The organism is Paenibacillus sp. NPDC058177, from assembly GCF_042883835.1.
Taxonomy (GTDB): domain Bacteria; phylum Bacillota; class Bacilli; order Paenibacillales; family Paenibacillaceae; genus Paenibacillus_AQ; species Paenibacillus_AQ agri.
This window is the reverse complement of sequence record NZ_JBHVVB010000001.1, coordinates 1,372,703-1,488,045: the sequence shown is the minus strand read 5'-3', so window position 1 is coordinate 1,488,045 and position 115,343 is coordinate 1,372,703. Positions and strand designations below refer to the sequence as shown.

At 47.8% G+C, this 115,343-nt stretch carries 106 protein-coding genes, 4 pseudogenes and 1 riboswitch (1 of these 111 cut by a window edge); of the genes and pseudogenes, 79 read left to right on the top strand and 31 right to left on the bottom strand.

Annotated elements, in window-relative coordinates:
* On the bottom strand, positions 1-119 hold the start of the coding sequence (locus ACFVU8_RS07065; RefSeq protein ID WP_387426501.1) for a cryptochrome/photolyase family protein. Its footprint begins 1,264 nt before the window's first position; the window shows 119 of its 1,383 coding nt (coding positions 1-119); it begins with the start codon at positions 117-119; its stop codon lies beyond the left edge, outside the window.
* A gap of 266 nt (positions 120-385) precedes the next feature.
* Here ACFVU8_RS07065 and ACFVU8_RS07060 point away from each other — a divergent pair.
* Positions 386-1,354, top strand: a pseudogene (locus ACFVU8_RS07060) (Ldh family oxidoreductase).
* A 291-nt stretch (positions 1,355-1,645) separates the two neighbouring features.
* Here the strand turns inward: ACFVU8_RS07060 and ACFVU8_RS07055 are convergent.
* The 3 genes and pseudogenes from ACFVU8_RS07055 to ACFVU8_RS07045 form a co-directional block, all read right to left on the bottom strand.
* A pseudogene (locus ACFVU8_RS07055) lies at positions 1,646-2,243 on the bottom strand (sulfurtransferase); the annotation flags it as partial.
* Positions 2,244-2,262: 19 nt separating this feature from the next.
* A complete protein-coding gene (locus ACFVU8_RS07050; RefSeq protein WP_387426499.1) occupies positions 2,263-2,454 on the bottom strand; it encodes a hypothetical protein in 192 nt (63 codons plus the stop codon).
* Between the two features lie 15 nt (positions 2,455-2,469).
* Positions 2,470-2,748: a hypothetical protein gene (locus ACFVU8_RS07045; RefSeq protein ID WP_387426497.1), complete on the bottom strand. Its 279-nt coding sequence runs from the start codon at positions 2,746-2,748 to the stop codon at positions 2,470-2,472.
* An 873-nt stretch (positions 2,749-3,621) separates the two neighbouring features.
* Between ACFVU8_RS07045 and ACFVU8_RS07040 the strand changes: the two genes are divergently transcribed.
* The 4 genes and pseudogenes from ACFVU8_RS07040 (at position 3,622) to ACFVU8_RS07025 (ending at position 7,502) form a co-directional block, all read left to right on the top strand.
* Positions 3,622-3,903, top strand: a complete 282-nt coding sequence (locus ACFVU8_RS07040) for a hypothetical protein (protein ID WP_387426495.1) — start codon at positions 3,622-3,624, stop codon at positions 3,901-3,903.
* Positions 3,904-4,960: 1,057 nt separating this feature from the next.
* Positions 4,961-5,302, top strand: a pseudogene (locus ACFVU8_RS07035) (TOTE conflict system archaeo-eukaryotic primase domain-containing protein); the annotation flags it as partial.
* 203 nt (positions 5,303-5,505) lie between these two features.
* A complete protein-coding gene (locus ACFVU8_RS07030) occupies positions 5,506-6,591 on the top strand; it encodes a hypothetical protein (RefSeq protein ID WP_387427240.1) in 1,086 nt (361 codons plus the stop codon).
* A complete protein-coding gene (locus ACFVU8_RS07025) occupies positions 6,591-7,502 on the top strand; it encodes a DUF927 domain-containing protein (protein ID WP_387426493.1) in 912 nt (303 codons plus the stop codon). Before ACFVU8_RS07030 ends, ACFVU8_RS07025 begins: the two co-directional genes overlap by 1 nt.
* On the opposite strand, the gene ACFVU8_RS07020 is transcribed toward ACFVU8_RS07025, so the two are convergent.
* On the bottom strand, positions 7,419-7,805 hold the full coding sequence (locus ACFVU8_RS07020; protein ID WP_387426492.1) for a PIN-like domain-containing protein: 387 nt from the start codon (positions 7,803-7,805) through the stop codon (positions 7,419-7,421). The two genes, ACFVU8_RS07025 and ACFVU8_RS07020, sit on opposite strands and share 84 nt — an antisense overlap.
* A gap of 343 nt (positions 7,806-8,148) precedes the next feature.
* On the opposite strand from ACFVU8_RS07020, the gene ACFVU8_RS07015 reads away from it, so the two are divergent.
* Both ACFVU8_RS07015 and ACFVU8_RS07010 read left to right on the top strand, forming a co-directional pair.
* Complete coding sequence (locus ACFVU8_RS07015) at positions 8,149-8,367, top strand: DUF2188 domain-containing protein (RefSeq protein WP_387426491.1); 219 nt, start codon at positions 8,149-8,151, stop codon at positions 8,365-8,367.
* 449 nt (positions 8,368-8,816) lie between these two features.
* Positions 8,817-9,446, top strand: coding sequence for a hypothetical protein (locus ACFVU8_RS07010; protein ID WP_387426489.1), 630 nt, complete (start codon positions 8,817-8,819; stop codon positions 9,444-9,446).
* Between the two features lie 271 nt (positions 9,447-9,717).
* On the opposite strand, the gene ACFVU8_RS07005 is transcribed toward ACFVU8_RS07010, so the two are convergent.
* The 4 genes from ACFVU8_RS07005 to ACFVU8_RS06990 all read right to left on the bottom strand — a co-directional run bounded on the left by ACFVU8_RS07005 (position 9,718) and on the right by ACFVU8_RS06990 (position 14,418).
* A complete protein-coding gene (locus ACFVU8_RS07005; protein ID WP_387426488.1) occupies positions 9,718-10,590 on the bottom strand; it encodes a sulfurtransferase in 873 nt (290 codons plus the stop codon).
* Between the two features lie 253 nt (positions 10,591-10,843).
* On the bottom strand, positions 10,844-11,983 hold the full coding sequence (locus tag ACFVU8_RS07000; RefSeq protein ID WP_175374761.1) for a toxic anion resistance protein: 1,140 nt from the start codon (positions 11,981-11,983) through the stop codon (positions 10,844-10,846).
* A 36-nt stretch (positions 11,984-12,019) separates the two neighbouring features.
* Positions 12,020-13,708, bottom strand: a complete 1,689-nt coding sequence (locus ACFVU8_RS06995; protein ID WP_387427223.1) for a vWA domain-containing protein — start codon at positions 13,706-13,708, stop codon at positions 12,020-12,022.
* A gap of 14 nt (positions 13,709-13,722) precedes the next feature.
* Complete coding sequence (locus ACFVU8_RS06990) at positions 13,723-14,418, bottom strand: hypothetical protein (protein ID WP_387426486.1); 696 nt, start codon at positions 14,416-14,418, stop codon at positions 13,723-13,725.
* 327 nt (positions 14,419-14,745) lie between these two features.
* Here ACFVU8_RS06990 and ACFVU8_RS06985 point away from each other — a divergent pair, with 327 nt between their 5' ends.
* The 5 genes from ACFVU8_RS06985 to ACFVU8_RS06965 are packed head-to-tail and all read left to right on the top strand — an operon-like array spanning position 14,746 to position 18,276.
* Positions 14,746-15,711, top strand: a complete 966-nt coding sequence (locus tag ACFVU8_RS06985; protein ID WP_387426484.1) for an ABC transporter ATP-binding protein — start codon at positions 14,746-14,748, stop codon at positions 15,709-15,711.
* Positions 15,704-16,450: an ABC transporter permease gene (locus ACFVU8_RS06980; RefSeq protein WP_387426482.1), complete on the top strand. Its 747-nt coding sequence runs from the start codon at positions 15,704-15,706 to the stop codon at positions 16,448-16,450. Before ACFVU8_RS06985 ends, ACFVU8_RS06980 begins: the two co-directional genes overlap by 8 nt.
* Positions 16,451-16,452: 2 nt before the next feature.
* Positions 16,453-16,827, top strand: a complete 375-nt coding sequence (locus ACFVU8_RS06975; protein WP_379466023.1) for a GntR family transcriptional regulator — start codon at positions 16,453-16,455, stop codon at positions 16,825-16,827.
* Positions 16,828-16,840: 13 nt separating this feature from the next.
* Complete coding sequence (locus ACFVU8_RS06970; protein ID WP_387426480.1) at positions 16,841-17,542, top strand: ABC transporter ATP-binding protein; 702 nt, start codon at positions 16,841-16,843, stop codon at positions 17,540-17,542.
* On the top strand, positions 17,536-18,276 hold the full coding sequence (locus tag ACFVU8_RS06965; RefSeq protein ID WP_387426478.1) for a hypothetical protein: 741 nt from the start codon (positions 17,536-17,538) through the stop codon (positions 18,274-18,276). The genes ACFVU8_RS06970 and ACFVU8_RS06965 overlap by 7 nt, the downstream gene beginning before the upstream one ends.
* A gap of 74 nt (positions 18,277-18,350) precedes the next feature.
* Here ACFVU8_RS06965 and ACFVU8_RS06960 read toward each other — a convergent pair whose 3' ends face one another.
* On the bottom strand, positions 18,351-18,731 hold the full coding sequence (locus ACFVU8_RS06960) for a PilZ domain-containing protein (protein ID WP_379466021.1): 381 nt from the start codon (positions 18,729-18,731) through the stop codon (positions 18,351-18,353).
* 126 nt (positions 18,732-18,857) lie between these two features.
* On the opposite strand from ACFVU8_RS06960, the gene ACFVU8_RS06955 reads away from it, so the two are divergent.
* The 6 genes from ACFVU8_RS06955 to ACFVU8_RS06930 all read left to right on the top strand — a co-directional run bounded on the left by ACFVU8_RS06955 (position 18,858) and on the right by ACFVU8_RS06930 (position 22,831).
* Entirely contained in the window at positions 18,858-19,463 is a 606-nt protein-coding gene (locus ACFVU8_RS06955) for a pentapeptide repeat-containing protein (RefSeq protein WP_387426476.1), read from the top strand.
* A 292-nt stretch (positions 19,464-19,755) separates the two neighbouring features.
* Positions 19,756-19,914, top strand: a complete 159-nt coding sequence (locus ACFVU8_RS06950) for a hypothetical protein (RefSeq protein ID WP_387426474.1) — start codon at positions 19,756-19,758, stop codon at positions 19,912-19,914.
* Between the two features lie 523 nt (positions 19,915-20,437).
* Positions 20,438-21,241, top strand: a complete 804-nt coding sequence (locus tag ACFVU8_RS06945; protein ID WP_387426472.1) for a glycoside hydrolase family 73 protein — start codon at positions 20,438-20,440, stop codon at positions 21,239-21,241.
* Positions 21,242-21,247: 6 nt separating this feature from the next.
* Positions 21,248-21,523: a holin gene (locus ACFVU8_RS06940; RefSeq protein WP_387426470.1), complete on the top strand. Its 276-nt coding sequence runs from the start codon at positions 21,248-21,250 to the stop codon at positions 21,521-21,523.
* Between the two features lie 146 nt (positions 21,524-21,669).
* Entirely contained in the window at positions 21,670-22,092 is a 423-nt protein-coding gene (locus ACFVU8_RS06935; protein WP_387426468.1) for a hypothetical protein, read from the top strand.
* A gap of 241 nt (positions 22,093-22,333) precedes the next feature.
* On the top strand, positions 22,334-22,831 hold the full coding sequence (locus ACFVU8_RS06930; protein WP_387426466.1) for a GNAT family N-acetyltransferase: 498 nt from the start codon (positions 22,334-22,336) through the stop codon (positions 22,829-22,831).
* On the opposite strand, the gene ACFVU8_RS06925 is transcribed toward ACFVU8_RS06930, so the two are convergent.
* Positions 22,782-23,003, bottom strand: coding sequence for a DUF6199 family natural product biosynthesis protein (locus ACFVU8_RS06925; RefSeq protein ID WP_379466014.1), 222 nt, complete (start codon positions 23,001-23,003; stop codon positions 22,782-22,784). The genes ACFVU8_RS06930 and ACFVU8_RS06925 overlap by 50 nt on opposite strands.
* A gap of 151 nt (positions 23,004-23,154) precedes the next feature.
* On the opposite strand from ACFVU8_RS06925, the gene ACFVU8_RS06920 reads away from it, so the two are divergent.
* From ACFVU8_RS06920 to coaD, 4 genes are all read left to right on the top strand, one after another.
* Positions 23,155-23,559 carry a CHY zinc finger protein gene (locus tag ACFVU8_RS06920; RefSeq protein ID WP_387426464.1) on the top strand — a complete coding sequence of 135 codons (405 nt, stop codon included), beginning with the start codon at positions 23,155-23,157 and terminating at the stop codon, positions 23,557-23,559.
* 517 nt (positions 23,560-24,076) lie between these two features.
* Complete coding sequence (locus ACFVU8_RS06915; protein WP_387426462.1) at positions 24,077-24,334, top strand: DUF3973 domain-containing protein; 258 nt, start codon at positions 24,077-24,079, stop codon at positions 24,332-24,334.
* Positions 24,335-25,181: 847 nt separating this feature from the next.
* Positions 25,182-25,790, top strand: coding sequence for a 16S rRNA (guanine(966)-N(2))-methyltransferase RsmD (rsmD, locus tag ACFVU8_RS06910; protein ID WP_387426460.1), 609 nt, complete (start codon positions 25,182-25,184; stop codon positions 25,788-25,790).
* Positions 25,774-26,292, top strand: a complete 519-nt coding sequence (gene coaD / locus ACFVU8_RS06905) for a pantetheine-phosphate adenylyltransferase (RefSeq protein WP_379466011.1) — start codon at positions 25,774-25,776, stop codon at positions 26,290-26,292. Before rsmD ends, coaD begins: the two co-directional genes overlap by 17 nt.
* Here the strand turns inward: coaD and ACFVU8_RS06900 are convergent.
* A complete protein-coding gene (locus ACFVU8_RS06900; protein WP_387426458.1) occupies positions 26,264-27,505 on the bottom strand; it encodes a nucleoside recognition protein in 1,242 nt (413 codons plus the stop codon). The two genes, coaD and ACFVU8_RS06900, sit on opposite strands and share 29 nt — an antisense overlap.
* A 157-nt stretch (positions 27,506-27,662) precedes the next feature.
* Between ACFVU8_RS06900 and ACFVU8_RS06895 the strand changes: the two genes are divergently transcribed.
* Positions 27,663-28,700, top strand: a complete 1,038-nt coding sequence (locus ACFVU8_RS06895) for a SepM family pheromone-processing serine protease (RefSeq protein ID WP_379466009.1) — start codon at positions 27,663-27,665, stop codon at positions 28,698-28,700.
* Here ACFVU8_RS06895 and ACFVU8_RS06890 read toward each other — a convergent pair.
* Positions 28,690-29,934, bottom strand: a complete 1,245-nt coding sequence (locus tag ACFVU8_RS06890) for a nucleotidyltransferase (protein ID WP_387426456.1) — start codon at positions 29,932-29,934, stop codon at positions 28,690-28,692. The two genes, ACFVU8_RS06895 and ACFVU8_RS06890, sit on opposite strands and share 11 nt — an antisense overlap.
* A gap of 160 nt (positions 29,935-30,094) precedes the next feature.
* On the opposite strand from ACFVU8_RS06890, the gene ACFVU8_RS06885 reads away from it, so the two are divergent.
* The 12 genes from ACFVU8_RS06885 to ftsY all read left to right on the top strand — a co-directional run bounded on the left by ACFVU8_RS06885 (position 30,095) and on the right by ftsY (position 42,996).
* Positions 30,095-30,607 (top strand): YceD family protein, encoded by a 513-nt coding sequence (locus tag ACFVU8_RS06885; RefSeq protein ID WP_175374782.1) that lies wholly within the window; start codon positions 30,095-30,097, stop codon positions 30,605-30,607.
* A gap of 62 nt (positions 30,608-30,669) precedes the next feature.
* Positions 30,670-30,843 (top strand): 50S ribosomal protein L32, encoded by a 174-nt coding sequence (rpmF, locus tag ACFVU8_RS06880; RefSeq protein WP_026263995.1) that lies wholly within the window; start codon positions 30,670-30,672, stop codon positions 30,841-30,843.
* Between the two features lie 265 nt (positions 30,844-31,108).
* Positions 31,109-31,705, top strand: a complete 597-nt coding sequence (gene fapR / locus ACFVU8_RS06875; protein WP_175374783.1) for a transcription factor FapR — start codon at positions 31,109-31,111, stop codon at positions 31,703-31,705.
* Positions 31,689-32,678, top strand: coding sequence for a phosphate acyltransferase PlsX (plsX, locus tag ACFVU8_RS06870; RefSeq protein ID WP_175374784.1), 990 nt, complete (start codon positions 31,689-31,691; stop codon positions 32,676-32,678). Before fapR ends, plsX begins: the two co-directional genes overlap by 17 nt.
* 8 nt (positions 32,679-32,686) lie before the next feature.
* Complete coding sequence (locus tag ACFVU8_RS06865; RefSeq protein ID WP_175374785.1) at positions 32,687-33,676, top strand: beta-ketoacyl-ACP synthase III; 990 nt, start codon at positions 32,687-32,689, stop codon at positions 33,674-33,676.
* Positions 33,677-33,755: 79 nt separating this feature from the next.
* On the top strand, positions 33,756-34,679 hold the full coding sequence (gene fabD / locus ACFVU8_RS06860; protein ID WP_387426455.1) for an ACP S-malonyltransferase: 924 nt from the start codon (positions 33,756-33,758) through the stop codon (positions 34,677-34,679).
* A 61-nt stretch (positions 34,680-34,740) separates the two neighbouring features.
* On the top strand, positions 34,741-35,490 hold the full coding sequence (fabG, locus tag ACFVU8_RS06855; protein WP_379197585.1) for a 3-oxoacyl-[acyl-carrier-protein] reductase: 750 nt from the start codon (positions 34,741-34,743) through the stop codon (positions 35,488-35,490).
* Positions 35,491-35,612: 122 nt separating this feature from the next.
* On the top strand, positions 35,613-35,846 hold the full coding sequence (locus ACFVU8_RS06850) for an acyl carrier protein (RefSeq protein ID WP_019911228.1): 234 nt from the start codon (positions 35,613-35,615) through the stop codon (positions 35,844-35,846).
* A gap of 192 nt (positions 35,847-36,038) precedes the next feature.
* Positions 36,039-37,274, top strand: a complete 1,236-nt coding sequence (gene fabF, locus ACFVU8_RS06845) for a beta-ketoacyl-ACP synthase II (protein WP_175374787.1) — start codon at positions 36,039-36,041, stop codon at positions 37,272-37,274.
* Between the two features lie 15 nt (positions 37,275-37,289).
* Positions 37,290-37,994 (top strand): ribonuclease III, encoded by a 705-nt coding sequence (rnc, locus tag ACFVU8_RS06840; RefSeq protein WP_175374788.1) that lies wholly within the window; start codon positions 37,290-37,292, stop codon positions 37,992-37,994.
* A gap of 342 nt (positions 37,995-38,336) precedes the next feature.
* A complete protein-coding gene (smc, locus tag ACFVU8_RS06835) occupies positions 38,337-41,906 on the top strand; it encodes a chromosome segregation protein SMC (protein WP_387426454.1) in 3,570 nt (1,189 codons plus the stop codon).
* 97 nt (positions 41,907-42,003) lie between these two features.
* Positions 42,004-42,996: a signal recognition particle-docking protein FtsY gene (ftsY, locus tag ACFVU8_RS06830; RefSeq protein ID WP_387426453.1), complete on the top strand. Its 993-nt coding sequence runs from the start codon at positions 42,004-42,006 to the stop codon at positions 42,994-42,996.
* 147 nt (positions 42,997-43,143) lie between these two features.
* Here ftsY and ACFVU8_RS06825 read toward each other — a convergent pair whose 3' ends face one another.
* Positions 43,144-45,330, bottom strand: a complete 2,187-nt coding sequence (locus ACFVU8_RS06825) for an extracellular solute-binding protein (RefSeq protein WP_387426452.1) — start codon at positions 45,328-45,330, stop codon at positions 43,144-43,146.
* A gap of 403 nt (positions 45,331-45,733) precedes the next feature.
* Here ACFVU8_RS06825 and ACFVU8_RS06820 point away from each other — a divergent pair, with 403 nt between their 5' ends.
* Positions 45,734-46,609 carry a glycerophosphodiester phosphodiesterase family protein gene (locus ACFVU8_RS06820; protein WP_387426451.1) on the top strand — a complete coding sequence of 292 codons (876 nt, stop codon included), beginning with the start codon at positions 45,734-45,736 and terminating at the stop codon, positions 46,607-46,609.
* Between the two features lie 298 nt (positions 46,610-46,907).
* Here ACFVU8_RS06820 and ACFVU8_RS06815 read toward each other — a convergent pair whose 3' ends face one another.
* Complete coding sequence (locus tag ACFVU8_RS06815; protein WP_387426450.1) at positions 46,908-47,069, bottom strand: hypothetical protein; 162 nt, start codon at positions 47,067-47,069, stop codon at positions 46,908-46,910.
* 125 nt (positions 47,070-47,194) lie between these two features.
* On the opposite strand from ACFVU8_RS06815, the gene ACFVU8_RS06810 reads away from it, so the two are divergent.
* Complete coding sequence (locus ACFVU8_RS06810) at positions 47,195-47,641, top strand: CcdC protein domain-containing protein (protein WP_387426448.1); 447 nt, start codon at positions 47,195-47,197, stop codon at positions 47,639-47,641.
* A gap of 102 nt (positions 47,642-47,743) precedes the next feature.
* Entirely contained in the window at positions 47,744-48,949 is a 1,206-nt protein-coding gene (locus ACFVU8_RS06805) for an alpha/beta hydrolase (protein ID WP_387426446.1), read from the top strand.
* A gap of 101 nt (positions 48,950-49,050) precedes the next feature.
* Here the strand turns inward: ACFVU8_RS06805 and ACFVU8_RS06800 are convergent, their stop codons facing one another.
* From ACFVU8_RS06800 to ACFVU8_RS06790, 3 genes are all read right to left on the bottom strand, one after another.
* Entirely contained in the window at positions 49,051-50,760 is a 1,710-nt protein-coding gene (locus ACFVU8_RS06800) for an ABC transporter permease (protein WP_387426445.1), read from the bottom strand.
* A gap of 12 nt (positions 50,761-50,772) precedes the next feature.
* The gene (locus tag ACFVU8_RS06795) at positions 50,773-51,789 is read right to left on the bottom strand and encodes an ABC transporter ATP-binding protein (RefSeq protein WP_387426443.1); all 1,017 of its coding nucleotides are present in this window, start codon (positions 51,787-51,789) and stop codon (positions 50,773-50,775) included.
* 116 nt (positions 51,790-51,905) lie between these two features.
* Complete coding sequence (locus tag ACFVU8_RS06790) at positions 51,906-53,006, bottom strand: extracellular solute-binding protein (RefSeq protein ID WP_387426442.1); 1,101 nt, start codon at positions 53,004-53,006, stop codon at positions 51,906-51,908.
* Positions 53,007-54,030: 1,024 nt separating this feature from the next.
* On the opposite strand from ACFVU8_RS06790, the gene ACFVU8_RS06785 reads away from it, so the two are divergent.
* The 17 genes from ACFVU8_RS06785 (at position 54,031) to ACFVU8_RS06705 (ending at position 75,156) form a co-directional block, all read left to right on the top strand.
* The gene (locus tag ACFVU8_RS06785; RefSeq protein ID WP_387426440.1) at positions 54,031-55,497 is read left to right on the top strand and encodes a circularly permuted type 2 ATP-grasp protein; all 1,467 of its coding nucleotides are present in this window, start codon (positions 54,031-54,033) and stop codon (positions 55,495-55,497) included.
* Between the two features lie 31 nt (positions 55,498-55,528).
* On the top strand, positions 55,529-56,482 hold the full coding sequence (locus ACFVU8_RS06780; protein WP_387426438.1) for an alpha-E domain-containing protein: 954 nt from the start codon (positions 55,529-55,531) through the stop codon (positions 56,480-56,482).
* The gene (locus ACFVU8_RS06775) at positions 56,479-57,345 is read left to right on the top strand and encodes a transglutaminase family protein (protein ID WP_387426436.1); all 867 of its coding nucleotides are present in this window, start codon (positions 56,479-56,481) and stop codon (positions 57,343-57,345) included. The genes ACFVU8_RS06780 and ACFVU8_RS06775 overlap by 4 nt, the downstream gene beginning before the upstream one ends.
* Positions 57,346-57,752: 407 nt before the next feature.
* A complete protein-coding gene (locus ACFVU8_RS06770) occupies positions 57,753-58,427 on the top strand; it encodes a VOC family protein (protein ID WP_387426434.1) in 675 nt (224 codons plus the stop codon).
* An 810-nt stretch (positions 58,428-59,237) separates the two neighbouring features.
* Entirely contained in the window at positions 59,238-61,733 is a 2,496-nt protein-coding gene (hrpB, locus tag ACFVU8_RS06765; protein ID WP_387426433.1) for an ATP-dependent helicase HrpB, read from the top strand.
* Positions 61,734-61,831: 98 nt separating this feature from the next.
* Positions 61,832-62,398 carry a general stress protein gene (locus ACFVU8_RS06760; protein ID WP_387426431.1) on the top strand — a complete coding sequence of 189 codons (567 nt, stop codon included), beginning with the start codon at positions 61,832-61,834 and terminating at the stop codon, positions 62,396-62,398.
* Between the two features lie 302 nt (positions 62,399-62,700).
* A complete protein-coding gene (locus tag ACFVU8_RS06755; protein WP_379465990.1) occupies positions 62,701-63,060 on the top strand; it encodes a replication termination protein in 360 nt (119 codons plus the stop codon).
* Positions 63,061-63,226: 166 nt separating this feature from the next.
* Complete coding sequence (locus ACFVU8_RS06750) at positions 63,227-63,610, top strand: DivIVA domain-containing protein (RefSeq protein ID WP_379465989.1); 384 nt, start codon at positions 63,227-63,229, stop codon at positions 63,608-63,610.
* 60 nt (positions 63,611-63,670) lie between these two features.
* Complete coding sequence (locus ACFVU8_RS06745; RefSeq protein ID WP_387426430.1) at positions 63,671-66,394, top strand: CHASE3 domain-containing protein; 2,724 nt, start codon at positions 63,671-63,673, stop codon at positions 66,392-66,394.
* 203 nt (positions 66,395-66,597) lie between these two features.
* Positions 66,598-67,464: a PRD domain-containing protein gene (locus tag ACFVU8_RS06740; RefSeq protein WP_387426429.1), complete on the top strand. Its 867-nt coding sequence runs from the start codon at positions 66,598-66,600 to the stop codon at positions 67,462-67,464.
* Positions 67,465-67,488: 24 nt separating this feature from the next.
* Positions 67,489-67,998 (top strand): PTS sugar transporter subunit IIA, encoded by a 510-nt coding sequence (locus tag ACFVU8_RS06735; protein WP_379465986.1) that lies wholly within the window; start codon positions 67,489-67,491, stop codon positions 67,996-67,998.
* Between the two features lie 42 nt (positions 67,999-68,040).
* Positions 68,041-69,498 (top strand): N-acetylglucosamine-specific PTS transporter subunit IIBC, encoded by a 1,458-nt coding sequence (gene nagE, locus ACFVU8_RS06730; protein ID WP_387426427.1) that lies wholly within the window; start codon positions 68,041-68,043, stop codon positions 69,496-69,498.
* Between the two features lie 171 nt (positions 69,499-69,669).
* Positions 69,670-71,202 carry a methyl-accepting chemotaxis protein gene (locus ACFVU8_RS06725; RefSeq protein ID WP_387426425.1) on the top strand — a complete coding sequence of 511 codons (1,533 nt, stop codon included), beginning with the start codon at positions 69,670-69,672 and terminating at the stop codon, positions 71,200-71,202.
* Positions 71,203-71,907: 705 nt separating this feature from the next.
* The gene (locus ACFVU8_RS06720; protein ID WP_387426423.1) at positions 71,908-72,432 is read left to right on the top strand and encodes a cysteine hydrolase family protein; all 525 of its coding nucleotides are present in this window, start codon (positions 71,908-71,910) and stop codon (positions 72,430-72,432) included.
* A gap of 1 nt (position 72,433) precedes the next feature.
* Positions 72,434-73,267: a VanW family protein gene (locus ACFVU8_RS06715; RefSeq protein ID WP_387426421.1), complete on the top strand. Its 834-nt coding sequence runs from the start codon at positions 72,434-72,436 to the stop codon at positions 73,265-73,267.
* An 89-nt stretch (positions 73,268-73,356) separates the two neighbouring features.
* The gene (locus ACFVU8_RS06710; protein ID WP_387426420.1) at positions 73,357-74,271 is read left to right on the top strand and encodes a DMT family transporter; all 915 of its coding nucleotides are present in this window, start codon (positions 73,357-73,359) and stop codon (positions 74,269-74,271) included.
* A gap of 42 nt (positions 74,272-74,313) precedes the next feature.
* The gene (locus ACFVU8_RS06705; protein WP_387426418.1) at positions 74,314-75,156 is read left to right on the top strand and encodes a class I SAM-dependent methyltransferase; all 843 of its coding nucleotides are present in this window, start codon (positions 74,314-74,316) and stop codon (positions 75,154-75,156) included.
* A 68-nt stretch (positions 75,157-75,224) separates the two neighbouring features.
* Here the strand turns inward: ACFVU8_RS06705 and ACFVU8_RS06700 are convergent, their stop codons facing one another.
* Positions 75,225-76,118 carry a LysR family transcriptional regulator gene (locus ACFVU8_RS06700; protein WP_387426416.1) on the bottom strand — a complete coding sequence of 298 codons (894 nt, stop codon included), beginning with the start codon at positions 76,116-76,118 and terminating at the stop codon, positions 75,225-75,227.
* 309 nt (positions 76,119-76,427) lie between these two features.
* Between ACFVU8_RS06700 and ACFVU8_RS06695 the strand changes: the two genes are divergently transcribed.
* From ACFVU8_RS06695 to ACFVU8_RS06675, 5 genes are all read left to right on the top strand, one after another.
* On the top strand, positions 76,428-77,351 hold the full coding sequence (locus ACFVU8_RS06695; protein ID WP_387426414.1) for a phosphate ABC transporter substrate-binding protein: 924 nt from the start codon (positions 76,428-76,430) through the stop codon (positions 77,349-77,351).
* A 99-nt stretch (positions 77,352-77,450) separates the two neighbouring features.
* Positions 77,451-78,347 carry a phosphate ABC transporter permease subunit PstC gene (gene pstC, locus ACFVU8_RS06690; protein WP_066369576.1) on the top strand — a complete coding sequence of 299 codons (897 nt, stop codon included), beginning with the start codon at positions 77,451-77,453 and terminating at the stop codon, positions 78,345-78,347.
* The gene (gene pstA, locus ACFVU8_RS06685) at positions 78,344-79,240 is read left to right on the top strand and encodes a phosphate ABC transporter permease PstA (protein WP_175372620.1); all 897 of its coding nucleotides are present in this window, start codon (positions 78,344-78,346) and stop codon (positions 79,238-79,240) included. Before pstC ends, pstA begins: the two co-directional genes overlap by 4 nt.
* A 43-nt stretch (positions 79,241-79,283) precedes the next feature.
* The gene (gene pstB / locus ACFVU8_RS06680; RefSeq protein WP_175372621.1) at positions 79,284-80,060 is read left to right on the top strand and encodes a phosphate ABC transporter ATP-binding protein PstB; all 777 of its coding nucleotides are present in this window, start codon (positions 79,284-79,286) and stop codon (positions 80,058-80,060) included.
* Between the two features lie 161 nt (positions 80,061-80,221).
* Positions 80,222-80,824: a nitroreductase family protein gene (locus ACFVU8_RS06675; protein ID WP_387426413.1), complete on the top strand. Its 603-nt coding sequence runs from the start codon at positions 80,222-80,224 to the stop codon at positions 80,822-80,824.
* 780 nt (positions 80,825-81,604) lie between these two features.
* Here ACFVU8_RS06675 and ACFVU8_RS06670 read toward each other — a convergent pair.
* Together ACFVU8_RS06670 and ACFVU8_RS06665 are read right to left on the bottom strand one after the other, a co-directional pair.
* Positions 81,605-82,126: a hypothetical protein gene (locus ACFVU8_RS06670; RefSeq protein WP_387426411.1), complete on the bottom strand. Its 522-nt coding sequence runs from the start codon at positions 82,124-82,126 to the stop codon at positions 81,605-81,607.
* 52 nt (positions 82,127-82,178) lie between these two features.
* Positions 82,179-82,832, bottom strand: a complete 654-nt coding sequence (locus ACFVU8_RS06665) for a TetR/AcrR family transcriptional regulator (protein WP_387426410.1) — start codon at positions 82,830-82,832, stop codon at positions 82,179-82,181.
* 336 nt (positions 82,833-83,168) lie between these two features.
* Here ACFVU8_RS06665 and ACFVU8_RS06660 point away from each other — a divergent pair, with 336 nt between their 5' ends.
* Genes ACFVU8_RS06660 through ACFVU8_RS06650 form a run of 3 tightly spaced genes read left to right on the top strand, consistent with a single transcriptional unit; the run spans position 83,169 to position 85,209 of the window.
* Complete coding sequence (locus tag ACFVU8_RS06660) at positions 83,169-83,882, top strand: MBL fold metallo-hydrolase (protein ID WP_387426408.1); 714 nt, start codon at positions 83,169-83,171, stop codon at positions 83,880-83,882.
* 4 nt (positions 83,883-83,886) lie between these two features.
* Positions 83,887-84,477, top strand: a complete 591-nt coding sequence (locus ACFVU8_RS06655; protein ID WP_387426406.1) for a TetR/AcrR family transcriptional regulator — start codon at positions 83,887-83,889, stop codon at positions 84,475-84,477.
* 42 nt (positions 84,478-84,519) lie between these two features.
* Positions 84,520-85,209, top strand: coding sequence for an AlkZ-related protein (locus ACFVU8_RS06650; protein WP_387426405.1), 690 nt, complete (start codon positions 84,520-84,522; stop codon positions 85,207-85,209).
* 109 nt (positions 85,210-85,318) lie between these two features.
* Here ACFVU8_RS06650 and ACFVU8_RS06645 read toward each other — a convergent pair whose 3' ends face one another.
* From ACFVU8_RS06645 to ACFVU8_RS06635, 3 genes are all read right to left on the bottom strand, one after another.
* Positions 85,319-85,495, bottom strand: a complete 177-nt coding sequence (locus ACFVU8_RS06645) for a hypothetical protein (RefSeq protein WP_175406410.1) — start codon at positions 85,493-85,495, stop codon at positions 85,319-85,321.
* A gap of 339 nt (positions 85,496-85,834) precedes the next feature.
* Positions 85,835-87,064 (bottom strand): aminopeptidase, encoded by a 1,230-nt coding sequence (locus ACFVU8_RS06640; protein ID WP_379465971.1) that lies wholly within the window; start codon positions 87,062-87,064, stop codon positions 85,835-85,837.
* 31 nt (positions 87,065-87,095) lie between these two features.
* Positions 87,096-88,328 (bottom strand): aminopeptidase, encoded by a 1,233-nt coding sequence (locus ACFVU8_RS06635; RefSeq protein WP_387426403.1) that lies wholly within the window; start codon positions 88,326-88,328, stop codon positions 87,096-87,098.
* Between the two features lie 169 nt (positions 88,329-88,497).
* Between ACFVU8_RS06635 and ACFVU8_RS06630 the strand changes: the two genes are divergently transcribed.
* Positions 88,498-88,764, top strand: coding sequence for a hypothetical protein (locus tag ACFVU8_RS06630; RefSeq protein WP_175372632.1), 267 nt, complete (start codon positions 88,498-88,500; stop codon positions 88,762-88,764).
* Positions 88,765-88,845: 81 nt separating this feature from the next.
* On the opposite strand, the gene ACFVU8_RS06625 is transcribed toward ACFVU8_RS06630, so the two are convergent.
* A complete protein-coding gene (locus ACFVU8_RS06625; protein WP_379465969.1) occupies positions 88,846-90,192 on the bottom strand; it encodes a TrkH family potassium uptake protein in 1,347 nt (448 codons plus the stop codon).
* Between the two features lie 154 nt (positions 90,193-90,346).
* Here ACFVU8_RS06625 and ACFVU8_RS06620 point away from each other — a divergent pair, with 154 nt between their 5' ends.
* The gene (locus ACFVU8_RS06620; protein ID WP_379465968.1) at positions 90,347-90,859 is read left to right on the top strand and encodes a GNAT family N-acetyltransferase; all 513 of its coding nucleotides are present in this window, start codon (positions 90,347-90,349) and stop codon (positions 90,857-90,859) included.
* 88 nt (positions 90,860-90,947) lie between these two features.
* Here the strand turns inward: ACFVU8_RS06620 and ACFVU8_RS06615 are convergent, their stop codons facing one another.
* The gene (locus ACFVU8_RS06615; protein WP_379465967.1) at positions 90,948-92,264 is read right to left on the bottom strand and encodes a hemolysin family protein; all 1,317 of its coding nucleotides are present in this window, start codon (positions 92,262-92,264) and stop codon (positions 90,948-90,950) included.
* A 145-nt stretch (positions 92,265-92,409) separates the two neighbouring features.
* On the opposite strand from ACFVU8_RS06615, the gene ACFVU8_RS06610 reads away from it, so the two are divergent.
* The 5 genes from ACFVU8_RS06610 (at position 92,410) to ACFVU8_RS06590 (ending at position 99,874) form a co-directional block, all read left to right on the top strand.
* Entirely contained in the window at positions 92,410-93,171 is a 762-nt protein-coding gene (locus tag ACFVU8_RS06610) for a DUF1836 domain-containing protein (protein ID WP_379465966.1), read from the top strand.
* Positions 93,172-93,262: 91 nt separating this feature from the next.
* Entirely contained in the window at positions 93,263-94,465 is a 1,203-nt protein-coding gene (locus ACFVU8_RS06605; protein WP_379466372.1) for an MFS transporter, read from the top strand.
* A gap of 122 nt (positions 94,466-94,587) precedes the next feature.
* A complete protein-coding gene (locus ACFVU8_RS06600) occupies positions 94,588-96,351 on the top strand; it encodes a TerB N-terminal domain-containing protein (protein WP_387426402.1) in 1,764 nt (587 codons plus the stop codon).
* An 8-nt stretch (positions 96,352-96,359) separates the two neighbouring features.
* Entirely contained in the window at positions 96,360-97,679 is a 1,320-nt protein-coding gene (locus tag ACFVU8_RS06595) for an ATP-binding protein (RefSeq protein ID WP_379465964.1), read from the top strand.
* Positions 97,676-99,874, top strand: a complete 2,199-nt coding sequence (locus ACFVU8_RS06590; RefSeq protein ID WP_387426400.1) for a DEAD/DEAH box helicase — start codon at positions 97,676-97,678, stop codon at positions 99,872-99,874. Before ACFVU8_RS06595 ends, ACFVU8_RS06590 begins: the two co-directional genes overlap by 4 nt.
* Before the next feature lie 123 nt (positions 99,875-99,997).
* On the opposite strand, the gene ACFVU8_RS06585 is transcribed toward ACFVU8_RS06590, so the two are convergent.
* The 3 genes from ACFVU8_RS06585 to ACFVU8_RS06575 all read right to left on the bottom strand — a co-directional run bounded on the left by ACFVU8_RS06585 (position 99,998) and on the right by ACFVU8_RS06575 (position 102,137).
* The gene (locus tag ACFVU8_RS06585) at positions 99,998-100,768 is read right to left on the bottom strand and encodes a GNAT family N-acetyltransferase (protein WP_387426399.1); all 771 of its coding nucleotides are present in this window, start codon (positions 100,766-100,768) and stop codon (positions 99,998-100,000) included.
* Positions 100,769-100,809: 41 nt separating this feature from the next.
* Complete coding sequence (locus ACFVU8_RS06580; RefSeq protein WP_379465961.1) at positions 100,810-101,175, bottom strand: hypothetical protein; 366 nt, start codon at positions 101,173-101,175, stop codon at positions 100,810-100,812.
* Positions 101,176-101,267: 92 nt separating this feature from the next.
* Positions 101,268-102,137 (bottom strand): helix-turn-helix transcriptional regulator, encoded by an 870-nt coding sequence (locus tag ACFVU8_RS06575; protein ID WP_387426397.1) that lies wholly within the window; start codon positions 102,135-102,137, stop codon positions 101,268-101,270.
* A 257-nt stretch (positions 102,138-102,394) separates the two neighbouring features.
* Between ACFVU8_RS06575 and melA the strand changes: the two genes are divergently transcribed.
* From melA to ACFVU8_RS06560, 3 genes are all read left to right on the top strand, one after another.
* On the top strand, positions 102,395-103,693 hold the full coding sequence (gene melA / locus ACFVU8_RS06570) for an alpha-glucosidase/alpha-galactosidase (protein WP_379465959.1): 1,299 nt from the start codon (positions 102,395-102,397) through the stop codon (positions 103,691-103,693).
* 106 nt (positions 103,694-103,799) lie between these two features.
* Entirely contained in the window at positions 103,800-104,501 is a 702-nt protein-coding gene (locus ACFVU8_RS06565) for a response regulator transcription factor (protein ID WP_379465958.1), read from the top strand.
* Complete coding sequence (locus tag ACFVU8_RS06560) at positions 104,498-105,889, top strand: sensor histidine kinase (RefSeq protein WP_387426396.1); 1,392 nt, start codon at positions 104,498-104,500, stop codon at positions 105,887-105,889. Before ACFVU8_RS06565 ends, ACFVU8_RS06560 begins: the two co-directional genes overlap by 4 nt.
* 207 nt (positions 105,890-106,096) lie before the next feature.
* Here the strand turns inward: ACFVU8_RS06560 and ACFVU8_RS06555 are convergent.
* Positions 106,097-106,525 (bottom strand): annotated as a pseudogene (locus ACFVU8_RS06555) (C40 family peptidase); the annotation flags it as partial.
* A 379-nt stretch (positions 106,526-106,904) separates the two neighbouring features.
* On the opposite strand from ACFVU8_RS06555, the gene ACFVU8_RS06550 reads away from it, so the two are divergent.
* A complete protein-coding gene (locus ACFVU8_RS06550; RefSeq protein WP_387426395.1) occupies positions 106,905-107,585 on the top strand; it encodes a succinylglutamate desuccinylase/aspartoacylase family protein in 681 nt (226 codons plus the stop codon).
* On the opposite strand, the gene ACFVU8_RS06545 is transcribed toward ACFVU8_RS06550, so the two are convergent.
* A complete protein-coding gene (locus ACFVU8_RS06545) occupies positions 107,586-108,977 on the bottom strand; it encodes a hypothetical protein (protein ID WP_387426394.1) in 1,392 nt (463 codons plus the stop codon).
* A gap of 210 nt (positions 108,978-109,187) precedes the next feature.
* Here ACFVU8_RS06545 and ACFVU8_RS06540 point away from each other — a divergent pair, with 210 nt between their 5' ends.
* The 5 genes from ACFVU8_RS06540 to ACFVU8_RS06520 all read left to right on the top strand — a co-directional run bounded on the left by ACFVU8_RS06540 (position 109,188) and on the right by ACFVU8_RS06520 (position 115,114).
* Positions 109,188-110,333, top strand: a complete 1,146-nt coding sequence (locus ACFVU8_RS06540; protein ID WP_387426392.1) for an MGDG synthase family glycosyltransferase — start codon at positions 109,188-109,190, stop codon at positions 110,331-110,333.
* Between the two features lie 64 nt (positions 110,334-110,397).
* Positions 110,398-110,461, top strand: a riboswitch (Fluoride riboswitch).
* 64 nt (positions 110,462-110,525) lie between these two features.
* Positions 110,526-111,860: a voltage-gated chloride channel family protein gene (locus ACFVU8_RS06535; RefSeq protein WP_387426390.1), complete on the top strand. Its 1,335-nt coding sequence runs from the start codon at positions 110,526-110,528 to the stop codon at positions 111,858-111,860.
* 56 nt (positions 111,861-111,916) lie between these two features.
* Entirely contained in the window at positions 111,917-112,078 is a 162-nt protein-coding gene (locus tag ACFVU8_RS06530; RefSeq protein ID WP_387426388.1) for a hypothetical protein, read from the top strand.
* A 175-nt stretch (positions 112,079-112,253) separates the two neighbouring features.
* Complete coding sequence (locus tag ACFVU8_RS06525; RefSeq protein WP_387426387.1) at positions 112,254-114,212, top strand: ABC1 kinase family protein; 1,959 nt, start codon at positions 112,254-112,256, stop codon at positions 114,210-114,212.
* 263 nt (positions 114,213-114,475) lie between these two features.
* The gene (locus tag ACFVU8_RS06520; protein ID WP_387426386.1) at positions 114,476-115,114 is read left to right on the top strand and encodes an HD domain-containing protein; all 639 of its coding nucleotides are present in this window, start codon (positions 114,476-114,478) and stop codon (positions 115,112-115,114) included.
* Positions 115,115-115,343 lie beyond the last annotated feature (229 nt).

Here is a 115,343-nt window from a genome sequence, read left to right as displayed (position 1 = left end):
CGCAGTAGAAAAGGCTCCAGAATCAACACATGAAGGCTGCGGGCTCCAGAAGAACGTATGGCTTCAAAGGCTGGAAGATCGCTAGTCCGCAGATCCTTGCGGTGAATGAAGAGAATCATTAGAAGTATTTCCTTTCTGTTATCTGAGGGAATAAAACTCCTGTCCATAATACGATAGATTTGAAGTTTTGGCGATGAGCTGTTCCTGCTGCAAGCGGGAAACTCGGCGGAAACGGACCTTTCCTAAAGAACTACTACTAATTTCCATGATATAATCATTAAAAACTATATTCACATGGAAAGAAGAAATTTCAGTCGGGAGCGTGATGAAATGCTGAGAGGAAACAAGAGTACAGAAAATATATCGGTTTTCAGGGTAATAGCCAATGCGATACGATCTTAAGCGCGCAAGAGAGCTGGCTATTCGTGTGTGTGTTGCTTCTGGTGCAAGCAAAGCAGTAGCAATCTCTCTTGCAGAAGCAACTATCGCTGCAGAATGTTCCGGTCGTAGTTCGGTTGGATTTGCTCATCTTCCTGATTATCTGGAAGGCTTCTTGGATGGTCGCATTACTAGCACAGAAGAGCCTGCGCTCTTTTTTCCAGCTCCAACTCTCATTCAGGTCGATGCCAAGGGTGGTATTGCCCAACTTGGTTTTGATCGTGCATTCGAGGAATTGCAAACACGGGCAAACACTTATGGTGTAGCCGTATTAGCGTTAAAGAACAGCTATACGGCTGGAGAGTTGGGCTACTACGTAAGGCGTCTCGCCCGCAAAGGAATGGTAGCATTGGCTGCGACCAATGGATCTGCCTTAATGGCTGCCGGACAAAGTAAGGAGTCTGTTTATGGTACCAATCCTCTCTCATTCGCTGCGCCTGTCGACAACAGAGCTCCCTTGGTTATCGATCAGGCGTCCAGTGCCACGGCCTTTGTTAACATACGGCAAGCGGCAGAACGCGGTGAGATGATCCCTTAAGGCTGGGCCATCGATGAGAAGGGGCAAAGCACTATGGATTCGCGTGAAGCGATCAAGGGGGCTTTGCTTACATTCGGCGGTGCGCGTGGTGCCAATATCGCACTTATGGTTGAAATACTCGCCGCAGGTACGACAGGCGCGAACTGGTCACTTGATGCTCCGTCCTTTGAGGAAGGGAGCCACTCGCCTGGTGTAGGCCTGTTCATTGTTGCCCTAAACCCCGAACTACTCGCCCCAGGTTTTTCAGCTCGTATGGCGGATCAAATCGAACGTTTGTCCTCCAAAGGCATTCACATTCCCGGGGGCAGCTTTGTTAAGGAAGAAATAGATCTCCCGTCTTCACTTGTTACAACCCTTGAGAAGTATTGTCAGGACTAGCGATTATTTAAGCTATTATGACATGAAACGGAAACCACCTAAGATAGCCAAGACAAAGGTTTGGACAGATAAGTAACGCGTTACCTTTTATAGGAGAAGAAGCGTACATCGGATACATCGGGTAGTTTTGGCATGACAACCCAGCAGCAGGACTTCGGAACTCAAAGAAGATGTTTTCAAGGAGTGAGCGTTGACTTTCTGTTGACTTCGATACATCCTTGCATGACGCAAAAAAAGTACATCGCCACATGAGCGATGTACTTTAATACATAACCTGTATGTCTGCTTTCGCTACTTTTCGTCCCCCGTCGCAACTGGATTCGCCTCATAACTAATCCAATCACTCCAGCTCCCCGCATACAATCTCACATTCTTGTACCCACCCTTTTCAAGTGCTAGCACATTCGGGCAGGCGGTGACACCGGAGCCACAGTAGACGATGATTTCCGCATCTTTGTCCAGCTCAGCGAAATGTTCTTGCAACTCTTCGGCGCTCTTGAGGCTGCCATCTTCATTCTGAGTCTCTTTCCAGAAGTAGTTAACGGCACCAGGAATGTGCCCGGCCTTCTTGTCCAAGGTTTCTTCCTGACCCAGGAAGCGTTCACGGGCGCGAGAATCGATGAGGACCGAAGAAAGGCCAGCTGGAGAAGCCGAAGGCTCCATATCAGCGGATACCTGTTGTACCTTGCGGACGTCAGCCAGCATCTGCGGCTGCACATTTGCTATAAATGTACTCGGTACCCGGACCGGCTGAGTCCGTCACCGGGAATTTCTCAGCCTTCCAGGCGCTGAAGCCGCCTTCTAGAATGAATACCTGCTCATACCCGAGATAGCGCAGCAGCTACCAGAGGCGTGCAGCGTTCATGCCGCTCTCATCGTCGTGGGCGATGAAAATGGTTAAGACTATATCATTTATTGTATTCTTTCCTAAGATTACTCATTTTTTTATCGCCTCTTGCATTCCCGCCATCCGCTCTATTTAACTGAATTGAACCAGCAGGTAGGCCGTAGTCTTTCTCGATTCTCTTCTCAATAGAATCAACTCTTGCATCGTTCCTAGCATTCCGAAATCTTCTTCCTTCTTCTTCTCTACCTGCCATTAACTTCGCCCGCCTTTATAGTTTTTTATTTGTTCTTTGCATTTTACCTTCAGAGTTCCTCTCAAGATATCCTCTACTTTCAAGTTCTTTTCCATACCCAACTCTTTCAACTCCAGAGGAGCTTTTAAATTTCTCCACTAATTCTCTATCATTTTCGATTCTTGAAGCTTTTTGCTGACTTCTATCTATTGCTTCTTGGCGTTGTTCCATTTGCCTTTGATTCGATTCTTGCATTCTCTGGAGACCATCATTAACAAAGTTCATAACTTTCTCTGCTTTTTCCCAAAAAGCCAAGCTATCAGCTCCTTTCCATTATCATGTGCAATTACTTCACATCAATTATATATACGAGGAGGAATTTCAGTCAATAAATTCCTTTTGGAGTTTCTTGTCGCTTTGGGCTCTCAATGCTGGATAATATTTTACAATCTAGAAATTCAAAACTGAGTAATGGTACAACCTAAGGTGGTATTAATAGTTAGTTCTATTGTTTGCAGCGTGTTGACAGGTTGTTTGCGTATCTATTTCAATCATTAGTTATAATGTATTATGCGTTTGTTTTAAATCTTCCGAGTCATGGGGAGGGTGGAATCTGAAATGAGATTTGCGTGTGTTCACAATTTGTACATAGTAGACACCTTGCTTATATGCACTTTAAAGATTAATTATACAATTCTATGTAATTTAATTGAATCCTATTGATAATCGAAGTGAGGGGCGTAGATGAAGTTTATAATCTATATAATGTTTAATAAAATATTAAATAACAATGAATATACACTATATGTAGATTTGGATGATGGCTTATGGAGAGGGCGTTATTATAGATTTGCTGATGAATATACTTGAATATTTCATGAATATAAGTATAATAAAAGTATGGATAAACTTAGAGAGGGGGCTCAATATTTGGCGCAGACCTAAGCACATCTGCTAGTAACTATTATGAGTAGTGGAACTGGCAGTTAATTTCATAATAAGCTCGTAGTCTGTAATGACTACTTTATAGGGCTGCGCCACAGATGTCTCTCTGTCAAAAGGGGATTTCTGCTGGGGCAGCCTTTTTTGTGACCCGCTCATTAAAGGCTAGGGGGTGCCATATGAACTAACCACTTGTGTTTCAACTATGTTTAGATTGAAAATAAGGTTCACCTGGAGGAGTGCCAAATGTTTACGAATAATGAGTTAGATCAGAGATTTTCAGTTTCTTATAAAAAGATTATTGAGTGGAAAAATTCCTCAATCTACCCTTTACCTTACCAAGGAACTTTGGAATATAGTGCTAATTGGGTTAGGCAACAAGTTTTGTTTATTGCAATGGGGATTCCGATCATTAAAATTACGAAAGCTAATGAACTAACTCGTATTATTTCAACAAAAGCAAATACGGACTTCTTTTGGAATCACTTGTCTTGTGGTCTTACAGGTGAAGAACTAAGAGAGTTATGAAGGCCCAAATCGATCAACTTTTCCAATATTTCTATGGAGGTTTGAATCGCAATGCTTGGTTTTTAGCATAAAAAAGGATATTGTTATATCCCGCTCTGGAAGAATTAAAGAGTTGGTGATAGTAAAAAGACACTTCTAGGATTTAAGTGCCGAATGTACGCTCTCTATATTAGAAGTTTAGTTGATTCTGATGATAAGAATCATCCGGACCTTAAAAATTATATATCTGGTCTCCTTGGAGCAGGTACATTCGATCATTGGAGTGAAGAACTTGTAGTGAAAGCAAAATGGAAGTATGGATATTCATTAAATAAGGGGCTTGTTAAAGGCTCCAGCTATTGGACTAATTAAGTACAGATGTATAGCTCCACTAAATCAGAAATGAAAATAGATGCTTACAGTATAAGAATCTAGAATTTTGAATCAAGCGGTGCAGAGTAGAAATTCCTCGGTCTGACTTTATAAAGGATACAGCTGCATTTCTTGTTGATTACTCCAATCATGAGATAAGATTCCTTATCATTTATAGAATCTTATCTCATTGGAGGAGTCGATATGATCGTATACGGAGTGAACAGAATTGCAAAGGTATTGGGGTGCAGCCCAATTACTGTGCGTAGAATTATAAGCAAACACGAAGATTTTCCATTCAATTGGCTTTGCGATATCGGAACCTTTGAGTTCAATACCGATGCGTGCCAAGAATGGTGGGACACTCACCGCAACGTGGTGATGAAGGAACAAATCCCTACAAACGCTCTATAGCAAAGTAAGTTTGCTCAGAAGCTTGGTGTTAGCACTCGTCTGATAGCAATATGGAGACAGCGAGGATTACCAGCGGAGAAGTTAACTGATGGATCGGTATGGATTAATGGGAAATATCGAATAAATGGTTTATTGAACAGATAGATGAAAGAACCCAAAAACATGCACAAAAGCTATAAATTGTTTTGCAAGCAAAGCTGGGCTATAGAATCATTAAATTTAATATAAACTCGACAAGCTAAGGGGTTATGTTGGGTAATGCAGTCATCAAGAAGAAAGGAGTACTCACACAATGACCACACCTACCCCACAACAAACACGTTTGATGTTAGACCTATTTGCACATAGGCGGAGTGCGAACGCTATGAAAAAGGAAAACTATCCTGGTCAGAAAGGATGGGCACCCGTCAAAGATGCAGGCTTCAATCGGCCTTTCGGAGAAGGACAAGTGCGAACGCATGTAGAGGGAATTCAAAGCTTAGGTATCTATCCATTGGAACCTGCACCGAAGAACACATGTATCTTCGTCTCTGCTGACTTTGATGAGCACTCCGAAGCGTTTGAACATGCTTGGAGACTCCACAAACACTTACAGGCTGCTGGGATATTCTCTCTAGTAGAACAGAGCTTTTCCGGAGTTGGGTTTCGAGCAACCTGTCGAAGGCCACATGGCACGAACGGCTCATGCTTAATGCTCTTATTGAAACGGAAATACCGATTAATGGAGAATTCAAAAAAGGTAGTGACACTGGTAAATCGTTTGATCGGCTATTTCCGACTCAAGACGATACAAATAATTAAGGGAACCCAATCGGGCTTTCTTTTCAAGGGAAGGCTGTGCTTAAGGATAATTGTGTTTTTATTGATGGTGACCAACAGTCATTTCCAGATCAATGGGCCCAACTTGAAGAGGCCTATGCAAATCGTGTTCCTGTCGATCATCCAAAGCTTAAGGAGAAGAGGCATCCGGCAGCACCACCTATCCAGTGGATCAAAACGGCAAAGGATTCAGACGAAGGTCGCTGGTTAGAACTAGGACAATTGGAAGGACAATTGAAATGGATACAAGGGTGTGAAGCAATTAAGGCTAGTCTAAACGATTCTAACCAGTTCAGCAGTACCATATGGACAAGCTTTCTCACCCATATTGCCATATTTGAAGAAGCTGGAAAAGAACTGGCCCATACTGTTAGTAGAAATTATGATCGCACTATAATTGACAATGATCCTAGTAAAGTGCACTCGGAGCAGGATACCAATCGGACATTTTACAACAAGCTTAATTACTTGAAGCGATCGGGAGAACCACCTTTCTGTAGGTTCCTGGAGGAGAACGGTTGGAGTTGTCCAAAGAGAGAGGCAAAAACTTGTGCTCTTAACTTCATTTCATTGTATGGTGCGCCCCCAAGCTACAGTTACTATAGTTCAACAATTTCTCTGACGGCCGAAGACAGAGCACAACTATATAAATGGGAGCAGAATGGCGGGTATGAGTCATTCCTGCGATACTTTTCTGATTCGACAGACTTTGGTGTTTACAAAGGGGATGCGATTCGGGGAGTTAAAGCAAAAGAATACTGGATTTTGAAATATCTGCTTGGAGACACTCGACTCTTCGCTAAATATCCGAACTTTAATAACCGAGTTCGCTCTATCTGGTTTGAGTGGGATACAGACGAAGACGCTAATCGTTTTGAACATCAAATAAGACAAATGAAATATAGTTATGAACGTGAAGAGCGAGCATTCTGGCTCCTACAACAAGACGGAGAATTTACAGCGGGTGCTGCAGAGGAGTTAATTCGTAGGATTGCACTTTTAGCTGGAATACAACTGGCACAACATTGGAACGATCCTTTAATTTTAATGGACCCCTATAAATCAGTCCCCTACTTTGGAAAGTGGAAGGAGTTTTGTTGCTAATGGATAAGAATCTATTGCAAGATACATTGAACGAAACCGTTGAGGAACGTCCAGATTTGGCACTGCCATTAACGCTTAAGAGCTTCTTTCCTGTGTTGCCTAATCAAGTTGATCTAAAAATTCCTGAAGGTTATGCTTTTAGTCGGGAGCATGGCATAACTGCAACAACTAGCCAAACAACAGTAGAATCAGTGTATGGATCTGTTATTGTACCCACGGCCATTATTAAGACGGATGAGGATTATCATGAGCCGGTATTGCGCCTATATTTCTGGAATAACAACAAGCAAACTTGGATAAAACATCATCTTTTGGTTGATTATCAGATGTTGACAACAACTAAGGACATTTCTAAGTTGAATAAGGCAATGCAAATAGTACTAAAAGAACAGCAAAAACCAGCACTCACTAATTACTTTGTAATGTTGTGGGAAGCTAATGAGCGTTTTGAAAGCTTACCAACAATTATCCAAACGCAACGATGTGGCTGGGACGGTCCAAACAACTTTTATCCATTCATTATTACTAATGAAGAAACATTCGTGAAGACTAAGATCAAGACACTGATGAACGCTATCATTCGAACAGCAATAGACTTACCAAAAGGTAATAAAGATGAAGCCTTAGAGATAATAGCGGAACTTCAGGACAATCCAGTTTTTGCAGTATGTCTAGCTGGTTGTCTTGCGAGTCCTATTGTACCATTGGTTGCTGGAAAGCTTGATGAGAATATTGGCATAGACATCTATGGGAAGACAACTGCTGGGAAGGCAGCCATTCAAAAATTGGCAATAGACTTGGTGTACGGAATGGGAAATCTATTCCGACTAAGTTGGGCAAATTTTAAATCTGCCGGTATGTGGAATATGGCTCGAGTAGCTAACAATCTTGTGTTTATCTGTAACATATAGTGCAGGAATTGTTTGGTCTAGTTTCTTTTGAGGTTGTAACGATTGTGAAATTTGTTGTAGATACCTAATCATTTCAATAATTCTACCAGGTCTGTTCTTAGCGAATTCGGTTACTACCTGATTAGGAATTAGTAACCGCCCTTCTTGCGCAAGTTGATTTAAAGCATCTAGCACTTCGTTTACAGTAACTTCCTTCCACTGGTAAGCAGCTAATAGAACATTTGTATCAACTACTATGTTTGCAGAATCAATTATTTCTGCAAGTGATTTCGGTTGAAAAATAGACTTTTTCCATGCCCCCATTAACTCACCACATTTAATTGGGGATTTTTGTAATCAGTAATGTTAGTATAACTCATGGAAATGAAAATTTATAGGGATTTCTAAGTTATATATGTTTGTGGCTGGAAGAAGTCAAACGCAACGCAAATAAAAGCTAATTGTAGCAAGGGAACATCCACATAAGGACGGGGTGGAGTGTAGACTGAAGGGAGTTGTTTGTAAGTTGTTGAGCTAATTTTCAATGCTGAAAATACTATATATATGAATGTTCTTATGAATACGAACACAACATGTTGATTTTTGGGACTGGTTATAGTAGTATGAATTTAGGAAGTGTTTTCCCTAAATATTGGAGGTGGGTAACATGCCAAACCAGCACGTTGTGCCTCATGGTGACAAGTGGGCTGTTAGAGGGGCAGGTAATGACAAAGTGAATCGAATTACAGATACAAAAAGAGAGGCCACTAACATTGCTCGTATGATTTCACAAAATCAAGGCACAGAACTGCTTATCCATGGCAGGGACGAAAAGATTCAGTCCCGTGACAGTCATGGGACTGATCCTTATCCTCCAAGAGGCTAAACTAACTTCTCCAACCAACATTTTTGTGGGGGTTCTTTTTACGCCACAAAATTTTAAATATTCCATCAATTCGATGCTATAGTACTATACAAATTAGTCTAAAGGACGTGATTATTATTAAGCTGCCCTGGAAGAAGAACTTTCTAAAAATACCTGATAGCATTTTGGTAAAATCGAAAGAGCTTAAGTCAGATCTCCAAGTTGTTGGGTGTGTCAAAAAAATCCCGATTGGTGATATTCAAAGCAATGTGTATAGACATATCGGTATAGCTATATCGAACAGCGAAATAGATATTGTAACCTCGTCTCTTCCGAGGCAATCTACGGGTAGATATTCCAACTACAACGTTAACGGAAGAACAATTACTCGCCGTGACTTGCCCAAAGTAGATAAATCTTTTTCCGTTGAAGTTCCAAACTTCGGGGATTGGAGCAAGGGGTCCCATGATATGTCATGGACTCGTCCTGTTTTCCAAAAAAACCATTGGTTGCCCCGCGAAATACATGTGCTGGTTGAGATAATTGAAAGCGATGAACTGACTGTGACAATCAAATTTAGCTTAGACCAGTATATTGATAGACAAAGTTCTACATATGAGGAAGACCTACTCTTCCATTGTAATCTTCTGCAGGAGAATACTGGTGTTTGCAATATTCTTGAAGCTGATGCAACCAACGACGATTATTTGAACACACTGTATGTGAACTGGGAAATATTGCCTCCTGGAGAACTGAATATTGAACGGAATATTAATTTTCTGATTTCAAAATTTAGAAACCCTACAAAAGAAATCCAAGAAATTATTGCTGATAGGATTAACTTCTTTGAATCCCTTAATCCAATTCAGTACATTGTTGGTGAAAGTAAATTTAGTCAATACATTGGGGCTATGATAAAAGAAGATTTAGTTCTTTTGGAGAATGTTCGATATGGAAATGCAATATATATCTTATTTGAAAACTGGAAGGAATTAAGTAAGCTAAGTAAGACTGAGCTGTTAAACAGCAACCATAGGAACTTTGTTAGAATCACTCACCGAGGTAATTGGAAGAATAAAGTAGTTAATGAGCTTCGCTAAACCCCTAGAATAATATTTCAAATCTGAAAGAGTCGCTATATTATTGCGGCTCTTTAATGTTTTGCGGCTTATTAAATAGTCAGAAGGGCATGAATTCATTCAATACTAACCTAATTTGAACATGTTGATACTTAATTTTGTGTCTGAAACTATTTTCTCAATGTTCTTGGCTGCAGATTGTTTGCAAAAGAACCCAAAAAGGACTGAACTGGGATCTTCCGTATCACCCAGTTCAGTCCACAAAACCACTTATCCAAAGTCCTTGCGTTTCTTATTCGTCCCCCGTCGCAATCGGATTCTCCTCATAAGAGATCCAATCACTCCAGCTCCCCGCATACAACCGCACATTCTTGTACCCGGCCTTCTCAAGTGCCAGCACGTTTGGGCAGGCGGTGACGCCGGAGCCGCAGTAGACGATGATTTCCGAATCTTTGTCCAGATTAGCGAAGTGTTCTTGCAACTCTTCGGCGCTCTTGAGGCTGCCATCTTCATTCTGTGTCTCTTTCCAGAAGTAGTTAACGGCACCAAGAATGTGCCCGGCCTTCTTGTCCAAGGTTTCTTCGAGACCTAAGTATCTTTCCCGCGCACGGGAATCAATTAGCACGGGAAGAGCAGGGGATAAGGCGGAATCTGCAATATTCGTAAGCGTGTGCCCGGACATCAGGCGAACCTCATCGACACCCACTAGCATCTGTGATTGTACGTTTGGCTCGAACGAACTTGGTATCCTAATAGGCTGATGATCCGTAACAGGGAAGCGTTCGGCTTTCCAAGCACTGAAGCCACCTTCCAGGATGAATACTTGCTCATGGCCCAAATAACGCAGCAGCCACCAAAGCCGGGCGGCGTTCATACCACTCTCATCGTCATAAGCGACTACGCGCGTCGTGTTGCCGATACCAAGTTTCGCCAGACGTGCAGCTAATAGTTGTGGGTCGGGGAGAGGGTGGCGTCCACCATGCTCTGATACAGGGCCCGACAAGTCCAGCTCCAGATCTAGATAGATCGCACCAGGAATATGCTCCTGCTCAAAACTTTCTTTGCCAGCCAGCGGTTTACCTAGCGTAAATCGGCAGTCTACAATGGTCTGCTCAGGTTCATAGAGTCGTGCCAGCAGCCAGCGTTTGGAAACGGTAGCTTCCATAAGTATCCCATCCTTTATTTGAATCAGTATAAAAATCATTATAGCAAAATATGATTGTTCGTGGAGTTGTAGTCAACGCAAAAATCCTAACCGCAGAGGACAGGGGAAGTTGCCCTTGCAGTTAGGATTCTAGGATTTGAACTAGAAATTATTAACCAGGATCGCTTGTGGTATCGACCACGTTCTACTATGTTTGTTAATATTCGTAACAGTCCATAGAAAGAATATTTTAATGCAAGTTATCAGCTGCTACTCACAGCCCCAACCGATTACCCTTCTCCAACCGCAGAATTTGCTTCTCACCATTATCAGCCAGTTCCCGGAACTGGACGATGGTATCACGCATCTTAGGGAGAGCGTCCTGCTTGTAGGTGCTAATCGAATCCAGCGCTGAGAGGACGTCGGAGAACGCCTGCTTAAGCGTGTCGGCAGAAACGCTGGTCTCCAGCGCCTGCTTGTGGATGGCTGCGCCTTGCTCTTTAAGCATTCTGGAAGTGCCACTGATCAGCGTGTCAGTGGTCTGGTTAAGCAGTTCGATTTTTTTCAGAACAATTCTTTGATTATAAAGGGCACTGGCGACCGTAACGGAAATTTTCAGCGCGGACACGGTAACGTTTCTGGCTCTGTCTACCCCACGGATTAGCTCTTTATTATTTCGAATAACGACTTCAATGGCCATAATGCCTTGCTGATTGACCACCAGCATTTGCTGCAGATCCATCACCCGTTGACGGAGAGGGAAGAGGACTTCTTCCGTAATGAAACGGATTTTGTCTTCGGACTCCCCACGCACCTTGGCAGCTTCGATCTGTGTTTCAATCTCCTGGTCCATTAAGATGCCGAGCTGAATTTCTTTTTGCAGCCTTTTCGTTAGCTCCCGTAAGGTCTGCTGTTCAATTTCCAATGTTGTATTGTCGTTACGCAAAACGGTTTTGCCTTTATCCAGAGAGATAATAATATCGGAAATGACGGCATCGGCCTTCTGGAATTTGGCAAAGTAAGAGCGTAGCGGATTGAACAGCTTGCCTAGCAGCCCGCTTTTGGCAAAATCGACAGCGCTCGGGTCCAGATCCTTCAGCTGCAATTGCAGCTCAGTTAAGCCTTTGGCAACATCGCCGCCTTCATCGCCTGTTTTGGACAAATTACCTACGGTTACTTGCAGCAAGGCATTCTTATCGGATGAGGAGCGCATTGTTCCCATGCCGAAGCTGTCAATGGACTGCAGAACGGCTCTTCGCTTCTCCAGTGAATCAATGTCCAGTTCCAGAATGGAAGAGACGTTGTTGATCGCGAGTTCCTTCAGCTGTGTGACCTCTTCCGGCTCCGGTTTTACCTGTTCTTCAATAACCGACTTCAATTTCTCTGCACTTGGCACTTCCATAGTGAATGACATGGCAATCCTCCTATATGTGAATGGTTAATAAAAAAATTACATTTGCACATTGAGCAGATTGCCGATTTTGTACACGACGTCATCTGTATCTGCATTGATATTGGCAGCTTCATTAATGATGGATATACTCTCCAGAGCTTTAATATTCGCATTGTAACCAATGGTATAGATCGGAATTTTATAGGTTTGAATAAGTCCTCTGATATCATCTAGTGAATGTCCCTCGTTGGTCTCCCCGTCACTTAGTACAAAGATCAGCGGCTTGATCTCCGGATTAACTTTGACTTGATCTTGAAGCATCTTCATGGCAACAACCATAGCGTCAAACGTAGCGGTACCTCCCGCAGCTTGCAGACTATTAATAGCACCTACGAACATAGATTGCTGATTGGTATCATATTTTGCAATGGGAAGATTGACGGTAACGTCACTGGAGTAAGAGACAAAGCCGATACTGTTGTCTTTTCCTAAATACTTCTGCCCCTTAAGCAATGACTCTTTCAGACGATTGAGTGGTTCGCCAGCCATGCTTCCCGATACATCGGCAACAAATACCGCTGCGATCGGTGTATTTCCGTCTTTCTTTTCCTTCCAGAGCTTCTGGGCGGACGAGAGTACACTGCCATCTACTGGGTCAAGCTCGGCAACATAATCATTCAGACCGTTAAATCCATTGTCTGCTCCAGATTTTTGATATTTAGCCTGTTCAACAAAGTCAGCGAATTTCTTAATGATCTCCAGCTTTTCCTTAGGTATATTACCAAGCGCGTACAGCGGGCTGTCATGTCTTACGCCGAATGGAGTAAATACATAACCGCTCTTTAAATCAGGTGTGTTGACATAAGTCTGATATTCCAGCACGAATGCGTCGAGTCTGCCAGTTTTTGCGGCTTCACGCATTTGCAGGGTGGTGGAAGCAATGAAGGGAACGTTGGCCTGGAACTTCTCGAAGCCTTGCACTGCCTTATCCCCCAGCAGATCAGAACTGTCAAAAGTGGATAGGGCCGTTACCAGAAAGTTCAATCCGGTGGAACTGGCAAAGGGATCGGTGTATCCCATCGCCAGCTCGTTGTCAGCGATTGCATCTGTTATGGTTTTAACATTGAGCGAACCGTACTTATTCACCAGTTCATCATACTTCTTCTTGTTGGTCACAACACCGGTTACATTACCGATCAGGCGCTTGGCGACAAGTTCAGTTTGAACGCCGCTGGCTTTGACCATTTCTCCCCACAACTCATTAGAAGGGGTATAGGCGTCCGGCACATATTTACCGGATCTTATGTAGTCGGCCGCTGTTCCTGAAGCGATATTGCGGATTTTGACCGAAACGGGTTTTCCGTCTACCAGTGTATTAGAATCATTGAAGTCTTTAGCCACACCATTCAACCATCCATCTTTGCCAGTTCCGGATTTCTCTATAGAAGAGAAGATTTCAATGAAGTTGTCGGTTGTAGGCTCAACAGAAATCGTGAACTTGGAGATATCAGGTAGGGAGTCGCCGACGGCTACAGGATCAAGATCGATTTGACCTTTGACCAGTGGCGCAGTGGTTACTTTAATATCTTTATAGAGCTTCTCCAGTCGTTTCGTGGCATCCTCCGCCGAAATTTCGGTCTTGGATTTACCCAAGTTAGAGGTAAGGGTGATTCCAAAGTATACAAGTGCAAAGACCGATACCGCAATAATTGCTAATACCGCAAATGTTTTTCCTTTCCTCGCCATCATCATCTTCCTTTCTATTGCTGGTAGAGTTTTGTTTGTTTGATTAAGTCATTGATTTCTCTCATGCAGGGCATTTCTTCGATCGTTTTATAGTCTGTACTGTCTAACAGGGAGATTTCCAGCAACAGCTGATCAAGCTTCAGTAGAATTTCTTCGTTGGCACCTAAATACCCGGCCACATAGGCAAAGTATTCGTTGAAAAGATTCCTTTTCTGCTGTACCAGTTTATCGGAGAACTGTCCAGGGTTATGAGAATCCGTAAAAAGCGAGAATTCTTCGGCATCGAATACGCTTAACTTGTTAAGAATCCCTTTGATATTCAGATAAAAGAGTTTTTCAACGGACCCGATCACCGCAATAAACTTTTGATAACTCAGTTCTGTTTGCTCAAATCGCTGCGACAGGACGTTCAGCAACGTATCCTTCTTCTTATCGATTCGCTCGAGCTGATCCAGAGCAAGGACAACATCTTTTTTAAGTACTTTAACATTACGGTATTTATGCAGCTCGGCTATATAATCCACCTGGGTCTCCAGCTTCCGGATGGATTTCGCAGGTGAAGGTTTGAATAGCAAGATATAACTTCCGTAAAGGACAATCAGCAAACTGAGGACTAACAGAGTTACGCCGGAGGCGGTCTCAAGGGCACTTCCGCTGACAATGTCCACGCCCAGCAGCCCCGGTGACAATACCGCGATGTTCAGTAACACAATGCCTGCAATTAGGCCGAGCAGTTTGAAAAGTCTTGAGCTGTTCAGGGTTTACACCTCCTCCAAGAGTATATTTTGACAAGGGTCATTCTGATTCATTTTATCAGAGAATAGCGAAATTGGCTTTCAAATCTTTCCAATAAAACAGGAACTATACGGAAAAATGATGGCTGATTAGTGGTTATTACGTGAAATCAAGGATATTTGTTTCAAAATAAAATATAAATTGGGCTTTACACGGTTATAATGTTAGTGTACTATTCAACTATGACACCGACACAATAAAACTTTTACCATAACAATCTTTCTAAAGAGGGAGGCATATGCATGAGCCAAAGAGGTGTACAGCAAGCGCAACACGAACGGGAAGACATTGTCCTGCAGATGAATGAAGTCAGCAAGGTCATTAAGGGAAAAGCTATTGTTGATAAGCTTTCTTTTCAAATTCGCAAGGGTGAGATCGTAGGGCTGCTAGGACCAAACGGTGCGGGGAAGACGACAACGATCCGCATGATGACTGGGCTGATTCGGATGAGTGAAGGAGATATTGAGGTACAGGGCCACAGCATCAAGAAGAATTTCAAATCGGCTATTGCCCACATCGGCGCCATTATTGAGAACCCGGAGTTCTATCCCTACATGACCGGACTCGATAATTTACGGCAGTATGAGCGGATGACTGATGATGTGGATGATGACCGGATTGATGAAGTGGTTCAGCTGGTGGGACTTCAGGAGGCAATGAACAAGAAAGTCAGATCTTATTCGCTGGGTATGCGCCAACGGCTGGGGATTGCCCAGGCTCTACTGCAGCGGCCTAAGCTGTTGATTCTGGATGAGCCGACTAACGGACTTGACCCGGCGGGTATTCGGGAAATGCGCGACTACATGCGAACCATTGCTGAAGTGGAAGGCATCTCCATTCTGATCTCTAGTCACATGTTGTCGGAGGTGGAGCAGATCTGCCACCGTGCGGTTGTGATTCAGAACGGAAAGCTCGTGACGGTTACAGAACTTGGAGCAGAGAACAGCGTTTCAGAAGAGGTTACGTTAACGTTCCGAGTAGATGCTATTGAACCGGCAATTGCGATAGCTCATGGAACAGAAGGTATACAGGTGGTCCGCACCGACTTTATTAGGGATCAGTTGACGGTCACGATGAACAATAAGAATGTACCAGAACTGGTAGGGGCTCTGGGTGCAGCAGGCGTGGGTCTGTACCGGATTGAAGAGAACAGGCAGAGCCTGGAAGAAGATTTCCTGAAATGGACAGGAGGGAATCGTATTGCATAACCTGAAACGGCTGGTCGTCAACGAATGGTTGAAATTGTTTAAGAAACGTTCGTTTTTTGTACCGTATGCCTTGTTAATAGGAATGTCTTTCATAGCAGGATACGTTATACATTCTTTTGCAGCAGGGATGTTTGGCTCGGTCTATGACTTTACAGTAACGATGTCCTACATCCAAGGACTGGGCCAGGTCGTAACGATTATGGCGATTATCGGTTCCTCCGGAATAGTAGCCAAGGAATACAGCCAGGGAACCATTAAATTTTTGCTGATTCGTGCCCGCAGCCGGACGTCTATACTGGCCTCTAAATATATAACAGCATTGATCTACGGCTTGTCATTGACGCTTGCAACAGCGGTTGCGCTATTCATTTCCGGGTCAATCTGGTTTGGCATTAGCGGTGCTGAAGGAAGATGGCTCGACGTTCTTGGTTCACTTGGGTATAGCTATGTCTATACCGTGGTCTATATAACGCTTGCTTTTATGATAGGAATACTAACGACCTCGGGAGGGGCGACGATAGGGATTACGATGCTCATGCTTATGCTCGACAAGACAATTATTCAGAAGGAATTTTATAAATATATGCTGTTCCCCAACTTGGATCTGTCTGTCTATAGCGATGGAGGAGCTCCGCTACCGGGAATGACGTTATCCTTCTCGATCATGATGCTTGCCGTGTATGTGCTTCTATTTCTCCTTGCCGGGTTTGTTGTGTTCAGACGAAGGGATGTTGCATAACTATGACGATTGAATTTGATAACAACCTGCCTATTTACATCCAGATTATGAATTATATCAAAGGTGAGATTGTGACCGGGAAGCTGAAGCCGGGCGATAAAATTCCTTCCGTACGTGAGCTGGCCAGCGATTTACAGATCAACCCGAATACGGTGCAACGGACCTTTCAGGAATTGGAGCGTGAGACAATCGTGGAGACAAGACGCGGGATGGGACGATATGTGACTAGTGAGGAAGGTAAAATTATGACCATCAAGAAGGAAATGGCCAAAGATGTGCTGGACCGGTTTATCCGCGGGATGAGAGAGCTCGGTTTTCAAGGAGAAGATATTGTTGCTGCCGTAGCAGAGAGCGTGAACCACAAAGATGGAGAATAAGGGGATGTATAGTGTGGAGGATATCTTACAGGTACAGCAAGTCAGCAAGAAGTATTGGTCCAAGCAGGCTGTTCGCGATATTTCTTTTACATTGGGACCTGGGAAAATCATCGGTCTCTTGGGCAGCAACGGCAGCGGCAAAACTACAATTATGAAAATGATCGCCGGTCTGGCTCATCCAACCTCTGGAAAAATTTCTGTTTATGGTAATCCTGTAGGTTTTGAGACCAAATCTTTAATCTCATTTATGCCAGACCAGCCGCTAACTGAGTCGTGGATGACGGTGGGGGATGCACTGCGCTTTTACAGTGATTTCTTCGCGGATTTCGATCAAGCCAAGGCGGAGCGGATGCTGGACTTTATGAAGTTATCGCTGGCTGACAAGGTCAGATCACTGTCCAAAGGGATGAGTGAACGTCTGCAGCTGACATTGGCATTATCACGTAAGGCCAGTCTCTATCTGCTGGACGAACCGCTGGGCGGTGTGGACCCCGTGGCGAGAACCAGAATCCTGAATGCGTTGGTAGAGTTCTATGAAGAAGACAGCAGTATTCTGATCTCCACGCATCTGGTGTCTGATATTGAGCGGATTTTTGATGAAGTCATTATGGTCAAGAATGGGGAAATGGTCATGCACGGGAATGTGGAAGAGCTCCGGCTGCAGCATGGGAAAAGTATGGATGAACTGTTCAGAGAGGTGTTTGCCGAATGCTAAAGCTAATGAAATATGATTTCAGGCGTAATCGTGATCAGATTCTGGGGCTGTATGCAGTCACACTGCTGCTTGAGGCTGTGATTTGGATCTTGGCGGAGGTTTATCATTGGGAGAATCTTAGCATGCTTGTGCTTCAGGCCGTTACTTATTTCTCTGCCGCTATCTTCCTTGTAGTTCTGGCTTGCCGAACTTATAGTACCAATCTGAAGTCCTATGGTCGCAAACTACTTCCGTTAAAAACATATTATACCGTGCTCTCCCCGCTGCTGTTGAATCTGATTCTGTTGATAGTCTTAATTGCACTAGGAATGCTGCATGTGGCAGTCTATGGCTGGGTCTATCCGGACATTCTGCCAACAGATTTCTGGTATATTGCTTTCATCAGTGTACTGAATTTGCTAGGCGCAGCCATGGTCTTTTTGATTGCGCTGACGTTCTCTATTACGGTTTCCTACAGTCTGCCTTTCCGCAGCAAAGTCTGGATCGGGATCGTCACACTGTTTGTTCTGAATCTGATTCTGGGACTGGTAGAAGGGAAATTGTTTCCAGATTCAGGGGGATGGATGGAACTTGCTTTCCGGTATAATTTCACTTCAGGTGAGTATTTGAACCCTAACGGAATTGAAGCGGCTGGTAAAGCTTTTGACATCGGTCCGGCACTAATTGAAACTGTATTTTGCCTGATTCTATTATATACATCCACCTGGCTTGTTAAAAAGAAGGTAGAGATCTAATTTCTTGACTCTCTACTATAGAGTATAATAAACAGACGCCTCTCCAAGCGGAGCGGCGTCTGTTCTATGTCTATTTACATTCCCTCCGCACTGCGGCCATGGGTCCATGAGTCCAGTTCCCGGATCAGCATTTCTTCTTCAATTTCACTCAAATCCAGTCGAACACCATATTTGTACTGTCCGAGACCGAACATCCAGCCCCAGCGCACACTGCCTTGTAATCTGAGTTTGTTCTCATTTAGCTGAAAATGAATAATCAGCTTCGTATCTCCAGCTGTGAAGCGAAGGTTCAGGGAAGTCCGTACCTTACATCCGGAACGGCTGAGATCGAGCATTACGCCTTCGGTCAGCTTCCCGGCACCGGGGCCGGTATTGCCGGCCGGCACTTCAAGCCAGCATTCGATCGGTTGGTTCATGACATACCGGAATGGTTCTTTTCTGCTCGACCCGTCCATAATTTACCTCCGCTAGTTTATTTGCTATTATATCGAAATGAAGAGAGTGCGACAATCTACTAAAGTGTTATTTTTCAGATTTTGTAGTAAAAATTTACATTCATATCGAATAAGGGTGGGTCAGACATGTATCAATACGATAATGAAACTTTTCACCATCATAATTTTGACCAAAGTAATTTGCAGGATGGTGAACTGAACGGCTGTATCTTCGAACAATGCTCGTTCAAGGGCGCATCAATGGAAGAAATGACCTCTACGGGATGTCAGTTTATTGATTGTGATTTTACGGGAGCCTATCTGAATGCATCTCTGCACAGGGGCTCAGCGTTCACGAATTGTAAATTCAGCGGGACTAATCTGTTCGTCGTAAAATTTGAAGATTGCAAAATGGTCGGTTCGGATTTCTCCAACGCAGCGCTTGACGGACTGACGATTACAGGTGGTGATTGGTCATACACCAATCTGAGACACGCGAATTTGAGCAAGCAGAATCTGCGTGGGATAAGATTTTTGGATGCGGATCTGTTTGGCTGTGATCTGCAGAAATGTGACCTCCGCGGAGCGGATTTAAGCAGAGTGCAACTTGGTCAATGTAAGCTGAAGGGAGCAGATCTTCGGGACGCGAAGCTGGAAGGTATTGATCTGAAAAGCCTTGATTGGCAAGGTGTAAGAATGGATGTAGAGCAAGCTGTACTTCTGGCACGCTCGCTTGGTGCGAAGGTAGGCTGAGCTGAGAAAACAGACTGTTAAAAACTTAAGAGGAATCCGATGATAGATCAGTGGCGTTTTCACTCAAGCAGCATCAGATAAGGAGAATGAAGTGTGACATTGAATTTGCGCCGGTGGCTATTCTTATCTGACCGGGTATGCCTACGGTGATGGGGATATGGACTATCCCGGCTTAGAGGTTAACAACCTTAAAAGCACAGAAACTGCGCTAGGGTTCGTGTCCGATATCGCGCTCGCAGGAGGCGAAGGTAGTAGCCAAACGTTTTATTAACACGATAACCAACCCTTTGATTTGGAGGAGTCAGTGAATGTCGGCTGCATTATTGGCGCAGCTGTCTGGAATGCGGAAAGCGGGCAGGACACACGCGAGACGATGCGCCTCGCGGATGAAGCCCATTATATATCCAAACGTACCGGCAAAAACCGGATTGCGTTCGAAGCTAATTCTTAATCAAACCGAAAAAGGCTGGTTGAGCACTAAGTGCACTGTATTCCTGGTAAAGGATAAGGTGCCATACTGCTTAACGCAGCCTTTTTCTCGGTTTGGACCACCATTTGATCCAGAGGTAACCTTCATCGTCCCGGAAATATTTGATCCCAATCCAACGCAGAGGCGTCCAAATTTCCTTAAAATAATATGATGGCATAGTCTTTTAGACCCCCTTAATAGGCATATAATACTATATTTTACGCTACAAATATGAAAATCTCAACTTTTATTTGCTTAAAATTTCCACAATAGAATAAAAGCGCCTAATTAAATCTCCTAAACTATCCTCCTAACATTACGATTAATCATATAGTTCTTTAGCACCTTACTTTTATTATATTTCTCCTCAATGACGGGAAAATGACAAATTATAGATTTATAGAATTTTTGTATGTTTTAACTTGGAAATAGGGTGGAGCAAGGGGAGAAGCACAAGCATTTTGCGCGGACTGGCATTAGATAGTAGTAGAAAGGATGTGATGATATGAAAGAGGCGGATTTCATCGCAAAAATTGCACCTTTTGCGGTGGACAACATGCGAAGCAGCAGGGTCGCAGCTTCCTTGACGATTGCGCAAGCCGCTCTTGAATCCGGCTGGGGCAGCAGCGGACTGACGGTGAAAGCCAATAATTTATTTGGTATAAAAGGCAGCGGGCCGGCTGGAAGTATCACCATGCTGACTACGGAATATGTCAATGGAAAGCCGGTTCGGGTTCAGGCGGCCTTTCGTGCCTATAACAATTGGGGCGAATCCGTTGCCGACCATTCCAGATTACTGGTCAATGGAGTGTCCTGGAATCCTAAAATTTATAGCAAGGTTATCGGGACTACTGGCAAAGCAGCAGCCCAAGCCATTGCCGCTGCCGGCTATGCCACCGACCCGGGTTACGCAGCCAAGCTGATTTTAATGATGGACACCTATAATCTTTACCAATTTGATGAGCAAGGAAAGGAGGACGACGAGATGTCGGCTGAAGATAAGCAGAAGCTAGCAAGCCTGGAGGAGCAAGTCAAGACGCTTAATGGATTGATAGCCAGTCTGAATGTCAGCAGGGATACGCTGAAGACGGGTGTGCAGGAGCAGGGTCAGGCGATCAAAAATGTCACCGACCGTATAGCTGCTGTCGAGAACCGGGCGGTTATGAATGTGCCGGATTGGGCCGAACCCGCGGTTAAAGCGGCAACCGCAGCCGGGCTACTGGATACCCCTTCCGGAGGAAGCTATGATTTTTACCGCATTTTGACGGTATTGAATCGTGCAGGTCTTTTAATAACTAAGAAAGGATGATCCTATATGAACGTTGCGCTCAATACGGTACTGGCCTTTGCTTCGATGCTCGCAGTATTTGTAATGGCTCTCGTGCAACTGGTGAAGAACAGCTTCAACCTGCCACGCAATCTGGTGCCTGTTGTGGGTCTGGCCCTTGGCCTGGTGGTGGGGGTTGTTTCTTACCCGTTTACCAATATGGATTTGATTATGCGTCTTTGGGCAGGCGGACTGGCAGGGCTATCTGCTACAGGGCTGTTTGAATTGGCTTTTAATAAACGGGACGGTACAACGAAAGAGTGATAGAAGCATAAGCATCATAGTTTTACTCACAGATAAGGCTTGTTTCTCTAGTAAAACAAGCTTTTGATAGAGGAGATTTAACCAAACCAACTAGTGGTATCGTTAATACAATAGAGTATGTTAAAAAAGAAAGGAGGTGCATTCTCATGGGAACCTATGTTGATGGCAGAACATCTCAGAATGCCAGTTACGCCAACTCGATTGCAATTCCGATTACCGTCATTAATACTCCACAACTCTTTGGTCAAATCGGTCTGGTAACAGCTGGTATTGGTGCTAACCCTCGGGTTATATTGAAAGGAACGATTTCTGTACAGATTCCTCTGGCTTTGGTAGGAATTAGAGTTACTATTGTTAGAGGAACCCTCCCAACCGACCCAGCTGTATATTCTGCGACCTCTACCTTTGATCTTAGCGTGTTGGCTCCGCAGGTTATCACTTTCTCGGCTACGGATTTTCAGCCGCCGGTCACGCCACAGATCACGTATACAGCTTTCGTCTCTTCTTCATTACTGGGAACAGTTCGTGTTGGTCCTGAAAGCTTCGACGGTATTATTGTTTCGGATTAATGTACTTCTGACACAATTAATCAAATCTTTATATTCCTTTCAGGTAGATTTAAGCTGGAATGAGTATAGTAATCCCATGACCCCCTTATAATATAGACTTTGACCCTGCCGGATCTCGGTGGGGTCCCTTTTTTGTATAGATAAGATTCTATTCTTCTAAAAAAGACCTACTCTTCGTTATTATCACCCGGTACAATAAAATCATCAAAGTACTTACGGAGAGTCAGGTGGTGTCATAGTTATGGATATCAGGAAGATGGGACCGCATGAAGCTCCCCCGATGGAGCTGCTGCTGTTGGCCGATCCCTCGGTGCCGGTTATTGAAGGGTACATAGAAAGAGGAGAGTGTTACATCGCGTTAATCGAGCGGGAAATCGTTGGCGTGTCTGTACTGCTTCCAACCCGGCCGGGGACGGCAGAATTGATCAATATTGCGGTGGTGGAACATCTTCATGGCCAGGGCATAGGGAAGCGACTGGTACAGCATGCCATAGCGACAGCCAAGTCGCAGGGCTACAAAACTCTAGAAATCGGAACAGGAAATTCCAGCTTGCATCAGCTGAGTCTTTATCAAAAATGCGGTTTCAGAATCATTGGGGTGGATCGTGATTATTTTATCAGGCATTATCCTGAAGCGATCTTCGAGAATGGTCTGCAGTGTATCGACATGATCCGGCTGGCGCAAGATCTCATAGCAGATTCAGTATGCCTCCCGCAAATAAAAATGAACCAAGAATAATGGTTACTAGACCTCCGAATTTGGCCATGTCTATATAGGCATCGCTGGGTTCGGAGTCATTTTTAACTTTCCAAGCTTCGTTCATCTTCCACCCAAAGGTGGGCTTGCGAATCGTAAAGATGCCCAGTGCAATAATCAGACCGCCTAGAATAATGAGAAAAAAGCCATTCAATTTAGGAGTCTCTCCTTTCGTTATGAATTACCTAAACTATATTCTATTTTTGTCGGGATATCCAAATACGGATGCCGACTGTAAGCAGAACGAAAATAATGATAAAAATTACTAATTGAGACATATGTATTCACCTCCAATACAATTGTAAATGATTGGAAGGAAAAAATCTGTGAAAAAAATCCAAGGGGATGATAAGGTGTCGGAGACTTCTGAACAACACTATATGAACATACATGGGGTAAAAGTATACGGGGTCCAAATGGATTCCCAAACCCGCTGCAGGCATTACCATTCTCCAATAGATATTATAGCGATCCGTTTTCCATGCTGTGATGCATATTATCCTTGTTACAAGTGCCACGAAGAAGTCGGAGGTCATGCTGCAGCGAGGTGGGGAAAACATCAGAGGGATGAACAAGCAATTCTGTGCGGGGCCTGTGGTCACCAGTTAACCATCCATGAATACATGGCCTGCGGCTCATCGTGCCCTGCCTGTCAGGCTGCTTTCAATCCAGGTTGTCAAAATCATTATGATTTGTATTTTGAAGTGTGAATTTGATATGTCTCACTTGTGACGAAATCGAATTATCAACATATTTCTCAGCAAGCGTTGAAGTTTTCTCAACACGATCTCAATGGACCTGCACTCATCTCAACACTTTATCATATGCTGATTTCAAAATAGGTTAGGGTGGTGAAAATCAAAAATGATGTCATACAATTCATCCGTTCTTATTAGTGGTATTGCAGCATTTTCCGATGGGGTACAGCAAACGTAATCAGTTTACGTTCAAATTACCCAATCTGGAGGTCACAACCAAACCACATGAGCTAACCAAGCTAATTAGAAGAAAGCACCCATGCTAATGGTAAAGAAACACCCCAAGCAAATCACACAAGCAAACGATAATCAAACTTTAACCAAACGACACAGAGAGATAACCGAATCACACAGAGAGATAACCAAAGTTAGGTCGATCTCAATACTAATCGTATTTAGAATAGCGGGGATAGTGTCCTCACACTCGGAATTTAGATTTGAACAATTTTATAAGAAGAGGTGATTATGTATGTATTATTGCATCGTTTGTTCACAAATACATCAAGGGAAAAATAGCCAAGGAAGTGTTTTCAAGAAAGGACTTTATGTAGACCCAGGAACTGGGGCGATGATCCATTTGGGGATGTGCGAAGAAGAACACAGAGGGACACAAGACAATATACAATTAACAATCGATAATGATTATGTGCAATTAAAAACCATTAATAGTTGGTTACCCGTTCAGCAATCTGCTATAGAAAATTCAGAATTTAGCGAATATCATTAGACGGCAAAAACGGGTGTTATCCTCAATTGAGGACAGCATCCGTTTTTTGTGTTCATTCATTCCATTTATTTTCATTTATTTTCATCTATTGCATCGTAAAATTGGCCTAGTTTGCTGTGTTCCTAACTAAGGGCAATTTTGTACCTTATTTCAACCTTTTTGGGCCAAATTAAGGAAATAAGGGCATTTTTGTATGCTATTTTATGGAGAATTCGGATTAAAGCATGATATCAGAAGATTTAAGGTGCAAAAATGCTCTTAATTTGAGCTGGCCATCATCTTCACACAATTTAAGGTACAAAAATGCCGTAATTTACACTTTGGTGAGGTACAAGGCGATCTCCGTTTTATTCGAGTGGCACATTTTGCAGTTAGAATGCTTTGTATTGCTTTCTTTTGTTCATCGTACAAAGTTAACATTGTTATGGAGAATCGTAAATGGTGTTTTATAAATAGAGGCTCATAAAATGGACTCATGTAAATATAAATTTGGTGTATTGAAAATGAAATCCCCTTGCTAAGTAAGGGGTTATAAACAAAAAAATCGAGACCCTATTTCTAGGGTCTCTTTCATGGGAGAGGAGAAACCGGACGAAGAGCTTATGGGGAAACGTAAGCCTGCTCCGCGGTTGTCTACGACATTTTGTGATGTCGATAACTACATGATGTCCCGGCTTGCTCGTTCTTATACATACGGCTTTAGAAATTGCTCGGAAAAGGTGGGATACCGCTAGATCCGACATAATGATACAAACTTTTTATTTCGGCGGGCGAATGTGGTACGATAGGCGTGAACTTGTGCCCTTTTTGGCATAATAAACAGAGATATAAGCAGGTGAGCAAAGTCGTGAGAGTGGTATCGGGAAGTGCAAAGGGGAGGCCCCTTAAAAGTGTTCCGGGAAGTGGGACAAGGCCAACAACGGACAAGGTCAAGGAAGCGCTATTCAGCATGATTGGCCCTTATTTTGACGGGGGATCGGCGCTTGATTTGTTTGCCGGTACAGGCGGATTGGGGATAGAAGCCCTGAGCAGAGGTATGGACAAGGCCGTATTTGTGGACATGGAGCCTAAAAGCATAGACACGGTGCGTGCCAACCTGAAGGCAACCAAGCTTGAAGGTCAGGCAGAAGTTTACCGGAACGATGCGGGCAGAGCGATCAGCGCTTTGGAAAAACGGGGGAGACGGTTCGATCTGGTGTTTTTGGACCCGCCCTACCGGCTGAAGCACGGGGATGAACTGATGCTGGCTCTGGCCGAAAAAGGGCTGCTGGAAGAAGATGCGACGATCGTCCTTGAACATGAATCAGGATATGACTACCCTGAGGATATCAAGGGATTCTACAGAGTGCGGCAAGCTGTGTACGGAGAAACGACAGTCTCGATTTATCAGTATGAAGCCGTTGGACCGGATGAAACCGGAAGCGGTGGGGAGGAACAGGATGAGTCAGCCAATTAGAAAAGAACGTATTGCCATATATCCGGGAACGTTTGATCCGGTCACCATGGGGCATATGGATATTATTCATCGTGCGGCCAAGCAGTTTGACCGTCTGATCGTGGCGGTGCTGAACAATTTAAGCAAAAATCCACTGTTCACCGTGGAGGAACGTACTGACCTGCTGCGCCAGGCTACAGCGGACATCCCTAACGTGGAGATCGACAGCTTCAGGGATCTGCTAGTTAACTATGTCCGGCAAAAAGATGCACAGGTCATCGTACGTGGAATACGCACCGTAACAGATTTTGAATACGAACTGCAGAACGCTTCCATCAATCATAGTCTTAGTCCGACAGCGGAGACTATTTTTATGATGACTAACCCGAAATATTCTTATCTAAGTTCCAGTGTGGTGAAGGAAATTGCCCATTTCGGCGGCAATGTCACTGAGTTTGTCACACCAGAGGTAGAGCAGGCGATGAAGCTCAAGTTCAACCGGAACGCCGACGAAGTGAAGTAAAGAGGTACACTGCACCCGAAAGAAGCATGAGCAGGGCTAGCAGGGAGATTTGCACACCCAGCAGCTGTGGAAATGCGCTCCATAATGTATAAGTCTGTACGTCTCCGGCGGGCAGAATTTGTGTTCCCGTAAAAGTCGGCAGGGTCTTCTCTTGCAGTGACATAAGCGGCTTCCAGAGCAGCAACGTCAATACAAAAGCGTAGCTGCCATGCAGCAGACGGACTGCTGCGAAGGGCAGGAAACGTAAGCCTGCTGATTTTAGCAGTGTCAGTACCTGAAGCTGTGCACAGATGCCGCTCCAGCCCAGTGCAGCAGACAGCAGGGCGAAGCCCAGGATACCGGCTGTTCCGTTGGGTGATGAAGCGGCAGTAGCTCTGGCTGTTTCAGTCATGCCGGTCAAAGCCTGGGCCCCCAGGTGAAGCTCCAGCAGGCTGGCCGGCAAGGCTGCGGGTAGTCCGGGGAACAAACGGACCAGGATGTTGATGATTACGGCAAACATAATAATGTAACCACCTACGACCATCAGGTTCTGTACCGCATTGCCTACAGCTTCGCCCAGCAGCTTGCCGAAGCTCCGGCCATCTTGTGCCCGGGCATGAGCAGCAGCATTCGTGACCCGGTGATACAGAGAGTCTCGCTTGCTGTCCGATACGGTCGCCGGAGCAGGTGGCTTTGAAGGCTGCCACCCCAGCCGGGAGGCAGTGAAGCCTGCCAGTAGGCCCGCCAGCCAATGCAGGATCAGCAGGCTATAGCCTGCTGCAGGATTGTGCAGCAGCGCTGCTCCTATAACGATAAGCAGCGTTACTGGACTTGCAAAATGGACGAGCGAGGCGAGCCTTCCCGCTTCTTTGCCGGTGAGGCTGCCCTGCTTGTGAAGCTGGAGGACGCCCCCAGCACCGCCGGGGAATCCGGCAGTGGCCCCCAGGGCAAGCGTCCAGCCCCCGGCCCCGGGCAGCCGGAAGACCCGCGTCATCAGCGGCTCCAGCAGCACGCCGATTCCGTGTACAAAGCCTGATGCAGTCAGCATCTCTGACAGCATCAGGAATGGCAGCAGCGCCGGGAAGACGAGGCTCCACCAGAGCTTCAGACCTTGCAGCGAGGCTGCAAAGGACGACTCTGGCGAAGCCACGATGGCTGCGGCGAGCAGAATGGCCAGCATCCCGGAGAGAAACGGGATGGACCGGGCGCCGAGCCTGCGTATTTTAGTGTTCATTTCTGGGATCACCTCTTCATAACTTAGGACAGGGTGGTAATGTTATCAATTTATGCAGGGGAGACAACTGTCATGCCAAAGGCTGGTGGCGGTGTTTTTTTGAAATATAAGGATTTATATGTTTTACGCTAGAGTCAGGGGAAAGAAGGGAACAACCGTGAAACAACTGAAGCGCCGGGCAGGACTTCGCTCTATAGTCTACCTTTGCACGTTTATAGTGGTCGTTTATGTATTTGTATTTATGAGTACGCCATACATCATGTACCAGCCGGGCAGCGCTTCGGAGGTCGCTCCGATGATTAAGGTGGAGAATGGTGATCCCGCCGAACAAGGAACCTTCATGATGACGACGGTTTCGGCCAGTTATGCCAATGTGGCGTTACTGGTGGCTAATATGTTCAACAGCAATGCAGAAATTGCCCGTAAGGATACGCGGCTTGGAGATAAGTCTGAAGCAGAATATGCAGCAGAACAGGTCTATTATATGAACAGCTCTCAGTCTCTGGCAGTGCAGGCAGCCTATCATGCGGCAGGCATTCCTTATAAGGATGTTACCGACTATCTCTATGTATTCTCCGTTCCTAATCAAAGCAACAAGAGCCAGTTCCAGCCGGGAGACAAGATCTTGAATGTGGATGGTAAACCGGTAACGGATCCGGCGGCCCTCTCTACCCTGTTATCTGCGCGAAGCATTGGCGATAAGGTGAAAGTAACTTTGCAGCGTGCGGATAAGAAGCTGGAAGAAGAAGTTACGCTTGTGGAAGTGAAGGATAAAGACGCGGCAGCTGGGCGTCCGGGTCTTGGTGTGGTCATTGGTGCGGTTCAAAGAGTGGAGCCTCAGGAACCTGGGAAAAGCGTAAGCTTTGTCAACACAGATGTTGGCGGTCCCTCGGCAGGTCTGATGTTTACTATGGAAATTTACAATCGTTTGACGCCTGGTGATCTTACCAAAGGACATCGGGTAGCCGGAACCGGCACCATTGATGCAGATGGTGTGGTAGGACCGATTGGCGGGGTGAAGCACAAAATTGTAGCCGCCGACCGGGCTGGAGCGGAGTTCTTCTTCGTGCCTGTCAAAAATTACGATGAGGCGAAGGCAAAGGCGGATAAGATCGGTACAGCTATGAAGCTGGTACCCGTATCTACGCTTACAGAGGCACTGGATTATATGAAAAAGCTTCCGGTCAAACCCTGACCGGAGGCTCCAGATAATCGCGGTACAGGTCCGCACGCAAGGGGTGCTGGAAGGCACCGGCATAAGCAGCAGCGGCCTGAATATCACGGGTAAGCTGTGGATGGGGGCAAAGCGCAGGCCGCAAGACGACGGGCAGGGAGGCGCTTTGCTTCATTTTTTTGAGCAGAGGCCGGCCACTTTCCCTAAATCCGAGGACACGGATATAGCCGGGACCCTCTGCCAGTGCGGAAGAAGCCAGTTCCTCCTTGCTGTGCCCCAGCAAAAGATGGAGCAATAGCCGCTGGAGGCGAGTGCGGGTGTAGCGTTTGCTCTTCACTGACTGGAGCAAGCTCTCTATCGTGAACTGCTCCAGCTCGGGCATGACGCGCAGCAGCCGGTTCTCCAGGCCTTCATTCATATCATGGAAGGCCCGCAGCTCGTCTGCGGTGCGGGTGGAGAGCAGATGACGCAGAGGAGCGCGGAAGCTCTCCCAGTCTAGTGGGCCGCGGCCAGCCGCGCGCTCGCGCTCAAGGATGGACAGGCTATATTCCGGCATATAGGGTGCCGGAGAGCCGCCTTCTCCCAGCAGCCGGCGGATAGCCGTCGCGCTGGCGATCGAGGAGCCGGGCTGGAGCGGATCATGGAAGCCTGCGCCGGTCCGCGGCACAGTAAGCGGAGTGATCTTGCTCTTTAGCCGCTGGAGCGCGATGAGATAATGCAAGCCGAGGCTGTTGTTCGGCTGGCGCAGAAGCTCAGCTGCGCTGCCGCCGTCCGGTTTCTCCTCTCCCAGGAGAAACCCCTCCCAAGCGACCGCCGCCGCTGCGCTGTAGGCGGCAGGGAAGCTCTCTCCGAGCGCCATCCGGCGGCGGATTTCGCCCTGAAGCTCGCTGCTCTCGTCGGCAAGGTATGCCGCGAGGGGCACCAGCGAGCCCAAAGTGCCCGCTTCGGAGCCGAAGCACAGGCTGTCCACGACTCCGGTCGCTTCCAGCAGGGCCACGGCTCCGTGGGCGAACCATTCTGCCGGTTGAACGGCATAGGCCACCGGCAGCTCAATCACGAGATCGGCGCCCATATGGAGCGCCATCTCCGTGCGGGCTTGCTTGCTCACCGCCGCCGGCTCGCCGCGCTGGGTGAAGGGGCCGCTCATCACTACAACAGTGTGCTCGGCGCCGGAGATCTTTTTCGCCTCTCTGTAATGATGAACATGCCCGTTATGTAAAGGATTATATTCTGCAATAATACCTACCGTTGTCACGGATACCTCACTCCTGTATTGTTATAATAGTCGGCTTTTGGCTCCTGCCAATAGTTATATCATAATTCTCCGTCTTTTCTGAAACAATATAAAGGGAAAATGGTTGACAAAGCTAACCAATGCTAGGTATAATAAATTTTGTTTGTTTGGAGTGATACTGATGAAGATTCACTTTCGCAAAATTGCGAATGCCGACGAACCCTTGCAGATCCATGAAACCATGGATGTAAGCGAGGTTGTCAGAGGGCGTAAGGATATTCTGGACATTAGCCCCCTCTCAGTTAACCTTAATGCGCTGCCCGCGGGTACCGATCAGGTGAACGTGGTGGGAACGCTGAGTGGAGATGTGGACATGTTATGTGGCCGCTGTCTCAATGAGGCTCATAGTCATTTGAAGATTCCTTTTGCCGAGACTTTCAAGTGGCTGAAGCAGCCAGATCTTCCGGAAGAAGATGAAGATGATGAACTCATCTACGTCAAGGACGAGATTGTGGATCTTGTTCCGCATCTGGAAGAAACTTTCGTACTGCACTTGCCGGATTCGGCATTGTGCAAGGCAGACTGTCTTGGTCTTTGTCAGACTTGCGGACAAAATTTGAACGAAGGCACCTGCAGTTGCGACAACACAGTGGTCGATCCTCGACTTGCTGGGTTGAAAGACTTTTTCAAATGATACATTAAATGAACCTGTCTTCCGCGCTTCGCGGGTTAAAACAAATTAGGAGGTGGAATCACATGGCAGTACCTCAACGTAGAACGTCCAAGACACGCCGTGACAAACGTCGCACTCACTTTAAATTGGCTGTGCCGGGCATGGTTAAATGTGAACAATGCGGAGAATTGAAGCTTGCTCACCACGTATGCAAAGTGTGCGGAACGTACAAAGCAAGAGAAATCATCAAGCAATAGTTTTTGGCGAGATGACGAGCGCTCTCCTTTTATTATAAGAGGAGGGCGTTTCTTTTAATCATTAACTTACATAGTTTTAGATACAAATGAGAAGCCGCTTTGGAAGTCAATGCTTTATTTTTCCGGCGGCATGCTTTATACTACATATTAGTACCTGGTTCTAAAATGAAGTTATAAGATTTTATATCCATATAGACAGCGGCCATTGTGTGGCCGGATGCTTTTGTTTTCAGCACGTGCCAGGAGGTGAGCCGCCATCGAGCGGATGTCTAAAAAGGATCGTCAGCAGCATATGCTTCAGATTATCGGAAGCAATCCTTTCATGACTGACCGGGAACTGACCCGGCAGTTGAAGGTGAGCATTCAGACGATTCGTCTGGATCGGATGGAACTCGGAATTCCGGAGCTGCGTGAGCGTATGAAGCAGATGGCTGAGCATTCCTATGATCAGGTGCGCTCACTGCCTGCGGATGAAGTGATAGGGGATATAGTAGACTTGCAGCTCGACAGGAGCGGCATTTCAATATTTGAGATTAGTGAGGATCATGTCTTCTCCAGAAACGGCATTGCACGCGGACATTACGTATTCGCCCAGGCCAATTCGCTTGCAGTCGCCGTGATTGACGATGAGATCGCCCTGACGGCTTCAGCTGATATCCGTTTCTTGCGTATGATTCATTTGGGAGAGAAATGCATTGCCAAAGCTCAGGTGCGTTCGCTCGCTGGGCGCGGAGGCAAGGCTGAAGTGGATGTATTCACATATGTTGGTGAGGAAATGGTGTTTCAGGGCCATTTTATTGTGTATCGGTCTGCAGTTGAAGAAAACAGCGAAGGGGGAAACCGCAGTGCGGATCGCCATTGATGCCATGGGCGGGGACAATGCTCCTGAATGTAACGTAGAGGGTGCATTGTCCGCGGCCGCGGAGTGGCAGGATACACAGCTCGTGCTCGTCGGAGACGAAGCCAGACTGTTACCACTGCTGAAGAATATGCCGTCTAATGTGACGGTACGCCATGCAGGAGAGGTTATTGAGGCGGACGAAGAGCCTGTAAGAGCGGTGCGCCGCAAAAAGGACTCGTCGATGGTCGTTGCCGGACGTATGGTGCGTGAAGGAGAAGCGGACGCCATGATCTCGTCCGGTAATACAGGGGCACTCATGACCACCGGTTTGCTGATTGTTGGCCGGATGGAGGGCATCGAGCGTCCTGCATTGGCGCCGATGATTCCGACGTTGGACGATGTCGGTGTGCTTGCACTGGATCTTGGTGCCAATATGGATGCCAAGCCTCAGCATTTGGCACAGTATGCCCTGATGGGCAGCATCTACCGTAACAAGGTGCACGGTATTGCCAAGCCGCGTGTTGGTTTACTTAACGTAGGTACAGAGCCAGGGAAGGGCAATGAACTGACGAAGGAAGCCTATCCGCTATTGGAGAATGTACCGGGTATTCATTTTATCGGGAACGTTGAAGCTCGTGATGTACTGACCGGCAACTGCGACGTACTGGTCTGTGACGGCTTTGCCGGAAATATTTTGCTGAAATCGCTGGAAGGTACAGCCGGGGCGATCTTCTCGCTTTTGAAAGAGCAATTCAGCAAGTCGCTTAAGACCAAGCTCGGCGCAGCGATGCTGATGCCTGAACTGCGGAGCCTTAAAGGCAAGATGGACTACAAGGAACATGGCGGTGCGCCGCTGCTCGGTCTTGGCGGGTTGGTCGTCAAAGGTCATGGCTCATCCGACGGCAACGCGGTCAAGAATGCGGTTCGTCAGGCGCGCATTGCCCTGCAGGCTGATCTTGTACCAAGCATATCGAAGGAAATTAGCGGGAAGTGAGTGACAATATGAAGAATTTGCGGCCGGTTGGGATTATCGGGACAGGAAAGTATGTGCCTGAGAAGATCCTGACCAACAGTGATCTGGAAAAAATCGTGGACACCAATGATGAATGGATTGTGAGCCGGACAGGGATTCGGGAACGCCATATTGCAGCTCCACATGAAGCAACCTCCGATCTGGCGTATGAAGCTTCGCTGAAAGCGCTGGAATCTGCTGGAATGAAGGCGGAAGATCTGGATCTGATTATCGTAGCAACGATTACTCCTGATAGTGCATTTCCTTCCACAGCCTGCATCCTGCAGGATAAGCTTGGAGCGAAAGGCGCTGCGGCCTTCGATTTGTCCGCCGCCTGTTCAGGATTCGTATACAGTTTGGCAACTGCTGTGGGCTTTATTCAGAACGGAATGTACAATAACGCACTGATTATCGGCGCCGACACGCTTTCTCGCATTACAGATTATACTGACCGTAATACTTGCGTGCTGTTCGGTGATGGTGCGGGTGCGGTAATTATCGGTGAAGTGCCTGAAGGCCGTGGCTTCCAGTCCTTTGATCTCGGTGCCGAAGGTTCCGGCGGCGATCTGCTCAAGCAAGAAGCGGGCGGATCCCGTCTCCCAGCCTCACAAAGCACTGTAGAAGACAAGAAGCACTTCATCTATATGAACGGGCGTGAAGTGTTCAAGTTCGCAGTCCGCATCATGGGGACAGCTACGGAACGCGTGCTTACTAAAGCTGGTCTGGCTAAAGAAGATGTGGATCTGTTCGTACCACATCAGGCGAATATCCGTATCATTCAGTCGGCGATGCAGCGGCTGGATTTGCCGCCAGAGAAATGTGTAATTAACGTAGATAGATATGCCAATACCTCGGCAGCGTCTATTCCGCTGGCACTGGTTGAAGCGGCGGAAGAAGGCCGGATGAAGGAAGGCGACAAAGTGCTTATGGTCGGCTTCGGTGGAGGCCTCACATGGGGTGCATCCGTTCTGGTATGGTAATATAACGTTGAACTGAAGAAGATAAAGGTAGATCGCCGGTAGTTTGGCAGCTACCTTTTACGGGAAGGGGATCAACATTATGGGTAAAATTGCATTTGTCTTTCCCGGGCAAGGTGCGCAGGCAGTTGGCATGGGTAAAGATGTATATGATGCGCTCCCGGTCAGTCGTGCAGTATTCGACAAGGGAGACGAAGTACTTGGGTTTCCACTGAGTCAGCTGGTATTCGAAGGCCCGGACAGTGATTTGAAGCAGACGGTTAACACTCAACCTGCGCTGCTGACAGCAAGTGTGGCGTATCTTGAAGCACTGCACGGTCTTGGCGTGAAGCCGGATTATGTGGCTGGTCACAGTCTTGGCGAATACAGCGCGCTTGTAGCGGCAGGTGTTCTTTCCTACGAAGATGCAGTTAGACTTGTGCGTCTGCGTGGCCGCTTCATGGAAGAGGCTGTGCCAGGTGGACAAGGGGCTATGGCCGCGGTGCTTGGCGCAGAGCGTGATGCACTGGCAGAGCTGTGCCGCAGCATTTCCGAAGAGAGTGGTCTGGTGGAACTGGCGAACGTGAATTGCCCGGGACAGATCGTCGTATCTGGTTCCCAGGCTGGCGTAGAGAGTGTTGTACAACGCGTCAAGGAAGCCGGTGGCAAGCGGGCTATTCCACTTGAAGTCAGCGGACCGTTCCATTCTTCTTTAATGAAGGAAGCAGCGGATCGTCTGGCTGCTGAATTGAAGAACATTACTTTCAATGCTCCATCCGTCCCTGTCGTTGTCAACGTCACAGCAGCACCGGTCAGTGATCCTGAAGAAATTCGTGAATTGCTGGTTCGTCAGGTGTATTCGCCTGTGTTGTGGCATGATAGTGTAGAGTGGATGATTAGCGAAGGTGTAGACACTTTTGTAGAGATTGGTTCCGGCAGCGTACTAACAGGTTTAATCCGTAAAATTGACAAGAGCGTTAAGCTCGTCAACATCAACAGCCTGGAGAGTGCGCAAACATCCTGGTAAGCAAATGGCGGATCAGGTGCGATAATAGCAGGAAGCATATCGAATGAAAGGGGATAAAACTATGTTCTCAGCATTACGGGGCCAGACAGCCCTCGTTACCGGCGCTTCGCGCGGCATTGGCCGAAGTATCGCGCTGGCGCTGGCGGAGCAAGGCGTGAAGGTGGCCGTAAACTTCGCCGGCAGTGAAGAAGCGGCACAGGAGACTGTGGCGCGGATTGTCGAGCTGGGCTCAGAGGGCATTGCCCTCCGGGGCAATGTCGGCAATGCTCAGCAGGCAGACCAGCTCGTGAAAGAGGTGCTGGACACTTGGGGCCGGATTGACATTCTTGTCAATAACGCTGGCATTACCCGGGATAATCTGATTATGCGTATGAAAGAGGAAGAGTTCGATCAGGTCATCGAAACGAATCTCAAAGGCGTGTTCAACTGTCTGAAGGCAGCTACACGTCCGATGATGAAACAACGTTACGGACGGATCATTAACATCTCCTCGGTCGTAGGTGTAACAGGGAATCCTGGCCAAAGCAACTACTCGGCAGCCAAAGCAGGCATTATCGGCCTGACGAAGTCAGCGGCGCGTGAACTGTCCTCACGGGGAATTACCGTGAACTGTATCGCACCGGGCTTCATTGATACCGATATGACCCGTGAGCTGTCCGAGGAAGTCCGCAGCGGACTGGTGGAAGGTATTCCACTGGCTCGCCTGGGACGGCCGGAAGACATCGCTAATGCGACAGTATTCCTGGCTTCCGAAGGGGCTGCTTACATGACAGGCCAGACACTTCACGTGGATGGCGGTATGTACATGTAAGCCCCGAAATGGGTCCAAAGCCTTGCTGGACAAGGGATTTGAGGAAGCCGGAAAGCGTTTATATCCGTCTATGGCATTTTGACTTCATATCTCGTATAATACCAAAAGAGGAGGTGAACCGGATGTCCGATGTATTGGAGCGTGTAAAGCGCATTGTCATCGACCGCTTAGGTGCCGATGAAGCTGAGGTAACATTAGAAGCGTCTTTCAAAGATGATTTAGGTGCTGATTCTCTTGATGTAGTAGAATTGGTTATGGAATTGGAAGATGAATTCGATATGGAAATCTCTGATGAAGATGCAGAGAAGATTACGACCGTGGGTGAAGTTGTGAAGTACATACAATCTCATACCTAGAGTCATATGATTGAGAGTCCCGATCCTGCTAAGGCGGGACTTCTCCTCATTTTTGCATCGTAATGGGCTTTGCAGGTGCTTGTAGAGCGCCGCTTATGGGGATAATTACTGAACCGCAGATGGCTTGTACTGCTGCGGAAATTGCAGTTTATATAGGTTTGATCTTACAGTTAACAGATGAGGTGATTGCGTTTGAGTCATAGAGTGGTTATTACCGGAATGGGCGTAGTGACGTCATTGGGCAAGGATCTGAATACGTTCTGGGACAGTCTGATGAATGGTAAATCCGGGGTTTCCTTAGTTGAAGCATTTGACGTTAGTGAATACCCGACGAGAATTGCAGCTTCTATCAAGGATTTCGATCCGGAAGAGCGCTTTGGTCGTAAAGAAGCCCGCAAGATGGACCGTTTTGTACAGTTTGCGGTAGCAGCTGGCGAGGAAGCACTGAAGGATAGCGGCCTGAAGATTGGCGATGACATTGACGCTGAGCGTATTGGTGTAGCTGTCGGTTCAGGGATTGGCGGACTTGGAACATGGGAAGATCAGCATAACCTTCTGCTTGAGAAGGGACCTAAACGTGTCAGCCCGTTCTTCATTCCGATGATGATCGCCAACATGGGATCTGGACAAGTATCTATCAACCTTGGAGCGAAAGGCCCGAACACAACAACAGTAACTGCTTGTGCAACGGGTAGCCATTCTATTGGGGAATCTCTGCGGCTTATCCAACGTGGGGATGCGGATGCTATGATTTGTGGCGGTGCAGAAGCGACGATTCGCCCGACAGGCATGGCCGGTTTCTGTGCAATGAGAGCGATGTCTACGCGCAACGACGAGCCGGAGAAGGCAAGCCGTCCGTTTGACACTGACCGTGACGGTTTTGTCATGGGAGAGGGCGCAGGAATCCTGATTCTTGAATCGCTGGAGCATGCACAAAAGCGTGGTGCGAAGATTTACGCGGAAGTTATTGGTTACGGCCTCAGTGGTGACGCGCATCACATGACAGAGCCAGATCCGGACGGAGCGGCACGCTGCATGAAGATGGCCATCCGTGATGCGGGGATTAAGCCAGAGGACATTGATTACATCAATGCTCATGGTACATCGACTCCTGTAGGGGACAAGTCCGAGACTGAAGCTGTCAAGAAGGCACTTGGAGATCATGCTTACAAGGTAGCGATCAGCTCCACCAAGTCGATGACAGGTCACCTGCTTGGCGCGGCCGGCGGAGTGGAAGCAATCATCTGTGGGCTTTCCCTGCAGAACGGTATGATTGCACCAACCATCAACCTCGACAATCAAGACCCGGAATGCGATCTTGATTATGTACCGAATGTTCCGCGTAAAGCAGATTTGAACATTGTAATGTCGAATTCATTTGGATTCGGTGGACATAACGCAACCGTTATTTTGAAAAAATTCAACTAGTAAGGGGACAGTGCGGTGAAAGGAGACCTGAAGCAGTTACAGCATCAACTTCAAATCCAATTTCACGATTCTGTGCTTCTGAAGCAGGCCTTTACCCATGCGTCATACGTGAATGAACACCGATTTAATCAGCATCAGGACAATGAACGTCTGGAGTTTCTAGGCGACGCTGTCCTGGAGCTGACAGTCTCCGAGTATCTGTATAATCTGCTGCCGGACAGGCCAGAAGGAGAGCTGACCAAGCTGCGGGCCGCAATTGTATGCGAGCCATCACTAGTGAAGTTCGCCGAGAAACTGGGCTTTGGACGGTATGTGCTCCTGGGAAAAGGGGAAGAACTTACGGGCGGACGTACTCGCCCTGCCCTGCTTGCAGATGTGTTCGAATCATTCGTGGGAGCGCTTTACCTGGATCAGGGGTTGGAGGCAGCACGCTCCTTCCTGGATAACCATGTATTTCCCCTTGTGGAAACGGACGGCAAGCTTCAAATGCAGATTAGCGATTTCAAGACGGAACTGCAGGAACTGATTCAGCATCACAACATGGGTACGCTGGAGTATCGGATCATTGAAGAACGGGGACCCGCGCATGAGCGCGAATTTGTCTCTGAGGTATACATGGCCAGCCGTTCACTTGGCCGGGGAAGCGGACGCTCCAAGAAAGAAGCGGAGCAGCAAGCAGCAGCAGCGGCGCTGTTGCGTCTCAAGGAAGATGGTGCCTGATAACGCACCCGCTGTTCTGTAAAGGGGCAGCCGATGAGAGAGAGCAGCAATGGTCTGAATGCCGGCGTAGAGGCGGAGGTCAGACCGTTGCTGCTCTTTTTTGAAAATATAAGAATTCATATGTTCTACGCTATAAATCATCCTTATATTTCTCGCTGAAACGGATGCCGTCCCTTAGAGGACGGCAAAAGCCGTTTCTACTTGTGAGAATTGAAGTTTAGGTAATGTCTGAGTTCGGTCAGAAGTTATAAAGCCTTGTCGTGCAAGGGGATTCTTGCAGGGCGAGGTTGTTTTAGGGTGCTGAACGCTATGGTATAATGGGTCAGAGGTGATTGGCGAGTCATGTTTTTGAAACGGATTGAATTAGCGGGTTTTAAATCTTTTGCCGATAAGACAGAAATGGAATTTGTACGCGGGATTACGGCTGTAGTTGGGCCTAACGGTAGCGGCAAAAGTAACATTTCTGACGGCATCCGCTGGGTGCTTGGTGAACAAAGCGCCAAATCGCTGCGCGGCGGCAAGATGGAGGATATCATTTTTGCCGGAAGCGATGCGCGCAAAGCGGTGAATTACGGTGAAGTCTCGCTGACGCTGGACAATGAAGACCATACGCTGCCGCTTGATTTCAGCGAGGTCACAGTGACCCGGCGTGTTCACCGCAGCGGAGAAAGTGAATATTTGATCAATAAGCAGTCCTGCCGTCTGAAGGACATCACGGAATTGTTCATGGACACAGGGATCGGACGGGAAGCCTACTCTATTATTGGACAAGGCCGTATTGAGGAGATTCTCAGTACCCGTTCTGAGGACCGGCGGGGAATTTTCGAAGAAGCCTCAGGTATTGTCAAATACAAATCACGCAAGAAGGATGCTGGCCGCAAGCTGGATGAGACCGAGCAGAACTTGCTCCGTATCCACGACTTGCTTAGTGAGCTGGAAGATCAGGTGGGGCCGCTGAAGGAGCAATCCGAGAAGGCGATCCGCTACAAGGAACTGCGTGAACAGTTGAAACACCTGGAAATCTCGGTGTATGTACATCAGATTGAAGGCATTCATACGTCCTGGCAGGAAGGTAATGCCAAGCTTGAAACGCTACGTAACGAGCAATTGGAGCTGGCGACGGTAGTCTCCGCTCATGACGCGAAGCTGGAGAGCGGGCGATCCGCCTTACGTGCGCTAGAGGCACAGGTTGAGGAGCAGCAGGGGCAGTTACTGCGCTATAGTGAAGCCTATGAGAAAAGCGAAGGCTTGGGTGAGGTGCTCAAGGAACGTCACCGCAACTTGGAGAGCAACCGGGAACAGTTGTTACTTACGCTTGGTTCTGTAGGTGAGCGTTCAGCGGATCGCCAGCGTGAGCTGGCTGCCCTGGAGCAGAAGCTGGAACAGTCCAGGTCCGCACTGGCTGAGCTGCGTGGTCAACTGAGTGATGAGGAAGCGAAGCTGGAAGGCGTTGCGGACGGTATCAGCCAAAGTAAGGAAGAGAAGCTCAAAAGCGCACTGCTGGAGCTGATGAATCTCATGGCTCAGGCTCGCAACGAAATCCGTTATGCGGATCAGCAGAAGGAGAACCTGGAGCGGCGGATGAGCCGCAGTGATGAAGAAGGCGACAAGTGGAATGTTCGCCATGAAGAGTTGACTTCTGCCCAGAAGGGGCTGAAGGACAAGATTACTCTTCTGGGTAAGGAGCTAGGCGAGCTGCGCAATGCCTATATTTCCGAGAGCGAACAGCTGAGCAAACGGCAGAAGCTGATCGAGGAGACTGGAGCGGGCTTGCGCAAATGGGAGCAGAAGCGGGAAGCGCAGGTTTCCCGCCATGAGACCATGAAGGAAATGCAGGATGACTTCGATGGCTTCATGCTTGGGGTTAAAGAAGTGCTCAAAGGCGCACGTAAAGGCCAGTTGAGCGGGGTACACGGTGCCGTTGCTGAGCTGATCTCGGTTCCCGAGAACCTGGAACTGGCAGTTGAGACGGCTATGGGGGCGTCTCTACAACATGTCGTGATGGAGAATGAGGCAGTCTCCCGGCAGGCGATTGCTTTTCTAAAGCAGCGCCAGCTTGGACGGGCAACATTCCTGCCACTCGACGTCATTCGCCCACGGCAGATTACGGGCAGTGACCGTAGTCTGGTGGAAGGCGCAGAAGGCTTTGTTGGGATCGGTTCGGAGCTTGTCGGCTTCGACGACAAATATGCCAACATCGTAGGCAGTCTGCTTGGTAATGTAGTCATTGCTGAGAGTCTGGAGCAAGCGAACCGGATTGCGGCGAAATGCCAGTATCGTTACAGGGTCGTGACCCTTGAAGGCGATGTTGTCAATGCCGGCGGTTCGATGACCGGTGGTAGCCAGCATAAGAAGAACAACAGCCTGCTAAGCCGCAAACGCCAGTTGGATCAGCTGAGCGGTGAGATAGAAGAGACGGAACGGCAAATTGCCAAGCTGAAGCAGGGCATTGATCGACTTCGCGAGGAGCAGGAGAAGGCCAGCGTGAAGCTGGAGGAGCTGCGTCATAGCGGAGACGAGAAGCGGCTGGAAGAACAGCGCGTGACTGGTGATCTGAAGCAGCTCGAGCAAGAGCTGCGTCATGTGCTGGAGCAGGTCGAAAGTGCCAGTGTACAGCGCAGCAGCTTTGAGACTGAAGCCCGTAACCTGGAAGAGTCGCGAAAGCAGGCTACAGCTGAGCTAGAGCGGCTGGAGAAGGAAGAGAAGGAGGCCCATGAGGCCATCCGTAGTGCTGAATCTGCCCGCAAAGCGAACGAATCCGCTAAGGAAGAGCTGCAGAGCAAGCTGACAAGTATGAAGGTCGCTGAAGGGAAGCTTGATCAGGAGATTTTCTCCCTGGAGGAACAGCTTCGCCGGATGAGACAGGATGTCGGCTCACAGGATAAAGAACTGCGTCAGAATCGGAATTTGCTGAATACGATTGAACAGGATCTTGCCGACAATGAGCTTAAAGCCGTCAAGCAGAAGGAAGATATGAACAGCTACCGGATCAAGAAGGAAGAAACGGCCAGTAAACTGGATTTCTCACGTGCTGAGCGATCTGCGTTAACCCGCAAGCTGGAGCTGGAAGAAGGCGAGACCAAGGACCAGCGGCAGGCACTGAAGGTCGTGGATGACAAGCTGCGCTCTACAGAAGTCGCTGTCGGTAGACTCGATGTGGAACTGGACAACATTCTGCGCAAGCTGAGTGACGACTACGAGCTGAGCTATGAACTGGCGAAGCAACGCTATCCGGTTCCAGAAGATGTCCCTGCTACGCAGATGGAAGTACAACGTCTGAAGCGCAGCATTTCTACACTCGGCGAAGTCAATCTGGGCGCTATTGAGGAATATCAGCGCGTCCATGAACGCTTCACGTTCCTGAGTGGCCAGAAGGATGACCTTGTGGAAGCCAAGACAACCTTGTATCATGTGATCCGTGAGATGGAAGATGAAATGTCGAAGCGCTTCAAGCAGACCTTTGATGCCATCCGCAAGGAGTTCGGGACTGTGTTCACGAAGCTGTTTGGCGGGGGCCGAGCCGATCTGCAGCTGCTGGACCCGGATCATATGCTGGATACGGGAATCGACATTGTCGCGCAGCCGCCAGGGAAGAAGCTGCAGAACTTGCAGCTGCTCTCTGGTGGAGAGCGCGCACTTACAGCGATGGCACTGCTCTTCGCTATCCTGCAGGTCAAGCCGGTACCATTCTGTGTACTGGATGAGGTCGAAGCCGCACTGGATGAAGCCAATGTGGTGCGTTTCGCCCAGTATTTGCGTGAGTTCTCTGAGCAGACGCAGTTCATCGTCGTTACCCACCGGAAAGGGACGATGGAGGAAGCGGATGTGCTGTACGGGGTCACAATGGAAGAAGGCGGCGTATCCAAGCTTGTCTCTGTGAAGCTGGAGGATGAGGAAGCCGAGATTGCTTGATGCAGGATAGTTGCGGTTGAGCGCGACTAGATGTAGCCTGACACGACAGAGAAAATAATGAACAAGCTTTGTAATATGAGTGGAGTGGGGGAAGACAATGAGCTTTTTCAGAAAACTAAAAGAAAGCATCGCCAGCAAAACGGAGAGTGTAACCAAGCAATTCCGTGACGGTCTGGAGAAGACCCGCCAAGGGTTCGTCGAGAAGGTAGCAGACCTGATTACCCGCCGTAAAAAAATTGATGAGGAGTTCTACGAAGAACTCGAAGAAATCCTGATCGGTGCGGACGTCGGCGTCAATACGGTAATGACACTGGTAGAAGAGCTGCGTGCTGAGGTCAAGAAGCAACGGATCGAAGACGCTGCAGAGCTGCGGCCGATTCTGTCAGGCAAGCTGATGGATCTGCTGCGCGGCGACGATGACAACAGCCTGAAAGAGAACCCTGACGGTATCACCGTCATTCTCTTCGTTGGCGTTAACGGTGTTGGTAAAACTACGACGATCGGGAAGCTGGCTCACCGCTATAAGCAGGAGGGCAAAAAGGTTCTGCTTGCAGCAGGCGACACCTTCCGTGCAGGAGCGATTGAGCAGTTGGAAGTTTGGGGCCAACGTGCGGGTGTAGACGTTATTAAGCAGAACCCAGGCTCTGACCCAGCGGCAGTAATGTACGATGCTGTGCAGGCAGCTAAGCAGCGTAATGTGGATATTCTGATCTGCGATACCGCAGGCCGACTGCAGAACAAGAGCAACCTGATGGAAGAGCTGAACAAAATCTTCCGCGTCATTCAGCGTGAGATCCCAAGTGCGCCGCATGAAGTGCTAATGGTGCTGGATGCGACCACTGGACAAAACGCTTTGACCCAGGCCAAGCTCTTTGGTGAGAAGAGCGGTGTAACGGGTCTGGTCCTGACCAAGCTGGACGGAACAGCCAAAGGTGGTATCGTTGTAGCGATCCGCCAGGAGATGAACCTTCCGGTGAAGCTCGTTGGACTGGGTGAGAAAATGGAGGATCTTCAGCCATTCGACTCCCAACAGTTCGTTCATGCCCTGTTCGCAGGTATGATCGACGAGGAAGAGAAGGCTGAAGAGTAAGTCTGCATGACAGACGAATCATAACCACAACGAGATTCGCATTACAATATTGAAATTAGAAAAGTGCGGAGTAGAGGAATGGGTCCTCATGCTCCGCACTTTTTTCAATCTCACGTATTGTAGTTGATAACATGTTATACAGCCATTTTATTCGATGTGCACATTTTCTTTATTTTCCGAAAAATCAGCAAGCTGGCGGTTCATCTCTTCAATCGTTTGCTCGACACTCAGTACACCGTTCAGCATTTTTTCAAGGGATAACCCGATTACCAGTTCGAGCTTCTTGGTGTTGATTCCTGTGCCTTTCAGTGTTTTGGTTTCTCTGATCCCCTGAGCGCTCCATTTGCTCGCATCCTGAAGCCAAGGGTACAGCGTGCGTATGGTATAATTGTCGTTGATCTCCGTCTTGCCAGTCGTTCCCCCAAGTAAGCTGATCTGCTCCGCAATTTCAGTTTGATTCACCCATTTCATGAACTGAATGGCCGCCTCAATCTTATTGCTGCTTTTCGAAATCCCGATCACTCCACCACCAAGCAGCGGAGCATTCCCCGGAACAGGCGCCGAGCCGATAAACGAGCCGACATCACTGTGCGCAATCCGCGAGACATGGTTCATAAAGCCGATAACCATCGCCGTTTCTCCTCTGGCAAAACTATTGACCGACTCTCCCCACCAGGATTCATCTAATTTCTGAGCTACGTTTAACGTTTCTATAAAGTTGTGCAGCGCTTGTGTAGCCTTTGGCAAGTCCAACGTCATCCCATTACCGGTTATTAATCGTCCGCCCTCTGCGTAATAACGGGTTAAGAACTCAAGCGCGATAATTTCCGGTCTGCCCAGCGTTACGCTTGTACCATATGGTGTCGGAGACTGACTGAAGCAGGACTGAGTGAAGAAGGTCACCAGTTTGGTGTACGCTTCGTAGTCTGCGGGCTCCGTCAACTGCTCTTTATATTTCTCAAAGTACATCCGCTTGATCATCTGGTCTTCAAATAAATCTTTTCGGTAAAAGAGCATCTGAACGCTGGGGTCAAAAGGAAACGTATATGCAACCCCTTCGACATTCATATAATTGTCTTTGATATGAAGCGGGAGGGCATGAATAATCTTATCGAACTCCCCGTCCAGACCCTGAAGCGGATGAAAGGACGTCTTACCGAACCAGGACAGCCATGCCATATCCATCCGGACAATGTCATAACCTGGATTGCCTGAAGCCTCCGAGAGAACCTGATAAATTTCCTCATAGGTATGGATCGCCAGCGATACATGGATGCCTGTTTTCTTGGTGAAATGAGGGAGCAGCTTCTTCAGCGCATCTGTAGTCGGACTGGGAATCGTTAGCATCGTCAGGTTTGTCTCACTTGGATTGTTAACTGTCGGCGCATGTACTGGCTCTAGACCGCTGTTCGCAAAAATCGTATTCTTCGCAATTTTCTCCTGTCCATTCACTTGTTTCATTAAAGACTCGGCGATATGATGCCCGAATAGCTGATAATTTTGCTGATATTTGATGAACTGGTCGTCAAAAGCCGCTTCGGTTGGCGCAAGGCATAGGATCGGCGGCTGCTGATCATCGGAACCGTAATAATGAGCGTTTTTGATAAGCTGGGCCCGGCTCAGACTGGAAGTCACAATAATGTCTGGTATCCCATTTTCCCAAAATTCAAAAGCTCTGCTGTAAGACTGCCCCAGGGGAGAGGCGATCATTTTGACCGAAGCTCGCTTCATTTCCCCCGCAATAGTCTCCGCGAACTGCTGCTCGCTTGAATACTTCTGCTCATCCACGAAAATCCCGATCGACTGATACCGTTTCTCCGATAGATAGCTTGAAACATCTTTCCCGGCCTGCACGAAGTCAAAAGCAGCAAAAGCTTTGCTGTTCTTGATTTTCCGATTCACAAATAGGATGTTCTCTTTCGGAATATTGAGTTCATTGTAATAGATAGAGGCATCGTCCAGGCAAGAGATGGTGATAATTCCGGTAACGCGTTCTTCGGCAATTTCCTTCAGTATGTTTTGTTCGTTCAGCTGCAGATCGTAGGTTATGTAGAGATGGGTGCGGTAGCCCCATTCGGTGAGTGTCTTATCGAGACCCTTGTACAGCTGGGCATACTCCTCCGATTCAATGCTCGGAATGATGATAGAGATCGATTTAGTTACGCCAGAACGCAGGGACTGCGCCTTATAGTTGATTTTATATCCAAGCTGCCGGGCAGCCTCTTCCACCAGCCGAATCTTCTTGGCACTGACGTTGCCTCTTCCGTTCAATACATTAGACACCGTTCCATGCGAGACGCCGGCTGCTTTTGCAATATCCTTGATTGTAGCCATCTTACAATCCTCCTACTTTTTTGGCTCATATTAAAATCACTACTGACGAAACGACGAAGTGGAGTGGAGGGGCGAAGGGATTCTGGAGAAGCGTAGCTTTCGCCTTTAAAGACCGACTTCATCCGATAAAATGTTCTTCCAATTCAGAAGCCGGTCTTTAACAGCGATCGGAAGAACCCTTCGCACCCGTAGCGACTCCTAGCACGTAGTAAGCCAAGCTCTGATTTTCTGCTGAGCCATATTCCTTCATCATACTCATTATAATTTTTACGTTCAATAAGAGATTTGTAAAAAGATGAAGGGATGTCTCTAGTATGACCAAATCATTCGAAATTGACACGTTCCAATTATTTTGATAAGATGAATTTGATCCAGTACACTCAGGAGCAGGAGGCACATTTAGATGTTTGGAAAATCTATATTCAGCAAGATCAATGGGCTACTTAATCAACGGTTTAATGAGCGGGGAATATTGATTGCCGTACATAGAGGAAGCTTCGGCGGTAATATTATTGAAAATACGCTCCCCGCATTTAAAGTCGCACTGCAGCAGGGCGGCGATATGATCGAAATCGATTTGGCCAAATCGACAGATGGAGCAATCTATTTGTTTCATGATGGAGGAGAGCCGCGGCTGCTGAACGAGACTGATAACATCACTACGATGGATTCTTCCCGGATTGCCGGGTTGTCTTACTACAATAGTCTGTTTTGTCGGACGAACACTAAGCTGGATCGTTTGGAACAGGTGCTGCCCCACTTAAAAGGCGACACATTGATAAACATCGACCGCGCCTGGGATTTCTGGCCTGAGCTCGTAGAGATTCTGGACCAACATGACATGATGAATCAACTGATTTTAAAAGGACCTGTGAACAAGGAGACACTGGAATTTTTCGATAATTACGAGAAAAAGTATATGTTTATGCCGATTGTTTACTCTGTTCAAGAGATCGAGACCGTGTTGTCTTACACCAATATTAATCTGGTGGGTATGGAACTGATCGTTAAGACAGACAGCGACCCGCTGTTCCAGAACGACGTTATAGAAAGACTGCATGAGCAAAATCTCTTTGTATGGGCCAACGCCATTACACTGGACGATTACACATTCCTATACGGCGGCTTGGATGATGATACGTCGATTATTCAAAGCCCTGATCTGGGATGGGGAAAAATAATCGAGAAGAAGGTCGACATTATTCAAACGGATTGGCCTTCGTTATTGTCTCCCTACAGGAATGAACGGCTGAAACAGATAGAACTTCATCGTTCATAAAATAACAATAAGTAACCCGCCCTGGATGAAACCGGAGGCGGGTTTTATAATATCAAGCATCAACCAATCCGTCAGTGAGTAATCAGTCGCAGCTCGCTTTTATCTGAACTACAAGTGAGCCGAGATTGTATTATTCAGGCGATGACGCTGTATATAAAAATAGACCAAGTGATTGCTGTCCATTGACGGAGGGAATCATTTGGTCTATTTTTCAAGCACTATATCTATGGATTCAAAATCCACTTTGTATTTAGCTCTTATCATAAAATCAATCAGATCAGCAGCTAGTGCATAGGATTCAAAACGGTTGCCGCACTCCTGAGAAAAACTCCTCCACGACCTCAACATCGTTTCTGCACGTATGAAATACATATAGCTCACGAGTCGGGTGGTGCTTGTGCAGCTCCTTATAGCCGCCCCACGCCTCTTGCGGATTATCGTAGTCTTGAATGACCGCCATATCCTCTAATTGAAGCACGAAGTAAATGAATGATTCAATCCATCTATGGGTGGACTTAAACCGTGACGAATTCGGATAAACTAGATGTACACCGAAGAACACATGGAGAAAGTGAGGAAACAAGCATGATGAATATTTTGATTACAGTTGTAATTATTCTAATGATATCTATGAAAGAAAAGGAGATCAAGACTACCCGTTTATGGCTTTTACCTGCCATCCTGGCGTATGTAGTGTTCACCAGCATAGCCCAAACAACGTTGAGCGTGAATAGTATGCTGCTATATATTCTATGCCTTGTGATCGGTTGTGGTATTGGTGCATGGCGTGCTTATTTGGAAGAGATTCGAATTCATCCGGAGTCAGGCAAAATTACGTCGAAAGGATCGTGGGCGAGCAGCATTCTCTTGATCGTAGTTTTGTTGCTACGCCAGCTCGTCAGTTCATTAGATGTGCATAATACTTTCCACATCCTGAGCAGTGCGCTGCTGTTTCTTCCCTTGGGAAGCATTGCTGCTCGCAGGTATTTCCTGTATACCAAAGTTCGGCGTTTACAGGAACGAGGCGTTTAATCTAAAGTTTATTCGTAATTTTAAATTCTATAGGATTTTATTATTTGTTTAGTATGTTGGTCATACTTAGGTTAATAAAAAATTAAGGTGGAGGCTTTTATTGTGACTACTAACCATTCGTCTTCTTTATTAATTAACATACTGCGTTCAATTGTCCTTGTTATTGGGGGTTTGGTGAGTATCTTGGTAGTGTTTGCTGCCTTGACGCTATTTGTTCCCGCTAAAGGGAATTCAATAATAACTATTGGAATCATGACTTGGTCCGTATTGGGTCCGCTCTTTATTGTTGCTAGTTTGGCTGTGGTTATCGTTACCTTAGCGTTGCGCAAAAAAGTGAAACGCTGGTTGGCGAATACAACCGTTGTTTTGTCCGTATTGGCCTTATTGTCCTCCAGCGGGATCGTAGGAAATTTTATAAAGGCAACCTATGACAATGGCGGCTCGATAAATGTGCTATCGACGATTTGGCCCTTCTCGGCAAAACCTGCACTTCCTGATGTCACGCAAACTTATCAGGTAGCAGATGGTAAAGAGCTGAAGGCACTCGTGTATAAGCCCCCAATCCACACAAATAAAGCACCGGTTATCATGTATATCCACGGCGGTGGTTGGATAAGCGGCCAGGCATCAGATTTGTCTTCCATCATGAGGTGGTATGCAGATCAAGGTTGGCTAGTGGTAAGTGTAGACTATCGATTAGCTTCAGATCAATATGCTACATGGGATAAGGCGCCTGCTGATGTTGCGTATGGTCTGACTTGGGTGTCCAAACATGCTGAAGAATGGGGCGGAGACAATAATCGGTTAATTGTTATGGGAGACTCAGCAGGCGGTAATTTGGCTGTCAACCTCGGTTGGGCGGCAGCAACTAACGAGGCTATGCAAGATATAACAATTCCAAAGCCGAAGGCAGTGATCGCGGGATATCCTGTTGTTAACCCCGGTTATACTTATGACTACGGGCAAAAATGGTGGAATGGTCAAAGACCGAAGGATTTTACAGCAGATTATATCGGTGGTTCACCTAAAGAGCATCCAGAACGGCTGTCAGCTATCTCCTCATTAACCTACGCCTCTCCTTCTGCACCCCCTACACTTATAGTTGCAGCAGAAAACGATGACTTTATTCCAGCACAAGGAACTTACGAGGTAGTGCAGAAAGCAAAGGATATGGGCGTTAACATTACACTTAGAAAATTCCCATCTACGCATCATGGATTTGATGTCATCCCGGGAACCCTTGGAGACATGGCTAAAAAGTCAGTGGTCACTCAATTTCTAAAAGAACAAGGACTTGGTCCAAATTAAAAGTAAGGCTAATCAGCAAGCTTTCCAAATGAATCACAATACAAAGCCCCTATGATTATAACAATCATTAGGGGCTTTATTTTTTACCATCAGCCAAAACCTCAAGCTTTTGATTTTCTCCCATAAACCAAATAGAGTGCAACAGACGAGATTACCATTAACATGACCGAATACACAAGTCCGAGCGCCCGGGTATCGGAAGAGGTTTGTCCGCTGGTCGCATTTTGAATAGCGATGCCCAGCGGTTTGAACAGCGGGTGGTACAGGAAGACTGTCAGATCATAGTCTGCTAATTGACTGTTGAAGTTGAGCGCAAGCACCGCCAGTGTTGAAGGAAGAACGATGGGGAGCAGGACTCTTCTGAACGTATAGAAAGCACTAGCCCCGAGACTCCGGCCGGCATCCTCCAGGGAGGCATCAATGCTGAAGAAGGCAGCTTTGAGCATTCGCAACGTAAACGGGATCAACACAATGATATAAGCGATCATTAAGATCCACATCGAACCGGTCAGCACCTGGTTGGCCATAATCCATTTTGGCGAGTCATAAGTAAGGATCAACCCTAGCGCAATTAGCGTAGAAGGTAGCAGCCAAGGGATTAGCATTGCGTACTCCAGCGCTGTAGTAAAGAGATTGCTGTACTTATGCAGAATGCGAGATACAAGAAGTGACAAGGTGACGACAATCACAGCTGCCCCGGCAGCGTACACAATACTGATGAGATACGGCTGATACGCATCCGCGTTGGTAAACAGCAGCTTATAGTTGCTGACCGTAAAATGATCCCAGGACAAGGTGGAAGTAGAGATGCTATAAGCATCCGTAAAGGAAAAGATGACTGTCAATAGAATTGGTACGGTATAGATTATAAATAGAAGGTAAGCAACGACGTGAACCAGTGTGTTCAACCATTTGTTGGTGATTTTTTGTTTTACTATCTCTGATTTCACCTTGGAGACCGAGATAAAGTTCCCTTTTTTCTCCGCCTTACGAAGAAAGGTCAACAGAATCAGTGTAGCAACTCCCAAGATGATCGCCAGTACGGAAGCCATGTCCCGGGAGGTTGGGCTTTTCGAAAAGGCCAGAATTAACGGGGTAATCGTCTGAAATTCAGTTCCCCCTACAATCAGCGGCGCGGAGGTGGCGCCAAGACCGGTCAGAAACAGCAGGATCGTAATCGCGAATAAAGAGGGCTGCAACACTGGCAATACCACTCTTCTTAAAATGTAAAAGGGGGACGCACCCATATTACGTGCAGCCTCCACAGTTTGGTAATCGATTTTGCGAATGGCATTCGATAAGAACAACACGTGATTGGACGTACAAGCAAACGTCATGACGAACAGCACTGCCCAGTAACCGTGGAACCAGTCCGCCGGAAAAGAAGGGAAGAGCAGGAGCAGAAATTTCGTAATAAAGCCCTGCTCGCCGTACAGAAATTTGTAGCCTGACACCAGCACAATGCCGCTGTATACAAGTGTAGTATAATAGCCGATCCGCAGCAGCTTGGACCCTTTAATATCGAAATAGTCGGTTACAAATACTAGAAAAATGCCGACGATATTCACCGTAATGACCATCGAGACGGCCAGAATAAAGCTGTTTAACAAGCCCTTCAGCGCTCTTTTGGAGTGCAGCAGTTTTTGAAAAGGTTCGATCGAGAAGCTTCCGTTTGCCCAAAACACGCTCTTCAGCAGATTAAGATTGGGATAAACCAGAAAAGCAATAATAAACCAGGTTAAGAACAAACCCGCAATGAGCAGGGACAGTCTCCCCGGCGTTACGTATCTTTTAATGCGCTCTATTGTCATGGGGAAAGCCTCCTAATATTGCAAAATATCGTCCGGGCGAATAAAAATATCTATTTCATTTCCGATGATGCAGCGGCTTCGTCCGTCCTCAATCTCCACCTTTTTCAGGAGGGCCCCACCTATTTCAAACGTATATTTCGTGTATAAACCGTAGTATTCAGCGTCGATCACGCGTGCTGTTAGTGTAGTAAACGCCTCGGCGTTCCCCTCTGCCAGGGAGGTGTAGATTTTCTCAGTTCTTAGATAGGCGGCTTTAGCCGGGTCGAATGACTTGCCTGTTGTTGTGTTAACCTTTTCGATGATAGAACGTTCCAATGTATTGATGTCTCCGATAAAATTGCATACAAACTCGGTCGCAGACTGACTGTAAATTTCGTACGGTGTGCCGACCTGCTCCACGGCTCCGTGATTGAACACGGCGATGCGGTCCGATAAGGTCAGGGCTTCCTCCTGGTCATGGGTTACATAGATCGTAGTGATACCAAACTTCTTCTGTAGACTTTTCAGCTCATTTCGCAGTTGGACCCGCAGGCTGGCATCGAGATTGGAGAGGGGCTCGTCCAATACTAGAATGCTGGGCTTCAGCACTAGCGCTCTGGCGATAGCTACACGTTGCTGCTGGCCCCCTGACAGCTCGGACACTTTTTTGCGTAATTGCGCTTGACTCAGGTCCACTTTCTGGGCGATTTCTACCACTTCGGCTTCAATCTGTTCTTTGGGCATTTTCTTGACCTTCAGGCCGAAGGAGATGTTCTCATATACATTAAGAGTCGGGAACAGGGCGTAACTTTGAAAAACCATACTGATGTCCCGTTTCTCTACAGGTAATTGCGTGATGTCCTTGCCATTCACATGAATGGATCCATGCGTCGGGCTGACAAATCCAACAAGGCTTCGCAATGTAGTCGTTTTGCCACAACCGGAAGGGCCCAGCATGGTGAAAAACTCACCTTCAGCAATCTTCAAATTCAAGTTCTTCACTGCGATAAAATCGTTATATTTAATTTCTATGTCTCTAAATTCGATCATGATTCCCCGGCTCCTCACTACTTGTTGTATAAAAATAAAGCCACCCGGCAGAGGGGGCTGGCGCGCCATAAATGAGGCGCCTGTGCTCCTGCTGCCGGGATGGTCATGATGCTGAATTACGGCAAAAGCTCAAGCTGGATTTTCTCAACCCAGTTGTTGATGTTCTTGTTCACAAACTCCCAATCGATCGGCTGTTGTTTGAGGGAAGCGTCCAGATCTTTAAGATCCTGCGCGGCGTTCTCGAGCGCTTTGCTGTTAGCTGGCATAGTGGAGAACTGCTTGGACCATTCTGTCTGTACCTCGCTGCTACCGAACCAATCGACAAAGGCTTTGGCGGTATCCAGGTTCTTCGTACCTTTGACAATCGCTACTTGCTCAACAATATAAGGGACACCAATGGCTGGTTTTACAATTCCGGCTTTGACGTTGTACTGCTTCTCTCTCGAAGCGATACCGCTAGAGAACATCGGGCCAAAAGGTGACTTTCCACTAGCCAGGTTGGCATAGAAATCGTCGCCTTCGGCTTTATAAAAACCGTATTTCAGGTAGTTCTTCATGGCATCCCAACCCTGCTGGGAGATTCCGTACTCACCATTCGGGTCCTGATAGCGCACGAGAATGCCAGCCAGAACCGCACGAACGGTAGCGCCGCCGAGATCGTTCGTTCCCGGTGCATCATATTTATTATGGAATTGCGGGTTGGTCCACAGATCCGACCAGTCTTTAGGAGCGGTGCTTTCGTTGTACAGCTTAGAGTTGTAAATCAGGAGGATCGCTTGCTTAACAATCCCATGGTAATAATCGTCTTTATCGCTTAAGCCCTCAGGAACTTCGCTTGCCCACGCGGGCTTGTACTGCTCCAGCATGTCCTGCGACTTGAATTCCACATAGTTCACCGTACTTAAACCATAAATAATGTCGGCTACCGGCTTGTTTTTTTCGGCAATCAGACGGTTAGCAATATCGCCGCCGCCACCTTCTACGATTTGCAGGTCGAAGCCTTTTTCTTTGGCTTTCTCTTTCAGCCAATCACCTCTGCCGTCAGAAGCGGAATTAGTGTAGACAACGAGTGGAGCCTTAGCAGAACTAGCAGCCTCAGTCGGGCTTACGGCATTGGTTGCATTTGTGGTGGAGGATTGATTTCCACATGCAGCGAGCGTGCTGGTGAGTACAAGACCGAGTAGAGGCAGGACCATCCGTTTGAATTTGGTGTTCATAAAAGTCTCCCTTTTTCATTATTTTTGGAACGTGTCAATTTCAAATTGATTATAGCAACATCCGAAAATCACCGTCAATCGAATTGATGTTATTTAACATAGCCTTAATAAAGTTAACAAAACTTCTGAAAAGAGCTGAACACGATATATAAGCCGAACAAAAGAAATTAACAAAAAGCGAAGATGAGCGAACGGGGAAGTTTGGAACTGTAGGGGCAAAGCATTCGCCTGCAAGCTTTCCATAGAACAGCTGGCGCCGGAACGTAGACTGTCGACAGATTTCAACCACTAGAAACGGTAATTCCCCCTTCAACAATCGTCTTAACATTGGAAAAGAGGGGGCACCGCCTCAACTAACGGCATTTTTGCACCTTATTTTTCTTCAATGCAGAAAAATATGTGAAATAAGGGCATTATTGTATTTTATTTTTCGGTAAATTATGCTGAACGGGGTGTTCTGGAAGTTTTAAGGTACATTATTGCACTTAATCTCTACTAACCCTTAGCTGCAGAGGATTTAAGGTACAGAAATGCCGTTAATTACACTTCGACTTCGATCCTTCTTATATAAACTCTCTTTTTCTTGGCCATCTTTGTTTTTTAAATGCGTTCTATATAGTCGGTGAGCTGTGCCCATTCACACCGCTATTATGCCTTGATCTCCTGGTTATATCCGGGGAACATGCCATGGATGATGAAGAGACTGAAGATATAGGCTAAAAGTTCAATAAGTAAAAAATACAATATATGAAAAATTCACAATAATAGAAATATCCAGAGCATTGATCCTACAATTGCTGTGAAATTTGCATAGACGCTCTTACTATACACAGAAAAGCTATAAGGAAGCGATTACATAATAGCTGTCAGGGTGAAAACAACATTTTGTTGTTATGTATATTGACATGAGTACGTGTGAATACGTAGAATGAAAATAAAAACAGCGTTAATTCACATTTTTTTCTAGAATGGATGAATTCACTGTCAGAAAACATTACATTTATCCGAAAGGAGAGTCGGGCTCATGTCCAAACTCGATCCACTGCTCGGCCTATCCCCGTATCCGCTATTTCATTACTATGATGAGATGTATGCTGATGCGCGGAGTGTTAGGCCCCACTATCAACATGTGAGCCGTATGTTTGCCGGAATGAGTCCCGAAGAGCTGCAGGGGAAGCAGAACCTTATGCAGCGTCGGATGATGGAAGAAGGCATTACATTTACACTATACAATCCGGCTCAGGACCATCCAATGGAACGGACGATCCCCTTTGATATGGTGCCGCGGATTATCCCGAAGGGGGAATGGGAGCGGATGGAGGCCGGGATCGTACAGCGCATTACAGCGCTCAATTTGTTCATTCATGATATTTATCATGAGCAGAACATTGTGAGGGATGGAATTGTGCCGCGTCGAATGATCCTCTCCAATTGTTATTTTCGGCCAGAGATGGCGGGACTACGTGTTCCAGGCGGGGCCTATGTCACTACATCCGGTATTGATCTCATCCGCCATCATGACGGAAAGTATTATGTACTGGAGGATAACCTGCGTACACCATCAGGGTTCTCTTATTTGTTCAAAGGGAGATCACTGATGAATCAGCTGTTCCCTGAACTTTCCCTGGCCAGCTCCATTCGAGATGTGGATCACAGCCTCAACTGCTTTTTATCCGTGCTACGCAGCTTGTCTCCTTCACGGACGCGGGACCCGGTCATCGCACTGCTGACACCAGGTGAATACAACTCGGCGTATTACGAGCATGCCTTCCTCGCACAACAGATGGGAATTCATCTGGTCGAGGGACGTGATCTGGTCGCCCGTGATCATAAAATCTATTTGAAATCCATGGATGGTCTGCGCCGTGTGGATGTGCTGTACCGAAGATTGGATGATGATTATATTGATCCACTGGCCTTTCAGCCCGATTCGTTACTCGGTGTAGCCGGACTCATGAATGCCTACAGGGCTGGCAATATTGCGATTGCCAATGCTCCGGGAACAGGGGTGGCGGACGACAAGGCTATTTACGTGTATGTACCGGACATGATTCGATATTATCTCAAGGAAGAACCGATACTGGACAACGTGCCTACCTATTTGCTGTCTAAAGCGGAGGAGCGCCAGTACGTGCTGGAACACTTGGAGGATATGGTTGTGAAAGAAACTTCGCTATCCGGCGGATACGGCATGCTGATTGGTAGCGAGGCGACCCGGGAAGAACAAAACGAGTTCCGCTTGAAGATTCTGGCCGATCCGGAGCGTTATATTGCCCAGCCCATCATGTCCTTGTCTAGAGCGCCGGTACTGTCGGAGTCCGGGGGAATGACGCCACGGCACATCGACCTTAGAGCATTTGTCCTGATGGGAGCGGACTGCAAGCCGCATGTGATTCCCGGCGGACTAACTCGCGTGGCCATGAAAGAAGGTTCGCTTGTTGTCAATTCCTCACAGGGTGGAGGGGTTAAGGATACCTGGGTGATGGCCTGATATTTTATATTAGAAAAAGGGGTGGCTGACGATGCTGAATCGCAATGCAGAAGCGTTATTTTGGATAGGCCGGTATATTGAACGGGCAGAGAACCACGCACGGCTGATCGACGTCCATTATCATGTTCAGCAAGAGGCGGATTTTCAGCAGGAAGGTCATAAATGGTCACGGCTGATCGATGCGCTTGGGGTACGAAGTGAATACAGTCAACAGTTCGAAACCTTCTCTGAACAGGATGTGTTGTCCTTCATTACGCTGGATCTCGGCAACCCCAATTCCCTCTTCTCCTGTGTCCATCATGCAAGAAATAATCTGCGTACACTGCGTCAGCATCTGCCCAGCGAGCTATGGGATATCGTGAATAGCTTTAATCTCTGGCTGGGGGAACGCTCAGTGGCGGATATTATGCGCGGACCGCATCAGTTCTATCGTCACGTTAAGGAGCGGACGGCCATGTTCCTCGGCGCAGAACAATCGGTGATGGTGCGGGGAAATGAGTGGCATTTTATTGAGAGCGGTCGTTTCCTGGAACGTGCGGAGAATACAACACGGATCCTTCAGTCGGTCACGGCATCATGCAAGGACAAGGACATCAATGCGATGTACACTCAGCTTCAGGCGGTACTCAAATCCGTGAGCGGATACCAAGCCTTCCGGCGGTATTATGCCGATGCTGTCTCACCGGAGAGTATTCTGGAGTTTCTGATTGGAAGTGCGCAATTTCCGAGGTCGATCTGTTTTTCCTTTCATAAGCTGGGTGAACATCTGGCAGCACTAGAGCTTGACGGATCTGACAAAGGGTCAGGGTATGAGCGAGTGATCCGGCAAGCGGGTAGAATCCAGGCGGAGCTGGATTATATGGAGAAGGAGGAAATGTCCGGCGACATGGTAGAGCATGTGCTGCAAGCGCTGGTACAATCCTGCGAGCGGCTGGGTAAAACAATGGAAGGCGCCTTTTTTCGGCGGGAAGGCATCTCAGCATGAAAATCCAAATCCATCATACAACAACATATACTTACCCCGAGCCGGTTACGGACAGTGTCAATGAAATTCGCCTCACGCCGCGCACCAATTATCGTCAGTCCTGTTATCACCATGAGGTGGAGGTGCATCCGCCGGCGAATCTGCTGACATACGAGGATTTTTTCGGCAACCGCGTCCACGCTTATTCGGTCAATAAGCCGCATACTGAGATGGTTATCCATACCAAAGCTACGGTGGTGACACTCGATAAAGCGCAGGGCGCTGGTTTGCCGTCCATCCCCCTGGCAGAGCAGGTGAAGCTGCTGGGGGATTCCAGGTTCCAGAACCGGTATATCGAATTTATTTTGCCAACTAGCTATACGGAAGTGACGCCTGAACTCGTTGAGTTTGCTTCACAGTATCCTTTTGACGCTGCCGAAGGGATGTATGAATGGGTCAAACAGCTATCTTCGACGATCTTTGAGCAGTTCACGTACGACCCGGAGGCAACGAGCGTGAATACAACGGTTAAAAAAGCATTAAAGCTCAAACGCGGCGTCTGTCAGGATTATGCGCATCTGATGATCGCGGTCTGCCGTAGCGTCGGGTTGCCATCAAGGTATGTGAGCGGATATCATTTTGTTGGGGATTTGCAGGGAGGTAATGCGGATTTTGAACAGGCTTCGCATGCATGGGTAGAGACGCACATTCCGGGTACGGGCTGGCTGGGCTTTGATCCTACTAACGACACTGAAGTGAACTGGAGATACATTAAGCTGGGACACGGAAGAGACTATAAGGATATTGTACCTGTCAAAGGGGTATACCGGGGTAATGCGGGATCTCTAACGGTCAAGGTGGATGTAACTCGCCTGGATAATTAGAAGTAGAGGGGCTGGCCTGATTGTGAAAATCAGGTTAGTCCCTATTTATGTTTGGGATAGATTAGAAGGGGGCACAAATTGTCATTAATGATGCAGAATTACTGTTATCTTAAGAAAGCTAATGTAGATCTGCTAAAAAACATACATGTTCCGCCCGGGATACGTTCGTTCAATCCCTGGTCTGACCTGTACATAGCATTTATAATTATATCAACGGGCTATACCCAGTGCTGCGCCCCTTGCTTCCGAAACAGGTGATCTCTCTCTGGAGGAGATTGGCCAAGCCTTGAACAACAGTGTTAATAGAGGCTTTGAGCGAAACGTTCTGAAGAATGCTAATATTGCAGCTTTAACGGCCAAAGGATAAGGATAAAATAACAGAATAACACAAACATTGGAGGTGTAATATGATTATTAAAGAAGTAACACTTTGGACTGGGAATTTAGAAAAGACTCGCAGCTACTATAAAGACAAGCTGGAACTTGAGATCTCCGAGGAAGCTCCAGGACAGTTTGCCGTACAGATTGGCACTACGAAAGTAACCTTTCATGCAGTAGACATGCCAGAGAAACCCTACTACCATCTGGCATTTAATATACCGGCGCAGCAATTTGCCGAAGCTAAAGCATGGGCCAAGTCAAGGCTTACGCTGAACGAGGTGAAGGGGGAGGATGAGGTGTTCTTTGAAAGCTGGAACGCACATGCCTTTTACTTTGAAGACCCTTCAGGAAATCTGCTGGAATTCATCGCTCGTCATAATCTGGAGCATCCTGCCGAGGTGCCTTTCTCAGCCAGTGCGCTCCTTGGCGTCAGCGAAGTTGGAATAGTCACCGATGAAGTGCTTCCGCTTGTGAGACAGTTAAACGATTTTGGTATTCCGAGCTGGGGAGAGGTGAGTGAAGGCTTCACTCCAGTTGGGGATGAAACCGGCTTGGGCATTGTGGTAAAAAGGGGCCGTCAGTGGTTCTTCTCCAATCTGAACGCCGAATTTTATCCCCTGGAGATGCTGGTAGAAGGCATCGGAAGACTTTCGTTTCCAGAGTTAAATGTTGTGAACAAAAAAACCAACGATATTGATTGAACTAAAAAACTTAACGTAAGGGGAACGGAATGGAGGGGAAGTTTGGAACTGAAGGTGCGAAAGTGACTGCCTAAAAGTTTTTCGTAGAAAAGCTGGCATCGGAAGCAAAGGCTGTCTCCGGATTTTATCCGCGAATAGCGGTACAATCTAAAGAAATCTGGGAACAACATCGGCCGGGAGTTCAAGCGTTTTCCGCAATGACGATCTAACCCTGTGTAAGAACTCTAAGTTCAATCTATATCATACGTATCAAGATTTCGTGTTGGTCATTTGGATTCTTCTTGGTATACTGTTTTTAAGCATGACCTGTATCTTTTCGTTGGTGTGAAGGTTATGGGGAACTGGATATCAAGTTTGGAAGGGTAGGTTTTTACAAAGGAAGCGTATACGTGATAGAGAGCCTTGTTAGCGCAAGCGATCACGCCCCCCTTTGTAGGACTTGCCCTCTTTTCTTTTTTTATAATAATTACTCTTGGATTTTAGGGATCTACCTCAATATCAGTGCTTGCTTAGCCATGTAACGGACACCAGAGACTTTATTGTCTATCGATTCAAGCATTTAGAAAGATAACGGACTCCAGAGACCTTATGGGCAGTAATTAAGCTCAACAACCACGGTTTGGGAGAAAATAGCGTCCCCTGAGTCCTCTGCATGTTCCAGGAGCAGCTTCATGTGCAAAATAACGGCTATACGGTCCGTTAGGTCTCATGCGTGAGTTTCAATCTTATGAAAGCCGTGGTAACAGGCTCGGGAGCAAATCCTCTGAGAAGACGAATAATGATGATATTAACAGATAACGGAGAGATACGATGGAACAACTTCCAATACACCAGGTGCTGCCTGACCTGAAGAATATACTGGCTTCTAGTACAAACGCTATTCTCGTGGCAGAACCGGGAGCGGGTAAAACTACCGGAACGCCCCCGGCTTTTCTAGATGAGCCATGGATGGAGGGCAAGACCATCCTGATGCTGGAGCCCCGCAGACTGGCGGCTCGTTCTGCTGCGACCTACATTGCTTCCCAATTGGGTGAAAGTGTAGGACAGACAGTAGGTTACCGAATGCGCATGGATACTAAAGTCGGCCCTCAGACACGAATTATTGTCGTTACTGAAGGCGTGCTGACCCGGATGCTGCAAAGCGATCCTACACTTGGCGATGTGGGTCTTGTGATCTTCGATGAATTCCACGAACGTAGCCTGCATGCCGATCTGGGGCTGGCTCTGACGCTGGAAGCTCAGACGGTGCTTCGGGAGGATCTTCGCATCCTGATCATGTCGGCGACACTGGAGACGGAGCGGGTGTCAGCTCTGCTAGGGGGCGCCCCTGTAGTAGATTGTCCTGGACGGACTTATCCGGTAGAAACGGTCTATTCGCCTGTTCCTGCGGCTTCCCGCATCGAGAAATCCGCGGCTGCGGCTGTGCGGAGGGCCTTAGCTGAGCAGCCGGGGGATGTTCTCGTGTTCCTGCCGGGGGAACGGGAAATCCGCCGGACCCAACGGGAGCTGGAAGCCGCTATTCTGCCGCAAGAAACGGTCCTGCGTCCGCTTTATGGACAGCTGCCGCAGAATGCACAAGACGCTGCGGTTGCTCCAGCGGTGCCGGGCCAACGTAAGGTTGTGCTGGCCACTTCTATCGCCGAGACGAGCTTGACGATTCAAGGCGTACGCACAGTCATTGATACCGGATTGCGGCGTACACAGGTGTTCTCACCGCGTACGGGGATGCCGCGGCTGGAGACGGTGCCGGTGTCGAAGGCTTCAGCCGACCAGCGGCGCGGCCGGGCGGGCCGTACAGCTCCCGGCGTCTGCTACAGGCTGTGGAGCCAGGAGGAGCACTACCGGCTCCCGGACGAGAACGTGCCGGAGATCATGGAAGCCGATCTGACGCAGCTCGCTCTTGAACTGGCCGTATGGGGCGTGCCGGACCCGGCAGCCCTGCCGTGGCTGGACGCGCCGCCCGCCGCGCCTTACGCGCAGGGCGCGGCGCTGCTGCGCCAGCTTGGCGCGCTGGACGCCAGCGGCGCCATCACCCCGCACGGCCGCAGCATGGCCGCGCTGGGTGCGCACCCGCGCATCGCGCACATGCTGCTGCGCGGGCAAGGGCTTGGCGCTGCCCCGCTGGCCTGCCGGCTGGCAGCGCTGCTGCAGGAGCGGGACCTGCTGCGCGGTCCCGCCGGGGGCGATTGCGACCTCACGCTGCGCGTAGAGGCGCTGCTCCGGTTCGAGCGCTCCGCCGGTGCTGACGGCGGCGGAGCTGATCTTGCGGCGCTGCGCACGGTGCAGCGCGAGAGCCGGAACTACCTGGCACAGCTGAAGGCCTCGCCAGGGGAAGAGCCGGACAGCAGCCAATGCGGACTGCTGCTGTCGTTCGCCTACCCCGACCGGATCGGGCAGAGACGCGGCGAAGGCGCGTTTCTGCTGTCAGGAGGCCGGGGGGCGGCGATGAAAGAAGGGCAGCCGTTGGAACGCTCCGCGTATATTGTGGCTGCCTCTGTGGATGATCAGGGTACGCACAGCCGGATTTTGCTGGCTGCAGAGCTGAGTGAAGTGCAGTTGCTATCCCACCATGGGGACAGCATCGTGGAAGAAGCCGAAGTCTATTGGGACAAGGATAACGGGAGCGTGAAGGCGCGGCGTCGCACGCGACTGGGTGCCCTTATTCTTAAGGAGACGACTCATGAGCGCCCTTCGGCAGAAGAGGCTGCAGAGGGATTACTGGCGGCCATTGCGTCTGAAGGGCTGGAGGTACTGCCCTGGGAGAAGGGGCCGCAGCAGCTTCGCCAGCGGATGATGTTCATGCATGGTCTGCGAGAGGATTGGCCGGATGTATCTGATTCCGCACTTTTGGAGTCACTTGCTGACTGGCTGGGTCCCTATCTGCACGGGATGCGTAGCCTGCGCGATCTTCAGCGGCTGCCACTGGCCCGAGCGCTGGAGGATCTGCTGGATTGGAAGCAGCGTCAGACACTGGAGCAGGAAGCACCCACCCATATTACCGTGCCAAGCGGCTCGCGGCTACCTATAGATTACGGGAATCCGGCAGCTCCAGTGCTCGCGGTGCGACTGCAGGAAATGTTCGGTCAACAGGATACGCCGAGACTTGGTGGGGGACGGGTGCCGGTTCTGCTGCATCTCTTGTCGCCAGCAAGAAGACCCATGCAGGTTACATCGGATCTTGCGAGCTTTTGGCGTAATACATATTTCGAGGTCAAGAAAGATTTGAAGGGCCGTTATCCCAAGCATTATTGGCCGGATGATCCGCTGCAGGCGGTGCCGACGAGCCGCACCCGGCCTGTAAAATAGGGGCTGCATTTACACGCGCTGAAGATTCTTCTACTGATTTGTCCTTCGCCGATGGGGTAATAACATAGCGAACGATAATAACGAAGGAGGACTTTCAAATGACGAAGAAAATCGCAGGTGTGTTTGACACAGAACAGGAAGCGACCCGAGCCATTGAAGGACTTCAAAGCCGCGGGTACCGCACGGATGAAATTTCCATAATTACACGTAATCGTGATGAATTTAAGCATATTTCCGACGAGACCGGAACCATGGCACCCGAGGGTGTTGCAACTGGAGTGGCATCGGGCGGAGTCTTAGGTGGAATTGCCGGGCTTCTTGCCGGTATAGGGGCGCTGGCGATTCCGGGCATCGGACCGATTCTGGCGGCTGGCCCGATCGCCGCTACATTGACTGGTGCAGCCGTAGGCGCGGGAGCAGGTGGACTTGTTGGCGGCCTGATCGGACTTGGCATCCCCGAGGAGGAAGCGAGGGAGTATGAAGGCTATGTGGACCGCGGAAAAATCCTTGTGCTGGTGGAGGACCGCGGCCGTGACAGAGAGGTCCATAGTCTTTTCCGGGATAACCGTTCGTTGAATACACATCGTTATGAAGATCAATACAAGGATCATCCTGATGTTCTGCCGGAGGATACCCGAATAGGAAATTCACAAAAGAATCATTAAAAACGGGAGCCAAAGACTGCATTTTCTACGAACAACCGTAGATATGCAGTCTTTTTTTTACACCTACCGACCACATTTCAACATATGAAAAATTCACAATAGAAAAGATCAAAAACCGGTTCTTCTCCTCCCATAACTTCTCCAAAGGCAAACGACTACTCTCCTCAAATACTAAGCTCATGGAAAAAGTAGACCCCTTGCCTTTATTTCAGGTTGTGAAAGTTGGAAAATAGTGCTTATACTAGATTCATAGCAGGAATAAATAGGATTGGGTATTTACACATCAGGAGGTGTATCTTGGCATGGCTTTTATGATTGCCCAACGGGCTTTTATTAAGGTGTATCTGATAACAATGGTGGAGCAGCATCGCGGATATGGTTATCAGATGCTGGAGGATATGCGACGGGAATTCAAATCACACGGATACTCTCCTCCGCAGAGCGAGATTTACCGTGCGCTGCACGAGCTGGTGCAGCAGGGCATTTTGTACCGTACCAAGCAGTTGAAGGGGAATGATCCCAAGGTTGATTTTCAGGAAATCGTCCTCTATCACTTCACCTCGGATGGTGAGGAGAAAGCCAAACTTTATAAAAAACAGGTAAAGACCGACCTGGACCGTTGTCTCGGAATTCTGAACAAAGCCGTCACCGATAATTTTTAATAGGGAGGTCTTGAATCTGTGCTATTAGGCTCTCTTATCCCTGCATTTGGAAAAGCTTCGACTCGGGGTAGAGATTAGCAACTTTAGTGATATTTTCAGAGGGCCCGCGCCCTGTTATAATGAGTACTGCTGGAATTATTGCAGTATATACTTGGAGGTATTTCAGATGGACGAACATATGAAACGTCGATTAGACAAACAAAGAAAACTATTCAGCCAGTTAGGCATAACGCTTGATGCCCTTACGATACATGAGAAGGAATTCGGCATGAAGCTTCGTGGATATGATGCGGAGGAAGTAGATACATTTTTGGACAGTGTAATTAAGGACTATGAACGTTTCTACGCTACCATAGCTGATCTGATGGACAAATGGCAGGAACAGCAGCTGGAGCTGCGCGATCTCAAAGCCGAAGCCAAAGCCGCCGTTGCTCCGCCAACCATTGTCCGTGGGATTGACCCGATGGATCTGGAGGATGTCATTCTGAAACTGGAAGCCAACATCCGTCAGCTTAAGGACAGAATCCCGCGCACCGAGAGCTACCTGTAATCTCATAATCCACGGCTCACCGGAATTCACTAATGTCAGATGCTGATGGGGGTTAAGCCTTTGGTCGATAGACGGGTATGGAACCTGAAGATTCGCGGCAAGATCGCACTGGGGTATTTCATGATCCTGTTAATGCTTGGACTTTTTCTGCTCGTTGTATCTGCAAGGATCAGCAAGCTGGAAGCTGAGACGGTTTTTCTTAGTGATCACGATATGAAGGTTCATGAACTAACCTATCAGATTGAGAAGAATGTGCTGGATATGGAGACAGGTCAGAGAGGTTATGCACTCACCGGGAAGATGGAATATCTGCCTCCGTATAATAACGGACTCGCGGAGTGGCGCATTAATTATGCTAAGCTGAACGGCCTGATTGCCGACAATCCTGCTCAAGTAAAGAATCTGCAGACGATCATGGTCAATATTGAAAAATGGATCGAGGATGCCGGACAATACGTCATCGATCTTAAGCGGAATGGCCAGAATGAAGCCGTGAACCGCTTTTTTCAAGACGATACCGGTAAATCCATTGTTGATTCCATCCGATCCCAGTCTGAATATTTTCTCGACAACGAACGGGCTCTTACCAATGCACGGATCAACACTCTGAAAGAAGGAAACCACAAATTACTGCTGACGATGTACATTTTATGGGGGCTTGTGGCTGTTTTTGCTGCGGTCATTACCGTATTGATTGCAAGAAGTATCGTGAGTCCGCTCAGCCGTGTTATTCTTGCCATTAACAACATTGCCAGCGGAGGTAATTTGTCTGAACGGGTCAGGGTTAGGACACACGATGAGCTGTATGACCTCGGAGATGCCACTAACCGACTGCTTGAGACTGTGGAACGGGATCAATGGGGCAGTGAGCAATTAAGTGTGATGTCTATTCTGCTTCAGGAAACTACAGATTTGACCGTTTTGTGCAGAACCTTTCTGAACAAGCTCGCATCTATTCTGGAACTGCAATACGGTGCTGTGTATGTACTGAATGCGGAAGAAAGCTTTGAGCGGATTTATTCCTATGCGGGTAGCGATGAGAGTGAGAATTCCGTTGGTGTGAACAAGATTAAGTCCGGGGAAGGTCTGGTCGGTCAATGTGCACAGGATATGAAACTTAGGGTCCTGGAGGATCTGCCAGTGGATTACATCAGTATTAACTCCGGCTTAGGCAGAACCGCCCCGCGTTATCTCACCTTGGCCCCGGTCATTTTTGAGAACAAGACGTTAGCCGTAGTTGAGATTGCCTCGTTGACCAAGTGGGCTCCCTTCCATTTTGAACTCCTATCCAAGCTTGTGAATATGCTGGGTGTCACGTTGAATTCGGTCATGACGCGAATGGAGATTCAGAAGCTGTATGGAGAATCACAGGTTATGAATGAAGAGCTGCAGGTACAGTCCGAGGAGCTCCAAGTACAAGCGGAAGAGCTGCAGAGCTACACCAAGGAACTGCTGGCATTAAATGGCGAGCTGGAGATTCAGAAGTCGATGGCGGAGCGCTCCGCGGTTGAACTGGAGAAGTATAACGAACAGCTCGAGCAGAGTTCTCGATATAAGTCGGAGTTTCTTGCCAATATGTCACATGAGCTACGTACACCGCTGAACAGTATGCTTATTCTTTCCCAACTGCTGTCAGAGAATCGCAACGAATCCCTAAATGAGGAAGAACAGAATTATGCAGCAGTGATTCATTCCTCCGGAAGTGAATTGCTCAGTATGATCAACGATATTCTGGACTTGTCCAAGGTGGAAGCGGGCAAAATGATGGTTGAGGTGGATGCTGTCAATCTAACGGAGTTGCCTGCTCTCCTGCAATCCTATTTTGGAAAAATAGCTGAGCAGCAAAATCTGGAGTTCACCGTAGTTCTGGATGAAAGTGTGCCGGATTTATTCTACACGGATGAGCTGCGACTCCATCAGATCCTGCGCAATCTACTGTCCAATGCCTTTAAGTTCACCGAGCAAGGCAGTGTAAAAGTGGAAGTGTCCAGGCTGGAAGCTTTCCAATCCCTGAGCTATGCATCTGAGGAGCCGGTGCTTGCCTTTGCAGTAACCGACAGCGGCATTGGCATCTCCGATAAGAATAGCCAGTTGATCTTCGAAGCCTTCCGTCAAGCTGACGGTTCAACAGCCCGCAAATTTGGCGGTACAGGACTCGGACTTTCAATCTCCCTTCAGCTCGCCAGACTGTTAGGCGGCCATATTGGGCTGAACAGTACACATGGGGAGGGAAGCACCTTTACGCTCTATCTGCCTTGCCGGGAAGAGGAGACCGGGGAGAGTTATATTCCGGGAGCTCAGTGGTCCGAAACGGCAGCATCAAGTGCAGATGACCGCATTTCAGCGGAGAAACCTACATATCGGCAGAACTCAGATCAGTTCGATAAGCAATATGAACAATTGCATGGCCGGACCGTGCTTATCGTCGATGATGATATGCGCAATATCTTTGCACTGGAAAAGGGACTGGAACCGTATGACATGGAGATCCTGACCGCTCAAACTGGCTTTGAATGCCTGCAAATGGTGAGAGAGCATGACGACATTGATATTGTTCTGCTGGATATCATGATGCCGAATCTGGATGGCTATGATACGTTAAGCATCATCCGGGAAGAGCTGCTTCTGACGGAGCTACCGATCCTGGCGATCTCAGCCAAGACGATGAAGGAGGACCGGGAGAAGTGCCTCGCAGCAGGGGCTTCCGGTTTTATGAGCAAGCCAGTAGTGCTGCAGGAGGTAGTCTCTCAGATGTGCAGATTGCTCGCGGAGGGTGAAAGCTGAGACTTCCGCCCGACTTGACAATTTGAAAATTACCATTGACGCCTGCCCGGGTATGATTTATTATGAACCTATAAATGATCATTTATAGTTTAGTGGCGTGTTACCGTAAAGGGCATGAGCCAAGGATTGTCTTATTTATTTGAGACTATTCTTGGCTCTTTTTTATACCTTTCACCTGACAATCACTGGAAAGAGGGGAGAACTTGATACGGGAGCACGAGCAATTTCAAGTACAACGCGTAATCGGCAATAACGTGGTTATGGTGCAGGGAAGCAAGAACGGCAAAGAATATGTCATCATCGGCAAAGGGATTGGCTTTGCGGTGAAGGGTACGGGAGTCATTGAAGGCAATGATCACCGGATCGAGAAGCTTTTTCGCCTGGAAGATCGGGACGAATGGAGCCAATATCAAATTTTGCTGGAAGATATCGACCCTAAGGTTATGAAGATCACAGATGAGATCATCAGCGATATCGGGGAGCAGTTTGCCGGGAAGCTGAATGACAAAATCTACTTGGCGCTCCCAAGCCATATCCAGTTCACCATCTACCGTCTGCGCAACGGGATGGATATTGTCAACCCATTTTTACAAGAAACAAAAATGACCTTCCCGAAAGAATATGAGATCGCTTACAAAGCGGCGGAGAAGATCAATGCCGAATTTCAGGTGCAGATTCCTGAAGATGAGATTGGATTTCTAACTTACCACGTCTACTCTGCTGTTAGTAACGTACCGGTAGGGCAGTTGGTGAAGGCTTCCAACATCGTGAGCGAGTTAATGGACCTGATTCGGGAAGAACGAAACATTACCTTCGAGTACGGAAGCATGAATCATGTCCGGCTGATGATTCATCTGCGCTTTTCGATTGAACGCATTTTACAGGGGTCATTAATCGACAATCCCTTTGTGAAGCATATCAAAAAAGAGTATAAGCGGGAGTATATGCTTGCAAAGAAGCTCGGAAAAGTAATGCAAAACTCACTGAGCGTAGAAGTCCCGGAGGAAGAGTTATGTTTCTTGGCAATGCATTTATACCGTCTGTTTCAAACGCTTGAGAAAAACAAATAGCAGCTTAAGAGGGAGTGGCATCATATGTTTTCCAAATGGAAATCTAAAAAAGAAGAGAAACGTACTGGACATACCGTAACAATTAAGGCTCCTATGAGCGGGCAAGCGGTTCCATTGGAACAAGTTCCGGATGATACTTTTGCCGGTGGTCATATGGGCGGTGGAATCGCCATACAACCTATAGAAGGGAAATTGATCGCCCCTTTCGATGGGAAAGTTGCTCATATTGTGAAGTCGAGCCACGCCGTCATTCTGGAACATTCCTCCGGCATGCAGCTACTGCTACATATTGGAATAGAGACTGTCAGCCTGAAGGGGAACGGGTTCACTAGTTATGTAGCTACCGGGGATACTGTGAAGGCCGGACAGACGTTGATTGAATTTGATCTGGAGGCTATTCGTGCAGCCGGATGTGAGACCATCTCCCCGGTCATAGTAACGAACAATGGTGAGAACGTACCACAGGTAGAAGGTCACTTTGGCCCTGTGACCGCAGGTGAAGACAGTATCCTTACCGTGGTTTTAACGCAATAAGCAAATAGCTTTACTATCTTGCCATTGAAAGGATGAGAGAATATGTTGGCTTTTCTTCAGAAACTGGGCAAGTCACTGATGCTGCCAGTAGCAACGATGCCGGCGGCGGCAATACTTCAAGGGTTTGGATTGATTGACTATGAAAAAGATTTGCATTTGGGCAGCGCGGTAGGGGGCTTCCTGAACCAGTATGTCGCCCCATTCTTGAATGCAGGAGCAGGTGCCATTTTTGGTAACTTGGCTCTAATCTTCGCCATTGGTGTGGCGATTGGATTCGCTGGTGATGCGGTTGCGGCGTTGTCGGCACTGATTGCTTACATGGTGTTAACCAAGATCCTTGCCATAGTTCCACTGCAATTTTCCTTTATTAATGATGATGTCGTTCTGAATATGGGTGTTCTTGGCGGTATTTTCGCCGGTGCGTGGGCTGCATTCCTATACAAAAAATATCATAATATTAAAATGCCGGATTGGCTCGGCTTCTTCGCGGGCAAACGTTTTGTACCGATCATCACTGCTGTCAGCACCATGGTGCTTGCCGTTTTGGTAGGTATGATTTGGAGCCCAATTCAAGATATAATCAGCGACTTCGGTAACTGGGTGGTAGGACTTGGAGCCTTCGGAGCCTTCTTGTTCGGTACTGCGAACCGTCTCCTGATTCCGATCGGGCTTCACCACGTGATCAATACCATTGCCTGGTTCCAAATCGGGGATTTCACCAATGCCGCTGGCGAACTAGTGCACGGTGACCTGACTCGCTTCTTCGCCGGGGACAAAACAGCAGGAATGTTCATGACCGGATTCTTCCCGATTATGATGTTCGCTTTGCCTGGTGCAGCGCTTGCTTTCATTCATACGGCTAAACCAGAGAAACGAAAACTGGTAGCCTCCATCTTCATCGGGTCTGCCATCGCATCATTTCTGACGGGTATCACTGAACCGCTTGAGTTTTCTTTCATGTTCGTTGCGCCGCTCTTGTATCTGGTGCATGCTTTATTAACAGGTCTGTCCATGGCTGTCATGTATATTCTAGACGTCAAGCTGGGCTTTGGCTTCTCAGCTGGCCTAATTGATTACCTGGTTAATCTAAAAATATCTACCCACCCGTGGATCTTGATTCCGGTTGGCCTTGCATTCTTCGTACTCTATTATGTACTGTTCCGCGCCATCATTACCATCTTCAAACTCAAAACACCTGGACGCGAAGATGATATTGAGGATGAGGTTCAGGAAATCTCAGCAGGTAACGGTAATACTATCTCTGCCTCCTCCAGAGCATCCAAAATTCTGGAGAACATCGGAGGTCCGGACAACATTAAGAACATTGATGCGTGTATCACGCGACTGCGTCTCGTAGTGAATGACGAGAAGGCAGTGAAAGATGCGGCACTCAAACAGCTTGGTGCTTCCGGCGTGATGAGACTCGGTCAAGGGACCGTGCAAATTGTATTTGGTCCACAATCTGAGCAAATCAAGGATGAGATACAGAAATTGCTGTAAAAAGAAAGATTGATTCACTAGAAAATCACATTTAAATTACTTCAAGGACGAAATTTATAAATTTCGTCCTTGTTTAATGGCTATTATTAGGAAACTTCTCTAAAAAGTTCGGCCCTTTCGTCCGATATAATAATGCAGATATAATGCGCTAACATGAAAGGGCGAGTGAGAATGTCGATTTGGATGAAGACGAAAAGTCGAATTATGAATGAATCAAGAACAAATAAGTCCCAAAGTTATAAGGATTATGAGCAAGAGTTGACGCATCAGCGCAACAAGATTATGAGATTTATTTTACTATTTATTACATTAACGGTCATTCCATTGATTGTGTTCAGTCAGGAAATGACGGAAGCTATAACTACGCTCATTGTAGCGATTATCGCGAATGTAGTCTTTTTTGTGCTGGTACGCAAAAAAGTTGCCGTGCAATTGCTGTCTTACATAGTTGTTTTAATAATAAGTGGATTTATGTTTTTTATTAATTATTTGCAACCCAACTTATTCTCGTATTTGAGTCTCGGGATTCTTCTTGTGTTTTACCCAACGTACAAACCTGTTTTAACCTATGCGATCATCAGCTTTATTCAGGTTAATTATTTTATCCTTTATCCAGCTACTACAGAATTCGCAAACTATGAATGGGCGGATAACATTAAGTTATTCATCGCGTTTGCACTCCTGATTATCTTGTCGATCCTTTCACGGCAAATGATGATGAATGCCTATGAAGGTAGGCTTAACTCCGAGTTGGCCAAAAAGAATGTTGAAGAACTTCTGGATCAAATGAAATCATCGATCACCGAAATGGCAACCTTCAACCGTCAACTGCAGAAGAATGTTATGGTTACTGGTGATATTACAGGTGAATTGACCATTGGGTTTACTGAAATGACTAAAGGTATTGAGAGTCAGACGGTCAGTGTCAGCGATATTTCTATGGCGCTCGGCGATGCTAATACTGCGATTCAACTGGTTGCCGATAATTCGGTAGTCATGCGGGAATTATCCAATACTACTGCCGAGTCAGCGGAACGCGGAAATGAGCAGATTGGGGAACTGTCACGCAGCATCACTGATATAAGCTCTGTAATGGATGATATTACAGCAGCGATGCAGGAGCTGAACGAACAGAATCATAATATTGGTACGATTGTAACAACCATTCAGTCTATCGCTTCCGAGACCAATCTACTTGCCCTGAATGCGGCGATTGAAGCTGCACGGGCTGGCGAGCAAGGACGTGGCTTTGCGGTGGTCTCCACACAGGTCAGAAAGCTTGCCGAGAACTCTCATCAGTCTGCTGAAGAGATCTCTGGTCGTTTGGACGGACTTAGAGTTAAGGTGGAGCAGTTGTCCTCTCAATTGGAGCGAGGCAAATCGATGATCGAAACCAGCGAATCGACGGTCAAGCATTCTGAACGTGTATTCCGCGAATTGTCTGAAATTGCGACTCAGGTTATGAAGCAGGCGGAAGAAGTGGAAGAGAAATCGATTGAGGTTCGCAATTCATCCGAGGTTATTGTCGCTGAGGTGGATTCCATTTCTGCAATAACTGAGCAATCCAGTGCGGCATCTGAAGAGATTCTGGCCAGTGTCGAAGAGCAGAAGATGATGGTTGATGAAGTTGTATCCGGCTTCGAGCGCTTGGATCAACTGATCGGTGATCTGGAGAAGCTGTCGGAGAATAAAGCAACAGAATAATTAGTTAGGCAAAAGCGTTCGTGCCATACACTCGGTGAGTGAGAGGTACGAACGCTTTTTTTATTATATAAGCCGAACAAAAGAAATTAATAAAAAGCGAAGATGAACGAACGGGAGGCTTTTGGAACTGTTGGCATAAAGGGCTCGCCTGAAAGCTTTCTATAAGAAAACTAGCACCGGAACATAGACTGTCGACAGATTACAACCACCGGAAGAGATATATTCCCTACGCCGATTACCGACAGATTTCAACCACCGGAAGAGGTATATTCCCTACACCGACTGTTGACAGCTTTCAGCCACTAGGGACGCATTCCCCTTCACCAGTCGTCTTCCAAGTGGAAAAGAGGGGCTCCCCCCCCAACTAACTGCAATTTTGTACCTTAATTTTCTTCAATATAGGAAAATGAGGGGGAATAAGGGCATTACTGTATCTTATTTTTCGAAAAAACATGCTGAAAGGGGTATACTGGAAAATTTAAGGTACAATATTGCACTTAATCTCCATTTAGCCTTAGCTGCAGAGGAATTAAGGTACGAAAATGCCCTTAATTACACTTCGACTTCATTCCTTTCTATATAAACTCTCTTTTTCTTGGTTATGTTTTGGTTATGTTTGTTATTTAAAATCCGTTCTATATAGATACTGTATTTTTTTGGTATAATCACAGTATTATTTATTCATTTATCTGGAGGGTTAAACCTATGAGTAGAGATACGGCATTGTTAATTATTGATGTTCAGGAGGCGATGTTTTCGTACCCGGGACAAGAGCTGTATGACGGACCGCGCGTTATGGACCGGATCATCTCCTTGCTAGGCAAAGCGCGACAGTCAGGCACACCGGTGGTTTATATCCAGCATACAGAAGATGAAGAATTCACAAGGGATTCTCCGACTTGGCAAATTAGCGCCCGTATTAAGCCCCAAGATGGAGAGCGGATTATAGAGAAGCCAACCTGGGATGCTTTTCACCGTACAATTTTGCATGAAACGCTACAGCAGATGGGGATCACTCGATTGATTATTGTCGGCATGCAGACCCAATTTTGTGTAGACACCACAACCAGACGTGCTTATAGCTTGGGCTATGAGAGTGTGCTTGTCCAAGATGCCCACAGTACATTTGATACAGAACAATTGAGCGGGAAAGATGTCGTCAGTCACCATAATGACATTTTGGGAGGGAGATTTGCAGAATTGAAGCTGGAGAGTGAGGTTGAGTTTTAACATGAATAGTATAAAGGCATCGATGAAGCCAATCCGCCGCTCCAGGCTGAGATTATTTGTAGGGAAGCGGTATTTTATCTGGAAGAGATATTGGTTATGGTATACCCGGCGAGGCAAGCTTGCTGTACATCGTTCTGGTGACCGACTGCCTTATACAATCTTGGAGCATGCAACACCTCTGCTGCGAAGCCTTCGAAATGTAGACATGCAGTTCCAGTATAATAAAATAACGAATCTGCGTCTCGCGGTGGCAAAACTGGATGGGCTGGTGATCCGGCCGGGTGAGACTTTTTCGTACTGGAGAAGTATCGGAAAACCAAGCAAACGAAAAGGCTATGTCGAGGGAATGGTTCTGCACTATGGAGGCTTTCAGGCAGGGATCGGCGGTGGACTCTGTCAGCTATCCAATCTGATCTACTGGATGACACTGCATACGCCGCTTACGGTCAAAGAACGGCATCGTCACAGCTATGATGTCTTTCCGGATGAACAGCGGACACAACCTTTTGGCAGCGGTGCAACTTGTTCTTATAATTATTTGGACCTGCAGCTTACCAATAATACGGATAGTACCTTTCAGTTAATTCTGTGGCTAGATGATACACACCTCCGGGGAGAATGGAGATGTACGGAGAAGCCGCTTTACACGTATGAGGTGTATGAAAAGGAACATGTGATCAGCCTGGAGCCTTGGGGTGGATATATACGCAGTAACCAGATCAATCGCCGGGTGATGACCCGCAGCGGTGAAATTGCCGGTGATGAGCATATTACCGACAATCATGCGCTTATGATGTATTCACCCTTACTGCATGAAACCACCTCGTCATCATGAAAATTTATGAAAAAGGGCTGTATTTTTTCGTGTTTTGCGATACATTAACATATGGAACTTTACAGTAACGGAAAGGATACTCTCACAATATGACTACCAAGAAGCCACCGATTCCTATTCCGTTGTTAATGCTGATCGGAATCATGGCCATATCTTTTTCATCCATCTTCATTAAATGGTCTGATGCGCCGGCTTCGGTGCAAGGGATGTACCGCTTGCTATTCACCTCGCTGTTGATGCTGCCTTTTGCTCGCCCGCATAGTGGTGCTGTTCATAAGCTCCGTACAACCGACTGGGTGCTGCTTATTTTCTCCGGTATAATGCTGGCACTGCATTTTTTGCTCTGGATGGGGTCGTTGTCGTATACTTCTGTAGCGAGCTCAACGATGATTATGGCATTAGAGCCGGTATTCATCATGCTGGGTGCTTACGTGCTTTATAAGGAAAGGACAGCAGCTTCCGCTATGCTGGGTGTAGCCATTGCCATCGGCGGAGTGTGCTTCATCGGCTGGGGTGACATTGGGGTTTCTGCTGATAACCTGAAGGGGGATTTACTTTCTGTCGGGGGGACTGCTGCAGTCGCTGTACATATGTTGATCAGTCAGAAGCTTGTAGCCCAAATGCCCTCCTATTTGTACAGCCTGATTGTTTTCAGCGTAGCAGCGGTTGTATTTGCGCTCTATAATCTGGTGATGGGCATTCCTTTCTTCGATTATCCGCCGAAGGAGTGGGGAATCTTCTTGCTGCTCGCCGTGGTTCCCACGGTGTTCGGACATCTCCTCTTTAACTGGATGATGCAATATCTCTCCGCAACCACGGTATCGATGAGCATTTTGGCTGAACCGGTTGTAGCCAGTATTCTGGCTTACCTGCTGCTGAGTGAAAATTTGAGTAATCTACAGTGGGCGGGGGGACTGCTCGTAATGATCGGTATGGCAGTTTATTTATGGGCTGAACGAAAGAAAGTAGACTCAGTGCCACCTGCACTGGAGAATGCGTCTTAATAGTAGCTTTTTTTAACATTAGACAAAAGGAGTCACAACTTAATGAATAACCAGCATCAAGAACCGGAACCGGCTGCAGGCGTGCAGGCTGGATCGGTCAGCGAAGAATCCTGGAATGAGGACACCTACGCCGCCTGGACAAGCCGGTTCGGAACCCCGGCGGAAGCAGCAGCCAAACTGGCGAAAGATCCGTTAGTCAAGCTGTTCCCGATCTCATCATACTTTGGCGAGATTAGCGGGAAGAAAATAATAAATCTTATGGGTTCCAACGGTATGAAGGCAGTTGCGCTCGCTTTGCTTGGTGCAGAGGTGACGGTGGCCGACTTCTCCGAAGCTAATGCCCGTTATGCCAAGGATCTCGCTTCGGCGGCCGAAGTACAGTTAACCTATCACGTGTCGGATGTACTGAATCTTCCGGCGGAAGTCGCAGAGTCTTCTTATGATATCGTGTTTGCTGAACAGGGGATCGTCCATTACTTCACAGACCTGGCGCCTTTTATGGATACAGCCTATCGTCTGCTTTCACCGGGTGGGCGGTTCGTACTGCGTGATTTTCATCCAATAACTACGAAGCTAATCTCATCCAAAGGGTCTACGGCAAAGGTCCGCAAGCATAAGGTGAGCGGCGATTACTTTGACACAGGGCTGGAGGAGAAAATCGTATCGTACTCCAAATACCTGCCTGCCTCAGCGGGCGGAATGGGCGAGAAGAAGAGTGTGGTGCACTGGCGTCGCTGGACACTTGGTGAAATCGTCACGGCAGCAGCTGCCAGCGGACTCGTCATCACCATGCTGGTGGAGGAGCCTAATTTATCTTCGGATGTGTATGATAAAGGAATTCCGAAGACTTTTACACTGGTTGCGGAAAAAGCAGGGCAGGCATAAACCTGCTCCTATATAAATGAAGAAAGGGTCTGGTACATGGCTTTCCATGTGCCGGACCCTTTTTTGTATTATTGCGCCACCCTCTGTGCAAAATAGTCCAGAACCGCTTCTTCCAGCGGAGTTAGCAGGTGATCCTTGCGCCAAGCGATGAAAAAACCGCCTTTTTCTGGCTGAATGCCCGGCAGGGGAGCGTAACGCAAGCGGTCCTGTGCGACCTCTCTTTGAATTCCCTTTTTGGAATAGATCGCGACACCACCTGCTTCGCTGACCAGACTTTTGATAAGCTCCGGTGAATCTAGTACGGTACGATTCCACAGACGGACGCTATTGAGCTGTGCCCACTTGTCGGCGATCCCGCGCAAAGCGGAACCGGCAGCATGTTGTACCCAAGGTTCGCGTACGGCTAGTTCTGCGGTCAGCTCAGGACTTTCTTCGAAGGGATGACCTGGCGCAAATATCAACACAGGCTCGTCTTGTTCGATCCGCTGAAAATGAAAGGTATCATCATTACATTCGCTGGTGTGCAGCAGCGCCAATGGAGTTTCGCGAACCCGCAGCCGCTCTCTCAGCTCCCGGTCTGCATGCACAGACATGGATAACTCTATACCGGGAAAGTCCAGCATGAGCTGTGACATCGCCTTAGGAAGCACATAGCTGCCAGGAATATAGCTGGATTCCAGCTTTAGTTGTCCTTGCGAGGGGGAGGAGAACTGTTTGACACTGCGCTCGGCGTCCGCCGCGAGGGCTACGATTTTTACAGCGTATTGATACAAGGTACGACCTGCTTCTGTCAGCAGCACTCGACCACTACGATATTGAAACAATGGAGTACCGAGTTCGGTTTCGAGATTCTTCATATGGAAGGAAACAGTCGGCTGTTTGACCCCAAGTTCGGCTGCAACTTCTGTAACCTTTTTGTATTTTTCAATTAACACTACGATGTGGAGTTTCATAATATTCATGATGTTCCCCCGGGAAAATGTTGTTAAAAACGGTGAATATTAAGCAGTTGTTTCTTTATTATAGATTATATCTATGTTGCTATACAAATTATGTTGTTATTTTTATCTTTCATTTTACACAACGAGGACCTTTCTCTAACGAACGAGCCCTAGAATAGGAAGAGTCAAAGGCGACACAATGCTGCCAAGGCAATACAACATGACGTCAGCTTTCACTGCATTTTGTGGTGATCAAGCGTGTGGGAGCAACTGCTCCACAACAACTTTAGGGGGAGACAAACAATAATGCAATTTAGAAAATCTTGGATCATGACACTGGCTTTAACTAGCGTACTGGCACTTTCGGCTTGCGGAGCAAATAATGCAACAACCAATAATGGTGGAGGTAACACTTCAGCAACAAACGCACCAACAGAAACAAGCGGTACCGAATTAAAAGGTTCGGTTCTGGCATCGGGTTCGACAGCATTGCAGCCGCTCGTTGAGCAAGTTGCAGAGAAATTCATGGAGAGCAACAAAGGCGTAGACATTCAAGTTCAAGGCGGCGGTAGCGGTACTGGCTTGACTCAAGTTGCTGAAAAGCAAGTAGATATCGGTAACTCTGATGTATTCGCAGAAGAGAAGCTGAAAGACGCTGACGCTGATAAAGCAGCAGCACTCGTTGACCACCAAGTAGCCGTAGTTGCGATTGCAGCAGTTACAAACAAAGAAGTTGGTGTTAAAGATTTGACCAAACAACAATTGGTTGACATCTTCACTGGCAAAGTAAAGAACTGGAAAGAAGTTGGCGGTAAAGACGAGAAGATCCAAATCATCAACCGTCCAGGCAGCTCCGGAACACGTGCGACTTTCGAGAGTTTCGCATTGGGAACGAAGACTGAAGACCTTCAAGGATCTATTCAAGAAGATTCCTCCGGTACAGTTAAGAAGCTAGTTAGCGAAACACCAGGTGCTATCGGATACCTTGCACTGTCCTACCTTGATGACTCTTTGACAACACTCAGCTATGACGGTGTAGAACCTTCTGTAGACAACGTTATTGCTGGTAAATACCCAGTATGGGCTTACGAGCACATGTACACAAATGGTGAGCCAAACGAAACGGTTAAAGCCTTCCTTGATTACTTCTTGACTGACGAAGTGCAAAGCGGCGATGTAGTAGAGCTTGGATACATCCCGGCTTCCAAAATGCAGGTTGCTCGTGATGTCAAAGGTAATGTAACGACTAAATAAACATCACGATCAAGCATTCTTCAGTAGAAATTCAATGTGATTAGAGGCGGAATATCCTTCTGCCTCTCTTTTCACTTTAGAAAGAGGGAGCATTTCAAGGTGAAAGCAAACAAATCTCGTATTGAAAAGCATCATATAGAAGATTTCATCGGACGCACTTATATGTCCTTTTGCGTAACGCTATTAATTGTCATCATTGTATCAATGGTGTATTTTGTGGCGTCCAAAGGCCTGTCCACCTTTATTAGCGGGACAACAAGCGTATCTGAGTTCTTCTTTGGTACTAAATGGTCGCCGGACGGGGATACACCATCCTTCGGTGCACTTCCGTTTATTTCCGGGTCTTTCCTAGTTACTTTGCTCGCAGCACTGATTGCTAGCCCGCTCAGTATCTGTGCAGCATTGTTTATGACCGAAATCGTTCCAGGTTGGGGAAAAAAGCTGCTTCAGCCGGTTATTGAGCTGTTGTCCGGTATTCCTTCCGTGGTATACGGCTTTGTGGGCTTAAGTGTGATTGTGCCCCTGCTTCGCAATATCTTTCCGGGCCAGGGCATCGGGGTGGCTGCAGGCGCACTTGTCTTATCGGTTATGATTCTACCGACAATTACGAGCGTGGCTGCAGATGCATTGTCTTCTTTACCGCAAAATTTGAAGGAATCTTCGTTTGCGCTTGGAGCTACCCGGTGGCAGACGATTTCTCGCGTCATCATTCCTACAACCCTGCCGGCGATTATGACAGGTGTAGTACTGGGGATGGCCCGCGCCTTTGGCGAGGCTCTTGCTGTACAAATGGTTATAGGTAACGCACCGTTCGTTCCACGCTCGCTGTTCGAATCGGCTTCTACCCTGACGAGTGTTATTACACTGGGAATGGGCAATACCACTATGGGCTCACCGCACAATAATGCGCTATGGAGCATGGCACTGGTTCTTATGCTGATGACATTTGTATTCGTCTTCCTCGTAAGACTGCTTGAAAGGAGAAATAAAATTTGAAGCCGAGAACCGCTGACAAAATCGCTACCACGCTTATTGTGTTTTTCGCTCTACTTATTGTAGGCATCCTGGTTGGCCTATTGGGCTACATACTGATGCGCGGAATCAGTCACATCAGTTGGGATTTCCTGACCTCTGCACCTCAGAAGATCCGGGCAGGCGGAGGAGTAGGGCCACAGCTGTTTAACTCCATATTCTTGCTATTCCTAACCCTTCTGATCACAGTACCGCTGGGTCTTGGTGCCGGAATTTTCATGGCGGAGTATGCACGTCCCGGCAAGCTTACCGCATTTATCCGCTTGATCGTGGAAGTTCTGTCTTCATTCCCGTCGATCGTAGTGGGTTTGTTCGGGCTCTTGCTGATCGTGAACTATTTCAACCTCGGATTCTCTCTAATATCTGGCGCGCTGGCCTTGACGGTATTCAACCTGCCGCTAATGGTGCGAATTACGGAGCAGGCCTTCCGAACGGTTCCGAAGCAGCAGAAAGAAGCAGGGTTTGCGCTTGGATTGTCCAAATGGAAAATTGTAACCTCAGTCCTGTTCCCTGTAGCTTTGCCAACAATCATTACAGGAACGATCCTGTCGGCAGGCCGGGTGTTCGGGGAAGCTGCAGCACTGATGTTCACCGCAGGAATGAGCAGTCCTCGTCTTGATTTCGGGAACTGGAATCCACTCAGCCCGTCCTCACCGCTGAATCCGTTCCGGCCCGCAGAGACGCTTGCAGTGCACATCTGGAAAATAAATAGTGAAGGCTTGGCTCCCGATGCGGTTCAAATCGCTGCCGGGGCTTCGGCTGTGCTGGTTATTACTGTATTGATCTTTAACCTGGCCGCGCGTTACTTCGGCCGCTTTATTTACCGTAAACTCACAGCTTCTAAGCGTATGAACTAGCAGGTATACCAATTAGATCAGAGAATAGTAGGAGGAGTAAGCGATGGGAGCAACAGCAACCGCAAGCAAAAATTCTTTTCAGACCGAACAATTGAGTATTTTCTATGGGACTTATGAAGCCGTTAAAGGGATCAGCCTGCCTTTTCCGGAAAACACGGTAACTGCACTCATCGGTCCTTCGGGTTGCGGTAAATCCACCTTTCTTCGTTCGCTCAACCGGATGAATGACGAGATTTCGGGTTCCACATCCAAAGGCAGCATCTGGATTGACGGCGTAGATATCAACGCTCCAGGTACAGATGTAATCAAGCTGCGGCAAAAAATCGGGATGGTGTGGCAGAAGCCAAATCCATTCTACAAATCCATCTATGACAACATTGCCTTCGGACCAAAGTATCATGGAATCAAAGGTAAACAAGCATTGGATGAGATTGTGGAGAGCAGTCTCCGTCGTGCTGCACTGTGGGATGAAGTAAAAGATCGTCTGAAGGATTCAGCCCTGGCACTATCGGGTGGTCAACAGCAGCGTCTCTGTATCGCACGGGCATTGTCTGTAAATCCACAAATCCTGCTGCTGGATGAACCAGCTTCTGCATTGGACCCGGTATCTACAGGTAAGGTTGAGGAATTGATCAAAGAGTTGAGAGAGGATCTGCGGATTGTTATCGTTACACACAACATGCAGCAGGCTGCACGTATTTCGGATTACACCGCTTACTTCTACCTAGGTTCTTTGGTGGAACATGATAAGACGGAGAAAGTCTTCTCCAACCCTGAGAATCAAATGACACAGGAATACATTATGGGCCGTTTTGGCTGATTATTATGAAGTGGAAAACACTGCTCTTCCCGAGCGGTGTTTTTTTGTTATGCCGCTAGGGGAGAGGGTTATGAAGCAAGGTTATTTGCAAAGTAAGCAAGGATCATGTATGATTAATTGATAATCATTCTCAATAATATTTTGACCAGGAGGAACTATTTATGACGGAATCACAATCGACATCTGCAAATAGCATTGCTGCCATAATCAAGGAACGCCGCTCGATTAAACAATTCAAATCCGACCCACTTCCGGAAGGGCTGCTCGAAGAACTACTGAATGTTGCAGTATGGGCTCCAAACCATGGACTGCGTGAACCATGGCGTTTCATCGCGTTTAAGGGAGAAGGGGCGAAGTTTCTCGGCGATGCAGCTTTTTCTTTGATCAAGCGTGGGGCGGCTGATCCTGACTTTGCGGCTAAACGTAAAGAATACCTCTCCAACATTCCGTTAACCATTATTGTTGTTATGCCAGAAGATCCGCGCCAGCGGGAATGGGATGATGATTATGGTGCAGTCTCTGCCTTAGTACAGAACTTCCAGCTGGCAGCGTGGGAGAAGGGCGTGGGCACGATCTGGAAGACGGACCCTTACATCTACGCACCTGAATTCCGGAACAAACTTGGTGTGAAGCCAGGCGAGAAGATCGTAGCAATGGTCCACGCCGGTTACCCGGAAGTCGTGCCAGCCAGCCGTCCACGGACTGAGGCAGCAGAGCTGCTGCAGGTGGTTGACAGCTATCCGGAGAGTGGAAGCCTGGAGTAGAAGAAAGTCGTGCCAGCCAGCCGTCCACGGACTGAGGCAGTAGAGCTGCTGCAGATGGCTGACAGCTATCCGGAGAGTGGAAGCCTGGAGTAGAATTGTGGTAAAAGAATTAATTGTCAGAGTCCACGTTCGAAACTTTGGAGGTTCCCGTTATTCGGATGCCTATAGAGTGAAGTAGAGCGAACGGAGAAGTTTGGAACTGTAGGCGCAAAGCGTTCGGCTGGAAGCTTTCCATACGACAGCTAGCACCTGGAACATAGAGTGTCGACAGATTTTAACCACGAGAAACGGGATGCTCCCTTTCACCAGTCGTCTTAATATTGGAAAAGAAGGGCTCCTCCCCAACTAACGGCATTTTTGTACCTTATTTTTCTTTGATATAGGCAAATGAGGGAAATAAGGGCATTATTGTATCTTAATTTTCGAAAAAGCACGCCGAACGGGCTATTCTGGAAGATTTAAGGTGCAAAATTGCACTTAATCTCCAATAACCGTTAGCTGCAGAGGATTTAAGGTACGAAAATGCCGTTAATTTTAGTTCGATCCTTTTTAAACAAGCGCTCTCTTTTCTTGGCTATGTTTGATTTGTATTGCGTTCTGTATTGCGTTCTATATTCATTGTATTGCGTTCTGTATTGCGTTCTATATTCATTGTATTGATTGATCAGTTCAACGTTAACCCCCTGAAAACAGACAGGGGGTTCTTTATTTTCTATTTTGCCTAGGCCATATGAATGTGGGAGTTCTAGTTGACTATCAATTTAAAGTTTTCTAACGTTTCTAGTTTTTGTTTATTACAAATTCTTGAGGGTTTAGGCGAATGTATGCGCTAATTTGTTGTAGACTCCCTTGAGACAACGTCAGGAAGCGCTCAAATAAAAGAGTAACAGTGTCTAAAAGTTCATGATCTTGATCCAAGTCTTTAAAAGTGGCGTCACTCCATTGAACACCTAATCTGCGATTTCTTGCTTCAAGAACCTCTTTGGTTTCGTCAAGCAGGGAGATCATGGAAGTATCGCTGAAGAAATGTAGGCCCTCTGTCACACTAGACCAATACCCCGGTGTATCTAGCAAAATGGATATCCAAGCATAATACTCACTGACCGAGTTTTTAGCATGATCGTACAATACCCTAAACATACACAAGGCCTGTTGTCCCTTGGTGAGTTGAGATATCACTTGTGTTTTTACGGACATCTCTTTTCCGCGAATTTGTTGAAAGGTTGGTTCCATGCATATCCACCCGAGTCGTTCATCATTCAATGAATCGAAATCATGTTGTTTCACTGCTACTAATGTCATTTAATCGCTCCTTTTTTGACTATCATGAGTGTCCATTATAAGGGTAAAAAAATTACTGAGGTTTTACTATCGCTACAGCCGACTCAATCACTTGCTCTAAAAGTATCTCTAGCTGTTCTTTCATCGTAAGCTCCAAAGCCCCTTGTGCGAAGAGATCCTGCTGCAGCTTGTCTAAATAATTCATCCCTTGTGAAACAGCGCCCCAGAACTGCATAGCCATGAGGCTGGCATTCCCCTGACGAATTGTTTTTTGGATGATGCCCTGCTCAACGGCATGGGTTATCGGCTGTAGGAAGCTTTTCATCCATTCGAACGGAGAGAACGGTTCATCTGTATAGAAATAGTGCACATCCATGCTGACTCGCATGTAAAAGCGGGACACCTCAGGTTCCTCCAGTACTTGCTTACAGACCATCCGCGCATACTGACTGAACAGTTCAAGTGATGAGCCGTCTTGCTCAAAATGGGACTTTGTAAAACGTTGCGTCTTGTCCATCATGTACTCGTAGAGCTCACGAAACAAGTTTTGTTTGCTTTTGAAATAGTGGTAAACCAGTCCTCGCGCCAGACCCGCCCGTTCCGCTACTTCACCGATCTCAGCAGCCACATAACCTTTTTCCGCATAAACATGAATGGCTGCCTGCAAAATCTCTTGTGACCGCTGTTTACGAATCTCTTCATTTTGTTCTTTCGTGCGAGGTGACATGTTGTGTATCCCTCATTTTCGTTGACATTCATGACAATCAAAAATATAAAAGATATTCAAAATATTGTCAATGATAATCATCAGAAGACGTCCAACGCAGCTCAACGAAGCTCAACGTAGCTCAACGTAGCTCAACGTAGCTCAACGTAACTCAACGTAGCTCAACAAAGCTCAACGAAGCCCACGATGCCCAACGCAGCTGACGATGTCGATTAGCTTGCGGGAAGCGAAGCGGCAAATCTTTGCCGTTTTCCAGGGATTTATGTTTGTTCTTGAAAAACTAATCATATTAGTTTATATTATAACTAATGATATTAGTTTTAGGGAGGAATGCACATGAGAGTATTACAAGAGGGACATTTGCTACAATTGACCTGGATGCCATCCTTTTTTCCGGTGAATTGCTATTTGATCGAAGAAGAAGACGGATTGACACTGATTGATGCAGCAATGCCGTTTAGTGCTAAAGGGATCATTGGTACAGCGGAGAAGCTGGGGAAGAAGATCAACCGCATTATATTGACCCATGCTCATGATGACCATGTCGGCGCGCTGGATGAGGTAGCGAAACATTATACAGATGCTAAGGTATACATCTCGGAGCGGGATGCTGCCTTACTCCGAGGAGACCGCTCACTCCGGGCTGATGAGCCGCAGACCCCGATCAAGGGAAGTGTGCCCAAGAAGATCACCACCAAACCTGATGTTCTGCTGCGGGAAGGGGATATCATTGGCTCGCTACAAGCAATCAGCACACCAGGTCATACCCCGGGTTCAATGTCTTTCATCGATCAGCGTAGCGGTGCTGTTATCGTCGGTGATGCGGTACAGATGTTCAGGGGGTTTGTCGTAGCAGGAACAATAGTGCCACTGTTTCCGTTCCCGGCGCTGGCCACCTGGCATAAGGAGATAGCACTTTCGAGTGCCCGCAAGCTGTTACAGCTCAAGCCCACTCTCATTGCTGCTGGGCATGGTAACTGGCTGAAAGATCCGGCCAGTGGGCTTCAGCAGGCAATTCATCGGGCAGAAAAGTCACTAAGAAAGGGGTAAGCGTATGTCTCCAAGAGCAGGATTGGATGTCGATATTCTCGTGCGGGCAGCAGCAGAGATTGCCGATGAGGAGGGCATTGAAGAGGTAACGCTGGCACGGCTGGCAGCCAGACTGGGTGTTAGGTCGCCTTCACTGTATAATCATATCCATGGATTACAGGGTCTACGGACCCAATTGGCCATCTATGGACTGGGGGAGCTATATACGGCGGTTGCCTCTGCAGCTGAGGGGGTAAGCGGTGACGATGCGATTCAGGCGATGGGCCGCGCCTATGTTGAGTTTGCAAGAAGCCGTCCGGGGCTGTATAAAACGACGCTGTCCTCACCGGATCCGAATAACGCCGAGCTTGTAACGGCTAGCGAGCGTATTTTATCCCTGATTATTAATCTGTTGCAGGGTTATAATTTGGGTAAGGAAGGCGAGATACATGCCGTGCGTGGTCTTCGCAGCATCCTTCATGGCTTTGCTTCCATTGAGCAGGAGGGCGGCTTTGGGATGCCGCTGGATTCTAGCGTCAGTCTGTCCCGCCTCATTACTGCGTTCATCACTGGGATCGGACAGATGGACATTCCAGGTAAGCATGAAGCTAGATAACGAGCCCCTATCAGACACGTACATGTAAAAGGAGCATATGAAATGGAAAACGCCGAGGATCATTCCATGATTACAACATTTGAAGATGCGACAGATTTGCTGAAAAAGGTGGGGATCCTGCCTTTGGCTTTCTTGATCCCCGAGCATCCTTCCTTGAATGGTGTTACTAAGACCGAGAACTGGCATAGCGACACTGAGCTTGACCCCTGGAAGTGGCGGGTGAAATTTCCGGGCGAAGGATTGGCAGGCTATGGGAAGTTCATCAAGAAGAAAGCCGTGTTGGTCTCTCGCGAGTGGTTCCCCGCTTATGTGGCTGCCGCCGGCAGCGGTTTGCCGCTGGAAGAACGTTATAACAATGGACTATCCAGTAGAGAGGCGCTGAAGCTGCTCCAGATTATACGGGAGCAGCAGGGGATCGAGACACGCAAGCTGCGGGCTGATGCGGGAATGAAGGCTAAGGAGAACAAGACCTCTTTTGATAACGCAGTTACCGAGCTTCAAGGATCTCTGGACATTGTGATTTCGGGAGTAAAGGAACGAGTGAACGCAGAAGGGGAGAAGAATGGCTGGAACAGCACCTCGTATGAAACAGTTGCTCATTGGATGGAGGAGAACGGAATTGCTCCTTTTAAAGGCAATCGGGAAGAGGCTATCCAGTGGCTACATTCCAGAATGGCGGAGGCCTGGACACCGGCGGCAATAGCCTGGATGAACAAAACAATGTCTTGGTGAAAAGCACCTTAGGACTCACCGTATACGTAAAAAACGGCTAGTAACGCTCCATTTCGGAAACATTATTAGCCGTAAGCGCTTTCTATAGAAAAACTTAAAGACTGCTTCATTACAGCATAGGGCCCAGATAAGCTGCAAGGAAATACAGTAATCCGAACAACAACATGACATAAGCTGTGTACTTGATGGCATTGGAGGCAGTGATACGTGGATCGACAGATTCTTGAACCAGGGCCTGTTCTTGTTCCTTCGCTTCGAAGTCTTCAGACAGCGGGTCTCTCATCATGATAATCTCCTCCTTGGATGTTGAAGCCTTAACTGTATTGTGACATATCTGTGAACTAATTTCAACAAATATGTGTCTATAATTTGAACAAATATTAAAAATTAAGTTATTTATGGGCTTTTAACCGAAAAAAGTTCTTGACACTGGGTGGTTCGCCATCATTTGGGAGGGCCTTACCGCACACGCAAGGCCAACCTTTGCCCCTAAGAATGAACCCATTGATTATCTGAAATTTACATCATAAGGGTGAAAAAGCACAATAAAAAGCCAGCCGGACACAAATTTGTGTCTGACTGGCTTTTATTATCCTGCGCAAAAAGCGATCTGTGCAAAAAGCGATTATGCCCAGTTGCCGTTACGGAAAATCGGCTCGGCATTGCCGTCATCCGTAATTCCGTCAATATTCATTTCCGGAGAACCCATCATGAAATCGACGTGGGTTAGACTTTGATTCATACCTCTAGCAGACAGTTCTTCCTTCGTCATCTTGATTCCATCTTGTAAGGTAAAGGCATAAGCTGCGCCCAAAGCCAGATGGCAGGAAGCATTCTCGTCATAGAGGGTCGTGTAATACAGAATACCGCTCTCTGAGATCGGGGAATGGAATGGTACAAGTGCCACTTCACCGAGGTAGGAGGCACCTTCATCCATTGCTAATAGCGCAGCAAGCGTTTCTTGGCCTTTTTCGGCCGTGAAATCAATGACCTTGCCATTCTCAAGTGTCAGTGTAAAGTTATCGATAATATTGCCGCCGTAGCTGAGAGGTTTCGTGCTGCTCACTGTACCGTTAACACCAGTCTTCAAAGGAGCGGTGAACACTTCTTCAGTAGGAATATTGGCCAGGAACGGCACTCCGCGTCCATTCACTGCGCCAGCCTGACACCAGATATGCCCTTCCGGCAGTTCGATGGTTAGATCTGTTCCCGGTGCAGTGTAGTGCAGCTTGCGGTACTTGCGATCATTAAGGAATGTACAACGATCTTTCAAACCGTCCAGATGCAGGGTCCATGCTTCAACCGGATTCTCCTGATCGGCACGCACTGCTTTGAAGAAGGCTTCCCATAATAAGTCGACTTGCTGATCCGCAGGCGCTTCAGGGAACACCTTCGCCGCCCAAGAAGGGGATGGGAAGGCCACTATGCTCCAGCTTGCAAAATTGTTCATCAGCATTTCACGGTACGCCGCCATCGCCTGCCCGCTCGTCCGCTGGTTGTTGGCAATACGCTCAGAATCTACTCCAGCCAGCAAGTCCGGGTCTACAGAGATGATATTCAGGAATGCTGCGCCGTTCTTGGCGAGATCCTCCAGCTCATCGGCCTGCCATTTTGGAGGCACAAGGAAGGATTCCGATGGTGCCAGATCATAACGGGTACGAGTAACTACCTCGTCGCTGTAATTGACCTTTACCAACTGGGCTCCAGCTTCATAAGCGTTGCGTACGACGAGGCGCACCAATTCTGCCGAGGTGATATCGGCATTAACGACCAGCGTTTGTCCCGGCTGGATATTCACCCCGATTTTTACAGCTAGCAGTGCGTAATTCTCCAGCTTTTGTTTGAAACTCAACATGACATCCTGTCCCCTTATCCTTTAAATTCTTTTAAAAAGCCCAGTTACCTTTAAGGAATACAGGTTCCCGAGTGCCGTCTTCAGATATTCCATAAATGTCCATCTCGCCAGAGCCGATCATGAAGTCGACATGCGTAACACTGGAGTTCAGTCCGTGAGCAATTTGTTGTTCTTCGTCCATCTCTTTGCCGCCTTCCAGACAGAAGGCATAAGCCATGCCGATCGCCAAGTGGTTAGAGGCATTCTCGTCAAACAAAGTATTGTAGTAGAGGATATTGGATTCAGAAATTGGAGAGTGATGGGGAACCAATGCCACTTCTCCGAGATATTTGGCGCCTTCATCCATGCTGATTAGATGTTCAAGGGAGTCTTGACCCTTCTCCGCGCTTACGCTAACAATCTTGCCGTTCTCAAAAGTCAGAGAGAAGTTGTCAATAATGTTGCCTCCATGGCTAAGAGGTTTCGTACTGCTAACGACTCCGTTCACACCAGTCTTAAGTGGAGCTGTAAAGACCTCTTCGGTAGGCAGATTGGCGACGAAGCTGTGACCTTTCGCGTTGATGCTGTCACCCTGAGCCCACAGATGACCTTTTGGAAGCTCGATGGTCAGGTCGGTACCAGGTGCTATGTAATGCAGTTTCTTATATTTTTTGGCATTTAGCACATTTGCTTTGTTCTCCAGATTGTTCAGATGCTCATGCCAAGCGGCAATTGGATTTTCCTGGTCAATACGTACTGTATGGAAAATAGCTTCCCACAGCTGTGCTACGCGTTCTTCTGCTGGCAGCTCTGGGAACACTTTGTCTGCCCATGGCTGGGAAGGAACGGCAATAACGTTCCAGCTAATCTTATCCGACATCTGGTAAGCACGGTATTTGGCCAGTGCAGCACCGCGTGTTTTCTGGAAATTAGCAATACGTTCCGGATCAATGCCTTTCAGCGCGTCCGGGTTCTCGGAGATGACTGCCATCACGGCTGCGCCGTTCTCAGCAAACTCGGTCATTTCACCGGCATACCAGGTTGGAGCCTTCGTAAAGGTCTCAGGTGCAGCATGCTCAAAAGTCTGACGGGTAATGCTCTCATCACTCCAGTTAACCTTGACCAGGCTTGCACCTACGCCATAAGCCTTTTCGGCCACGAGACGGACGAATTCCGCTGCGGTGATGGGAGCGTTAATAACCAAGGCCTGCCCTGGTTGAATGTTGACACCAATCTTGACTGCAAGCTCGGCATATTTGTTAAGCTTTGTTTGAAAATCGCTCATGTAGATTTCCTCCATTTACCTTTAATCTAATGCTTTACAAGGGTTGTCTTAAATTATTAACCGCCGGATGAAAAAAGTCAATTATGCCAAGCGAAGGCGGGATTTGCTTTCATTTCAATGTTATACTGGTGTAGTGAAGCAACAATCATTGGAAAGGGTGTTTATTAGGATGACAGCTGAGATTGTAAGCGCGGAAATGCGCCGCAGCGAGGATGGAAGTTTTGTAGGGAGAACGGTGTTTACATTGGAGAACCATACTTCTTCGTATGAGATTACGTTTTATAGTAAGAAGGGGAGCGAGTGGGATTACAGCCTCAGCTTTGCCGGAGAGCCGGGAAGTGAAGAGCAATTCCTTCAGACGGATACCTTGCTGGAAGAGAACGATGAAATCTTCAATCAGCTGTTAGATGCAGCTATCGAAGTTCAGGAAGTATAGGAAGAGTAAAGTCATAACTTGGATGCAGGCGCAGTTATCTATTCTATTTGCGCCGCATCCGCAAGTTAGCACTTATATTTTTTAACCAATAGTAATGTTGCCTTCAGGATAACGGTACAATTCTTTACTCTTCTTCGGCTTCAAGGCGTAGGCGAGTGTGAGTGGTCCGATCCGTCCAACGAACATCAGGATAATGATGAGCATTTTGCCGATCGTGGTTAACTCAGGGGTAAGACCCATCGTGATGCCAGAAGTGCCAAACGCCGATACCGCCTCAAACAGGACAGCTAAGAAGCTCGCTTGCTCTGTCACGGACAGCAGCATCGTTGCCATAACCACAAGCATCAGGGATAGCAGGGTCATGGTAATCGCACGGTAGACATTGTCTTTGGAGATACGGTGGCGGAACATAATGATATCCTCTCTTCCCCGCAAGCGGGCATATACGGCACTGGCTAGGATCGCAAATGTCGTAATCTTGATCCCACCGCCTGTTGATCCCGGAGCCGCACCGATAAACATCAGGAGAATCAGCAGAAAATGCGTGGACTCCCGCAGCAGCGGAATATCGATGGTAGTCACCCCGCCTGAACGTGGTGTTATGGCTTGAAGAAATGAGGCCATCACCTTCCCGCCCGCATGAAGTGGCTTCAGGGTATGGTTCAGTTCCAGCCCGAAAAAGATCACTGCCCCAAGCCCAATTAACACAGCAGAAGTGGTCAATACAACCTTGGAGTGCAGCGTAAGGCGTCTGCGCTTGCGGAAGTCTATCACATCAGCCATGACGATAAATCCAATCCCGCCCAGGAAAATGAGCAGCATCGAGATAATATTGACTATAGGATCTTCTACATACCTGGTCAGCCCACTGAACGGACCGTGGATATCCCCGAAGAGATCAAAGCCTGCATTGTTAAAGATCGAAATGCTATGGAAGATCCCGTAATATACAGCTTTTCCTATTGGCATATCCAGCATAAACCGAGCAGCCAGCAGAACAGCACCAGACAGTTGAATCACGAGTGAGTAGAGAAGGACTCTGCGGATGAGAAGCACAATGCCCTGCATGGAGTTCTGATTCATGGATTCTTGCAGCAACAGTCGTTCCTTCAGGGAAATGCGCTTATTCAGCACCAGCGTAATCAGAGTTGCCATGGTAACGAATCCCAATCCACCGAATTGAAACAGCACCAGTAGAACAATCTGTCCGAATGTGGTCAGTTGTGTTCCTGTATCGATTACAGCAAGTCCTGTTACACAGGTAGCAGAAGTAGCCATGAACAGGGCATCGATGAAGTGAATTCTTCCTGTTGTTGATGAAGCTGGCAAGCAGAGCAGGGTAGTCCCAACTGCGATCAGCAGCAGGAAGCCGAGTGATAATATTTTGGGTGGTGTAAGTTTAGGACTGCCTAAGTTTAGATTGGCCAATGTAATTCTCCTGACGATTCATAATGGAAAGTTGCTGACCAGATTATAACACAACTCTGCAGAGCTTCACTAAGCGCAGGAGGAAAAAGGTGTATTCTAACGAATTGTAAATATATAGGTAATACCCATTCGTCATTTTCAAGGAGGAGTAAAAATGATGATTACACTTAGAGTGCTACATCCCGGCGATGCCGAAGAACTGCTAAACCTGCAACACCGTCTGGATGAGGAATCTTCATTTATGCTGCTTGAGCCAGACGAACGAAGGACCACGGTAGAACAGCTGATGGACATGCTCACGAGTGTGGCGTCTTCAGATACCTCGGTGCTGATCGGGGCTGAAGCAGAGGGTAATTTGGTTGGCTATCTATCCGTGCGAGGAGGGAATGTCCGGCGGAACAGGCATAGTGCCTATATTGTCATCGGTATTCTCCGGCAGTATCAGGGCCTCGGCATTGGGGGCGGATTATTCCGGGAAGTGGACTCTTGGGCTGTGGAGAACGGGATTGTCCGACTGGAGCTGACTGTAATGACCCATAATGACAAAGCGGTGGCGTTGTATCAAAAGAGCGGTTATTCCATTGAGGGAACCAAGCTGAAATCGCTTAAAGTGGACGGGCAATGGGTGGATGAATATTATATGAGCAAGCTTTTAATAAATGTGTGAATTAATAATAACAATTAATTGGAAAAGGGTTGAGCAGAAGAATGATCTGCCCAACCCTTTTTATATCATCAATAGTTAATTACATAAATTATAATGACTCTTGTTCCTCAGACGATGGTGTCTCAATGATGATCTCCACCTTACGAATCCGGTGTTTGTTCATCTCCCGTACAATCAGGGTCGCATGTTCTAATGCCACACTTTTACCAACAGCGGGATCGTTCAAGTGACTGTAGAGCCAGCCTCCAATGGTAGTTACTTCTTCATAACCGAAGTCGATACCCGTAATCTCTTTTACTTCCAGGAGAGAGACCTTACCGTCGAACAGATAGTCATTGTCAGACAGCTTTTCCACATTCTTGCGTTCGTCACCGTCGAATTCATCGCGAATCTCCCCGACAATCTCCTCAAGAATATCCTCGATCGTGATAAGTCCGGAAGTACCGCCGTATTCATCAAGCAGAAGCGCAATATGCACACGTTCGACCTGCATACGAGTCAGAAGCGTCTTGACCGGAGTGACTTCGGACACAGTCAGCACTGGCTGAATGAGACCCTTAAAGTCAAAGTCAGGATTATTATCATACTGTAAGAAAAGCTGCTTCGTATTGATCATACCGATAATATTATCCTTATTGCCTTCCGCCACAGGAAAACGGGTATACTGTTCCTTACGGATAATATCCAAATTCTCCAGCAGAGAATGATTGGTGAACAAGCACACCATATCTGTCCGGGGAACCATGATCTCACGGGCTAACATTTCGTCAAAAGCGAAGATCCGGTTAACATAACCGTATTCTGCTTTGTTGATCTTGCCACTTTCGTAGCTCTCCGAGAGGATAAGACGAATCTCTTCCTCCGAATGGGCGTCGCCATGTTCGCTGGCCGGCTTCATACCGAACAAACGGACCAAAAGATTAGCGGAACCGTTCATGAGCCAAATCAACGGGTACAAAATTCTGTAGAACCAAATAATCAGTGGGGCTGTAATTTGTGCAATTTTCTCCGGAACATTAATAGCAGCAGTCTTTGGCGCAAGTTCGCCGACAACGACGTGCAGGAATGTCGCCACCAAGAAGGCGAGTGCAAAGGCAAGCGGTTTACTCACACTCTCACTGAGACCGAGCCAGTGGAATATTGGGAACAGCAGATGCTCAAAAGCAGGTTCTGCGAGTGCCCCGATACCCAGTGCGGTGATTGTAATCCCGAGCTGACAGGCGGACAAATATCCGTCAAGATTGGCAGCGACCTTTTGTACGGCGAGAGCATTCTTGCGTCCCTCAATCACCATTTGGCTGATCTGGCTGCCTCTCAGTCTTACCATTGCAAATTCCGTTGCTACAAAAAAAGCGGTGAAAATAATCAAAATAGCCACCAACGTCAAACTAAGTCCTATACCCATATAATCTTTACCATCCCTTTCGTTCCTTAAATAGGTTATACTCATATTATGAGTTCTTATGAACCAATTTTACGAACTTTTCGCTGAAATATCAAATGTAAGTGATTTACATTATTTCTGAAGGGAAACAAGGAGGGATACTGACATGGAGTCATTCACATTGACCCGTATCGAAATGTCCTGTCTTCTGCTCTCGCTCACCGGTGTTTCATCGCAGAAACCGCTGAATATCCTGCAGGAAGCCTGGACTAAATTTCATCATGATGAGGTCCGGACCGGCACGACGCTGCCGGCCTTTTTGTCTACCGACATTCCGCCTATCCTGCATAAGATCATCAAAGGAGGGGCCGTTAAGGGCTTATCTCTTGGTGAGATCGCAGCACTGGGTCATCTGGTTGAGTATTCGAACCTTTCGGTTACAGCGATGCAGAACTGGGTGAAGCGCGACTTCAAGGAATATTTGGGTTCTCCACAAGCAGGGAAGAAGTATTCATTTAACCAGGCAGCGCTGCTGTTTATGATAGATGATTTGAAGTCGGCACTTGATTTTGAGAGTATTCGTCAGCTTTTTCAGCTGCTATTTCTGAAGCCGGAGCGCGATGATGATGATCTCATTGAGCCTGCGCAGATGTACTCTTCCTATGCCGGTCTTTTTGAAGAGATCAAGAGTAACCCTGTACTGCATACCCAAAGAATCGGTGGACGCGACCTGCATAAGAATACCTGGAAGGACAGCTCGCTCGCCAGAGCAACAGAAGGCATCCTGACCCGGTTGAATCATCTAAGCAAGGCCCAGCGGGAAATGGTGCAGAATGCGCTGCTGGTAGCCGCTATTTCTGTACAGACCTGTTACTTCCAATCGCTGGCCAAACAGTATTTTAATGCGGTGTTATTCCTTGATTTTTGAACACTTCGATTCTAAAATGTGTATGAGCAATAATCAGGGTAAGATTTAACAGTCGAGAGGCTTAGAAAGTGGGGACTTGAACGTGAATCAAATGACGCTGCTGCGGAATCCGAAGCAACGAAAGCTACTGTTCAGCGCGGGGCTAAGCTGGATGTTCGACGCGATGGACGTGGGGATGATTTCTTTTGTCGTTGCGGCATTGGCTAAGGAATGGAAGCTCGGGCCGGAGCAGATTGGATTATTAACTAGTATTAACTCTATTGGAATGGCTGTCGGAGCAGCGGCAGCGGGAATTTTGGCGGACCGCTTTGGACGTAAATCGGTGCTTTTGTGGACATTGTTGATTTTCTCTGCGGCGAGCGGACTGTCCGCTTTTGCCACCGGATTTACTATCCTGTGTGTTCTCCGGTTCGTTGCCGGATTTGGGCTTGGCGGGGAGCTGCCGGTAGCCTCTACTTTGGTATCGGAGAGTATGCCAGCTAAGGAGAGAGGCCGTGCCGTAGTGCTGCTGGAGAGCTTCTGGGCACTAGGCTGGATTCTTTCTGCACTGATTGCCTTCTTCGTAATTCCTGATTACGGTTGGCGTGTAGCCTTTGCAATTGGGGCCGTTCCGGCGCTCTATGCTCTTTATCTTCGCCGGGCGATTGATGACTCTCCGCGCTTTGCAGAAATCAAGAAAGCTCCGGTCTCTCTGAAGAACCGTATCGCTACAGTCTGGTCCTCGGAATATCGTCGTTCGACGATCATGCTCTGGATCTTATGGTTTACAGTCGTCTTCTCTTATTACGGTATGTTCCTGTGGCTGCCTACTGTTATGGTGCTTAAGGGCTTTAGTCTGGTCAAAAGCTTCGAGTATGTCCTGATCATGACCTTGGCTCAATTGCCTGGCTATTTCACTGCCGCTTACTTTATTGAGAAATTCGGCCGTAAGTTCGTACTGGTGATTTATCTGCTGTTTACGGCAGTCAGTGCTGCCTGGTTCGGCAATGCTACTACGGAAGGAATGTTGATGGCAGCGGGTATTTGCCTATCATTCTTTAACCTTGGCGCTTGGGGCGGCATGTATGCTTACACGCCGGAGCTGTATCCAACGTCTATTCGTTCGACAGGAGCAGGTTTAGCAACTTCCTTTGGACGGATCGGGGGGATTATCGCCCCGCTGCTGGTCGGGATGCTGGTAGCACGATCCGTGGAGATCAGCTCTATCTTTATGCTGTTCTTCGCAACCATCATCGTAGGTGCTGTTGCGGTGTTGTTGCTAGGTAAAGAAACCAAAGGAATAGAGCTGGATTAAAGCAGGATGCGCTAAGCGCATTGCAAGAAGACCTTGAGTACGCATGGAGACGGTTCTTTCACGATAGTGAACAGGGCCGTTTTTTCTAATATTAGCCAAGGCAAGAGGAGGGAGGAGATCATATGAGCAACGGAAAGAAGCCGCATTTCTCGGAATGGGTATGGGAAAGCACGGAGCAGAATATAGCTATTCCACCACGGGATGCCTCAGCGGCAGCGGCCTCTGTACCGGAACGATCTGCCGTGACGAAGCCGCAGCGCTCTGCCTCGAAGGAGAAAAAACAGAAATTGCCGGAGACTGCCGAACAACTGCAGCTTTGGGATGCAGAAACTGAGGAGCCAGTGACCACGACAGAGAGTGAATTCGTGCAGCGGGCAAGGCAACTTGCAGAGGTTAAGGGAGACGCGGCACTCTTCGTGCCGTTCAAGAGCTATTGGCCGAATTATGGTCATATGACGGGGGCACAGAGCAAATGGTATTTCTTCTGGCGCGGTGAAGTCCGTGAGGGAAGATATCCGGCTACGGATTTATCTTATGTCTTTCTGCATGTGTATGAATTGATTAATGGTGTTGGCTGGGATGATCCGCAAGATGGATATGCGCAGTTATGCCGAATATGGGAAGCGTATCGGGATAAGTTCAAGCGACTGGATCAGTATATGGGTGGCTGGATTGCTGATTTTTCCTTCGTACATAAACTGGAGATTCCACTGTCGCTGATTGTAGCCCGTTCCCGGGGACTGGCAGGAGACCTTGCCGAACTGGAACTAATGCGCTGTCTCTCTTCGGCCAGGGAACAGTTGAGCTTTGCTGTGCTTACCTTCATGTCAGACTATGACATCAGCAAGTCCAAGTTCTTCACCGGCGAAGGCCAGGAAGCTGCTGAATTATATATCCCCAAGGTTGTATCATTAATCGATGCCTATGTGATGCGCAAGCATGGACAGTCGCTGGTGGAAATGTTCCCCCCTGGGGCGCCAGTGCTAAGAGAACGCTATCTGTTCCGCAGTGCGGTATATGATATTTCACTGTACGGTTACTCCGTGCTCGTTCCGGTGGTTCGGATCAGCAAGTCTCTTCCGCTGCGTAGTCTTGTAACACGTCTGTTCCGGTTAACTGAGAACAAACTGCGTGAGCTGATGGGCTTCCGGGGCAGGTTGAAGGGTGTGAAGCTGGATGCTGACATGGAAGAGTTGGTCTCCCAGTACCTTCAGCGGGAGTTTCATAGAGCCCAGCAGGAAGAAATGGGACCCGCAGTTGTCATTGACGCAGAGAAGCTGGAACGGCTTCAGGCAGACTCTGACGTTGTGCGCACTCTGCTCACCGTCCAGGATTTGGGGTATACTGAAGAGGTAGAGGCTGTAGACTGGTCTGAGCCGGGGGTAGTAGATGCCCACAAGAAAGTTCTGGAAGGCAGCGAGAAGATTAATGACGGGTCGAAGATCGTTAAGGCGAATGTGGACGAGGGTTATGACCAGAGTGCTAAGTTACATGAATACGAGAGCAATGATCTGAGTGATAAGACCGGGAACGATCATGAAGCTTCGGTCACTGCTGGTTTTACTGCACCCGATCACATAATAAATCCTGTAAGTAAGGCTGCCCCGGAAGAGGGAACCTTGCGACTTGAAGAGACAGCCGATGATTCGGAATGGGTGTCTTTTGCTGCGGCATTAACACCTCTCCAGCGGAATGCAGCGCTGGCCTTGGCCGGTGACGATGGTTGGAACGAGGTGCAAAAGCTGGCCGCGGCGAATGGAACAATGGCTGAACTGCTAATGGACGAAATTAACGATATCGCGATGGACATGCTTGGCGATCTACTGATCGATGGAGAAGAGGTTATGGCTGAGTATGTGCCTATGCTTTCATATTTGAAGAGGTGAATCACTGGATGAATGAGCTGAAAATACCGAAACGGATGACGACGGCACTCGTCAACTCTCTGACCGCAGGGGTTGTGCCACGGATCGGGCTGGAGCATATTGCCGTTGGCCGCAGGCCGGAGATCGAAGCGATCCTGCGTGATATGGATAACATTGCTGAAGGCGGTGCCGCCTTCAAGCTGATCACGGGCAAGTTTGGTAGCGGCAAAAGCTTTTTACTGCAAATGATCCGCAATTACGCGATGGATCGGGATTTTGTTGTAGCAGATGCTGACCTCTCCCCGGAACGGCGCCTGGTCGGAACAAAAGGACAGGGTTTGGCTACCTATCGTGAGCTGATGAGCCATTTATCGACCCGCACCCGGCCGGATGGTGGCGCGCTGGAGATTGTGCTGCAGAAGTGGATTCTCTCGCTTCAGCAGACTGTGATGCGGGAACAGGGCTACGGCCCTGAGCATGCCGGTCTTGGCGAAGCTGTGGAGAAGCAGATTTATGCTGTGGCTTCCGAGATGAGGGGGCTGGTCCACGGCTTTGATTTTGCCAAGATACTAGCTTCCTACTGGAATGGCCATAAGCTGGCCGATGATGATCTGAAGCAGGACGCACTCCGCTGGCTGCGCGGTGAATTCGCTACAAAGACCGAAGCAAGAAAAGCGCTCGGTGTTGGTGTCATCATTGACGACGACAACTGGTACGACTACATGAAGCTGTGGGCGGAATTCACAGCGGCTATCGGGTACAAGGGGCTGCTTCTCTTTATTGACGAGGGTGTCAACTTGTACAAGATTACGAATAGTATTTCACGGCAGAGCAATTATGAGAAGCTGCTCACGATGTTCAATGATACGATGCAGGGGAAGGCGGAGCATCTGGGGATTTTCCTTGGCGGGACCCCACAATTCGTTGAGGACGGCCGGCGGGGTTTGTTCAGCTATGAGGCTCTGCGTTCCCGGCTCGTGGCTGGGCGGTATGCCGCAACAGGGCTGAACACCTTTACTGGGCCGATCATCGGTCTGGAGATGCTTTCACCGGAAGAGATCCTTGTTCTGCTGGAGCGGCTGCGCGATATTCATGCCCTGCATTACGGATATGAGTCGACGCTGAGCCGGGAGCAACTTGTACACTTCATGGAGGAAGCCGTCGGCAGACTAGGTGCGGACGAGCTGTTGACACCACGGGAGATCGTACGTGACTTCATGGATCTGCTGCATTCGCTGCACCAGCATCCGGAGCTGTCCTTTGAGAAGCTGGTGGGTGAAACGAAGGCTAAGGGTGACGAGACCGAGCAAAGCGAGATGGATTCGTTATTAGCGGAGTTTGAGCTATGAGCGAGAACCCTTTTTATCGGCTGGCTCCATTTATTAAGGAATTTATATATAAAAATCGTTGGGAGACTCTGCGCGAAGCTCAGGTTGACGCCTGCCGGGTACTGTTCGAAACGCCGAATCATTTGCTGATTGCTTCTGGTACAGCATCGGGCAAAACGGAGGCGGCTTTCTTTCCGGCACTGACCGAGTTGTACGAGCGTCCCTCAGATTCTGTTGGGATTTTATATATCGCGCCGCTCAAAGCGTTGATCAACGATCAATTTACAAGGTTGAACGACCTGCTGCGTGAGGGCGGCATCCCGGTGTGGCATTGGCATGGAGACGTTCCCCAGGCTGAGAAGACGAAGCTGATGCAAAAGCCGTCCGGTGTGCTCCAGATTACCCCCGAATCGCTGGAAGGGCTACTGATGAACCGGCCGAATGCTATTCCGGCCTTGTTCAATGATCTGCGCTTCATCGTTATTGATGAAGTGCATGCGTTTATGGGCGGCGATCGCGGCATCCAGGTCCTCAGCCAGCTGGCGCGAATTTCGCGCATGGCAGGCTGTTCGCCGCGGAGGATCGGACTCTCGGCGACGCTCAGCGACTACGAGTCCGTGACGAAGTGGCTGGCGGCGGGAACCCGCCAGCCGGTCGAGATCTCGGCGCCGCAGGGCGGGCGGAAGCTCCGCCTAAGCGTCGAGCATTTCTCGTTCCCGGACGCCAGGGACGAGAAGGGGGCCGAGCAGCTTGAGCTGGCTCGGCAGTCGTATTTTGATTACATCTACGACTACACCCATCTGAAGAAAGCGCTGATCTTCACCAACAGCCGTACCGATGCTGAATCGGCGATTCTGGAGATGCGGCGGATCGCCGCGAAGCGGGGGGAACGGGATGTTTTTCACGTTCACCATGGCAGTATTTCAGCGCTGCTTCGGGAGGAGACCGAAGCAGCGCTCAGACAGGGTCCGGGCCCGGCGGTGGCCGCCGCAACCTTGACCCTGGAGCTTGGTATTGACCTGGGCGAGCTGGAGCGGGTAATCCAGCTCGGTGCGCCTTACAGCTGCGCGAGCTTTGTGCAGCGGCTGGGGCGTTCCGGTCGGCGGGGCGACGCCGCCTCCGAGATGATATTCGTCACGCCTGAAGAAGAGGACGAAGAGGCACAGCTGCCCGCCCGTATGCCCTGGAGCCTGCTGCGGGCCATCGCTGTAATCGAGCTGTACGTGCGGGAGAAATGGGTGGAGCCGCTGGCGGTGCGGAAGCTGCCGGTAGGGCTGTTATATCATCAGACGATGAGCATTTTGAAGAGCATGGGTGAGGCTGAGCCGGATGACCTAAAGGAAGCGGTGCTGAGTCTGCCATCCTTCAGGGAGGTTGCTCCGGAGGATTATGATGACTTTCTAACCTACTTGCTGGGTATGGGGCAGATCGAAAAGATGGAAGAGGGCAGCCTGCTGATTGGGCTGGCTGGTGAGAAAATCGTCAACAACTTCCGTTTCTACGCAGTATTCAAGGATGATGAAGAGCATGTCGTCTATAACGGAACGGAAGAGATCGGCTCCATTACGACGGTGCCGCCGCCGGGGTACTGCTTCACACTCGCTGGAAAACTGTGGAAGGTAGAGGAGGTAGACAATCGGCACAAAGCGGTGTATGTCAAAACTTCACGCGGCAAGGTGGACACGCTCTGGCTCGGTGCCGGCGGTGATGTGCATACCCGGATCATGACCAAGATCCGGGAGGTGCTGGGGGATACGGCGCTGTATCCATATTTGGCACCTAGTGCGGCAGCCAGACTGGAACGAGCACGCCGTCTGGCCAAGGAAAGCGGCCTGCTGGAGCGCTCGGTGCTCCCGGCTGGCGGGGATTCGATGTTCATCCTGCCATGGGCCGGCAGCCGGCAGTTCCGTACCCTTGAACGACTGTTGAAGAACAACCTAAAAGGCAAGCTTAACCTTCGTTCCATAGTGCCAATGGAGCCTTATTACATGGTGGTTGCCGGAAAGACGGATGCCGAAACCTTGGAAGCAGAAATCCTTGCTGAAAGCGCCGCTACAGCAGACCCGCTCGGACTGTTAGCCCCGGACGAGGCTCCGTATCTGGGTAAGTACGACGAGTTCATCCCACATGATCTGCTGCGCAAAGCATTTTCGCTGGATGGTCTGGATCTCCCAGGTCTGCTTGAGGTCCTGAAGCAGTGGCGGCGGCCGCGATAAATTTACTGGTGAGAATTTGACCGGGATAAATGCAAGGAAAACAGGAGTAGTCCCAGCATGGGACTGCTCCTGTTTATGTATGACTAAGTTTTGTACAAGTGGCCGGAAAGAATAGTACGAAGATTAGTTGGTCCAGTGTACCAAGGTGATGCAGGGCACTAGTCCGAGCGACTCGGCAAGCCGGATAGAGGTATGGTTGGTTTCAAGCACATGATATCGCGGGATTCGTCCGTCCCGGTGAAGATAGAAGAGTGCTGTTTGCACGACCTTCTTCGCTAATCCCTTGCCTCTCGCTGATTCCACTGTATAGACCGCACCGATCTCCCACACTTGGTCTTCATTACGGAAGGCTAGACAAGTGCTTAGCGGTGTCTCTCCCTCAAAAATAGATACAGAGAATGCACCACTTCGGAAATACTCTTGTATTTCCTCCAGGCTGTAGTGATTTCCCTCCCATAACGGCAAGAGGCGGTTATCCAGCAGTTCTAACTGGACAGTCTCCTGTGCGGGTAACATATGCAGATTGGCAGGAGTAGTGTACGTGATATATCCCCGGGCTTTGGTCAATGAAAAATGCTTGGACAATACTGCGTAGTAAGCCTCGTCCTGAAGCTTGAACACAAGTTTGGCGTCTTTTGGCACCAAGGCAAGAAGATGGGGGAACACTGCGGGACTGCTGTATTCCATGAATACAATAAGCTCAGCTTCCGGGTATGTTCGATGATCGTAAGCATAGGCTTCGGCTGGCAACAACAGCAGGACTCCCCGTCCCTCCGGACACTCCACGTAGTGGCAGTTCATCACATGGCTGAAATACGTCACCATTTTGAGCAAGGTGATGTTCTTGAGCGGCTGCTCACGCAAATACTTTAGAATAGTATCCCTCTGGTCCATTGTTGTCAGGCTCCCCTCTTCATATATGGCTGCCTGTATAGTTACTTCTTGACATAATCCCCGGCATATTTCCCTTCATAGAAAAAGCCATCTAGTTCCGCAGCAATAGCAACATCGGTCTCAACATTTCTGACTTTGTACACCTTTGTTCCTACTTCAAAGTGATTGGAAAAGACATCCGAAGTGAATTTGTGCGACTTTTCATTAGAGATCTCCTCCACTGTTCCGAGTTCTTTTTCAATCTCTGCAGTTGTCTTGAGATCAAAGGAATACAGCTTGCCGTCCCATACAATAAATCTGGAAGTCCAGTCGGGGCTGCCTACGTATTGTTTTTTTGTTGCCGAGGAACAGCCAACCACCGTAATTATAAGCAGCGCTGTTACAAGTACCAAAAATATTTTTTTCATGTCTATTTCCTCCTCAGCAGTATTTTGAAATTTATCTTTAATTTTATGCTTCTTTTTTTCAGAAAGCTACTGAAAATTCTCATTCTGTTTTTTTAGCCTCCCTCATTGCGTTTTTCCAACCGGTATTCACTTGGCGACATCCCGCTCCATTTGCGGAATTGCTTGGAGAAATACAGTGCATCATTAAAGCCAACAGAAGAAGCCACTTGATCAATTGCCAGATGTCCGCGAAGCAATTCTTCGGCCTTGTTCATACGTACTTTCATCAAATATTGCTTAGGAGACATCCCTGTTCTGACCTTGAAGGCTTTGGACAAGTGAGCCCGGTGATAGCCAAGGGAGGAGGCCATATGATCAATGTTGACCTGCTGATGATACTCAAAGGTAATCCAGCGTATGGCCTGATCGATCTGCCGGTCGATGATGCTGGGCATCGCTTGAGACGGAACAGAGAGAGTACTGCGATTGTCATAACCAAACTGATGAAGGAGGAGACGCAGCCAACCGGAAGCCTCCAGACTTTCCAATTGCGGATACGGCGATTGTTGAAAGGAAAGCCGGGTCTTCTCATACAGAACTCTTAGTTCCGACAAATGTTCGGAGTGAATGACTGGCTGCTCTTTCGTGATACCGACTCTGCTGAGCAGTGCCGGGACAGCATCGCCCCTAAGACCGACCCATGCATAAGACCATGGCTTGAGCGTGTCGGCCTGATAGCAGAACAAAGCGCCTGGAAAGATAATAAAGGTATCTCCTGAACTGCAGGGATGAATCTTCCCGCTTCCGCTCTGAAAGGTGCCTTCTCCATCAAAGACCGTATGAATCAGATAATAGTCGTGGACAGACGGACCGACCTTATGACCGGGGACCGGTGAAGCTTCACCGCTGAATAATACGGTCAAATCTGGTTCGTCCGGTATCAGGTTAAAGCCGGATGTATAAGATGAATGTTCTGGACTCATAACGTAAAGCCGCCTCCTGGACAATTGAAAATAGAACCGGAGACCATTATAGCAAATTTAGATCCATGCAACAAAAATCCATATGTCTCTTGTATTTCTCCATATTCAATCGAAGCGTGCTAATTTATAGTGGATATTGAAAAGAGCGACGCTGAATGCCTGCTGTTAGTGCATTTTAAGGCGGATTACTCCTTGTGATGCAACAGGATTTATAATTAATGCAGTCTTCAGTGTATACATTCGAAGGAGGATTTCACATGTCCAAAATTACATTTATCGGTGCAGGCAGCACCGTGTTTGCCAAGAACGTACTGGGTGACTGCATGAGAACACCTGCCCTGCAAGGTTTTGAGCTGGCCTTGTTTGATATTGATCCGGTTCGTCTTGCTGATTCGGAGAACATGCTGAATAATATTAAATCTTCCCATGGATCGACTTGTCTAGTCAAAGCCTACACTGACCGCAAAGAAGCACTGCGCGGTGCCAAATATGTAATTAATGCGATTCAGGTCGGTGGTTACGATCCGTGCACAATTACTGATTTCGAAATTCCGAAGAAATATGGTCTTCGCCAGACCATTGCAGACACAGTCGGCATCGGCGGAATTTTCCGCAATCTCCGCACGATTCCTGTCATGCTGGATTTCGCTGCAGATATCCGGGAAGTCTGTCCGGATGCCCTGTTCATGAACTATACGAACCCAATGGCAGTGCTGACGAATGTCATGAGTACGTACGGAGGCGTTAAGACGGTTGGCCTGTGTCACAGCGTGCAGCACTGCGTTCAGGATTTGTTCAGGGATCTTGGCATGGATCATAAGGGTGTTCAGGGCAAGATTGCCGGTATCAACCATATGGCTTGGTTATTGGAAGTGACCAAGGATGGTGAGGATCTGTACCCGGAAATTAAACGCCGGGCGGCAGAGAAGCAGAAGGAGCATCACCATGACATGGTCCGTTATGAGATGATGCTGAAATTCGGTTACTATATCACCGAATCTTCCGAGCACAATGCAGAGTATCACCCTTACTTTATCAAACGTAACTATCCTGAGCTGATCGAGCGCTTCCAGATTCCACTGGACGAGTATCCGCGCCGGTGCGTGGAGCAGATTGGAAACTGGAAAAATATGCGTGAAGATCTGGTCAATAACCCGGGGCTTCAGCATGAACGCTCCGCTGAATATGCATCTTACATCATGGAGGCTATTGAGACGAATGTGCCGTTCAAAATCGGCGGCAACGTCATGAATACTGGCCTAATTACCAACTTGCCTAAAGAAGCCTGTGTTGAGGTGCCATGTCTGGTTGATGCGAGCGGTATTACTCCAACATTTGTAGGCGATCTTCCGCCACAATGCGCAGCCCTGAACCGTACCAATATCAATACCCAATTGCTGACGATTGAAGCAGCGATCACACGCAAGAAGGAGCATATTTATCACGCGGCTATGCTGGACCCACATACATCTGCGGAGCTGTCGATGGATGATATCATCGCGATGTGTGATGATCTGATCGAAGCCCATGGAGATTGGTTGCCGCAGTACAACTAATATTCAGGAATAAGAATGGAAGAAGGACAGGATACTATTCCCAGAAGGGAAATATCCTGTCCTTTTTGTATACTGCATTCGTATTCCATGAGAAGGAGGTATTGTCATGAGTAAATCAGTCCTGGTGATTGATGACGAGGAACGGATATCTAGGCTGCTTCAGCTCGAGCTATCCCATGAAGGTTATGAGGTTGAGATTGCCCATGATGGAAGAGAAGGTCTGGAGCTGGCGCTCGGGCAGTCTTGGGATATCATCATTCTGGACATCATGATGCCAGGCCTGAATGGAGTGGAAGTCCTGCGCAGATTGCGCAAAGCGGATGAGACTACACCAGTTATTCTTGTTACTGCTCGAAATACGACGCCTGATATTGTATCTGGATTGGATCAGGGAGCCAATGACTATATTACGAAACCTTTTGAGATTGAAGAACTGCTGGCAAGAATTAGGGCGCATATTCGCACGCCTGCCGTGAATCCTCAGCCACAGGGAGAAGAGAGTCCTGTTATCGAAGCAGACAATTTGACTATCAATAAACAGACCAGAGATGTCACTAGAGGAGAGCAACGGATTGAGCTAACGCCCAAGGAGTTCGACTTGCTTGTGTATATGATCGAACACAAGAATCACGTCTTGAGCAGGGAGCAGATCATCAAGGATGTCTGGGATTTTGAGTTTGTGGGAGACACGAATGTAGTGGATGTGTACATCCGTTACTTGCGGCAGAAGATCGACAAGGGCCACAAGAAGAAGCTTATCAAGACCAGCCGGGGTATAGGATACAGCATTCGGGAGGAAGACGATTGAAGATCGGTACCCGAATTAATCTTCTCACTTCCTTGGTCCTCATTGGTATTCTCCTGTTTGTCGATATCACTGTATACTGCCTATACATCACGAATGCTACCCGCAACGCAAATGAGCTGATCCTGAGTAAATGGGAGCCGATTGTGAACAAGGCTGCTGCCCTCCCGGAGGCAGAACAGGAGCTCCTGCTCCGAAGTTCCCTGACACAAAGTACCTATATACGTATATCCGATTTCCTTAACAATAAAGTCTATGAAATAACGCATGGAAAAGATATGAATTTGAGCGGTATTTCCTTCAAGTATGCCAGGCACCGGAAGTGGCTCCTTCTGGAGCGGGAAAATGAGTTAGTTATGGTCGTACATATTCCGGTCATGGTAGAGAATAAAGTGACCAGCGGTTATGAGATCGCTGCGAAGCTGGATGGTCTGAAGGCAAGCATTCAAAATCTTCTAACCATCCTTAGCATATCGTCATTGATCGCTGTCCTCTTATGTCTGGCAGCAGGTAAGCTGGTGTCCCGAACCATTTTGAAGCCCATCACTAAAAGCATCCAGACGATGCGGAAGAATGAAGAGAGCCTGACCTTTAACACCATTCCTCTACAAGGTTCCGCTCGTGATGAGCTTTATGATCTGACAGAGACCTTCAACCGAATGATTGGACGATTGGAAGAAAGCTTTTGGAAGCAGCAGCAATTTGTATCTGATGCCTCTCATGAACTGAATACGATGTTGACGATTATTGAGGGTTATGCCAATATGCTGAAGCGATGGGGGAACGAGGATCAGGCGGTGCAGGAAGAGGCGATTCAGTCGATCTATGAGGAAACTAAGCGTATGCGTAAGATGACCCGGCAGCTGCTTATGCTGGCCTCTTCGCAGCAAAGCACAAAGTTGAATCTGGAGCCAGTGAATATGGTGGAGGTCTGCCAGCAGGTGATTGCCCGCTTCCATTTGATTAACGAGCGTACAATTCGGCTACATGCCAGTCCCGAGGCGAAGGATATTGAAGCAGACCGCAATAAAATTGAGCAGCTGCTGATTATCTTGGTGGACAATGCGCAGAAATACAGTTCTCAAGTGGTAGATATTTTTATTTCCGAAAAAGATGGAGAAGTTACGGTTGCTGTGAAGGATCAAGGAATCGGAATTCCGCAGCACGAGATCAAACACGTCTTCGAGCGGTTCTATCGCGTGGACAATTCACGGCACCGCAAGACGGGAGGGACCGGTCTGGGTCTTCCGATTGCCAAATCTATTGTGCAGGAGCATGACGGCTTAATCTGGATTGAAAGCGTGGAGGGCGAGGGAACAACTGTAAGTGTCAGGCTGCCTGTAACATCAACTCCACATCCGGCAAAAGATTCGGGAGAGACCAGATGTTAATCTCCTATAGACGAGCCGCGGCAAAGCCACATCCAGAGTTATCGGATGTGGCTGTAGTATTATAGTGGTCTATTTTTCAAAATTAAAGTATCCAAAAAGATCTTGTGACGCATTATCGCCGTTATTGCTATTACTGCTGCTACTGCTGTTATCGTCGTTATTGCTGTTATCCATCGCTGAATGGGAGACAGATTGTCCGCTTGATGGCAGAACACGACGCGCTGTTGTGTAATGCGAATCCCACCAGCCGGAATTCAGATTCGTGACGGTGACACCGGCTTTGCCGTAGGTATGCAGTATCTTGCCGTCGCCCATATAAATAGCTACATGGTGAATAGGGGAGTAGAAGAAGACGAGATCACCCGGTTGCAGCTGACTTCTTGATACATAAGTGCCCGCAGTAGATTGCTGGGTTGATGTACGTGGAAGGGTAACGCCGTTCTGCTTGAATACGTATTGAGTGAAGGACGAGCAGTCGAAGGAACTTGTATTTCCTGTCTTAGCTCCAAATTTATAAGGAGTTCCCTGGAATTTTAACCCGGTTGCAATGATGCTATCTGCTACAGAAGAAGAAGTCTGACTCGATGCGGCATAGGCTGTACTGGAACCGTCTAAGATAGCAACACCTGAAGTCATCAGGGCAAGCCCTAAGCTGACACCGACACAAAGCTTGCGGATACGTTGTTTGTTATGGATACTCATACATTACCTCCTATGGTTTTGTGCGGGCTGATTACCCTGAGAACACCATAGCATAGATAAAATAACCATAACTTACCATGCAACCTTGGATCTCGCTTGTGCCAACCGATGTGGAGAGTTTATTAGAGTACGCTGAGAAATTTCACATCTTTTTCTTATTGACATACTTATAGAATGGAGACTTGGGGACTTCATAGCTGCGGCGGTGGGGTCTTTTTGCTGTTTTGTCCAACCCCCTGCAAAGAAACAAGCATAAAAATATAGTGTTATTCCTGCATCACAGCGGGGCGAAATCATCAGGAGGTGGGAAACGGTGATCGTGAAAAAACATAGTTTAGCACCGGGTTCAGCCTATAACACGCCTTATCATGTTATCAGAGGAAGCCAGCGGGGACCGGTCTTTATGATTGTCGCGGGGATACACGGAAATGAAACGGCCAGCATGAAAGCAGCACAGCGGATAGTGGATCAGCTTTGTCATGGAAGTAGGGGTATTCAGCGAGGGACCTTGATTATCGTGCCGATTCTGAATAAACAAGCATACCGTAAGCGGATTCGTGGAATGCCTGACCTTAACCGCACATTCCCTATGCAGAAAAATGAAGCAGCGAGCCATCCACTGGCTTCATCTTTGTGCCGGTTGATGCGCAGCTACCGCCCATCCTGGTATTTGGATCTTCACGAAGCCAATGGGTTGTCCCAGCGGAGCAAGCATGTGCTGGGTCAAAGCCTGGTCGTCAGCCCGGGGAATCCGGCAGTGCCTGCTGTCCGCCGTGTTCTTAAAGGCATCAACGGGACTATAGGAGTAGAATCCCTGCGTTTCAACATTCGTCTGCGCTCCCGGTCCGGCACTTCAAGGATGGCGGCCTCCCGGTTGTTTGGTGCGAAGGCAGTGACCGTAGAGACCTGCTGGAGTCTAAATCATACTGACCGGGTGCATTATCAAATGGATATCATCAATCGATTCCTGCGTTACGCGGGGTTAATGTCTTGATTACTTGTCTAAAAAAGAAAATACACTCCCGTATCTTCCCTTATACACGGGCTCTCCGAAGTCCTTAACCCACTCATTGTAAAGCTTGCGGGACACGCCGTCATGGACAATGACATAATCGGGATGATCGGCTTTGACAATCTCCGGCAAATATTCGGAGAACCCGTACATGGAGCGTTCAAAGGCCGTCCAGCCCAAGGCACCTATAGATTCTTTGGTGATAAAAGGGTCCTGTCTTCCGTCACAGAGGATATCCCCGCCACGGAACATCACGTAACCGGATGAGCCGTAGCGGGAGAATACCCGTGGGCGCACACCGTCCGGAGTTTTGTCAAGAATATAGGTCATCTCATCGACGGGATAGCTTTTGGCATCTACCACGGGCGGAACGAGAAAGATGTAGGCGGTATTGATTGCCAGGCCCAGCGTTAAGCAGAGCAGAATCGTTTTTCGTGCGGGCACATACGCGAACTTGCGGAAACGGGATACCTTCGGAAGCGCCTCGAAGAACACGGCGGCAAAGTATGGAATGAATAGCCACATGAACAAATTTTGTTTGAAGTTGGACACACCCAGATACAATATTCCGAGCATCATAAAGAACCGGAACGGCTTACGTTGCAAGGCAAAAGGCAATGTAGCGGCGAAAAATAGCAGGAGCAGCAGAATCGGAAGATTCAATAGCTTGTTAAATTGAAGCGGCTGCCATTCGTTAATCAGCAGATTGAAGTTCTTCTGGGTGACGGCCAGGATGAACAGCAGGCTTTTTAGCCCACCAGGGTTGGCTAGACCAGCAAGCCAGGTAAGCACATAAACGATGATATGGCGTCTGGTCCATGTTTTGGCAATCAGTGCTTCCAGGAACGTCATTCCCGTGAACACAGCGATGACGAGCCACACGCCCGCGTGAAAGTTGGCGATAGCACAGGACAGGAGGATCATCGCGGCTGCGTATCGTTTTTTGGCAACCATCTGAAATTCACGCATGTAAACAAAAAACCACACAATCATAAACGCGGAGATCATTTGTGGCCGGCCTTTGAAGTAATTATAATAAATCCAGCAACTGATCAGCAGCACAAAGGGCAACAGCAGTGGATGGTTCTCTGATAGATCCAGCTCTTTGCGTGAAACCCGTCCTAACCGTAGCAACCCTAGAATAAGTAACAATAGACACACAGCAGTCAATATGTATATCCCCGGCCAGCCGAACGCTTGATATAGCGGCGCAACGAGTAGCTGGAATCCGAATTCATGCGGTACATAAGGCAGTTTATCCCCGTAAAATGTATGTATAGCGTGATGCAGCACCTGACCGTGCTCAATCATATAACGCCCCACTTCGATATGCCAAAAAGTATCCGGATCATTATACGAATATTTGGGTATCATTACCAAGATTAATCCTATAATTAGTACACAATATAAGATATGGATAGCTTTTGGCTTCATTAGATCAGTTCCTTCTCCAGTTTTCTCCTACTATACAGTGACTTCCCTAAGGAATGGTTAATATTCTGACATTTTACATACGGTATTTATAGTCCGTTTATGATTAAGGTTTACAGTGGAGAGGAGCCTATACCAAAAAGGAGACTTCTTATGAAAATAAATCCGGTTGTCCTCATCGTATCCTCCGCTTTTGGCGATGGTCATGCCAAGACAGCGCAAGCGCTGCAGCAGTCTTTTATGGCGCGCGGGGTAGAGCAGGTGTATATTGTTGATTTGTTTGCGGAAGTTCACCCTTTTCTGAATGCAGTTTCTCGTACCTTTTATTTGAAAAGCACGGCTTACGCTCCCGGTCTGTACGGCATGCTGTACGATATGACAAGTCGAATGAAGCCGGGCCAGCCGCTCAGCCGTTTTTTACATTCCATGGGGAAGCGTAAGGTCGAAGAAGTTCTGAAGCGTCTGAAACCAGATGTTATTATTCATACGTTTCCTTATTTGGCTGCCTCCGAGCTTAGTGAGAAAGTCGGTATGCAAGTGCCGATATTTACCGTGTTGACAGATTATGTTCTGCATGGGCGGTGGATTCATCCTTCGACTTGGAAATACTTTGCACCTTCGGATAGTGTAAAAGAAGCCCTTTTGGCATCAGGAGTACCTCCACAGGCGATCACAGTCAGCGGCATCCCGATTCGTGAAGCGTTCCAGAAGATTCCGGATCGAACAGAGCTGCTTCGCAAGCACGGGTTAAACGCAAGCAGACGTTATATTCTTCTCTCTGCAGGAGCTTACGGTGTTTTGGGTAATGTCCAGCGGATTATCCGAACCATTTTGGAGCAATCCGAGTTCGACGTGATCGTACTGTGCGGAAATAACCATAAGCTGCGTCTGAATCTCGAACGTCGCCATCAGTGGAATGATCGGGTGCATATTCAGGGGTACACCGATCAGATTCATGAGCTGATGTCACTCTCGTCCGGGCTCTTGACCAAAGCAGGAGCAATCACTTTGACTGAGGCCTTTTCCCAGTCCTTGCCGGTGATCGTCTACCGCCCTTTACCGGGACAGGAGAAGGGCAACGCCCGCAGTCTGTCTGGGCAAAAAGCGATCTATACCGCGTATAACGAGAAGCAACTGGCCGATTATCTCCATCAGCTTCAGATTAAGAACGGTCATGAAGAAGTTGAACTGTCTATGCATGCCCTCTCTCGCAAGGAATCCTCCCAAGTCATCGTCTCAGAAGTGCTGGATGCATTGGAAACGGCTTATGATAGACAGATGGTTAGTGAGCCTCACTAATGCTGAGATTACAATACACATTTATCGTTTGACTTCCAGGATATTCTTAATTAATATGGGTGTAGATGAATCGGGCGATGGAGTTCGCCATTAACCGTCTCTTGCAGACTAATGACTCCTACCAGTGAGGTTTTGGCTGGTAGGAGTCTGTTTTGTTATCGGATAAATCTGGGGCATGGGAGTATGGACACGATGAACGATTGGCGAGAACGATGGAGGGCTTATGCGGGAGAGAGGAGCCACTTGGCTATCTGGACCACTGTTGTAAAATGGATCATTCTCGGGAGCTGCATCGGTATTTTAACCGGGACAGCCTCGGCATTGTTCCTAAAAAGTCTGGATTATGTTACGACGCTGCGCATGGAGCATTCATGGCTGCTATTTTTACTTCCGCTTGGGGGTGCGCTGGTCAGCTATTTATATTATCGATATGGTAAGGATAGTATCAAGGGCAATAATCTGATCATAGAAAATATTCAGGGCGGAGAAGCGCCGATTCCACTGCGTATGGCGCCGCTTGTGCTGTTCGGAACGCTCGTCACCCATCTGTTCGGCGGTTCTGCCGGGCGAGAGGGGACTGCGGTACAGATGGGAGGCAGTCTCGCCGACAGCTTCGGCAGATGGATTCGGATCAGCCCGCTGGATCGTAAAATCCTGTTAATGTGCGGGATCAGCGGGGGCTTTGGTTCTATTTTTGGCACACCGCTGGCTGGAACATTGTTTGGGCTTGAAGTGATTGCGCTTGGATTGATCAGCCACCAGGCGCTCCTGCCTTGCTTTGCAGCCAGTTTTGTTGGTGATCTGGTCGCCACGAAGCTGTGGAAGGTGCATCATATTCATTATGCCGTCAGTGAGTTTCCTGCACTGGACTTCCTGGTTGTGCTAAAGGTGCTGATGGCATCCGTGATCTTCGGGCTGGTCGGTATGCTTTTCAGTCAACTTACTCATTTTTTGAAAGTGCACTTTACAATGTTGATCAAGAATCCGATGGTAAAAAGTGCGCTGGGCGGGTTCATTATTATTACCTTGGTGTACCTCGTCGGGACTAGGGAATATCTGGGTCTTGGCCTCCCGCTAATCGCGGATTCTTTTCAAGGAGAAGTCTCTCCATTCGCATTTCTCTGGAAACTGATCTTCACCTCGCTTACTCTGGGTACGGGTTTTCAGGGGGGAGAGGTAACGCCGCTGTTCGCCATTGGCGCGACTCTTGGCCATACTTTGGCTGGGCTGCTGCACATGTATGGTCCTTTTCTGGCTTCTCTCGGCTTTATCGCAGTGTTCTGCGGTGCGACGAATACACCGATCGCTTGCTTCCTGATGGGGATTGAGTTGTTTGGATCTGGCGGAGCCATCTATATGTTTATGGCCTGTGTCGTAAGCTATCTCTTCTCTGGTCATACGGGTATTTATACCTCACAGCTGATTGGGATCTCGAAGAGTCATCTAATCTCAATACCGCAAGGGACTACTCTTGCTTCGGTTAAAGAATTGGGTAAGGTGAAGCTCGAGAAGCGGGATGAAGATTAGTCTTCAATTAATTTTATAATAAGGTAAAAAATGTTATAATCGTGAAGAGGACGGTGATGATAATCATGAGTGTTCTTTTAGTGATTGGTGTTATCATTGCATTTGTTGGTCCATTAGCCTGGTCTTTTGTTGCTGTTGGAAAACGTATATCCGCTGAAGAGAAGAAGGAAGGGAGAGATCTTACGAATGAGATCAATCCTTTTACAGGCGGAAAATAACTTGCAAGCCCCTGCTTAAGTAGCGGGGGTTTATTTTTGTTTATGGGTATGGCTGAACTTCGAACAGGGGAATTGTGAGAGAGGGTTTTCTAGAAAGCTTCTGTCTGCTTGGATCAATGTTTGTTCCAAAATATTGTATAATATAGGACGAGCCTTTACTTAGAGGAGTGAATTAATGTATTCGCAGTATATTTTGTTAGCGGTTATTATGTCCTTTATTATCGGACGATTAATTGGCACGAACATCAGCTTTATGAAGCAGGTAATGGCTTCGCTATTCAGCGTGATTGTGACGTCTTCGGTGTATTGGTACGGCTATTTGCGCGGACGCAGCCTCGATCATTTTGATACCGACGGTTGGCTGTGGCTGCTCAGCATGGTCATTGTCTCGCTGCTCTTCTATCTCTTGTTCGAAATGTTCGATCCGATCCCGCTTGGTGAACGGGGTGAACGGCTTGCTGACACGAAAAATCCGTTCCGGAGGCTATCTGCCTGGTGGCGCAGACAACGCAGATACATTCAGGTGCTGATGATCGCACTTCGGTACGGTGTCGGCAAAAATCTGGCGATCAAGCGTTCACCGGCTAACGATCAAAAACTCGCTATATCCCTCCGTAAAACGCTGGAGAATTGCGGTGGATTTTTCATTAAATTCGGTCAGGTATTATCAACGCGCTCTGATCTTCTGCCTCCGGCAATCATTGAGGAGCTGTCGCATCTGCAAGAAAACGTAGCTCGTTTGACGACTTCACAGGTAGAAGAGATTTTGGCTAAAGAGCTGAATCAGCCGCAAGAGGAAATCTTTCAACAATTCGAGATAGAACCGCTTGCTGCGGCTTCAATCGGACAGGTTCATCGTGCAACTCTGCGTGAGAAGGGGCAAAATGTGGTCGTCAAGCTGCTTCGTCCCGACATTGTTGCTAAGCTAGATCGTGATTTGGACATCTTAGTGCGCTTTGCGGCCTGGATTTCTAAGAAATCTGCTTGGGCCAGAAATATCGGCTTTCTTGATTTGGCGAAGGGATTCGCTGTAGCGATGAAGGAAGAGACGGATTTTCGCATTGAGGCCCGTAACTTTGCTCAAGTTAAAGCTTCATTGCAGGATAGTCCCTCCAAGGTGAAGATTCCATACGTCTATCGTGAGTTTAGCAATGCAAAGATCCTCGTCATGGAATATATGGAGGGTGTCAGTGTTAAGAGTGGTACAGCCATTCTGGATGAACGCGGCATCGATCGGGTGGAGGTCCAACGGCGAATTTTTGACTCTATGCTGGAACAAATTTTTGTTAAAGGGATTTTCCATGCCGACCCTCATCCTGGCAATGTCTATATTCTGAATAATGGAACCCCAGCTTTGCTGGATTTCGGTTCCGTTGGACGGCTGGGAACGCTACAACTGGATGCGCTGAAACGATTGCTAATTGGATTCGAGCAGCGGAGCGCTTATATTATCATGGATGCACTGTTGCAGCTTGTCGAGCCAAAGCAGGATATTGATCAGACAGGCTTGGAGCAAGCGCTCAGCCAGTTGTTGGTTCAGACGGCTTATAATGTCGCTGGAAGTTCAGATGCTTTTATTCAAGGGTTGTTTAGCATGATTGGGAAGTTTGGATTTACATTCTATCCTAATGTAGCAGGAGCTTTTCGCTCGCTGATTACGCTTGAGGGTACCATGATGCAATTAAATCCTGCTTTTAACCTGATGGAGGAAGCAAGACGCTTTGCCAGAGAGCAGTCCGCTGAATTTCTTCCGGTCAGTGATTCTACAGATTTGAAAGAGACGGTAACGAATGAATTGCTGGAGATGCTTCCCGTCATTCGCCGACTGCCTCGGAGGATTGATCAACTGGGGGCGATGCTGGAGAAAGGCGATATTTCCTTTAAGGTTGGATTTTTCTCGGATAAAACCAATACGGCATTCGTGACCAAGTGGATCTCGCAAGCGCTGCTTGCTTTTGTCGGGACAGCGTTAGGGGGGATTTCCGTGGGTCTGCTGAGCTTGGGTAGTCACAGCGAGGGGACGAAGATTAGCCTTGTGGAGATTTTCGGATACACCGGTGTTTTGATCAGCGCGGTATTGTTGATTCGGGTTGCGATCCATACAGTGCGGAATTTGAAGCAGGTGCAGGAGTAGTAGGAATTAGGCTTTTAGGGATTTAGAAGTTAAGGGGATAAGGAATTTAGGAGATAAAGAAATATAGAAATCAAGAATGACTAAAAGGGAACTCATGATGTTGCGAAACTGTGATCGCAATGTTAGGGAGTTCTTTTTTTCTTTGGAAATATCATAGACAAAATTCATCATAATCATAGAATCAATAACATTGATGAATTAATTGTGAGGGAATACAATGAACTCGTAGCTAATTATTCTTAACTACTAGGAGGAATTCAATCATGTATACAACTATTGCAGATATTAAAATCCCCGATAGCAAGCTGGCGCTCGGCGCCGCAGAACTGCTGCGTGAGCACGGGGATGAGCTACTCTGGAATCACTCGCACCGGGTGTACCTGTTCGGCGCCTTGCAAGGGAAGCAAGCGAACATGAAATACGACCCTGAGCTGCTCTATATCAGCGCACTATTCCACGATTTGGGGCTGACCAAGCATTATAGCAGTCCGGACAAGCGTTTTGAGGTGGATGGTGCGAATGCCGCTCGCAGCTACCTGCAGCAGAATGGGGTTCCAGACGAATCCAGTCGGCTCGTCTGGGATGCGATTGCGCTGCATACCACCATTGGGGTGGCTCAGTACAAGGAGTCGGAAGTAGCTTTAATTTATTCTGGGGTTGGTTATGATGTGATGGGCGAGAACTTTGAGGCACTGACAGAGGAAGTTCGGAATCAGGTGACGATAGCCTATCCGCGTAACAACTTCAAAAATCGGATTCTGCCGGCCTTCTTGGAAGGGTTCAAACATAAGCCGGAAACGACCTTCGGCAATATTAAGGCCGATGTGTGCGGCTTGCTGTTACCCGGCTTCAAGCCGACGAACTTCTGCGATTGTGTGCTGCATTCGCCTTGGCAGGAATAACACAACAGGGGTGTCTCCTCAGCCGGTAATATGGCTGGGCGAGGCACCCCTTGTTCAGTTGCATTCTTCTGAGATATTATTTCATCGTTTGAGTTTAGTAGCTAAGTAACTGGTTATAAAGTAACAATTCCATATTAAGCACAAACCTAAAGTACAAATCAAAAGCACAAATCAAAAGCACAAACCTAAGCACAAACCTAAGCACAAATCAAAAGCACAAATCAAAAGC

Coding starts and splice junctions, on each gene's coding strand:
- ACFVU8_RS06710 (WP_387426420.1), top strand. CDS start 73,357: ATGACTACCAAGAAGCCACCGATTCCTATTCCGTTGTTAATGCTGATC.
- ACFVU8_RS06815 (WP_387426450.1), bottom strand. CDS start 47,069: ATGGCGGTCATTCAAGACTACGATAATCCGCAAGAGGCGTGGGGCGGC.
- ACFVU8_RS06655 (WP_387426406.1), top strand. CDS start 83,887: ATGTCTCCAAGAGCAGGATTGGATGTCGATATTCTCGTGCGGGCAGCA.
- ACFVU8_RS06770 (WP_387426434.1), top strand. CDS start 57,753: ATGATTATTAAAGAAGTAACACTTTGGACTGGGAATTTAGAAAAGACT.
- ACFVU8_RS07015 (WP_387426491.1), top strand. CDS start 8,149: ATGCCAAACCAGCACGTTGTGCCTCATGGTGACAAGTGGGCTGTTAGA.
- ACFVU8_RS07000 (WP_175374761.1), bottom strand. CDS start 11,983: ATGTCATTCACTATGGAAGTGCCAAGTGCAGAGAAATTGAAGTCGGTT.
- ACFVU8_RS06965 (WP_387426478.1), top strand. CDS start 17,536: ATGCTAAAGCTAATGAAATATGATTTCAGGCGTAATCGTGATCAGATT.
- ACFVU8_RS06995 (WP_387427223.1), bottom strand. CDS start 13,708: ATGGCGAGGAAAGGAAAAACATTTGCGGTATTAGCAATTATTGCGGTA.
- ACFVU8_RS06620 (WP_379465968.1), top strand. CDS start 90,347: ATGATGATTACACTTAGAGTGCTACATCCCGGCGATGCCGAAGAACTG.
- ACFVU8_RS06525 (WP_387426387.1), top strand. CDS start 112,254: ATGTATTCGCAGTATATTTTGTTAGCGGTTATTATGTCCTTTATTATC.
- ACFVU8_RS06775 (WP_387426436.1), top strand. CDS start 56,479: ATGAAAATCCAAATCCATCATACAACAACATATACTTACCCCGAGCCG.
- ACFVU8_RS06635 (WP_387426403.1), bottom strand. CDS start 88,328: ATGAGCGATTTTCAAACAAAGCTTAACAAATATGCCGAGCTTGCAGTC.
- ACFVU8_RS06820 (WP_387426451.1), top strand. CDS start 45,734: ATGTTTGGAAAATCTATATTCAGCAAGATCAATGGGCTACTTAATCAA.
- ACFVU8_RS07005 (WP_387426488.1), bottom strand. CDS start 10,590: ATGGAAGCTACCGTTTCCAAACGCTGGCTGCTGGCACGACTCTATGAA.
- ACFVU8_RS06940 (WP_387426470.1), top strand. CDS start 21,248: ATGAACGTTGCGCTCAATACGGTACTGGCCTTTGCTTCGATGCTCGCA.
- melA (WP_379465959.1), top strand. CDS start 102,395: ATGTCCAAAATTACATTTATCGGTGCAGGCAGCACCGTGTTTGCCAAG.
- ACFVU8_RS06660 (WP_387426408.1), top strand. CDS start 83,169: ATGAGAGTATTACAAGAGGGACATTTGCTACAATTGACCTGGATGCCA.
- ACFVU8_RS06630 (WP_175372632.1), top strand. CDS start 88,498: ATGACAGCTGAGATTGTAAGCGCGGAAATGCGCCGCAGCGAGGATGGA.
- ACFVU8_RS06865 (WP_175374785.1), top strand. CDS start 32,687: ATGAAGAATTTGCGGCCGGTTGGGATTATCGGGACAGGAAAGTATGTG.
- ACFVU8_RS06715 (WP_387426421.1), top strand. CDS start 72,434: ATGAATAGTATAAAGGCATCGATGAAGCCAATCCGCCGCTCCAGGCTG.
- ACFVU8_RS06810 (WP_387426448.1), top strand. CDS start 47,195: ATGATGAATATTTTGATTACAGTTGTAATTATTCTAATGATATCTATG.
- ACFVU8_RS06885 (WP_175374782.1), top strand. CDS start 30,095: ATGAAGATTCACTTTCGCAAAATTGCGAATGCCGACGAACCCTTGCAG.
- coaD (WP_379466011.1), top strand. CDS start 25,774: ATGAGTCAGCCAATTAGAAAAGAACGTATTGCCATATATCCGGGAACG.
- ACFVU8_RS06960 (WP_379466021.1), bottom strand. CDS start 18,731: ATGGACGGGTCGAGCAGAAAAGAACCATTCCGGTATGTCATGAACCAA.
- fapR (WP_175374783.1), top strand. CDS start 31,109: ATGTCTAAAAAGGATCGTCAGCAGCATATGCTTCAGATTATCGGAAGC.
- fabD (WP_387426455.1), top strand. CDS start 33,756: ATGGGTAAAATTGCATTTGTCTTTCCCGGGCAAGGTGCGCAGGCAGTT.
- ACFVU8_RS06725 (WP_387426425.1), top strand. CDS start 69,670: ATGTCGATTTGGATGAAGACGAAAAGTCGAATTATGAATGAATCAAGA.
- ACFVU8_RS06645 (WP_175406410.1), bottom strand. CDS start 85,495: ATGATGAGAGACCCGCTGTCTGAAGACTTCGAAGCGAAGGAACAAGAA.
- ACFVU8_RS07020 (WP_387426492.1), bottom strand. CDS start 7,805: ATGGGGGCATGGAAAAAGTCTATTTTTCAACCGAAATCACTTGCAGAA.
- ACFVU8_RS06750 (WP_379465989.1), top strand. CDS start 63,227: ATGGACGAACATATGAAACGTCGATTAGACAAACAAAGAAAACTATTC.
- pstB (WP_175372621.1), top strand. CDS start 79,284: ATGGGAGCAACAGCAACCGCAAGCAAAAATTCTTTTCAGACCGAACAA.
- ACFVU8_RS06920 (WP_387426464.1), top strand. CDS start 23,155: ATGATTGGAAGGAAAAAATCTGTGAAAAAAATCCAAGGGGATGATAAG.
- ACFVU8_RS06595 (WP_379465964.1), top strand. CDS start 96,360: ATGAATGAGCTGAAAATACCGAAACGGATGACGACGGCACTCGTCAAC.
- ACFVU8_RS06545 (WP_387426394.1), bottom strand. CDS start 108,977: ATGATACCCAAATATTCGTATAATGATCCGGATACTTTTTGGCATATC.
- ftsY (WP_387426453.1), top strand. CDS start 42,004: ATGAGCTTTTTCAGAAAACTAAAAGAAAGCATCGCCAGCAAAACGGAG.
- ACFVU8_RS06915 (WP_387426462.1), top strand. CDS start 24,077: ATGTATTATTGCATCGTTTGTTCACAAATACATCAAGGGAAAAATAGC.
- ACFVU8_RS06955 (WP_387426476.1), top strand. CDS start 18,858: ATGTATCAATACGATAATGAAACTTTTCACCATCATAATTTTGACCAA.
- smc (WP_387426454.1), top strand. CDS start 38,337: ATGTTTTTGAAACGGATTGAATTAGCGGGTTTTAAATCTTTTGCCGAT.
- ACFVU8_RS06700 (WP_387426416.1), bottom strand. CDS start 76,118: ATGAATATTATGAAACTCCACATCGTAGTGTTAATTGAAAAATACAAA.
- ACFVU8_RS06760 (WP_387426431.1), top strand. CDS start 61,832: ATGACGAAGAAAATCGCAGGTGTGTTTGACACAGAACAGGAAGCGACC.
- ACFVU8_RS07025 (WP_387426493.1), top strand. CDS start 6,591: ATGGATAAGAATCTATTGCAAGATACATTGAACGAAACCGTTGAGGAA.
- ACFVU8_RS06665 (WP_387426410.1), bottom strand. CDS start 82,832: ATGTCACCTCGCACGAAAGAACAAAATGAAGAGATTCGTAAACAGCGG.
- ACFVU8_RS06610 (WP_379465966.1), top strand. CDS start 92,410: ATGGAGTCATTCACATTGACCCGTATCGAAATGTCCTGTCTTCTGCTC.
- ACFVU8_RS06985 (WP_387426484.1), top strand. CDS start 14,746: ATGAGCCAAAGAGGTGTACAGCAAGCGCAACACGAACGGGAAGACATT.
- ACFVU8_RS06825 (WP_387426452.1), bottom strand. CDS start 45,330: ATGGCTACAATCAAGGATATTGCAAAAGCAGCCGGCGTCTCGCATGGA.
- ACFVU8_RS06580 (WP_379465961.1), bottom strand. CDS start 101,175: ATGAAAAAAATATTTTTGGTACTTGTAACAGCGCTGCTTATAATTACG.
- ACFVU8_RS06615 (WP_379465967.1), bottom strand. CDS start 92,264: ATGGGTATAGGACTTAGTTTGACGTTGGTGGCTATTTTGATTATTTTC.
- ACFVU8_RS06720 (WP_387426423.1), top strand. CDS start 71,908: ATGAGTAGAGATACGGCATTGTTAATTATTGATGTTCAGGAGGCGATG.
- ACFVU8_RS06575 (WP_387426397.1), bottom strand. CDS start 102,137: ATGAGTCCAGAACATTCATCTTATACATCCGGCTTTAACCTGATACCG.
- ACFVU8_RS06850 (WP_019911228.1), top strand. CDS start 35,613: ATGTCCGATGTATTGGAGCGTGTAAAGCGCATTGTCATCGACCGCTTA.
- fabG (WP_379197585.1), top strand. CDS start 34,741: ATGTTCTCAGCATTACGGGGCCAGACAGCCCTCGTTACCGGCGCTTCG.
- ACFVU8_RS06600 (WP_387426402.1), top strand. CDS start 94,588: ATGAGCAACGGAAAGAAGCCGCATTTCTCGGAATGGGTATGGGAAAGC.
- ACFVU8_RS06795 (WP_387426443.1), bottom strand. CDS start 51,789: ATGATCGAATTTAGAGACATAGAAATTAAATATAACGATTTTATCGCA.
- ACFVU8_RS06695 (WP_387426414.1), top strand. CDS start 76,428: ATGACACTGGCTTTAACTAGCGTACTGGCACTTTCGGCTTGCGGAGCA.
- ACFVU8_RS06565 (WP_379465958.1), top strand. CDS start 103,800: ATGAGTAAATCAGTCCTGGTGATTGATGACGAGGAACGGATATCTAGG.
- ACFVU8_RS06800 (WP_387426445.1), bottom strand. CDS start 50,760: ATGACAATAGAGCGCATTAAAAGATACGTAACGCCGGGGAGACTGTCC.
- ACFVU8_RS06900 (WP_387426458.1), bottom strand. CDS start 27,505: ATGAACACTAAAATACGCAGGCTCGGCGCCCGGTCCATCCCGTTTCTC.
- nagE (WP_387426427.1), top strand. CDS start 68,041: ATGTTGGCTTTTCTTCAGAAACTGGGCAAGTCACTGATGCTGCCAGTA.
- ACFVU8_RS06535 (WP_387426390.1), top strand. CDS start 110,526: ATGAACGATTGGCGAGAACGATGGAGGGCTTATGCGGGAGAGAGGAGC.
- ACFVU8_RS06780 (WP_387426438.1), top strand. CDS start 55,529: ATGCTGAATCGCAATGCAGAAGCGTTATTTTGGATAGGCCGGTATATT.
- ACFVU8_RS06670 (WP_387426411.1), bottom strand. CDS start 82,126: ATGACATTAGTAGCAGTGAAACAACATGATTTCGATTCATTGAATGAT.
- ACFVU8_RS06585 (WP_387426399.1), bottom strand. CDS start 100,768: ATGGACCAGAGGGATACTATTCTAAAGTATTTGCGTGAGCAGCCGCTC.
- ACFVU8_RS06755 (WP_379465990.1), top strand. CDS start 62,701: ATGGCTTTTATGATTGCCCAACGGGCTTTTATTAAGGTGTATCTGATA.
- ACFVU8_RS06640 (WP_379465971.1), bottom strand. CDS start 87,064: ATGTTGAGTTTCAAACAAAAGCTGGAGAATTACGCACTGCTAGCTGTA.
- ACFVU8_RS06540 (WP_387426392.1), top strand. CDS start 109,188: ATGAAAATAAATCCGGTTGTCCTCATCGTATCCTCCGCTTTTGGCGAT.
- rpmF (WP_026263995.1), top strand. CDS start 30,670: ATGGCAGTACCTCAACGTAGAACGTCCAAGACACGCCGTGACAAACGT.
- ACFVU8_RS06790 (WP_387426442.1), bottom strand. CDS start 53,006: ATGAACACCAAATTCAAACGGATGGTCCTGCCTCTACTCGGTCTTGTA.
- ACFVU8_RS06590 (WP_387426400.1), top strand. CDS start 97,676: ATGAGCGAGAACCCTTTTTATCGGCTGGCTCCATTTATTAAGGAATTT.
- ACFVU8_RS06735 (WP_379465986.1), top strand. CDS start 67,489: ATGTTTTCCAAATGGAAATCTAAAAAAGAAGAGAAACGTACTGGACAT.
- ACFVU8_RS06935 (WP_387426468.1), top strand. CDS start 21,670: ATGGGAACCTATGTTGATGGCAGAACATCTCAGAATGCCAGTTACGCC.
- ACFVU8_RS06530 (WP_387426388.1), top strand. CDS start 111,917: ATGATAATCATGAGTGTTCTTTTAGTGATTGGTGTTATCATTGCATTT.
- ACFVU8_RS06650 (WP_387426405.1), top strand. CDS start 84,520: ATGGAAAACGCCGAGGATCATTCCATGATTACAACATTTGAAGATGCG.
- ACFVU8_RS06975 (WP_379466023.1), top strand. CDS start 16,453: ATGACGATTGAATTTGATAACAACCTGCCTATTTACATCCAGATTATG.
- ACFVU8_RS06785 (WP_387426440.1), top strand. CDS start 54,031: ATGTCCAAACTCGATCCACTGCTCGGCCTATCCCCGTATCCGCTATTT.
- ACFVU8_RS07010 (WP_387426489.1), top strand. CDS start 8,817: ATGTCATGGACTCGTCCTGTTTTCCAAAAAAACCATTGGTTGCCCCGC.
- ACFVU8_RS07040 (WP_387426495.1), top strand. CDS start 3,622: ATGTTTACGAATAATGAGTTAGATCAGAGATTTTCAGTTTCTTATAAA.
- ACFVU8_RS07050 (WP_387426499.1), bottom strand. CDS start 2,454: ATGGCAGGTAGAGAAGAAGAAGGAAGAAGATTTCGGAATGCTAGGAAC.
- ACFVU8_RS06705 (WP_387426418.1), top strand. CDS start 74,314: ATGAATAACCAGCATCAAGAACCGGAACCGGCTGCAGGCGTGCAGGCT.
- ACFVU8_RS06605 (WP_379466372.1), top strand. CDS start 93,263: ATGACGCTGCTGCGGAATCCGAAGCAACGAAAGCTACTGTTCAGCGCG.
- ACFVU8_RS06675 (WP_387426413.1), top strand. CDS start 80,222: ATGACGGAATCACAATCGACATCTGCAAATAGCATTGCTGCCATAATC.
- ACFVU8_RS06930 (WP_387426466.1), top strand. CDS start 22,334: ATGGATATCAGGAAGATGGGACCGCATGAAGCTCCCCCGATGGAGCTG.
- ACFVU8_RS06520 (WP_387426386.1), top strand. CDS start 114,476: ATGTATACAACTATTGCAGATATTAAAATCCCCGATAGCAAGCTGGCG.
- ACFVU8_RS06945 (WP_387426472.1), top strand. CDS start 20,438: ATGAAAGAGGCGGATTTCATCGCAAAAATTGCACCTTTTGCGGTGGAC.
- hrpB (WP_387426433.1), top strand. CDS start 59,238: ATGGAACAACTTCCAATACACCAGGTGCTGCCTGACCTGAAGAATATA.